97 protein-coding genes and 2 pseudogenes (1 of these 99 running past the window's edge) are annotated in these 115,343 nt (G+C 72.9%); 43 read left to right on the forward strand and 56 right to left on the reverse strand.

Features of this window, described 5'->3' with window-relative positions:
• The first annotated feature begins 340 nt into the window (after positions 1-340).
• A complete protein-coding gene (locus ABZ449_RS05865; RefSeq protein WP_360340804.1) occupies positions 341-1,777 on the forward strand; it encodes a GAF domain-containing protein in 1,437 nt (478 codons plus the stop codon).
• Between the two features lie 68 nt (positions 1,778-1,845).
• Here ABZ449_RS05865 and ABZ449_RS05870 read toward each other — a convergent pair whose 3' ends face one another.
• On the reverse strand, positions 1,846-2,346 hold the full coding sequence (locus ABZ449_RS05870; RefSeq protein ID WP_360340807.1) for an SsgA family sporulation/cell division regulator: 501 nt from the start codon (positions 2,344-2,346) through the stop codon (positions 1,846-1,848).
• Between the two features lie 328 nt (positions 2,347-2,674).
• Here ABZ449_RS05870 and ABZ449_RS05875 point away from each other — a divergent pair, with 328 nt between their 5' ends.
• The 4 genes from ABZ449_RS05875 to ABZ449_RS05890 all read left to right on the forward strand — a co-directional run bounded on the left by ABZ449_RS05875 (position 2,675) and on the right by ABZ449_RS05890 (position 7,263).
• Positions 2,675-4,063, forward strand: a complete 1,389-nt coding sequence (locus tag ABZ449_RS05875) for a hypothetical protein (protein WP_360340810.1) — start codon at positions 2,675-2,677, stop codon at positions 4,061-4,063.
• Positions 4,064-4,232: 169 nt separating this feature from the next.
• Positions 4,233-5,534, forward strand: a complete 1,302-nt coding sequence (locus ABZ449_RS05880) for a TerD family protein (protein WP_360341171.1) — start codon at positions 4,233-4,235, stop codon at positions 5,532-5,534.
• 170 nt (positions 5,535-5,704) lie between these two features.
• Positions 5,705-6,670 (forward strand): SGNH/GDSL hydrolase family protein, encoded by a 966-nt coding sequence (locus tag ABZ449_RS05885; RefSeq protein ID WP_360340812.1) that lies wholly within the window; start codon positions 5,705-5,707, stop codon positions 6,668-6,670.
• A 104-nt stretch (positions 6,671-6,774) separates the two neighbouring features.
• Entirely contained in the window at positions 6,775-7,263 is a 489-nt protein-coding gene (locus tag ABZ449_RS05890) for a GNAT family N-acetyltransferase (protein ID WP_360341174.1), read from the forward strand.
• Between the two features lie 23 nt (positions 7,264-7,286).
• Here the strand turns inward: ABZ449_RS05890 and ABZ449_RS05895 are convergent, their stop codons facing one another.
• Positions 7,287-7,979: an RraA family protein gene (locus ABZ449_RS05895; protein WP_360340815.1), complete on the reverse strand. Its 693-nt coding sequence runs from the start codon at positions 7,977-7,979 to the stop codon at positions 7,287-7,289.
• Positions 7,980-8,136: 157 nt separating this feature from the next.
• Here ABZ449_RS05895 and ABZ449_RS05900 point away from each other — a divergent pair, with 157 nt between their 5' ends.
• Entirely contained in the window at positions 8,137-8,721 is a 585-nt protein-coding gene (locus ABZ449_RS05900; RefSeq protein WP_360340818.1) for a Uma2 family endonuclease, read from the forward strand.
• A gap of 67 nt (positions 8,722-8,788) precedes the next feature.
• Here the strand turns inward: ABZ449_RS05900 and ABZ449_RS05905 are convergent, their stop codons facing one another.
• The 4 genes from ABZ449_RS05905 to ABZ449_RS05920 all read right to left on the reverse strand — a co-directional run bounded on the left by ABZ449_RS05905 (position 8,789) and on the right by ABZ449_RS05920 (position 13,426).
• Complete coding sequence (locus tag ABZ449_RS05905; protein WP_360340821.1) at positions 8,789-9,718, reverse strand: proline dehydrogenase family protein; 930 nt, start codon at positions 9,716-9,718, stop codon at positions 8,789-8,791.
• A 162-nt stretch (positions 9,719-9,880) separates the two neighbouring features.
• The gene (pruA, locus tag ABZ449_RS05910; RefSeq protein WP_360340824.1) at positions 9,881-11,509 is read right to left on the reverse strand and encodes an L-glutamate gamma-semialdehyde dehydrogenase; all 1,629 of its coding nucleotides are present in this window, start codon (positions 11,507-11,509) and stop codon (positions 9,881-9,883) included.
• Positions 11,510-11,744: 235 nt separating this feature from the next.
• Entirely contained in the window at positions 11,745-12,833 is a 1,089-nt protein-coding gene (locus ABZ449_RS05915) for an FAD-dependent monooxygenase (RefSeq protein WP_360340827.1), read from the reverse strand.
• On the reverse strand, positions 12,830-13,426 hold the full coding sequence (locus tag ABZ449_RS05920; protein WP_360340830.1) for a PadR family transcriptional regulator: 597 nt from the start codon (positions 13,424-13,426) through the stop codon (positions 12,830-12,832). Before ABZ449_RS05920 ends, ABZ449_RS05915 begins: the two co-directional genes overlap by 4 nt.
• A 146-nt stretch (positions 13,427-13,572) precedes the next feature.
• Between ABZ449_RS05920 and ABZ449_RS05925 the strand changes: the two genes are divergently transcribed.
• On the forward strand, positions 13,573-15,216 hold the full coding sequence (locus ABZ449_RS05925) for a helix-turn-helix domain-containing protein (protein ID WP_360340833.1): 1,644 nt from the start codon (positions 13,573-13,575) through the stop codon (positions 15,214-15,216).
• On the opposite strand, the gene ABZ449_RS05930 is transcribed toward ABZ449_RS05925, so the two are convergent.
• A complete protein-coding gene (locus tag ABZ449_RS05930) occupies positions 15,204-16,694 on the reverse strand; it encodes an alkaline phosphatase PhoX (RefSeq protein ID WP_360340836.1) in 1,491 nt (496 codons plus the stop codon). The two genes, ABZ449_RS05925 and ABZ449_RS05930, sit on opposite strands and share 13 nt — an antisense overlap.
• A 204-nt stretch (positions 16,695-16,898) precedes the next feature.
• On the reverse strand, positions 16,899-18,212 hold the full coding sequence (locus ABZ449_RS05935; RefSeq protein ID WP_360340839.1) for a hypothetical protein: 1,314 nt from the start codon (positions 18,210-18,212) through the stop codon (positions 16,899-16,901).
• A 136-nt stretch (positions 18,213-18,348) separates the two neighbouring features.
• Between ABZ449_RS05935 and ABZ449_RS05940 the strand changes: the two genes are divergently transcribed.
• Positions 18,349-18,807 carry a VOC family protein gene (locus ABZ449_RS05940; protein ID WP_360340842.1) on the forward strand — a complete coding sequence of 153 codons (459 nt, stop codon included), beginning with the start codon at positions 18,349-18,351 and terminating at the stop codon, positions 18,805-18,807.
• 52 nt (positions 18,808-18,859) lie between these two features.
• Here the strand turns inward: ABZ449_RS05940 and ABZ449_RS05945 are convergent, their stop codons facing one another.
• On the reverse strand, positions 18,860-20,494 hold the full coding sequence (locus tag ABZ449_RS05945) for a hypothetical protein (protein ID WP_360340845.1): 1,635 nt from the start codon (positions 20,492-20,494) through the stop codon (positions 18,860-18,862).
• A 359-nt stretch (positions 20,495-20,853) separates the two neighbouring features.
• Between ABZ449_RS05945 and ABZ449_RS05950 the strand changes: the two genes are divergently transcribed.
• On the forward strand, positions 20,854-22,188 hold the full coding sequence (locus ABZ449_RS05950; RefSeq protein WP_360340848.1) for an MFS transporter: 1,335 nt from the start codon (positions 20,854-20,856) through the stop codon (positions 22,186-22,188).
• 276 nt (positions 22,189-22,464) lie between these two features.
• Here the strand turns inward: ABZ449_RS05950 and ABZ449_RS05955 are convergent, their stop codons facing one another.
• From ABZ449_RS05955 to ABZ449_RS05965, 3 genes are read right to left on the reverse strand one after another with little or no spacing between them, the layout of a single operon-like run.
• A complete protein-coding gene (locus ABZ449_RS05955; RefSeq protein WP_360340851.1) occupies positions 22,465-23,319 on the reverse strand; it encodes a WbqC family protein in 855 nt (284 codons plus the stop codon).
• Positions 23,264-23,932, reverse strand: coding sequence for a YdcF family protein (locus tag ABZ449_RS05960; protein WP_360340854.1), 669 nt, complete (start codon positions 23,930-23,932; stop codon positions 23,264-23,266). The genes ABZ449_RS05955 and ABZ449_RS05960 overlap by 56 nt, the downstream gene beginning before the upstream one ends.
• A 13-nt stretch (positions 23,933-23,945) precedes the next feature.
• Positions 23,946-25,031 carry a hypothetical protein gene (locus ABZ449_RS05965; RefSeq protein WP_360340856.1) on the reverse strand — a complete coding sequence of 362 codons (1,086 nt, stop codon included), beginning with the start codon at positions 25,029-25,031 and terminating at the stop codon, positions 23,946-23,948.
• Positions 25,032-26,132: 1,101 nt separating this feature from the next.
• Between ABZ449_RS05965 and ABZ449_RS05970 the strand changes: the two genes are divergently transcribed.
• From ABZ449_RS05970 to ABZ449_RS05985, 4 genes are all read left to right on the forward strand, one after another.
• A complete protein-coding gene (locus tag ABZ449_RS05970) occupies positions 26,133-26,489 on the forward strand; it encodes a hypothetical protein (protein WP_360340859.1) in 357 nt (118 codons plus the stop codon).
• Positions 26,490-26,572: 83 nt separating this feature from the next.
• Positions 26,573-26,926: a hypothetical protein gene (locus tag ABZ449_RS05975; protein WP_360340862.1), complete on the forward strand. Its 354-nt coding sequence runs from the start codon at positions 26,573-26,575 to the stop codon at positions 26,924-26,926.
• A 156-nt stretch (positions 26,927-27,082) separates the two neighbouring features.
• Positions 27,083-27,937, forward strand: coding sequence for a hypothetical protein (locus ABZ449_RS05980; RefSeq protein ID WP_360340865.1), 855 nt, complete (start codon positions 27,083-27,085; stop codon positions 27,935-27,937).
• Positions 27,938-28,109: 172 nt separating this feature from the next.
• Entirely contained in the window at positions 28,110-28,571 is a 462-nt protein-coding gene (locus ABZ449_RS05985; protein WP_360340868.1) for an NUDIX domain-containing protein, read from the forward strand.
• Positions 28,572-28,759: 188 nt separating this feature from the next.
• Here the strand turns inward: ABZ449_RS05985 and ABZ449_RS05990 are convergent, their stop codons facing one another.
• The 8 genes from ABZ449_RS05990 to ABZ449_RS06025 are packed head-to-tail and all read right to left on the reverse strand — an operon-like array spanning position 28,760 to position 35,555.
• Positions 28,760-29,155 carry a metal-sulfur cluster assembly factor gene (locus tag ABZ449_RS05990; protein ID WP_360340871.1) on the reverse strand — a complete coding sequence of 132 codons (396 nt, stop codon included), beginning with the start codon at positions 29,153-29,155 and terminating at the stop codon, positions 28,760-28,762.
• Positions 29,156-29,177: 22 nt separating this feature from the next.
• Positions 29,178-29,630: a Fe-S cluster assembly sulfur transfer protein SufU gene (sufU, locus tag ABZ449_RS05995; RefSeq protein ID WP_360340874.1), complete on the reverse strand. Its 453-nt coding sequence runs from the start codon at positions 29,628-29,630 to the stop codon at positions 29,178-29,180.
• Between the two features lie 21 nt (positions 29,631-29,651).
• On the reverse strand, positions 29,652-30,911 hold the full coding sequence (locus ABZ449_RS06000; RefSeq protein ID WP_360340877.1) for a cysteine desulfurase: 1,260 nt from the start codon (positions 30,909-30,911) through the stop codon (positions 29,652-29,654).
• Positions 30,908-31,672, reverse strand: coding sequence for a Fe-S cluster assembly ATPase SufC (gene sufC / locus ABZ449_RS06005; RefSeq protein WP_360340880.1), 765 nt, complete (start codon positions 31,670-31,672; stop codon positions 30,908-30,910). The genes ABZ449_RS06000 and sufC overlap by 4 nt, the downstream gene beginning before the upstream one ends.
• Positions 31,673-31,678: 6 nt before the next feature.
• Complete coding sequence (locus ABZ449_RS06010; RefSeq protein WP_063349526.1) at positions 31,679-31,996, reverse strand: bifunctional 3-phenylpropionate/cinnamic acid dioxygenase ferredoxin subunit; 318 nt, start codon at positions 31,994-31,996, stop codon at positions 31,679-31,681.
• Positions 31,997-32,001: 5 nt separating this feature from the next.
• Positions 32,002-33,231: a Fe-S cluster assembly protein SufD gene (sufD, locus tag ABZ449_RS06015; RefSeq protein WP_360340883.1), complete on the reverse strand. Its 1,230-nt coding sequence runs from the start codon at positions 33,229-33,231 to the stop codon at positions 32,002-32,004.
• Between the two features lie 56 nt (positions 33,232-33,287).
• The gene (gene sufB / locus ABZ449_RS06020; RefSeq protein ID WP_360340886.1) at positions 33,288-34,703 is read right to left on the reverse strand and encodes a Fe-S cluster assembly protein SufB; all 1,416 of its coding nucleotides are present in this window, start codon (positions 34,701-34,703) and stop codon (positions 33,288-33,290) included.
• Between the two features lie 9 nt (positions 34,704-34,712).
• Positions 34,713-35,555 carry a MarR family transcriptional regulator gene (locus tag ABZ449_RS06025; protein ID WP_360341177.1) on the reverse strand — a complete coding sequence of 281 codons (843 nt, stop codon included), beginning with the start codon at positions 35,553-35,555 and terminating at the stop codon, positions 34,713-34,715.
• A 163-nt stretch (positions 35,556-35,718) separates the two neighbouring features.
• Between ABZ449_RS06025 and ABZ449_RS06030 the strand changes: the two genes are divergently transcribed.
• Both ABZ449_RS06030 and ABZ449_RS06035 read left to right on the forward strand, forming a co-directional pair.
• Positions 35,719-36,645, forward strand: coding sequence for an ABC transporter ATP-binding protein (locus ABZ449_RS06030; RefSeq protein WP_360340889.1), 927 nt, complete (start codon positions 35,719-35,721; stop codon positions 36,643-36,645).
• Positions 36,642-37,427, forward strand: a complete 786-nt coding sequence (locus tag ABZ449_RS06035; RefSeq protein WP_360340891.1) for an ABC transporter permease — start codon at positions 36,642-36,644, stop codon at positions 37,425-37,427. Before ABZ449_RS06030 ends, ABZ449_RS06035 begins: the two co-directional genes overlap by 4 nt.
• 75 nt (positions 37,428-37,502) lie before the next feature.
• On the opposite strand, the gene ABZ449_RS06040 is transcribed toward ABZ449_RS06035, so the two are convergent.
• The gene (locus ABZ449_RS06040) at positions 37,503-38,192 is read right to left on the reverse strand and encodes an LAETG motif-containing sortase-dependent surface protein (RefSeq protein WP_360340894.1); all 690 of its coding nucleotides are present in this window, start codon (positions 38,190-38,192) and stop codon (positions 37,503-37,505) included.
• Positions 38,193-38,594: 402 nt separating this feature from the next.
• Positions 38,595-39,920, reverse strand: coding sequence for a choice-of-anchor A family protein (locus ABZ449_RS06045; RefSeq protein WP_360340897.1), 1,326 nt, complete (start codon positions 39,918-39,920; stop codon positions 38,595-38,597).
• 293 nt (positions 39,921-40,213) lie between these two features.
• Between ABZ449_RS06045 and ABZ449_RS06050 the strand changes: the two genes are divergently transcribed.
• The gene (locus ABZ449_RS06050) at positions 40,214-41,134 is read left to right on the forward strand and encodes a COX15/CtaA family protein (RefSeq protein ID WP_360341180.1); all 921 of its coding nucleotides are present in this window, start codon (positions 40,214-40,216) and stop codon (positions 41,132-41,134) included.
• A 73-nt stretch (positions 41,135-41,207) separates the two neighbouring features.
• On the opposite strand, the gene ABZ449_RS06055 is transcribed toward ABZ449_RS06050, so the two are convergent.
• Positions 41,208-41,546, reverse strand: coding sequence for a hypothetical protein (locus ABZ449_RS06055; RefSeq protein ID WP_360340900.1), 339 nt, complete (start codon positions 41,544-41,546; stop codon positions 41,208-41,210).
• Between the two features lie 72 nt (positions 41,547-41,618).
• On the opposite strand from ABZ449_RS06055, the gene ABZ449_RS06060 reads away from it, so the two are divergent.
• Positions 41,619-42,260, forward strand: a complete 642-nt coding sequence (locus ABZ449_RS06060) for a DUF2461 domain-containing protein (RefSeq protein WP_360340903.1) — start codon at positions 41,619-41,621, stop codon at positions 42,258-42,260.
• A 62-nt stretch (positions 42,261-42,322) separates the two neighbouring features.
• On the opposite strand, the gene ABZ449_RS06065 is transcribed toward ABZ449_RS06060, so the two are convergent.
• On the reverse strand, positions 42,323-43,270 hold the full coding sequence (locus ABZ449_RS06065; RefSeq protein ID WP_360340906.1) for a heme o synthase: 948 nt from the start codon (positions 43,268-43,270) through the stop codon (positions 42,323-42,325).
• Between the two features lie 462 nt (positions 43,271-43,732).
• Here ABZ449_RS06065 and tkt point away from each other — a divergent pair, with 462 nt between their 5' ends.
• The 5 genes from tkt to pgl all read left to right on the forward strand — a co-directional run bounded on the left by tkt (position 43,733) and on the right by pgl (position 50,570).
• Complete coding sequence (gene tkt, locus ABZ449_RS06070; protein ID WP_360340909.1) at positions 43,733-45,832, forward strand: transketolase; 2,100 nt, start codon at positions 43,733-43,735, stop codon at positions 45,830-45,832.
• 90 nt (positions 45,833-45,922) lie between these two features.
• Positions 45,923-47,065, forward strand: coding sequence for a transaldolase (gene tal, locus ABZ449_RS06075; protein ID WP_360340912.1), 1,143 nt, complete (start codon positions 45,923-45,925; stop codon positions 47,063-47,065).
• 57 nt (positions 47,066-47,122) lie between these two features.
• Positions 47,123-48,679 carry a glucose-6-phosphate dehydrogenase gene (zwf, locus tag ABZ449_RS06080; protein WP_360341183.1) on the forward strand — a complete coding sequence of 519 codons (1,557 nt, stop codon included), beginning with the start codon at positions 47,123-47,125 and terminating at the stop codon, positions 48,677-48,679.
• A complete protein-coding gene (opcA, locus tag ABZ449_RS06085; protein ID WP_360340915.1) occupies positions 48,676-49,785 on the forward strand; it encodes a glucose-6-phosphate dehydrogenase assembly protein OpcA in 1,110 nt (369 codons plus the stop codon). Before zwf ends, opcA begins: the two co-directional genes overlap by 4 nt.
• Entirely contained in the window at positions 49,782-50,570 is a 789-nt protein-coding gene (pgl, locus tag ABZ449_RS06090; RefSeq protein WP_355265233.1) for a 6-phosphogluconolactonase, read from the forward strand. The genes opcA and pgl overlap by 4 nt, the downstream gene beginning before the upstream one ends.
• Positions 50,571-50,691: 121 nt before the next feature.
• Here pgl and ABZ449_RS06095 read toward each other — a convergent pair whose 3' ends face one another.
• From ABZ449_RS06095 to uvrA, 11 genes are all read right to left on the reverse strand, one after another.
• A complete protein-coding gene (locus ABZ449_RS06095) occupies positions 50,692-51,027 on the reverse strand; it encodes an RNA polymerase-binding protein RbpA (protein ID WP_188300552.1) in 336 nt (111 codons plus the stop codon).
• Between the two features lie 157 nt (positions 51,028-51,184).
• Positions 51,185-51,421 carry a preprotein translocase subunit SecG gene (secG, locus tag ABZ449_RS06100; RefSeq protein WP_359817184.1) on the reverse strand — a complete coding sequence of 79 codons (237 nt, stop codon included), beginning with the start codon at positions 51,419-51,421 and terminating at the stop codon, positions 51,185-51,187.
• 87 nt (positions 51,422-51,508) lie between these two features.
• Positions 51,509-52,294: a triose-phosphate isomerase gene (gene tpiA / locus ABZ449_RS06105; RefSeq protein ID WP_360340919.1), complete on the reverse strand. Its 786-nt coding sequence runs from the start codon at positions 52,292-52,294 to the stop codon at positions 51,509-51,511.
• Between the two features lie 6 nt (positions 52,295-52,300).
• Complete coding sequence (locus ABZ449_RS06110; RefSeq protein ID WP_360340922.1) at positions 52,301-53,512, reverse strand: phosphoglycerate kinase; 1,212 nt, start codon at positions 53,510-53,512, stop codon at positions 52,301-52,303.
• Positions 53,513-53,665: 153 nt separating this feature from the next.
• Entirely contained in the window at positions 53,666-54,673 is a 1,008-nt protein-coding gene (gene gap, locus ABZ449_RS06115; RefSeq protein ID WP_355255227.1) for a type I glyceraldehyde-3-phosphate dehydrogenase, read from the reverse strand.
• A 357-nt stretch (positions 54,674-55,030) separates the two neighbouring features.
• Positions 55,031-56,011 (reverse strand): DNA-binding protein WhiA, encoded by a 981-nt coding sequence (gene whiA, locus ABZ449_RS06120; protein WP_360340925.1) that lies wholly within the window; start codon positions 56,009-56,011, stop codon positions 55,031-55,033.
• A complete protein-coding gene (gene yvcK, locus ABZ449_RS06125) occupies positions 56,002-56,973 on the reverse strand; it encodes a uridine diphosphate-N-acetylglucosamine-binding protein YvcK (protein WP_360341186.1) in 972 nt (323 codons plus the stop codon). The genes whiA and yvcK overlap by 10 nt, the downstream gene beginning before the upstream one ends.
• Before the next feature lie 190 nt (positions 56,974-57,163).
• Positions 57,164-58,048 (reverse strand): RNase adapter RapZ, encoded by an 885-nt coding sequence (rapZ, locus tag ABZ449_RS06130; protein WP_360340928.1) that lies wholly within the window; start codon positions 58,046-58,048, stop codon positions 57,164-57,166.
• Positions 58,049-58,166: 118 nt separating this feature from the next.
• A complete protein-coding gene (gene uvrC, locus ABZ449_RS06135) occupies positions 58,167-60,239 on the reverse strand; it encodes an excinuclease ABC subunit UvrC (RefSeq protein WP_360340931.1) in 2,073 nt (690 codons plus the stop codon).
• 84 nt (positions 60,240-60,323) lie between these two features.
• Entirely contained in the window at positions 60,324-60,761 is a 438-nt protein-coding gene (locus ABZ449_RS06140; RefSeq protein ID WP_360340934.1) for a Rieske (2Fe-2S) protein, read from the reverse strand.
• 123 nt (positions 60,762-60,884) lie between these two features.
• A complete protein-coding gene (gene uvrA, locus ABZ449_RS06145) occupies positions 60,885-63,797 on the reverse strand; it encodes an excinuclease ABC subunit UvrA (RefSeq protein ID WP_360340937.1) in 2,913 nt (970 codons plus the stop codon).
• 268 nt (positions 63,798-64,065) lie between these two features.
• On the opposite strand from uvrA, the gene ABZ449_RS06150 reads away from it, so the two are divergent.
• Both ABZ449_RS06150 and ABZ449_RS06155 read left to right on the forward strand, forming a co-directional pair.
• Positions 64,066-64,794, forward strand: coding sequence for a maleylpyruvate isomerase family mycothiol-dependent enzyme (locus ABZ449_RS06150; RefSeq protein WP_360340940.1), 729 nt, complete (start codon positions 64,066-64,068; stop codon positions 64,792-64,794).
• A gap of 45 nt (positions 64,795-64,839) precedes the next feature.
• Positions 64,840-65,493, forward strand: coding sequence for an MBL fold metallo-hydrolase (locus ABZ449_RS06155; protein ID WP_360340943.1), 654 nt, complete (start codon positions 64,840-64,842; stop codon positions 65,491-65,493).
• Between the two features lie 104 nt (positions 65,494-65,597).
• Here the strand turns inward: ABZ449_RS06155 and ABZ449_RS06160 are convergent, their stop codons facing one another.
• The 5 genes from ABZ449_RS06160 to zapE all read right to left on the reverse strand — a co-directional run bounded on the left by ABZ449_RS06160 (position 65,598) and on the right by zapE (position 71,008).
• Entirely contained in the window at positions 65,598-66,578 is a 981-nt protein-coding gene (locus ABZ449_RS06160) for a TerC family protein (protein ID WP_360340946.1), read from the reverse strand.
• Between the two features lie 199 nt (positions 66,579-66,777).
• Positions 66,778-67,356 carry a TerD family protein gene (locus tag ABZ449_RS06165; protein ID WP_360340949.1) on the reverse strand — a complete coding sequence of 193 codons (579 nt, stop codon included), beginning with the start codon at positions 67,354-67,356 and terminating at the stop codon, positions 66,778-66,780.
• Positions 67,357-67,644: 288 nt separating this feature from the next.
• Positions 67,645-69,735 (reverse strand): excinuclease ABC subunit UvrB, encoded by a 2,091-nt coding sequence (uvrB, locus tag ABZ449_RS06170; protein ID WP_360340952.1) that lies wholly within the window; start codon positions 69,733-69,735, stop codon positions 67,645-67,647.
• A gap of 44 nt (positions 69,736-69,779) precedes the next feature.
• Complete coding sequence (locus tag ABZ449_RS06175; protein WP_360340955.1) at positions 69,780-69,905, reverse strand: hypothetical protein; 126 nt, start codon at positions 69,903-69,905, stop codon at positions 69,780-69,782.
• 56 nt (positions 69,906-69,961) lie between these two features.
• On the reverse strand, positions 69,962-71,008 hold the full coding sequence (gene zapE, locus ABZ449_RS06180; protein ID WP_360341189.1) for a cell division protein ZapE: 1,047 nt from the start codon (positions 71,006-71,008) through the stop codon (positions 69,962-69,964).
• 197 nt (positions 71,009-71,205) lie between these two features.
• Here zapE and ABZ449_RS06185 point away from each other — a divergent pair, with 197 nt between their 5' ends.
• The 4 genes from ABZ449_RS06185 to msrB all read left to right on the forward strand — a co-directional run bounded on the left by ABZ449_RS06185 (position 71,206) and on the right by msrB (position 74,488).
• Positions 71,206-71,997, forward strand: a complete 792-nt coding sequence (locus ABZ449_RS06185; protein WP_360340958.1) for a pyrimidine reductase family protein — start codon at positions 71,206-71,208, stop codon at positions 71,995-71,997.
• A 51-nt stretch (positions 71,998-72,048) separates the two neighbouring features.
• Positions 72,049-72,510 carry an indole-3-glycerol phosphate synthase gene (locus ABZ449_RS06190; RefSeq protein WP_360340961.1) on the forward strand — a complete coding sequence of 154 codons (462 nt, stop codon included), beginning with the start codon at positions 72,049-72,051 and terminating at the stop codon, positions 72,508-72,510.
• Between the two features lie 122 nt (positions 72,511-72,632).
• Complete coding sequence (gene murC / locus ABZ449_RS06195) at positions 72,633-74,042, forward strand: UDP-N-acetylmuramate--L-alanine ligase (protein ID WP_360340964.1); 1,410 nt, start codon at positions 72,633-72,635, stop codon at positions 74,040-74,042.
• 41 nt (positions 74,043-74,083) lie between these two features.
• Positions 74,084-74,488, forward strand: coding sequence for a peptide-methionine (R)-S-oxide reductase MsrB (gene msrB / locus ABZ449_RS06200; RefSeq protein WP_360340967.1), 405 nt, complete (start codon positions 74,084-74,086; stop codon positions 74,486-74,488).
• Positions 74,489-74,566: 78 nt separating this feature from the next.
• Here msrB and ABZ449_RS06205 read toward each other — a convergent pair whose 3' ends face one another.
• The 7 genes from ABZ449_RS06205 to ABZ449_RS06235 all read right to left on the reverse strand — a co-directional run bounded on the left by ABZ449_RS06205 (position 74,567) and on the right by ABZ449_RS06235 (position 81,410).
• On the reverse strand, positions 74,567-75,760 hold the full coding sequence (locus ABZ449_RS06205; RefSeq protein ID WP_360340970.1) for a cytochrome P450: 1,194 nt from the start codon (positions 75,758-75,760) through the stop codon (positions 74,567-74,569).
• Positions 75,757-76,377, reverse strand: a complete 621-nt coding sequence (locus tag ABZ449_RS06210; RefSeq protein ID WP_360341192.1) for an ATP/GTP-binding protein — start codon at positions 76,375-76,377, stop codon at positions 75,757-75,759. Before ABZ449_RS06210 ends, ABZ449_RS06205 begins: the two co-directional genes overlap by 4 nt.
• Positions 76,378-76,447: 70 nt before the next feature.
• On the reverse strand, positions 76,448-76,801 hold the full coding sequence (locus ABZ449_RS06215; protein WP_360340973.1) for a DUF742 domain-containing protein: 354 nt from the start codon (positions 76,799-76,801) through the stop codon (positions 76,448-76,450).
• Positions 76,798-77,229 carry a roadblock/LC7 domain-containing protein gene (locus ABZ449_RS06220; RefSeq protein WP_360340976.1) on the reverse strand — a complete coding sequence of 144 codons (432 nt, stop codon included), beginning with the start codon at positions 77,227-77,229 and terminating at the stop codon, positions 76,798-76,800. The genes ABZ449_RS06215 and ABZ449_RS06220 overlap by 4 nt, the downstream gene beginning before the upstream one ends.
• Complete coding sequence (locus tag ABZ449_RS06225; protein WP_360340979.1) at positions 77,229-79,151, reverse strand: ATP-binding protein; 1,923 nt, start codon at positions 79,149-79,151, stop codon at positions 77,229-77,231. The genes ABZ449_RS06220 and ABZ449_RS06225 overlap by 1 nt, the downstream gene beginning before the upstream one ends.
• Positions 79,152-79,264: 113 nt before the next feature.
• Positions 79,265-80,275 (reverse strand): MBL fold metallo-hydrolase, encoded by a 1,011-nt coding sequence (locus ABZ449_RS06230; RefSeq protein WP_360340982.1) that lies wholly within the window; start codon positions 80,273-80,275, stop codon positions 79,265-79,267.
• A 199-nt stretch (positions 80,276-80,474) separates the two neighbouring features.
• Positions 80,475-81,410, reverse strand: a complete 936-nt coding sequence (locus ABZ449_RS06235) for a GNAT family N-acetyltransferase (protein WP_360340985.1) — start codon at positions 81,408-81,410, stop codon at positions 80,475-80,477.
• 312 nt (positions 81,411-81,722) lie between these two features.
• On the opposite strand from ABZ449_RS06235, the pseudogene ABZ449_RS06240 reads away from it, so the two are divergent.
• From ABZ449_RS06240 to ABZ449_RS06260, 5 genes and pseudogenes are all read left to right on the forward strand, one after another.
• Positions 81,723-82,565, forward strand: a pseudogene (locus ABZ449_RS06240) (DUF692 domain-containing protein); the annotation flags it as partial.
• Positions 82,566-82,579: 14 nt separating this feature from the next.
• Positions 82,580-83,083, forward strand: a complete 504-nt coding sequence (locus tag ABZ449_RS06245; RefSeq protein ID WP_360340988.1) for a hypothetical protein — start codon at positions 82,580-82,582, stop codon at positions 83,081-83,083.
• 70 nt (positions 83,084-83,153) lie between these two features.
• The gene (locus ABZ449_RS06250; RefSeq protein ID WP_360340991.1) at positions 83,154-84,227 is read left to right on the forward strand and encodes a TIGR04222 domain-containing membrane protein; all 1,074 of its coding nucleotides are present in this window, start codon (positions 83,154-83,156) and stop codon (positions 84,225-84,227) included.
• A 127-nt stretch (positions 84,228-84,354) separates the two neighbouring features.
• On the forward strand, positions 84,355-85,137 hold the full coding sequence (locus ABZ449_RS06255) for a TIGR04222 domain-containing membrane protein (protein WP_360340994.1): 783 nt from the start codon (positions 84,355-84,357) through the stop codon (positions 85,135-85,137).
• 61 nt (positions 85,138-85,198) lie between these two features.
• The gene (locus ABZ449_RS06260; protein WP_360340997.1) at positions 85,199-85,375 is read left to right on the forward strand and encodes a hypothetical protein; all 177 of its coding nucleotides are present in this window, start codon (positions 85,199-85,201) and stop codon (positions 85,373-85,375) included.
• Between the two features lie 98 nt (positions 85,376-85,473).
• Here the strand turns inward: ABZ449_RS06260 and hemQ are convergent, their stop codons facing one another.
• Both hemQ and hemG read right to left on the reverse strand, forming a co-directional pair.
• Positions 85,474-86,199, reverse strand: a complete 726-nt coding sequence (gene hemQ / locus ABZ449_RS06265) for a hydrogen peroxide-dependent heme synthase (protein WP_360340999.1) — start codon at positions 86,197-86,199, stop codon at positions 85,474-85,476.
• A complete protein-coding gene (gene hemG, locus ABZ449_RS06270) occupies positions 86,196-87,626 on the reverse strand; it encodes a protoporphyrinogen oxidase (protein WP_360341002.1) in 1,431 nt (476 codons plus the stop codon). Before hemG ends, hemQ begins: the two co-directional genes overlap by 4 nt.
• 210 nt (positions 87,627-87,836) lie before the next feature.
• Here hemG and ABZ449_RS06275 point away from each other — a divergent pair, with 210 nt between their 5' ends.
• Positions 87,837-88,277: a DUF523 domain-containing protein gene (locus ABZ449_RS06275; RefSeq protein ID WP_360341005.1), complete on the forward strand. Its 441-nt coding sequence runs from the start codon at positions 87,837-87,839 to the stop codon at positions 88,275-88,277.
• A gap of 35 nt (positions 88,278-88,312) precedes the next feature.
• Here the strand turns inward: ABZ449_RS06275 and hemE are convergent, their stop codons facing one another.
• The gene (hemE, locus tag ABZ449_RS06280) at positions 88,313-89,326 is read right to left on the reverse strand and encodes a uroporphyrinogen decarboxylase (protein WP_360341195.1); all 1,014 of its coding nucleotides are present in this window, start codon (positions 89,324-89,326) and stop codon (positions 88,313-88,315) included.
• 236 nt (positions 89,327-89,562) lie between these two features.
• Here hemE and ABZ449_RS06285 point away from each other — a divergent pair, with 236 nt between their 5' ends.
• The 5 genes from ABZ449_RS06285 (at position 89,563) to ABZ449_RS06305 (ending at position 96,460) form a co-directional block, all read left to right on the forward strand.
• Positions 89,563-90,225 (forward strand): DUF3000 domain-containing protein, encoded by a 663-nt coding sequence (locus tag ABZ449_RS06285; RefSeq protein WP_360341008.1) that lies wholly within the window; start codon positions 89,563-89,565, stop codon positions 90,223-90,225.
• A gap of 320 nt (positions 90,226-90,545) precedes the next feature.
• Positions 90,546-91,262 (forward strand): response regulator transcription factor, encoded by a 717-nt coding sequence (locus tag ABZ449_RS06290; protein WP_360341011.1) that lies wholly within the window; start codon positions 90,546-90,548, stop codon positions 91,260-91,262.
• Positions 91,263-91,519: 257 nt separating this feature from the next.
• On the forward strand, positions 91,520-92,764 hold the full coding sequence (locus ABZ449_RS06295) for an HRDC domain-containing protein (protein WP_360341014.1): 1,245 nt from the start codon (positions 91,520-91,522) through the stop codon (positions 92,762-92,764).
• A 301-nt stretch (positions 92,765-93,065) separates the two neighbouring features.
• Entirely contained in the window at positions 93,066-94,310 is a 1,245-nt protein-coding gene (locus ABZ449_RS06300; RefSeq protein ID WP_360341017.1) for an acetyl-CoA C-acyltransferase, read from the forward strand.
• A 2-nt stretch (positions 94,311-94,312) separates the two neighbouring features.
• Entirely contained in the window at positions 94,313-96,460 is a 2,148-nt protein-coding gene (locus ABZ449_RS06305) for a 3-hydroxyacyl-CoA dehydrogenase NAD-binding domain-containing protein (RefSeq protein WP_360341020.1), read from the forward strand.
• A gap of 199 nt (positions 96,461-96,659) precedes the next feature.
• On the opposite strand, the gene ABZ449_RS06310 is transcribed toward ABZ449_RS06305, so the two are convergent.
• From ABZ449_RS06310 to ABZ449_RS06320, 3 genes are all read right to left on the reverse strand, one after another.
• A complete protein-coding gene (locus tag ABZ449_RS06310; RefSeq protein WP_360341023.1) occupies positions 96,660-98,219 on the reverse strand; it encodes a glycosyltransferase family 39 protein in 1,560 nt (519 codons plus the stop codon).
• A gap of 149 nt (positions 98,220-98,368) precedes the next feature.
• Positions 98,369-100,276 (reverse strand): 1-deoxy-D-xylulose-5-phosphate synthase, encoded by a 1,908-nt coding sequence (gene dxs / locus ABZ449_RS06315; protein WP_360341026.1) that lies wholly within the window; start codon positions 100,274-100,276, stop codon positions 98,369-98,371.
• A gap of 268 nt (positions 100,277-100,544) precedes the next feature.
• Positions 100,545-101,723: an ROK family transcriptional regulator gene (locus ABZ449_RS06320; RefSeq protein ID WP_360341029.1), complete on the reverse strand. Its 1,179-nt coding sequence runs from the start codon at positions 101,721-101,723 to the stop codon at positions 100,545-100,547.
• A gap of 479 nt (positions 101,724-102,202) precedes the next feature.
• Between ABZ449_RS06320 and ABZ449_RS06325 the strand changes: the two genes are divergently transcribed.
• Entirely contained in the window at positions 102,203-103,882 is a 1,680-nt protein-coding gene (locus ABZ449_RS06325; protein WP_360341032.1) for a PQQ-binding-like beta-propeller repeat protein, read from the forward strand.
• Between the two features lie 161 nt (positions 103,883-104,043).
• Positions 104,044-106,623, forward strand: coding sequence for an aminopeptidase N (pepN, locus tag ABZ449_RS06330; RefSeq protein ID WP_360341035.1), 2,580 nt, complete (start codon positions 104,044-104,046; stop codon positions 106,621-106,623).
• Positions 106,624-106,786: 163 nt separating this feature from the next.
• Here the strand turns inward: pepN and ABZ449_RS06335 are convergent, their stop codons facing one another.
• Both ABZ449_RS06335 and malQ read right to left on the reverse strand, forming a co-directional pair.
• Positions 106,787-107,014 (reverse strand): hypothetical protein, encoded by a 228-nt coding sequence (locus ABZ449_RS06335; protein ID WP_360341038.1) that lies wholly within the window; start codon positions 107,012-107,014, stop codon positions 106,787-106,789.
• A 20-nt stretch (positions 107,015-107,034) separates the two neighbouring features.
• The gene (gene malQ / locus ABZ449_RS06340; RefSeq protein ID WP_360341198.1) at positions 107,035-109,074 is read right to left on the reverse strand and encodes a 4-alpha-glucanotransferase; all 2,040 of its coding nucleotides are present in this window, start codon (positions 109,072-109,074) and stop codon (positions 107,035-107,037) included.
• Between the two features lie 570 nt (positions 109,075-109,644).
• On the opposite strand from malQ, the gene ABZ449_RS06345 reads away from it, so the two are divergent.
• Positions 109,645-113,526 carry a beta-N-acetylglucosaminidase domain-containing protein gene (locus ABZ449_RS06345; protein WP_360341201.1) on the forward strand — a complete coding sequence of 1,294 codons (3,882 nt, stop codon included), beginning with the start codon at positions 109,645-109,647 and terminating at the stop codon, positions 113,524-113,526.
• Between the two features lie 252 nt (positions 113,527-113,778).
• On the opposite strand, the pseudogene ABZ449_RS06350 reads toward ABZ449_RS06345, so the two are convergent.
• Positions 113,779-114,288 (reverse strand): annotated as a pseudogene (locus tag ABZ449_RS06350) (HNH endonuclease); the annotation flags it as partial.
• 494 nt (positions 114,289-114,782) lie between these two features.
• Between ABZ449_RS06350 and ABZ449_RS06355 the strand changes: the two are divergent.
• On the forward strand, positions 114,783-115,343 hold the 5' portion of the coding sequence (locus tag ABZ449_RS06355; RefSeq protein WP_360341041.1) for a mechanosensitive ion channel family protein. 612 nt of this gene lie beyond the right edge of the window; the window shows 561 of its 1,173 coding nt (coding positions 1-561); it begins with the start codon at positions 114,783-114,785; its stop codon lies beyond the right edge, outside the window.

Consider the following 115,343-nt stretch of genomic DNA (forward strand, 5'->3'; position numbering starts at 1 on the left):
TGCGGGCCGCCGCCGTGGCCCTGGCCGCCTGCCTGGCGCTGAGCACCGGCGCCACCCTGGAGGCGACCGCCGACCTGCACCACACCGTGGAGGCGGCCCAGCAGGGCACCGGCGCGCAGCGCTGACCCGTACCCCGCCCGGCACCGGTGCCGGCGCGCCCCCGCCGGGCGCGGCCCGGCCCCGGGACACGGCCCGGTGCCGAGCCGCCTTCCGTCCCACGTTCCGACCGCCCGGTATGCCGACTTGCCGGACCCCATCCCCTGCGGCCCACCGCAGCCGTACGCTTTCGTCAGCGCGTCGGCCCCGACGCGTCCTCGAACGGCGGCGAGGAGCGAAACGAGTGCGGCAGACCGGACGGCAGTCCCGACGACCAGAGCGCCGCACCCCGCCGACCGCGACGGAACTGGCCAAAGTCCACGACCGCGCCCTCGCCGACGCCGCCGCCCGGGAACTGGCCGTCCCCGCCCGCGCCGAGGAGGCCACGGGCCCCCGCCTGTTCGAACCCCGGCCCGAGATCGGCGACTCCTGGGCCCGGTTGCGCCGGCTCGGCCTCGACCCCGACACCGGCGCCGCCGCCGTCCTGCTGGGCCCCGGCGAGATCGAACAGCGACGCCGCACCAGCGGGCTCGACGCCGTCCTGCCGGTGCTGCGCGAGACCCTCATGGAGGCGGGCGGCACGGCCCCGCTGCTGCTGGCCGTCGCCGACGCCGAAGGCCACGTGCTCTGGCAGGAGGGCGAACGCGGCCTGCGCCGCAGCGCCGACCGGATCGGCTTCATCACCGGCGCCCGCTGGATCGAGGAGAGCGTCGGCACCAACGGCATCGCGGTCGCGCTGCGCGCCCGGCGCCCGATGCACGTCCACTCCGCCGAGCACTACCTGCGCAGCCACCACTCCTGGACCTGCGTGGCCGCGCCGGTGCGCGACCCCGGCACCGGACAGCTGGTCGGCGCCATCAACCTGAGCGGCCCGGCGCACACCATCCGCCCCTACCTGCTCCAGCTCACCGCGACCGCCGCCCGGCTCGCCGAGACCGAGCTGCGCGCCCACCGGCTGGAGGCGCTGCACCAGCTGCGCACCCTGGCCGCCCCGCTGCTCGCCCGGGTCGGCGGCCCGGCGCTGGTGGTGGACGCCGCCGGCTGGACCGCCGCCGCGGCCGGGCTGCCGCCGCCCAGCCGGCTGCGGGTGCCCAGCCAGGGCTGGACCCCGGCCGCCGTGCACTGGGTGCCGGGCCTCGGCGAGTGCGTGCTGGAGCCGCTCGCCGACGGCTGGCTGGTGCGACCGGTCCGGTCGCCCGAGGAGGACGGCGCCGGCACGGTGACCGCCGAGCAGGCCGAGGGCGCCCATCTCCGGCTGGACCTGCGCCGCCCGGACCGCCCCGAGCTGTCCGTCCGGGGCGCGGCCGACAGCTGGTCGCACCCGCTCAGCCCGCGCCACGCCGAACTGGTGCTCCTGCTCGCCACCGGACGCGAGGGCAGCACGGCCGCCCAGCTCGCCGAGGCGCTGTTCGGCGACGCCGGCCGGACGGTGACGGTGCGCGCCGAGCTCTCGCGGCTGCGCCGCTACCTGGGCGGGCTGCTGGCCCACCGCCCCTACCGGATCGCCGAGTCGGTACTGGTCACGGTGGACGGGCCGGACGACCCGTACGACCTGCTGCCCGCCTCCTCGGCCCCGGCCGTACGGCGGCTGCGGGCCGCGCTGGCCGCGGGGACGGCCCGGCTGCCCGGTGCGCCGCCCCTCCCGCCGCCGCGCTCCCCCGCGCCGACGGAGCGGCACTGAGCGCGCGGCACTGAGCGCGCGGCGCTGACGCCGCGTCCTCGGCCGGCCGGAGCGCCGACGCCCCGCCGTCAGCCGTTCGCGAGCAGCGCGGCCAGCTCGGCGTCGGTGGGGCCGCAGCGCCGCTCCTGGTGCTCGGAGACCAGCGCGTAGGTGCGGTCCAGCCAGGCCTGCACCCGGGGCTTGGAGGCCTCCAGCAGTGCGCTGCCGTGCGGGGACTCGAGCGCCAGGTGCAGCGTCGAGCCGTGGCACGGGCAGTACGCCGGCCACAGTTTGACGTCGCCCTGGCCGCTCAGCGTGCGCAGGCCGTCGCGCAGCAGTTCGCGCGAGAACACCCAGTCGGCCTCGTCCGGCCGCCCCAGGTGGAAGGTCAGCAGCACCTCGTACGGGCGCGCGGTGACGAACCGGAAGCGGGTGCGCACCTCGCCGACCACCTCCTCGCCCAGCGAGATCCGCAGCATCAGCACCTCCTCCACCGCCGCCGGAGCGGCGGTGGAGCCGTCCCCATCGCCGCCCGTGGGGGTGGCGGCGAGGGGTGCACTGGAGGCTGCGGACAGCGGGTCGGGCGGCATGACGGTCTCTCCGGGACGGCGTGGGATGCCCTCAGCCTGCGTCACGCCCGGCGCACCGGGCAAGGGTTGCAAGGGGGTTGCAATGCCTCCCGTCCGGGGCCGCCACCCTCCGCCGCGCTTGTCAGACGATCCGTCAACTTCCGTCTGCCGAAGGGCCATCGGTGAAATGGACGAGGACCGACCGGGATGCGGCCACCCACTGGTACGCTCTCCCCTCTCCCCGGGCGGGCCCGCGCGGGACCGGTCCCCGGCGGCCGGAGCCGGACCGGGCGGCGACGCGTGGGAGAATACGGCGGACGCGACGGCGGCTTCGGGGAGGAGGGGTCCGGTGGCTGTGCGCGAGGACACCCCGCGGGACGTGCGGCACGAGCCCGCACGGCAGGCCCGGCACGGGCGGCCGCGCCCGTTCGGCGGCCGGTTCCGGCTGCCCACCCTGCGCTTCTCCGGCGCCGCGATGGCGATGTCCACCGTGGTCGGCATCAGCATCGCCACCACCCTGCTGCTCAACGAGCAGCAGGGGATCGGCCGCCGGGCCGGCGTCGCCCGGGTCGGCTCCACCCCGCCGCCCACGCCGGGCGCCACCGACCGGGCCGAGGCGGTCTCGGCGCAGACCCCGGCCGACGGCCGGTCCTCCGCCCCCTCCGACGGCCACCCCGCCGCGGGCCGGCCCTCGACGGGCCCCTCCGCGCACCTCTCGGCGCGCCCCTCGGGACCGGCACCGGTCGCCGCCACCCCGCCGGCGCCCCGCACGGCGGGCCCGGGCACGCCCCAGACCGGCGGCCAGACCGGCGGCCAGGCCTCGGCCGGACAGGACGCGCCGGCCCCCGGCACCCAGCTCACCGGCACCGAGGCCGGCGCCCCGGCCCCGGCCGGGCCCTCGCCCTCCCCGTCCGCCTCCGTCCCGGGCTGGGACGCCAAGCAGCCCGGTTACGCCCCCTCCGTCCCCTCCGCCCCCGACCAGGGATCGAACGCCCCCGGGCCCCGGCCGATCGCGCCCAACCGCCCGGTGCCGCCGCCCGCCGCGCCCCTCCCGGACACCGGCGTCGCCACGGGCGTCCCGGGGAAGGACGCCCCGGCCGACCCCGCCGAGGGCACCGGTCCGGCCGGCCCGGGGAGCGTCCCGGACAGCGACCCCGCGAGCGTCCCGGACACCGACCACGCGCTGACCGGCGCCGGCCTGCTCTCCCCGCTCGGCCGTGACGGCCTGCGGCACCGGCTCACCCTCGCGGTGGCCGAGCCGGTCACCGCGTTCCAGGCCGAGTTCCGGCTCGCCCCGGGCGAGTCGGCGCCCGGCACCGGCGCCGCCTGGACCGACCTGCCGGGCGCCGTGGTGACCGCCCAGCAGGAGCGCGGCACCCTCGTCTACCGCTTCACCACCCCGCCCGGCACCGACGTCCGGCCCGGCCACTACACCTTCGCCGTCCGCGGCGCCCGCACGGCCGCCGAGTCGTCCGCCGCGGTGCGCAAGGCGCCCCCGGCGGAGAGCTGGAGCGCCTCCGCCTTCGCCCTCGACCACCCCCGCGCGGTCGCCGCGCTCGGGGGCTTCGGCCCGGCGCAGCCGCCGCCCGTCGCGCCGGGCACGCCGGGCACGCCGGACGCCCGGGCCGCCGCTCCGCTCCCCCGACCGACCGTCGGCCCGGACCCGGCACCGGCGCCCGCGCCGGACCTGGTACCGGCCCTCGAGCCGGCCACCGGCCCGGCCACCGCGGCGCGTTGACCTGCCGACGGCCGGGTGTAACGGTCGTTCGACGATCCGATGGTCGGCCGTTCCTGACGGGCACTTCCCCGGACCTCGTTCGTTACTGTGGGCAGCACCCGGCCCGGCGCCCCGACGGCCCCGGCCCGGCCGCCGTCCCGCACCCGAGGAGGAGTCCGTGTCCACCGTCCTGTCCCAAGGCGGCAACGCACCGCTGACCGCCGCGCGAGTGACCGTCGAGGTCACCGCGCCCAAGGCGCTGGACGTCTCCGGCCTGCTGCTGACCGATGCCGGAAAGGTCCGCTCGGACGACGACTTCGTCTTCTTCAACGCCCCGAACGGCCCCGGCGTCAGCCACCGTCCGGCCACCGCCGGGACCCCCGACGCGATCACCGTCGACACCCGGGCCGTCCCGGCCGGCATCACCAAGATCGTGGTCACCGCGAGCCCCGCCGACCAGGTCTCCACCTTCGCCGGGACGGAGCCCACCGCCACCGTCCGCGACGCCGACACCGGCGAGGTGCTGGTCACCTTCACCCCGCCCCGGCTGGGCCTGGAGACGGCGCTCATCGTGGTCGAGGTCTACCTGCGGGGCGGCGCCTGGAAGGTGCGCGCGGTCGGCCAGGGCTACGCCGACGGGCTCGCGGGCATCGCCACCGACTTCGGCGTCACCGTCGAGGAGTCCCCGGCTCCGGCCGCCCAGGCCCCGGCCGCACCCGCCACACCGGTCGCGCCGGCCGCGCCGGCCGCGCCGGTCGTGCCACCGGCCCCGGCCCCGGTCGACCGCACCGTCCAGCTCCCGACTCCGCCGGCCGCCCTGCCCGCGCCGGCCGGTCCCCCGGCCTCCGCCCCGGTCGACCCGCGGATCGCGCTCGCCACCGGTCAGACCGCCGTCCCGGCCCCGGCCGCCCCCGGCCGGATCACCCTGGACAAGGGCCGGGTCAACCTGGTCAAGGGCAGCTCGGTCTCCCTGGTCAAGAACGGCCGCCCGTTCCTCTCCTCCATCCGGATGGCCCTCGGCTGGGAACCCGCCGCCCGCGGCCGCAGCGTCGACCTCGACGCCTCCTGCCTCGCCTTCGACGCCCGGCACAAGCGGCTGGAGACGGCCTGGTTCATGAAGCTGAACATCTTCAACGGCGCGATCTCCCACTCCGGCGACAACCTCACCGGCGGCGGCGAGGGTGACGACGAGCAGATCACCGTCCATCTGGAGGGCCTGCCGGCCGAGGTCCACGGGCTGGTCTTCGTGGTCAACTCCTTCTCCGGCCAGAAGTTCACCGATGTGAAGAACGCCTACTGCCGCCTGCTGGACGCCCGGACGGAGGAGGAGCTGGTCCGCTTCGACCTCACCCACTCCGAGCCCCACACCGGTGTGATGATGTGCAAGCTGGTTCGCCGCCCGGGCGGCGAGTGGGAGATGACGGCGCTCGGCGAGTACGTCGACGGCAAGACCGCGCGGGCGATGATCGAGCCCGCCGCCGCGGCGCTCTGACGCCGGCCGACGCGGTGCCCTGACGCCCGCCGACGCGGTGCCCTGACGCCCGCCGTCACAGTCACGCCCGTGGATTCACCCTCCCGAGGCATCAAGTCGTCCACACGGCGACTCGATTGACTCTCAGGGGGGTGAATCGCACTCTCCCCCGCCCCTCGAGGAGGAGAGCCGTGCCACGCTTCCTGTCCCGCCTCGCCGTCGCCGGCACCGCCACCGTGCTGGCCGCCGGGCTGACCACCCCGACCACCGCCCAGGCCGCCGCCCGGCCCGGCGACCGCGCCGCCGCACTGCGGTGGACGGCGCTCGGCGACTCCTACACCGCCGGGGTCATCGTGGCCACCGGCACCGAGACCGAGCCACACGACGGCTGCGCCCGTACCGTCGAGTCCTATCCCGAGATCCTCCGCCGCGACCTCGGCTCCCTGGTGGTCCTGCACAACGTCAGCTGCAGCGGTGCCACCACCGACAGCGTCGACACCAGCGCGCAGTCCCCGCTCGGACGGCCGCTCCCGCCGCTCGGCACCGACCCGAACGGCCCCTACCCGGCCGTCCCGCCGCAGATCGACGCCGTCGACCCGGCCACCGACCTGGTCACCGTCGGGATCGGCGGCAACGACCTCGGCTTCGCCGAGATCCTCAAGAGCTGCATCGAACTCGGCGCCGTCCGGCTCGGCCAGGGCACGCCCTGCAAGGACGAGTTCGACGCGAGCCTGCCCGACCGCCTGAACCGGCTGCGCGGCGACTACAACCGGATGCTGACGGCGCTGCGCGCCAAGGCGCCGTCCGCCAAGGTCCTCACCGTCGGCTACCCGCACCTCGTCCCCGAGAACGCCGCCCTCTGCCAGTACGGCAACCCCCTGCAGTTCGGCACCTTCACCACCGGCGACCTCGCCTGGGCCCGCACCGCGCTCCTGGAGCCGCTCAACGCGCTCATCGCCCAGGACACCGCCGCCCGCGGCGACACCTTCGTGGACGTCTACCCCGCCAGCGCCGGCCACAGCGTCTGCGACGCCGACCACTGGCTGGACGGCGTGCTGACCAGCGTCATCCCCCTCAGGTACGCGGTGGTGCACCCCAACGCCACCGGCCAGGCCCACACCGCCGCCCTGGTCGAGGACGCCCTCCTCGGCGGCTGACCCCCGGGCGACGACAGCCCCACGGCGGGCGGCCCCCGCCGGGCGGGGGCCGCGGAAAACCGGTGGCCGGCCCGCCCGTCGGGGAGCATCCTGGTCCGATGCCCATCGACATCCGCGAGGCCACCCCCGAGGACTGGCCCGCCATCTGGCCGTTCTTCCACACCGTCATCGCCGCCGGGGAGACCTTCCCCTACCCCCTGGACATGGACTCCGAGCTGGGCCGGGAGTGGTGGATGCTCTCCGCCCCGAACCGCACGGTGGTCGCGGTGGACGAGGACGGGCGGGTCCTCGGCACCGCCAACATGAACCGCAACCGCCCCGGCAACGGCTCGCACGTGGCCAGTGCCAGCTACCTGGTCGACCCGGCCCACCACGGCAGGGGGATCGGGCGGGCCCTGGTCGAGTACACCCTCGACTGGGCCCGCCGGGCCGGCTTCCGCGCCATGCAGTACAACGCGGTGGTCGCCAACAACCACCACGCCGTGAAGCTCTACGAGTCGCTCGGCTTCGAGGTCGTCGGCACCGTCCCCGAGGCCTTCCGCCATCCGGTGGACGGCTACGTCGGCCTGCACGTCATGCACCGGCCGCTCTGACCGGCCGCCGTAGCCGTAACCGGCTACTCCTCGATCGCCCCGCCGACCCGCCGCAGGTGCTGCCGGAAGCTGTACGCCGGGTCCGCGGCGCGCCGCTCCAGGTAGTCGTCGAAGGCGGTCTGGCGGCGCAGCGTGTCCCCGGCGGCGATCCGCCCGGCCTGCGCGCGCTCGGTCCGGGCGATCGAGCCGGCCGTCTCCAGCACCTCGGCGACCCGGTCGGCGGGCACGAACAGCACCCCGTCCGCGTCGGCGAACACCACGTCCTCGGCGCTCACCGGGTGCGGGCCGAACTTCGCCGTCAGCAGCGCCTCCGGCTCCCGGTCGTCCAGCCGCACCGGGCCGAGCGGCAGCGCCCCGTAGCTGAACACCGGCAGCCCGATCTCCAGCAGCTCGGGCGTGTCCCGGTGCAGCCCCCACACCACGATCCCGGCCACCCCGGCGGCCCGCGCCTCCAGCACCGCGAGGTCCCCGATGCAGGCCTCGTCGGTCCGCCCGCCGTTGTCGACCACCAGCACGTCCCCGTCCCGGGCCGCCCCGTACGCCTCCAGGAACACGTCCACGCTCCCGTAGTGCCGCACCGGCAGCACCCGCCCCGCCACCCGGCTCGCCGCGACCACCGCGGCGACCCCCACCGGCGCCACCCGCACCCCCACCCCGAGCCGCACGCAGGCATCCGCCACCAACGGCGTCGACAGCTCCACGAAAGCCTTCAGCATCCCCAACTCCTCCGCTCGAAAAGCCAGTTCACCAGGCCAGGATCCTATGCCAGGCCTCAAACTCACACCATCGAGTGAAACCTCGCCGTACACGGCGTAGCCCGGGCGAGCAGCGATTAGCGTGACGGCTCTCTGAAGGAGGGGCATCACGAGTGCTGTGGCGCATGAGCATCCGATCACGGGCTCCCCGACGCAGGCCGACATCCTGCTGGAGAGCTTCCTGAGCCTGCACTCCCCCGAAGGCTTCCGAGCCGAGCTCATCGAGGGAGAGATCATCGTGGCACCACCGCCGGACGGCGATCACGAGGACCACATCAACCACCTGCTCAAGCAGGTGATCCGGCGTTCCAAGACCGACATGAGCGTTTCCGGTGGCAAGGGTCTCCGCCTCGTGAGTGGTGGTCTCTGTCCCAGGAACCACGTCATCCCCGACGCCACGTTCGCCCCCGAGGAACTCCGCCTGTTCCGCGGCGCACCGTCCTGGATGGAACCGGACGGTGTGGCCATGGTCGCGGAGGTCACGTCCGCCAAGCCCGATCAGGACCGCATCGCCAAACGCCACTGCTACGCCCGGGCCGGCATCCCGCTCCACCTCCTCATCGACCGCGAGAAGTCGCAGGTCAGCCTGTTCGCCGAGCCGCACCGGGAGGAGTACACCGAGGTCCACCTGGCTGCCTTCGGCGAGCCGCTCGGCCTCCCCGCACCGTTCGGCTTCGACCTCGACACCAAGCCGTTCCTCTGAGCTCGGAAACGCGCGACGGCCCGCACCCCCCGTCAGGGGTGCGGGCCGTGGTTCGTGGGCGCCGGGGTCAGCCGCGGGTGGCCATGGCGCGCAGGAAGAAGGTCAGGTTGGCCGGGCGCTCGGCGAGGCGGCGCATGAAGTAGCCGTACCACTCCTGGCCGTACGGGAGGTACACGCGCATGGTGTTGCCCTCGCCGGCGAGGCGCAGCTGCTCCTCGGGGCGGATGCCGTACAGCATCTGGTACTCGAAGGAGTCCCGCTTGCGGCCGTTCCACTGGGCCAGCTGGCCGGCGATCTTGATCATGTTGGGGTCGTGCGAGGCGATCATCGGGTAGCCCTCGCCCGCCATCAGGACCTTCAGGGCGCGGACGTACGCGAGGTCGACCTCGTGCTTGCCCTGGAAGGCGACCGACTCGGGCTCCTTGTAGGCGCCCTTGCACAGGCGCACGCGCGAGCCCTCGCCCGAGAAGTCGCGGCAGTCGGCCTCCGTGCGGCGCAGGTAGGCCTGGAGCACGACGCCCACCCAGGGGAAGTCCGCCCGCAGCTCGCGCGCGATGGCGAGGGTGGAGTCGGTGGTGGTGTGGTCCTCCATGTCGAGGGTCACCGTGGTGCCCGCGTCGGCGGCGAACTCGCAGATGCGGCGGGCGTTCTCCAGCGCGATCTTCTCGCCGTCCACCGGGAGGAACTGGCCGACGGCCGACAGCTTGACCGACACCTCGGCCCCGGCCGCGAGGCCGGTCTCCTTGAGGGCCTTGAGCAGGTGCTCGTAGGCCTCGGCGGTGCCGGCGGCCTGCGCGGCGTCCTTGGTGTCCTCGCCGAGGTGGTCGAGGGTGACCTTGCGGCCGGTGGCGATCAGGTCGTCCGTGGCGGTGACGGCGTCGTCGAGGACGTCGCCGGCGACGAAGCGCTCGACTATCGCGTGGGTCGGCGGGAACTTCTCGACCACGGTGCGGACCTGCGGGGACCGGGAGGCCGCGAGAAGGGCGGAACGGAGCATCGTGACTCCTGGAGCTGGTGTTTCCAAGGGTGGCAGAAGGGCCGGGGCGGCGGGTACGGGGGAGCCCCGCCGCCCCGGCGGGCGACGCCCGGCTGCGGGACCGGGCGTCGCGGGTGACCGGTGGCTACTGGACGAGCCGGACGATCAGTGGCACGGGGCTGGTCAGCCCATGTGCGGGTAGCGGTAGTCCGTCGGCGGGACGAAGGTCTCCTTGACCGAGCGGGTCGAGGTCCAGCGCGCCAGGTTCTGCTTGGCGCCCGCCTTGTCGTTGGTGCCCGAGGCCCGGCCGCCACCGAAGGGCTGCTGGCCGACGACGGCGCCGGTCGGCTTGTCGTTGATGTAGAAGTTGCCGGCGGCGAAGCGCAGCTTGTGCATCGCGTCCTGGGCCGCGGCGCGGTCCTGGGAGATGATCGAGCCGGTCAGGCCGTACGCGGACACCGACTCCATCTGGGCCAGCATCTCCTCGTACTTCTCGTCCTCGTAGACGTGCACGGCCAGGATCGGGCCGAAGTACTCGTCCTTGAAGTACTCGCTCGCCGGGTCCTGGCAGACCAGGACGGTCGGGCGGACGAAGTAGCCCACCGAGTCGTCGTAGGTGCCGCCGGCGAGGACCTCGACCTGCGGGTCGGCCTGGGCGCGGTCGATCGCGGCCTTGTTCTTGGCGAAGGAGCGGTCGTCGATGACGGCCGACATGAAGTTGGACAGGTCGCTGACGTCGCCCATGGTGAGGCCGTCGACCTCGGCGGCGAACTCGTCCTTGAGGCCGGCCCAGATCGACGCCGGGACGTAGGCCCGCGACAGCGCCGAGCACTTCTGGCCCTGGAACTCGAAGGCGCCGCGGGTCATCGCGGTCTTCAGGACCTTCGGGTCGGCGGACGGGTGGGCGACCAGGAAGTCCTTGCCGCCGGTCTCGCCGACGATCCGCGGGTAGGTGCGGTAGCCGGCGATGTTGTTGCCGACCTCGCGCCACAGGTGCTGGAAGGTGGCGGTGGAGCCGGTGAAGTGGATGCCGGCCAGCGCCGGGTGCTTGAGCGCGACCTCGGAGACGGCCAGGCCGTCGCCGGTCACCATGTTGATGACGCCCTTGGGCAGACCGGCCTCCTCCAGCAGCTGCATCAGCAGGTGCGCGGAGAACTGCTGGGTCGGGGACGGCTTCCACAGCACCACGTTGCCCATCAGCGCGGGCGCGGTCGGCAGGTTGCCGGCGATCGCGGTGAAGTTGAACGGGGTGATCGCGTAGACGAAGCCCTCCAGCGGGCGGTGGTCGCTGCGGTTCCACACGCCGTCCGAGGAGATCGGCTGCTCGGCCATGATCTGGCGGGCGAAGTGCACGTTGAAGCGCAGGAAGTCGACCAGCTCGCAGGGGGTGTCGATCTCGGCCTGCTGGGCGGTCTTGGACTGGCCGAGCATGGTGGCGGCGGCCAGGGTCTCGCGCCAGGGGCCGGCCAGCAGGTCGGCGGCCTTGAGGAAGATCGCGGCGCGGGAGTCGAAGGAGAGCGCCTGCCAGGCCGGAGCGGCGGCCAGGGCAGTGTCGATGGCGTCCTGGGCGTCGGCCTGGGTGGCGTTGCGCAGGGTGCCGAGCCGAGCCGCGTGGTTGTGCGGCTGGACGACGTGGATCTCGGTGCCGCCGCCCATCCGGCGCTCACCGTTGATCGTCATGGTCAGCTGGACCGGCTCCTGGCCGCCCAGCTCCTTCAGCTTGGCCTCCAGCCGGGCCCGTTCCGGGCTGCCGGGGGCGTAGCTGTGGACCGGCTCGTTCACCGGCGCGGGGACCTGGGTCACAGCGTCCATAGAGCGCACGCTCTCCTTCGTTCAGTGCGGGGGGAAGGCCGGCGCGGGTTGCACACCGACCACAGCACGAACGCTATTCCTGGCCACCGGGCCACATGATTGGCCGGGCGGCTAAATTCCCCCGTACGGCGTTGTCCGGCCCGACGAACAGGGTCACGCCGCGGTCACGAACCGTCCCCGTTCGCCCCACCGTTCACACCCCCTCGCACCCGGTCGCACCACCTCGCGCCCCGGCTCACGCTCCGGCGCTCGCCTTCCGATCGTTCACCACCGCCGCCCTGGCCGCGACCTCCTCCACCACCGGCCGCCGGGCCCGCTCGTACGCCGCCAGGGCGCTCGCCAGGTCGGGCCGCCCGGCCAGGCAGCGGGCCAGTTCGACGGCGCTCTCGACGGCCAGCGAGACACCCTGGCCGGAGCTGTTGGACGGGGCGTGCACCGAGTCGCCGACCAGCACCATCCGGTCGCGGTACCAGTGCGGCACGGAGGGCATGATCTCCAGCCGGGGAAAGACCTCGACGCTCGTCGCGTCCGCCGCCGCCAGGACCTCCCGGGCCGGCAGGTCCTCGGAGTGCAGCTCGCGGGCCAGTGCCAGCCAGTCCTCCCGCGGCACCGCCCGGGCCCGTTCCGGGGTCTGCTGCCCGGGGCGCGGGATGTTGCTGAACCAGGCCGTCCCGGTGCCGTCCCGCAGCGCCCAGTAGCCGAAGAACGCCCGGGGCCCCTGGGCGAAGCGGATGGTCTCCTCGCCCGCCCGCGGGCCGTCCAGCCGGTGTGCGCTGTAGCCGCCGACCCCGATCAGGCCCGTGCCGACCGGGCCGGGTGCGGCCGGGTCGATCAGCGTGCGGACGACGGAGCGGGTTCCGTCGGCGCCGACCAGCAGGTCCCCGTCCGCGGCGGTGCCGTCGGCGAACCGGGCCGTGATGCCGGTCGCGCGCTCCTCGACGCCGACCAGCCGCTTTCCGTAGCGGACCGGGACGCCCTCCTCGCGCAGCCGCCGCTGGAGCACGGCGTACAGCTCGGCGCGCCGCATCACCCGGCCGGACACCTCGGGGAACTCGGCGAGGACGCCGCCCCCGGCGTCCTCGATGACCATCCGGCCGACGGGCTGCCCGATCGCGGCGACCTCGGCCTCCAGGCCGACGGCCGCGAGCGCCGCCAGCCCGTTGGAGGCGACCATGAAGGTCCCGCCGACGCCCTCGGCGGAGCTTCCGTAGGCCTCGTGCACGGCCGCCTCGACGCCGGCCCGGTGCAGCGCCAGCGCCACCACCGGCCCGGCGATGCCGCCGCCGATGACCACGGCCTCGTTCACGGTGCGGTTCCCGCTCATTCCGTCCTCCCCAGGTACTCCCGCAGGGTCCGGCCGAATTCCGGATCCCTGAGCTGTGCGACGAGGTTCTCGGTGTAGCGCCGCTCGGCCCGCAGCAGCGCGAGGGCGTAGTCCTCCTCGATGACGAACATCGGGTGGACGTCCGTCCCCGCCACCTCGTGCAACTGCGCACGGGTGGCGTCGATCCGCTCGTCCAGGGCCTCCAGCCGCCGGCCGAGCAGGTCCGCCGACTCCTCGATCGGCAGGGCCGCCAGCAGGCACAGGGCGACCCCGAACGCCGGGTACTCGTGCTGCGGTTCGGCGACCAGCTCGCGCATCCAGTCGTCGAGCTCGGCCCTGCCCTCCTCGGTGAGGGCGTAGACGGTGCGCTCGGGGCGCTGGGTGTCGCGGACGGTCTCCCGTTCGGCGACGAACCCGGCCTTCCGCAGCTGCTCCACGACCATGTAGAGCGAGCTGCGGTTGTACTTGATGTTGCGGTCCTTGCCCTGCTCCTTGAGTCGGCGCCCCATCTCGTACGGGTGCATCGGCTCGATCGTGAGCTCGGCCAGGACCGCGAGGGCCAGCGGATTCGACACCGTGCGTCGCTTCGCCATGAGAGCGTTCCTCATCGATTGGTCAGGACCGACTATCCAGTATCGGATAGTCGGAATCAACTATTCAGGACTGACGAACCTGAACTCTGTCCGCCCGGCTAAAATCAACCACAAACCGTTGTCCGGGCGGATGAAGGAGGACCGGCGTGACCACCCCCGGCCTGCCGCTCCGTCAACTCCTGATGTCCCTGGGTGAACCGCTGGTCGAGCTCCAGGCCGCCCCCCAGGGCCTGGACGTCCCGGTGCGCGACGTCGCCATCCTCGACCCGGAGGACCCTCCCACCGCCGCCCCCGGCGAACTCGTGCTCGCGATCGGTGCCCGCGGCCGCGCCGCCCTGCCCGCCCTGCGCGCGGCCGGCCGGGCCGGAGCCGCCGCCGTCGCGGTCAAGCTGGACGCCCCCGGCCAGGCCGACGCGCTGCGCGAGGCCGCGACCGACGCGGGCGTCGCCCTGCTCTCGGTGCGCAGCGAGACCCGCTGGGAGCACCTCGACTCGCTCGTCCGGGCGATCATCGCCGGCCCCGACGCCCCGGACGCCCCCGGCTCCCCGGAACCCAACGCGGGCGACCTCTTCTCCCTCGCCCAGACCGTCGCCGTGCTCACCAACGGCATCGTCTCGATCGAGGACACCTCCAGCCGGGTGCTGGCCTACTCCCGCTCCTCCGACTCCGACGAGGTCGACGACCTGCGCCGGCTGTCCATCCTCGGCTGGCAGGGCCCGGAGCCGTACCTGTCCAAGCTCCGGGAGTGGGGCATCTTCCAGCACCTGCGCAGCTCGGACGCCCCGATCGCGGTCGAGCCGCACCCCGAACTGGGCCTGCGCCGCCGTCTGGCGGTCGGCATCCGGGCCGGGGCGCAGCCGCTCGGCACCATCTGGGTGCAGGAGGGCGCCCAGCCGCTGGCCCCGCTGGCCGAGCAGGCCCTGGTCGGCGCCGCCCGGGTCGCGGCCGCCCAGCTGGTGCGGCGCCGCCGGGAGCTGTCCGCCGACGTCCGGCTCACCCAGACCCTGCTCACCGGCCTGCTGGAGGGCTCCACCGGCCCCCAGTCGCTCGCCACCCACCTGGGCCTGGACCTGCGCCGTCCGGCCACCGTGCTCGGCTACAGCGCCCACACCACCGACGCGCTGCACCGCTCCGACGTCACCGGCCTGATCTCGGTGCACACCGCCGCCCGGCACCGCACCGCACTGCTCGCCCCGATCGAGTCCCGGGTGTACGTGCTGCTGCCCGAGCTGCCGCCCGGCCTGCCGATGACCACCGTGCGGGGCTGGGCCTCCGAAGTGGTGACGGCCGCCCGCGAGCACCTGGGCGTCCCGCTGCGCGCCGCGATCGGCTCGACCGTCGACGGCCTGGCCCAGGTGCCCGACTCCCGCGCACAGGCGGACCGGATCCTGGACGCGATGGGCCGCGGCGGGGTGGACCTCGACGTCGCGGCGCTGATCGACGTCCAGGCGGAGGTGCTGGTCAGCGAGATGGTCGCGCTGCTCCAGGAGCGCACCGGCCTGCGCGACCCGCGGCTGACCGCGCTCACCGAGTACGACCGCCGGCACGGCACCCGGCTCGCCGAGTCGGTGCTGGCCTGGCTGGACGCGCTCGGCGAGGTCCGGGTGGCCGCGGACGCCCTGCACATCCACCCCAACACCCTGCGCTACCGGGTCCGCCGGGCCGAGCAGCTGACCGGCATCGACCTCGCCCAGCCGCAGCAGCGCCTGCTGGCCATGCTGCAACTGCGACTGCCCGCGGACGAGTGGTCCGCGGGCAGTCCTTCACGCTCGGAGGGTCACTCGCCGTAGCCCTGGCCGCGCTTGTGCTCGTTCAGCCGGCGCCACGGGCCGGTGATGGCCAGCTGGATGCCCGGGGTCTGGATGTTGGCGAAGAGGGTCTTGCCGTCGTCCGAGAAGGTCACCCCCGTGAACTCGCTGAACTCGGGCTTCTCGGCGGTGCCGATGTTCAGCTCGTTGCGGGCGATCGGGTAGACCAGGCCGTCCTCGGTGGCGCCGAAGAGGTGCGAGACGCCGTCGCCGTCCTCGCAGATCACGATGCCGCCGTACGGCGAGACGGTGATGTTGTCCGGGCCGTCGAAGTTGTCGTGGTCGCCCCAGACGTCGTTGTTGACGCCCAGCAGCACCTTCAGGGTGATGGTGCGGCGGTTCGGGTTGTAGAACCAGACCTGGCCGTCGTGCTGGAGCGGGCTCTCCGAGCGGGCGAAGCTGGAGACGAAGTAGAAGCCGCCGTCACCCCACCACATGCCCTCCAGCTTGCGGGCGCGGGTGACCTCGCCGTCCTTGAACTGCTTGCGCACCGAGACGGTCTTGGCGTCGCGGTCCTGCACCTTGACCCAGTCCACGCCGTAGGTGGTGCCGACCGTGGTGGCGCGGGAGAGGTCGTCGACGAACTTGCCCTGGGCGTCGAAGACCTTGAAGGCCTCCAGCACGCCGGCGTCGGCGGCCAGCTGGCGCAGCTTGTAGCGGCCGTGCTTGAAGCCGGCCGGCGGGGTCCAGCGGTAGAGCAGGCCGTTGGGGTTGCCGGCGTCCTCGGTCAGGTAGACGTGGCCCTTCTTCGGGTCCACGACGACGGCCTCGTGCGCGTAGCGGCCGAAGGCCTTGACCGGCTGCGGGTCGCGGTTGTAGTCGTCGTCGAACGGGTCGACCTCGAAGATGTAGCCGTGGTCCTTGGTGAAGCCGTTCTTGCCGGCCTTGTCCTCGGTCTCCTCGCCGGACAGCCAGGTGCCCCACGGGGTCACGCCGCCGGCGCAGTTGGTGGCGGTGCCGGCGATGCCGACCCACTGCTCGACCGAGCCGTCCCGCTTGGCGTGCACGATGGTGCAGCCGCCGGCCGCGCCCGGGTCGTAGACGTGGCCCTCGGTCAGCGGCACCGGGTGCGGCCAGTTGGCGCGGGCGCCGGACAGCTCGTGGTTGACGACCATGTAGTTGCCGCCGCGCTCGTCCTCGAAGGCGGAGGTGCCGTCGTGGTTGCTCGGGGTGAACTCGCCGGTGCGCAGCTTCGTCACACCGGCCCGGTTGAGGACCTTGTACGAGAAGCCCTTCGGCAGCGACAGCAGACCGGCCGGGTCCTGGACCAGCGAGCCGTAGCCGACGGCGGTGCCGCCGGCCGAGTTGGTCCCGGCGGCCGCGGCGACCGGGGCCTCGCCGCCGACCGGAGCGGCGATCGCGCCCGGGGCGCTGGCCAGCGCCTCGGCGCCGCCGGCGATCAGCACGCCGGCCCCGACGAGGGTGGAACGGTTGACGAAGTCCCGGCGGGACAGCGACATGGCAGCAACTCCTGAGGATGAGCGGGAGCGTCGGTGCGGGATGCCGACGCCCAGCAGGCTCCGCCGGACGGGTGAACCCGGCATGACGTCCACCTCACGTCCAGGCGGCCATTTGCCGACCGATGACCCACACATGACCTTCGCTTTACGCGTGTCCCCGTCAGCCGGGCCGCCAAACCCGAGGCCGCCCGGCCCGGCACCCCGTCAGCGCCTGGCCGCCCGCCACTGCTCCCAGGCCGACAGCCACAGCTGCTCGGCCAGCCGCTGCTCCTCCCACACGCCGGCCCCGCCGCCGCCCGGCCGCTCCCGCCACAGCTGCGCCCAGGCCCGCTGCGCCGGCAGGCTCGCCACCTCGCTGGCGAACACCGTGTACCGGATCACCTCCTCGACGGCCGCCTCGCCGTCCGCCGTGCCGACCAGCCAGTGCGTCTGCTGGGACAGCCGGTTGAGGTGGTTGACCATAGAGGCGACCGCCGCCGCGGCCTCCTCCCGGCTCTCGGTCGCCAGCCGCATCTGCTGGCGCACCGCCGTCTCCCAGCGCACCGCGCCGACGTCCCCGCGCAGCCCGCGCGGCAGCCTCGGCGTGCGCCCGACCCGCACCTGCGCCTCGATCGCGGCGGACTCGGCGACGCTCTGCGCGATCAGCGCCCGGTGCGCCTCCATCCCGACGACGGGCGGCAGTTCGCGCTCCTCGACCGGCACGTGGCGGGCGCGCCGGGCGGCCAGGTCACGCAGCAGCTCGGTGCGACCGCGCAGGCAGCGCTCGAAGTCGCCGATCGAGCCGAGCTCCAGCGCGCCGGGGGCGACCCCGCGCCCGCACACCGTCACGGTCAGCCCGCCGACCCGCAGCCGCCCGGCCCACACCGGCTCCGGCCCGGCCACCGCCGGGGCACCGGGCTCCGGCACCGGCCGGTCCTCGTGCACCTCCATCGCACAGGGCTCGCCGTCCACCGTGATCCACACGCGCAACGCCCGTACCCGACCCGGCCCGTCGCCCTCGTCGACGCCCAACTGCTCGTAGACGCGGTCCCGTTCGTCCTCGACCAGGTCCTCCAGCTCGGGCAGCTGCTCGTACCGGTCGGCGCCCGGCCGGCAGGTGCGCACGGTCACGTACGGGCCGGCCGCCGAACGCCAGTCACCGCACTGGACCTCGACCCAGCGCAGCTCGCCGCCGGAGGTCTCGAAGGCGGCCAACGCCTGCCCGATCGCCGCGCCTCCCCCCGACCCGCTCGCGGGAGCCGGACAGGCGGCCACGCCGTACACCGGGAAGTCGGCCGCCGCCAGGGTCCGGCGGGAGAACTCCTCCTGATCGGCGAACGGGTCGGCGGCCTGCTCCGCGGCCTGGTCCGCGGCCTGGTCCGGGACCCGGTCGGCGAGCCGGTCGGCGGTCCGCTCCGCGGGCCGACCGGCGAAACGATCCTCCCGGACCGGCCGGTCCGGAGCCGGGGCGGACCCCGAAGGCCCGCCGTTCCGCTTCTGGTGCCTGCCGCCGCTCTCCCGCATCATCCTGTGCCGCACCCCCGATTCCTCGCACCCGCACCGCTGACGCCACCTTACGTGCCCGCAGCTGCCGGGTCATCAGCTCCGCCTCCGGACGGGGGTGGTGGCCGTGTCAGGGCGCCCGGTTGTCAGCGCCCCTCCCTAACCTGGCGGCATGACAACACAGAACAACACGGCGCCGGGCACCTTCCCCGCCCGGATCAGCATCGTCACCCTAGGGGTGACCGACCTCGACCGCAGCGCCCGCTTCTACGAGGCGCTCGGCTGGAAGCGCTCCGCCGCCTCCAGCCCGGAGATCGTCTGGTTCCGCACCGCCGACTCGGCGCTCGGCCTCTTCCCCACCGAGGAGCTGGCCGCCGACGCGGGCGTGCCCGCCACCGGCGAACCCTCCTTCCGCGGCGTCACCCTCGCGGTGAACCTGGAGTCCCCCGCGCTGGTGGACGCCGCGCTGCGGACGGCGGTCGAGGCCGGCGCCGTGGTGGTCAAGCCACCGGTCCCGACCGACTGGGGCGGCTACTCCGGCTACTTCGAGGACCCGGACGGCCACCTCTGGGAGCTGGCCCACAACCCCTTCTTCCCCTTCACCGAGGACGGCTCACTGGACCTCCCGTGACCCCGGCCCCGCGCGGAGCGCTCCGGTGCGGGGCTTCTTCGGATTCGGAGGCTCAGTTCCTGGAGCGCGCCTTGAAGGCCGCCTTGCGCGCCTCCTTGGCCAGCGCCCGGTCCGGATGCAGCTCCCCGATCGCCTCCAGGACGTCCGCCGTGTACGGGTGGTCGACCCGCCACAGCTCGCCGAACCACCCGGCCGGATCGCCGTTCACCGGCAGGTCGGTGATCAGTTCGCGCAGCAGCTCGGCGTCCCCGCCGTTGTCCAGCAGCTGGGCGGCGAAGGTGTCGACCACCGTCCACAGCGCCATCGCCCGGTCCGGCACCGGCACGTCCGTCGCGCCCTGCGAGGTCAGCCAGGCCCGCGCCGCGCCACCCAGCTCCGGGTCGTCGATGACCTCCCGGACGGCCGGCTCCGCCTGCGGCCCGAGCAGGTTGAGCGCCGAGACGCAGAGCATCCGGCGCAGCGGGCCGTAGCCGTCGGTGCCGCGCGCCGCCGCGAGCAGCTCGCGCGCCGCCGCCACCGGCTCCCGGTCCGCGGTCCACACCCGCAGCTCCTCCTCCGGCAGCACGTTGGCCGACTCGCACACCCCGCGCAGCAGCTCGGCCGCGTTCCCCCGGGCCAGGTCGCCGACGAGCGGCGCGTCGTAGCCGTCCTCCAGCAGCCACTGCCGGATGCCGTACTGGCCGAGCGGGGTGAGCCGGACCAGCCCGAAGCGGGCCGACTCCTCCTCGTCCAGCGGCTCCTCGCCGACGACGGCGGGCTCCTCGCCGTCCTCCTCGTCGAACAGCTCGGGGTCGATCGGACGGTATTCCAGCAGGCCGAGCTCGGCGAGGTCGCCCAGCATCGGGTCGAGCGCGACCATCACGTCGGTGATGTCGCCGAGCAGTTCCTCGCTGGGCTCCTCGCCCTCGGGGACCACCAGCAGCGCGGCCAGCACGCCCAGCGGCACGGTCTCGTTGCCCGGCTCGGCGAAGGCGGTGGTCTCGTAGAGCACCTGGAGGGCCTCGTCCAGCAGCTCGGCGGCCTCGTCGCGGGCCTCCTCGACCTCGGAGAGCCCGTCCTCGTCCTCCTCGGCCTCCTCGCCGGCCCCGGCCCGCTCCGCCTCGCCCTCGGGCCCCTCCGGGACGGAGTCCGCCTCGACGGCCAGCTCCCGGACGATCCCGGCGGCGGTCAGCCACAGCTCCAGGACCGTCTCCGGGTCCCCCTGCTCCGCGGGCTCCAGGTCCGGGCCCGGGACGGCGACGTGCTCGCCCTCGGCGGTCGTTCCGAGCTCCACCAGGTCCAGGTCGCAGGCCAGCGACCAGGCCCGCAGCGCCTCGACCTCGGCTTCCTCGGGCACCTCGCCCTCGCCCTCCGCCGGCGCCAGGCCCAGCAGCCGGGCCGCGGGCACCCGGTCAGCCTCGACCAGGTCTCCGAACTCGTCCACCGCCCGGTGCGGCGCGGCCCAGCGGGCCAGCGCCAGCGCGTACCCGAACATCGGCACGGCCTTCGCCTGCTCGGCCAGCTCCCGCTCGGCGGGCAGCTTCACCGGCGGGACCAGGACGGCAGCGTCGTCCAGATCCTCGTCGTCCAGCCCGTGCGCGGCGAACGCCCCGTAGAGGTCCTGGAGCTCCAGGTCCGCGGGCAGCACCGCCTCGGCCGTGCCCTCCCCCGTCGGAGCCCCGGTGTTCTTGCGACGTCGTCCCGCCATCGTTAGTGCGCTCTCCCTCAGCCAGCGGTCAGCCCAACAGCGCCGCGTACCGATCCACCACCTCAGCGTATAGGCCGGGCACTGCCGATGCCCGGCCGATCGGGGCGCGTCCAGGGGCGCGCGCCGTCGGCGTGCGCCCACCGTTTATCCTTCGGTCTGGTGCGCGCACACCCCGCGCGTGCCACCGGGGCAACGAAGCCCATCACCCTCCACCCGACCCCGGGCCGGAGGGGCCCTCTTCAGCTCACCTCGCCCCACCAGGGAGCCCGTACCCGCGGCCACCACCACAGCGCCTCCGGACGGGCGCGCCGGCACACCCCGCCGACCCCGGTGGTGCCCGGCCACAGGAGACCCCTGCCATGGCGGACCTCTCCCCCGCCGGCTCCGGCCTGCGCACCGCGCAGCTCGACGGACGCCGACTGTCGGAGGCCCTGCTTCCCCTGGAGCTCGCGCCGCGTGCCCAGCTCCAGCTCGCCGCGATCAGCCGCTGGAACGCGCTGCGCGGCGTCCGCGTCGGCCTGGTGGCCGCCGCCCTGCTGCTGATGCTGATCGGCGCCAACCTGGCCACGCCGATCTACTCGCTCCTCCAGCAGCAGCTGCACCTCACCGCGCTCGACACCACCGTCCTGTTCGCGATCTACGTGTTCGCGCTGGTCCCGGTGCTGGCCGTGGTCGGCCACTGGTCCGACCACCTCGGCCGCCGTGCCCTGATCCTGCCCGCCGTGGCGCTGTCCGCCATCGGCGACGTCGTGTTCGCCACCTCCGGCAGCTTCTGGCAGCTCGCCGCCGGCCGCGCCGTCCAGGGCATCGCCGTCGGCCTGTCCACCGGCGCCGCCGGAGCCGCCCTGGGCGACCTGCTGCCCGGCCAGCCGACGCTCGCCGCCAAGATCACCCTGGCCTGCTCGGCGGGCGGCGTCGCGCTCGGCCCGATCGTCGGCGCCCTGCTGGCCGGCGGCTCCGACCCGCTGATCACCCCGTTCCTGCTGCACGCCATCGCCCTGGTGGCGCTCTGCCTGCCCCTGGCCCTGCTCCACCCCCGGATGCCCGGCCGCAACCGACCGCCCGCGTCCCCGCCCCGGATCACCACCCCGGCCCACCTGCGCCCGCAGCGCCTGCGGCTGCCGCGCACCGGCCGCCGGGAGTTCCTGCTCGCCGCCACGGCCGGGTTCATCTCCTACGCGGTCTTCGGCGTCTACCTCAGCCTGGCCCCGGCCTTCGCCGCCAAGCTGCTGCACACCGACTCCAAGCTGGTCGGCGCGATCGTGGCCGCCCTCCTGCTCGGCTCCTCGGCCGCCACCCAGCTGATCGTCCCGCCGACCTCGGACCGCGTGGTGACCGCCCTCGGCATGACCGGCCTGGCCACCGGCCTCGGCCTGGTCGTGGCCGCCGGCTACACCGGCACCCCCGCACTGCTCTTCATCGGCAGCGTCCTCGGCGGCATCTCCCAGGGCGTGGCCTTCCGCTCCCTGTTCACCAGCGCCGTCGCCGCGATGAACCCGGAGCGCCGCGGCTCCGAGCTGAGCTCCCTCTGGGTCATCGTCTACCTCGGCAGCTCCGCCCCCATCATCGCCGTCGGCGCCCTCGTCCAGCGCTACGGCCTCCTCCCCTCCGTCAGCGGCTTCGCCACCGTCGCCGCCCTCGCCTGCACCGCCCTCGCCCTCGCCGTCGCCCGCAAGCCCAAGCCGACGGCCTGACCCTCCCCTGCACGGAAACTGCCCGGGACTTCCGAAGAAGTCCCGGGCAGCGTCGTTCGTCCAAGAGCGGCGCCCACCCATCCCCACTTCGCCCGCCGCCGGGTGAACACCCGCGCATCATCCCCTCGCTGCGCATGTTCACCACCGTTCCCCACCATCCACCCCCCACCCGCCTGTCGGCGGGTGCCCGCCCCCGCCCTCGGTGCGACAGGCGCCACCACGCAACTCCTTCGTCCGCAGGAGAGATTCGCTCGGCAGCAGGTTGATGGCCTCTCCTCAAGAAGCGCGAGCTCTGCCTCCACTGCCTCGACGGGAGGCCCGTAGAGGCAAACCGCCGTGCTCCTGGTGCAGCCCAGTACCGGGAAGAGATCGGCACATGAGTTCGGCCAGTTGCTGCGACCCGTAGGCGGTGAGCGCGGCGACCGCACTCGTTCGGGAGGCCCCGGCCCACAAGCCGCTGTTCGGGACTGCGAAAGGCCGAAGCTCGATGGCGGCGCGGTCGAACACCGCAGGCTCGACATAGCGCATTCCGCCCGTCCCGCAGAGATAGGTGCCGGCGCCGACCGCCGAGCAGAGGTCTGCCAGGCGTTGGGAGCGTCCGGCACTCGCTTCCAGGTCGCTGCTGACCACCACCCGGCCGGTCCAGCCGACCATCGACAGGAGCAGAAGTGTGGACTCCTGCGCCACGATCCCGGTCCGATCGGTACGTTCGAAGACGTCGAGGAGTCGATCCAGCCGTTCCTTGAACGCCGCCCAGTACGGAGCGGTCCAGTAGTACTCGCGCAGCAGGTCCGCGGTTCGACGGCGGCTGCGCACCGGTTCGGCCATCCGGACGTCCCGGATCAGCGTCGCCCGCCCTGCCGGAAGGCGAGTGGGGATACTCAGCCACCGGGTCGGGCCCGGCGCGCCTACGGCCGGCGCGAGGCGGGCGCGGTGCTGGTAGTCGCGGCGCGCGAACTGCACGTCGTCCAGCACGATCCACACGTCCACGGTGAACAGCTTGGCGAGAGTGGACAGGCGGGGGAACAGGTTCGGCTGATGGATGGCACACACCAGCCCGTCGGCTGATGCAACGTCAGGCGAGCAACTTGCTGTCGAATCCGTCGGCCAGAAGCCGCTGATACGCGTCACGGACGGTCTCCGGAACATCCTGGGCGACGGCGAACCCGAGCCGCGGGTACTCGATCACCCGCTGGAGGTCACCCACGAGGCCGTCGATCACGAGAGCGTCGTCGCCGATCGTCTTCACGTAGTCGTTCAGGTTCGTCGGGGTCGAGGCGCACACCGCCTCGACCTGCGGCCACACCTGGCGGCATGTGGCATACGCTCGGCGCTCCATGTACGGCATGCTCACCAGCAGCACCGAACGCACGTCGAGGCCGGCGACCTCCAAGACCTCCTGGGAGAACTGGATGTTCTGCCCGGTGTTGCGGGCCCGCGGCTCCTGCAGGATCGCGTGACCGGGCACGCCGAGCGCGAGGGCGTGCTCGGTGAAGTGCGCGGCCTCCCCGCGGGGGAAGTGATCCGGCCGGGAGGGGTTCGGCCCGCCGGTGAACACGATCCTGGACACCAGGCCGTCCAGGTACAGCGCGGCCGCCTCGGCGGCGACCCCGAGGTCGTGGCAGCCCAGGCCGATCGCCACATCGCACGGTTGCCGCCGGTGCCCCATCTGGTGGTACTCCCAGATCAGCGTGGCGTCCGCCCACTGCCGGTCGGTGATCTCGCGCTGCCGAGTGTCCGCCACGTCCTTCTCCCGCTCACTGGAGGCACGGCGCCCGCTGGAAGCCGGCCCGGATGCCTTGGATGCTCCTCTGCTGGTGGGTCATACCGTACTTGGCCGCCAATGCCTCGGCCCGGTCCAGCAGGACGAGCCCCTCTCCGGCCGTCGCACGGTCGCCCAGCAGGATGTGCCCATGAGCAGTGGTCAGACGAACGTCCTGTAGCGGAACCGAGCCGATCGCGTTCAGCCGCGCGATCTCGATCTGCCGTACCGCCTCCCCCACGTTCCCCGTACCCCGGTGCGCAAGCGCGAGTTTCTGGTGCGCTGTCGCCCAGTCCTCCACCTCCCCGAGGTTCTCGAACGCCTGGATCGCCGACTCCGTGATGCCGATGGCCTGCTTGTGTCGTCCCTGCTTGTCCAACGCGGTGCCGACCCAAAGGGCCGCCCTCGCCCGGTCCCGCGGGCTGAGACGGACATCGCCGGCCAATTCCGAGTACCGGGACGCCGCAGCATCGAGCTTTCCCGACATTTCCGTGACCACTGTCAGCGACAAGTCCAACTGCGCGATCCGCCTCGGAATATCGAGGTGGGTGAACAACGATCGAGCCTGGCTGTATGACGTCGAAGCCGACAACGGACCGAGCAGCACCCCTCGGTCGCGGCGCAGGTCACCCACGAGCGCGCTCGAACGGGCCAGCAGATAGAGACCTCGCTCGTCGAGCTCCCGCACGGCCCAGCGCGATCGCCAACGTTCCAGCAGGCTTCCGGCGAACACGAAGTCCTGCCTAGCCGCGGCAAGGACCGCCCGCTCGATATCCTCCGTCCACGATTCGTACTCCCATGCCCGAGTCCCTGCCTGTATCTCCACATGCACCGGGGCGCCGGTCTGCTGTGCCACGAGAGTCTCGAAGCGCATCCGGGCCCCGGGATCGCACTGCCGCAGCACGGTGTCGAAGATCGCCTGGGTGTCCGGCCGGGGCTGGGTTCCCGCCCCCAGCCGCTCCCAGTTCGTCACCGCCCGCACCGACATGCCGAGGAGTGCGGCGAAGTCCCGCACGGATTTGCGGCACGCCACCCGCAGAGCCTTCGCTTCGACTCCGGTCCACACGATCACTGCTGCCATCGCCACCTCCTGTTCCGGAAGTCATAGAAGCACCACAGACGGTGACGGTGCGCCAGAACTGCCACGGAACTGCCACGGCACGCGATTCCGTGAGGGCCCGGGTTCGGGCAGCCTCGAAGCAGACAATCTCAGCGACCGGAAGGAAGCGGATGCTGACCGAGCAACTCCCCGTCCCGCAGCCCGTGGTGGTCGGGCTCCTGCGTGAAGCCGTCGCTGCGGGACTGCCTCGCCGGCGGGCGCTGGCCGGGGTCCTCGGCGACTTCTGTGAGCGGCGGGAGCTTCGTCTCGCCGAGGTGATCACGGATGACGGCACCAAGCCCGATGCCCTCCTCTCCCGTATCGGGGCGCGGGCCGACGTGTACGCCGTGGTCCTGCCCACGATCGCGCACCTCGGCAGCTACTCCGACGCCGACCGTCGGCTCAGGTGCCTCGCCGACGCCGACATACGGCTCCTCGTCGCACGAGGCCCCAGGACCCTTTTCCGATCCCGAGCGAGTGAGGCGCCCCATGGAATCACGAACCGTCACGATGAGGTTCCCGGCCCATCGGGCGAGTATCGGCTCCGTCCGCATCTGGGCGCAGCGCGTGATGGAGGAACTCGGACTGAGCGATGATGAGTTGGAGGCCTTCGCGGGTGATGTGAAGGTTGTGATGTCACTCCGCTCGCTGTGGCCACTGTGACTGCCGCGCGGGCAGACAAGCGTCGGCGGGCGGTGTCGGCGCCACCGCACGGCCCAGTGACTCTGGAGCGAATACCGGCGACCGCCTGGCCGCAGGACCGCCGGCTGCAGCCGGACTCCACAGCACCCGCCCGACGAGGGCGGGCCGCGGGAGAGCGTCACGCCGCCGCTCCGACCGGCACCGCGCTCACCGCGATCCGGACCGGCGCACCCACCCGGACGCCGATCCGGCCGAACCCGATGGCCCGTTGGCGAATTGGCCCCCGGCGTGCGCGGCCCGACCTCTCCCTGAGGCCGGGCCCCTCACGACCAGCCAACCTCCGGACGAGGACGGGCACTTCCGTGACCACCGTGCCGATCGACCTCTCCCGCCCCGTGAACGGCCCTGCGCTGGCTCAGTCTCCGCCCTTGGAGGAGCAGCATGTTGCACTCCCCGGCCCGGTATCAGCGCCGCATCGCCCGTCGTCCGAGAACGGTCGTCGTCCAGGCTGACTCTTTCTGCAACCTGGACTGCACCTACTGCTGCCTGCCCGACCGCAAGCGGCGGGCACCGATGTCGGTCGCGATCGCCGAGGCGGTGGCCCGCTCCGTCGCCGAGTTCGCCGATACGACGTCACCGGAGCCGGTCGAGGTGGTCTGGCGCGCCGGTGAGCCACTGGTCGTCGGCCGCTCGCGACTCGCGGAGCTGTTGGCCCCGTTCGAGCCGTTGCCCAGTCCCAAGCGTCCACCGCCGCATTCTGGCTCGGCCACTGGCCACGCGGCGTCCTGGCCTCGCTGATCTGACACCGACGCGCGCGAACGTTCCGCTGCCCGTGACGGTGGCAGCGCCGCGTCCGATCCCCATTCACGTAGGAGACTTCCATGGCTGCTGCGCCGCCGCAAAGCCCCCGTCCGATCACGCCTCGGCTACCGACCGGCCCGACCTTCGACCAGGAGCTGTGCGGGCTCGTGCTCGACACCGCGCCCCGTCTGTTCGCCGTCGTCCAGGTATATGGCGAGGGCCTCCCGGACGTCGACGGGTGGATCGTGGCCTGGGGGGTCGCCGACCACAGCGGGCGAGCGCACGTGATCAGCATCGACGGGCAGGCGCGCATGACCCTCACGTCTCCCGATCGGGCCTTGCGCCATTTCACCAGGCGACCGGGGATCACCGCACGGCTGGTCTGGCTCGCACAGCCGAGTGCAGCAACAGTGGATCGGACCGAAGCCGCCTGACCTAGACCTGCTGGCCCGCGCCGGTCACGCGCTGAATGTCGCGAACGTCTCACATTGCGTCAAGTGCCGTGGTACGTTCCGTACTCCAACAGAAAATAGGCGACCCCGGCGGTGCTGGAACACCCCGGGGTCCGGCAACAGGAGCTGTAACTCCCGATGCGCGTCCATCGTAACGCCCACGTGCGCGACTTCACCGTGCTGCCCAACCGCGTGCTGCAGTACCGACGGCTGTCCTACACCGCCCGCGGCCTGCTCGCGGACCTCCTCTCCCGCCCGGACGGCTGGCGCGAAGACGGCCGGCACATGGCCGACACCAGCCCCCAGGGGCGAGGCGCCGTCCGCAAGGCCCTGAAGGAGCTGGCCGACGCCGGGTACTACCGGGTCGAGAAGATCCGGATGCCGGACGGCACGATCCGCACCGAAACCCACGTCTACGACACCCCTCAGCTCGCGCGGCCGAGTGCCACCCCTCCGGCGTCCGGTGGAGCGACTGCCGGTCGCGCAGTCGGCTCTGTAGTAAAGAACCGGCAGCAAGAACCCACCCTCCCGCCACCTCCGGATTCCGAAGAGGTCCGCGAGGCGGTCGCCACCCTGTTCCGGGTGATCCGGCCCGAGCCGCGTCTGCGCCTCGGCGAGGCCGAGGCCCGGGAGTTGGCGCCCCTCGTCGCACAGTGGCTGCAGCACGGCGCGACCCACGCCGACCTCGCCCACGCCCTGCTGCCGGGCCTGCCCACCCCGATGCACTCGGCGGCAGCGGTGCTCCGCTACCGCCTGGAACACAAGATGCCGCCCACCCAGCCCACCGCACGGCCACCGGCCCGGTACGCCGAGTGCGCCAAGTGCCACGACCCCGTGTCCCGACCGGGCATCTGCCGCCCGTGCGCCGGCCTGACAGCCCGAACCCCCACGGTCGGCCGGGGCGCGGACGTGGCAGCCGCAGGTGCCGCCCGAGTCCGAACCGCCCTGCGCTCGGCGATGACCGGCAGTCGGCCCGCGCAGCTCGCCGCCTGAGACACGCTGTCCCGCCGATCCGGGCGACACGCAGCTCCTCGGCCGCCACCCAGCTGATCGTCCCGCCCACCTCGGGCCGCGTGGCCACCGCCCTCGGCCCAGTCGACAGCGGCTGGCTCCTCCACTGACCCGCACCACACCACCGAGACCATCACGACAGAAAGCGACCACCATGCAGCACCGCGTCCGCGCCGTCCTCCTCACCCCGAACAACACCACGCTGCTGATCAAGCGCATCCGCCCCGGCATCGACCCGTACTGGGTGATCGTCGGCGGCAAGATCGAGTCGACCGATGCCAGCCCCGAGGAGGCCCTGCTGCGGGAGGTCCGCGAGGAGATCGCGGGCGAGGCTGAGATCGTCAGCCTCCTCCACACCATCGAGACGGACGACGAGCGTCAGGACTTCTACCTCGCCACCATCGAGAAGTGGAGCTTCGAGGACCGCACCGGCCCCGAGTTCAGCCAGGAAGGCCGAGGCGAGTACGTCCTCGAAGAGATCCCCCTCACCGCCGAATCCCTCGACGCGATCAACCTCCTCCCCCAAGAGATCGGTGCGGTCCTCCGCGAGGAGGTCGGACGCGGGGATCGGACCGGTGGCTTCATCAGTGCACCGACCTGCTGCCCGGAGCACTGAGCGGCGAAGACAGGCGGGCACCCGCCGGCAGGCGGGTGGGGGGTGGATGGTGGGGAACGGCGGCAAACCTGCCCACCGCAGCAGATGCCCCACGGGTGCCCCCCGCGACGGGCGAAAAGGATCCGGACACGCCACTGCCGCGCGAACCCGTGGGTTTCGCGCGGCAGCAGGTCGAGCCGAAGACGATCTCAGACGTTGAAGCCGAGGGCGCGGAGCTGCTCGCGGCCGTCGTCGGTGATCTTGTCGGGGCCCCACGGCGGCATCCAGACCCAGTTGATGCGCAGGTCCTGCACCAGGCCGTCGGTGGCGGTCTTGGCCTGGTCCTCGATGACGTCGGTCAGCGGGCAGGCCGCCGAGGTGAGCGTCATGTCGATGGTGGCCACGTCGGACTCGTCGATGTGGATGCCGTAGATCAGGCCCAGGTTGACGACGTCGATGCCCAGTTCGGGGTCGACGACGTCCATCAGGGCCTCGGTCAGGTCCTCGACCGAGACCGTGCCGGCGGTGGTGCCGACGATGATGCCGGGCTGCTGCTCCTCCGCAGCGGAGGCCTCGGCGGCGGTGGTGGTGCTCTCGTCACTCATGGTCTTGTCCTCCTCTGCGGGTTCAGTCGTTCACGGTGGGGTTCTGGGCGAGCGCCTGGGCGGTGGCGTCCTTCCAGGCCATCCAGCTGAGCAGGGCGCACTTGACCCGGGCCGGGTACTTGGAGACGCCGGCGAACGCGACCGCGTCCTCCAGCACCTCCTCGTCGCCCTCGCCCTGCCCCTTGCTCTGCATCAGCTCCAGGAAGGCCTCCTGGACCGCCTGCGCCTCGCCCACGGTCTTGCCGACGACCAGGTCGTTGAGCACTGAGGCGCTCGCCTGGCTGATCGAACAGCCCTGCGACTCGTACGAGACGTCCGCGACGGTGGCGCCGTCGAGCTTCACCCGCAGGGTGATCTCGTCGCCGCACGTCGGGTTGACGTGGTGCACCTCGGCGTCACCGTCCCGCAGCCCCTTGCCGTGCGGGTTGCGGTAGTGGTCCAGGATGATGTCCTGGTACATCGAGTCGAGCTTCATGGTTCGTCCTGCCCCGTCCCGTCAGCCGAAGAAGTTCCGGACGTGGTGCAGGCCGTCGATCAGTGCGTCGACCTCGCCCGGCGTCGAGTACAGATAGAACGACGCCCGCGTGGTCGCCGGAATTCCGTACCGCAGGCACACCGGCCGCGCGCAGTGGTGGCCGACGCGCACGGCGATGCCCTGCTCGTCCAGCACCTGGCCCACGTCGTGCGGGTGGATGTCGCCGAGGGTGAAGGAGATCGCGGCGCCGCGGTCCACGGCCGTGCGCGGGCCGATGATCCGCAGGTCCGGGACCTCCAGCAGTCGCTCGACGGCGTACTCGGTGATCGCGTGCTCGTGCGCCGCGATCTTCTCCATGCCGATGTCCTGGAGGTAGTCGATGGCCGCGCCGAGCCCGACCGCCTGGGCGATCGGCGGGGTGCCGGCCTCGAACTTGTGGGGCGCCGGGGCGTAGGTGGACGAGCCCATGGTGACGGTCTCGATCATCTCGCCGCCGCCGAGGAACGGCGGGAGGTCCTCCAGCAGCTCGTGCCGGCCCCAGAGCACGCCGATGCCGGTCGGGGCCAGCATCTTGTGGCCGGTGAAGGCGACGAAGTCGGCCTCCAGCGCCTGCACGTCCAGCACCATGTGCGGCGCGGCCTGCGAGGCGTCGATGACGACCAGCGCGCCGACCGACTGGGCCTTGCGGACGATCGTCTCGACCGGGTTGACCGTGCCCAGCAGGTTGGAGACCAGGGTGAAGGAGACCACCTTGGTCTTCTCGGTGATCAGCTCGTCGATGTTCGACAGGTCGAGCCGGCCCTCGTCGGTCAGCCCGAACCACTTGAGCTTCGCACCGGTGCGCTGCGACAGCAGCTGCCACGGGACGATGTTGGAGTGGTGCTCCATCTCCGTGATGACGATCTCGGAGTCGGCGTCCACCCGGTAGGGCTCGTCGGCCCAGCCGAGCATGTTGGCGACGAGGTTGAGCGACTCCGAGGCGTTCTTGGTGAAGATCACCTCGTTGCGGCTCGGCGCGTTGACGAACGCCGCGACCTTGTCCCGGGCGCCCTCGTACAGCGCCGTGGCCTCCTCGGCGAGCACGTGCACGCCGCGGTGGACGTTGGCGTTGTGCCGCTCGTAGTAGGCGGTCAGGGCTTCCAGCACCTGGCGCGGCTTCTGCGAGGTGGCCGCGTTGTCCAGGTAGACCAGCGGCTTGTCGTCGTGCAGCATCCGCTGGAGGACCGGGAAGTCCTTGCGGATCGCGTCGGTGTCGAGCAGTCCCGTGAACGGATGGGTCACTCGGACGCGCCCCCCTTCACGTACGCCTCGTAGCCCTCTTCCTCCAGCTTGTCGGCCAGCTCGGCGCCGCCGGACTCGACGATGCGGCCGCCCGCGAAGACGTGGACGTGGTCGGGCTTGATGTACCGCAGGATGCGGGTGTAGTGGGTCACCAGCAGGGTGCCGACCTCGCCGGTCGAGCGGACCCGGTTGATGCCCTCGGAGACGATCCGCAGCGCGTCGACGTCCAGGCCGGAGTCGGTCTCGTCGAGGATCGCGATCTTCGGCTTGAGCAGCTCCAGCTGGAGGATCTCGTGGCGCTTCTTCTCGCCGCCGGAGAAGCCCTCGTTGACGTTGCGCTCGGCGAAGGCCGGGTCCATCTGGAGGGCGGCCATCGCCTCCTTGACCTCCTTCACCCACAGCCGCAGCTTCGGGGCCTCGCCGCGGACGGCGGTGGCGGCGGTGCGCAGGAAGTTGCTGACCGAGACGCCGGGGACCTCGACCGGGTACTGCATGGCCAGGAAGACGCCGGCCTTGGCGCGCTCGTCGACGGACATCTCCAGGACGTCCTCGCCGTCCAGCAGCACCGAGCCGCCGGTGACGGTGTACTTGGGGTGGCCGGCCAGCGAGTAGGCCAGGGTGGACTTGCCGGAGCCGTTCGGACCCATGATGGCGTGGGTCTCGCCCTGCTTCACGGTCAGGTCGACACCCTTCAGGATCTCGCGCGGGCCGTTCTCGGCCTCCACGGAGACGTGCAGGTCGCGGATTTCAAGGGTTGCCATGTGTACTCAGGACTCCTGGTTGACGGAGACGAGCACATCGTCCCCTTCGATCTTTACGGGGTAGACAGCGACCGGCTTGGTGGCGGGCAGGCCGGAGGGCTTGCCGGTGCGCAGGTCGAAGCTGGAGCCGTGCAGCCAGCACTCGATCATGCAGTCCTCGACCTCGCCCTCGGAGAGCGAGACGTTCGCGTGCGAGCAGGTGTCGTTGATCGCGAACACCCCCTCGTCGGTGCGGACGACCGAGACCGGCACGCCGTTCAGGTCCACGCGCTTGGGAACGTCCTCCTGGAGGTCGCTCAGCGCGCAGGCACGCAGGAAGGTCATCGGGCTCAGACCGCCGATTCCAGCTCGGCGTCGATCTTCTCCATGAGCTGGTCCTGGATCTCGGCCACGCCGATCTGCTGGAGCAGCTCGGCGAAGAAGCCGCGTACGACCAGGCGGCGGGCCTCGTCGGCCGGGATGCCGCGGGCCTGCAGGTAGAACAGCTGCTCGTCGTCGAAGCGGCCGGTCGCCGAGGCGTGGCCGGCGCCGACGATCTCGCCGGTCTCGATCTCCAGGTTCGGGATCGAGTCGACCCGGGCGCCGTCGGTGAGCACCAGGTTCCGGTTGAGCTCGTAGGTGTCGGTGCCGAGCGCGGCGGCGCGGATCAGCACGTCGCCGACCCAGACCGCGTGGGCGTCCTGGCCCTGGAGCGCGCCCTTGTACGCCACGTTCGACCGGCAGTGCGGCGTGTCGTGGTCGACGACCAGGCGGTGCTCGAGGTGCTGGCCGGCGTCGGCGAAGTAGAGGCCGAACAGCTCGGCCTCGCCGCCGGGGCCGGCGTAGTTGACCCGCGGGTGCAGGCGGACCAGGTCGCCGCCGAAGGTGACGACCACGGACTTGTAGGAGGCGTCCCGGCCGACCAGCGCGTTGTGCTGGGCGACGTGGACGGCGTCGCGCTCCCAGTCCTGCACGGAGACGAAGGTGAGCTTGGCGCCCTCGCCGACCAGCAGCTCGACGTTGGCGGCCCGGGTGCCGGTGCCCGCGTGGTTCAGCACCACGACCGCCTCGGCGAACGGCTTGACGTCGATCACCACGTGGGCGAAGCGGACCCCGCCCTCGCCGCGCACGTCGATCCTGACCGGCTCGGTCAGCACCGCCTCCTTGGGGACGGTGACCACCAGGGCCTGCTCGAAGGCGCTGAACGCCTGCGCGGCGACCCGGTCGACCGGCGTGCCCGCCTTGCCCAGGCGGGCGTCGTCGCGGCCGACGGTCTCGGCGGTGACGCCGTCCGGCAGCGTGAACTCGACCTTGTCCTCGCCCCGCTCCGCGGCGGCGGCGGTGCCGTCGTGCAGCCCGCCGAGGCGGTGCAGCGGGGTGAACCGCCAGTCCTCCTCGCGGCCGGTGGGCACCGGGAAGTCGTTCACGTCGAAGGACGGCTTGACCGCGACGCGCGCGTCGATCGGCTGCTGGACGGTGGTCCGGCCGGTGCCGGGGCCGGCGAGCTGCGCGCCCGCGCCGGCGGTGCCGACCTCGATCGACCCGGCGGTGGTGGAGCCGGTGGTGTTCTGCTCAGCCATGGCTGTTCGTAGTGCTCTCTTCCTCGGAAATCAACGGACGGCGGTGGCGGCCGGGGTCAGCCGACCGCGCCCTCCATCTGCAGCTCGATCAGCCGGTTGAGCTCCAGCGCGTACTCCATCGGCAGCTCGCGCGCGATCGGCTCGACGAAGCCGCGGACGATCATCGCCATCGCCTCGAACTCGGTCAGGCCGCGGCTCATCAGGTAGAACAGCTGGTCCTCGCTGACCTTGGAGACGGTCGCCTCGTGGCCCATGGACACGTCGTCCTCACGGACGTCCACGTACGGGTAGGTGTCCGAGCGGGAGATGGTGTCGACCAGCAGCGCGTCGCACAGCACGTTGGACTTGGCGCCCTTGGAGCCCTCGCCGATCTCGATCAGACCGCGGTAGGAGGTCCGGCCGCCGCCGCGCGCCACCGACTTGGAGACGATGTTGGAGGAGGTGTTCGGCGCCATGTGCACCATCTTGGCGCCGGCGTCCTGGTGCTGGCCCTCGCCCGCGAAGGCGATCGACAGGGTCTCGCCCTTGGCGTGCTCGCCCATCAGGTAGACGGCCGGGTACTTCATGGTGACCTTGGAGCCGATGTTGCCGTCGACCCACTCCATGGTCGCGCCCTCGTACGCCACGGCGCGCTTGGTGACCAGGTTGTAGACGTTGTTCGACCAGTTCTGGATGGTCGTGTAGCGGCAGCGGCCGCCCTTCTTGACGATGATCTCGACGACCGCCGAGTGCAGCGAGTCGGAGGAGTAGATCGGCGCGGTGCAGCCCTCGACGTAGTGGACGTAGGCGTCCTCGTCGACGATGATCAGCGTCCGCTCGAACTGGCCCATGTTCTCGGTGTTGATCCGGAAGTAGGCCTGCAGCGGGATGTCGACGTGCACGCCCTTCGGCACGTAGATGAACGAGCCGCCGGACCACACCGCGGTGTTCAGCGCGGCGAACTTGTTGTCGCCGGCCGGGATGACGGTGCCGAAGTACTCCTTGAAGATCTCCGGGTGCTCGCGCAGCGCGGTGTCGGTGTCCAGGAAGATGACGCCCTGCTCCTCCAGGTCCTCGCGGATCTGGTGGTAGACGACCTCGGACTCGTACTGGGCGGCGACGCCGGCGACCAGGCGCTGCTTCTCCGCCTCCGGGATGCCGAGCTTGTCGTAGGTGGCCTTGATGTCCGCCGGCAGGTCCTCCCAGGACTCGGCCTGCTTCTCGGTGGAGCGGACGAAGTACTTGATGTTGTCGAAGTCGATGCCGGTGAGGTCGGAGCCCCAGGTCGGCATGGGCTTCTTGCCGAACAGCTTCAGGCCCTTGAGACGCAGGTTGAGCATCCACTCGGACTCGTTCTTCTTCGCGGAGATGTCGCGCACGACGTCTTCGCTGAGCCCGCGCTTGGCCGCGGCACCGGCGGTGTCCGGGTCGGCCCAGCCGTACTCGTAAGTGCCCAGGCCTTCGAGCTCCGGGTGCGAAACGGTGTCAGTCATGCGAGCTTCCTAACGCGCGGACGCTGAATCTTCGGTGGACGTACCGGCAGTCGGCACCGCATCGGAGCCGCGGCCCGAAGGCGGCCGGGCGGACGACGATGCGGCACCGGGTGCCGGCACATAGGTGGTGCAGACCCCGTCGCCGTGGGCGATCGTGGCCAGCCGTTGCACATGGGTGCCCAGGATCCGGGAGAAGACCTCGGTCTCCGCCTCGCAGAGCTGCGGGAACTGCTCGGCGATGTGCGCGACCGGGCAGTGGTGCTGGCAGAGCTGGGCGCCCGCCGGGGCCTTGGCCGCGGCCGACGGGACACGCCGCACCGTGGCAGCGTACCCGTCCGCGCTCAGGGCCTGGGCGAGCGCCTCGGTGCGCTCTCCTGCGGCGGCCTGGCGCAGGGCCTCCAGGTACTTCTCGGCCTGCTTGCCGAACCGGGCGCGGGCGAAGGCGGCGACCGCCTCCTCGCCCGCCTTGCCGCCGCCCACCGAGTCCGCGATCCAGCGCAGCGCGTCGGCGGCGAGCTGGTCGTACGCCTGGTAGAAGGCGTCCCGGCCGGCGTCGGTGAGGGCGAAGACCTTGGCCGGACGACCCCGGCCGCGGCTTCCGTAGACCCGCTGTTCGCGGGACTCGACCAGGCCGGTGGCGACCAGCCCGTCGAGGTGGCGGCGGACGGCGGCGGCGGTGAGGCCGAGCCGGTTCGCCAGGTCGGCGGCGGAGGAGGGGCCGTGGTCCAGGATCGACCGGGCGACCCGGTCCCGGGTGGCCCGGTGGCCCTCCAGCAGCACCTCGGCCGCCGTCACGGGCACGTCACAGGAGGAGGCCGTCTCGGCCTCCTGCTGGTGGGCGTGCTCGCGCATGTTTTTCACAACACCAGTGTTGCGTAATTACTTCCGCCGGGACAAGCCGTGATCCAGGCCTCACCGGTGGCATCTGTCACGCAGGTAAGCCTTACCTGGCCTGCGAAAACGATCATCGAGCCGCCGTCCGGGACGGATGTCGGGCCCTCTTAGACTCGCCGGTATGCACTCCGAACCCGCGGTCCAGATCGCCGGGCTGGTCAAACGCTACGACGACAAGCTCGCGGTGGACGGCCTCGACCTCACCATCCCGACCGGCGCGATCACCGCCGTCCTCGGCCCCAACGGCGCCGGCAAGACCACCACCATCGAGACCTGCGAGGGCTACCGCCGCCCCGATGCCGGCACCGTCCGGGTCCTGGGCCTCGACCCGGTCACCCAGAGCGCCGCGCTGCGGCCCCGGATCGGCGTCATGCTGCAGTCCGGCGGCGTGTACGCGGGCGCGCGCGCCGTCGAGATGCTGCGGCACACCGCCAAGCTGCACGCCCACCCGCTGGACGTGGACGCCCTGGTCGAGCGCCTCGGCCTCGGCTCCTGCGGCCGCACCACCTACCGGCGGCTGTCCGGCGGCCAGCAGCAGCGGCTCGCCCTGGCGATGGCCGTGGTCGGCCGCCCCGAGCTGGTCTTCCTGGACGAGCCCACCGCGGGCCTCGACCCGCAGGCCCGCCGGGCCACCTGGGAGCTGGTGCGCGACCTGCGCCGGGACGGCGTCACCGTGGTCGTCACCACCCACCACATGGACGAGGCCGAGCAGCTCGCCGACCGGGTCGCCATCGTCGACGGCGGCCGGGTGATCGCCGACGGCACCACCGAGGAGCTCTGCCGCGGCGGCGCGGAGAGCGCCCTGCACTTCGACGGCCCGCCCGGCCTCGACCTCGGCCCGCTGCTCAAGGAGCTGCCCGAGGGCGCCACGGCCACCGAGACCGCCCCCGGCAGCTACCGCGTCGAGGCGCCCGTCGACCCCCGGCTGGTGGCCACCGTCACCGGCTGGTGCGCGGCCTCGGGCATCCTGCCCGAGCGGTTGTCCGTCCAGCGCCGCAGCCTGGAGGACGTCTTCCTCGACCTGACCGGACGGGAGCTCCGATCGTGACCAGTACGGACTACTCCCCCAAGCCGGGCCCCGCGCCGGTCGGCCGGATGCTGCTGGCCCAGACCGCGTTCGAGACCCGGATGCTGCTGCGCAACGGTGAGCAGCTGCTGCTCACCGTGGTCATCCCGACCGTGCTGCTGGTGCTGTTCTCCGCCGTGGACATCGTCGCGGTCGAGGGCCCCGGCAAGCGGGTCGACTTCCTGGCCCCCGGCCTGCTGGCGCTGGCCGTGATGTCCACCGCCTTCACCGGCCAGGCCATCGCCACCGGCTTCGAGCGCCGCTACGGCGTGCTGAAGCGGCTCGGCGCCAGCCCGCTGCCGCGCTGGGCGCTGCTGACCGCCAAGACCGGCTGCGTCCTGGTGACGGAGGCGCTGCAGGTGGCACTGCTGTCGGTGATCGCGCTGGCCCTCGGCTGGTCCCCGCACGGGCTCGCCACACCGCAGGGGGCACTGACCGTCGCCGCCCTGCTGGTCCTCGGCACCGCCGCCTTCTCCGGGCTCGGCCTGCTGATGGCCGGCACCCTGAAGGCCGAGGCCACCCTGGCCGGCGCCAACCTGGTGTTCGTCCTGCTGCTGCTGGCCGGCGGGGTGATCGTGCCGCTGAGCCGGTTCCCCGACACCGTGCGGTCGGTGCTGGAGCTGCTGCCGATCTCGGCGCTCTCGGACGGCCTGCGGTCGGTGCTCCAGGACGGCGCCCCGGTGCCGTGGGCGGACCTCGGCCTCCTGGCCGGCTGGTCGGTGCTCGGCCTGGCCGCGGCCGCCCGCTTCTTCCGCTGGGAGTAGCCGGCGGCCGCCGACGCGCGACGCCCCCCGGCCGGAGTCGGCCGGGGGGCGTCGTGGTCATCGGGCCGCGGAGCGTCAGCTCTCGCTGCCGCTGCGGCGCTTGCGGGCGAGCAGGACGAGCGCGCCGCCGACCAGCAGCACGCCGCCGCCGGCCGCCGCGATCATCGGGGTCGCGTCGCTGCTACCGGTCTGGGCGAGCGCCGGCGCGCTGGTGGTGGGCGACGGGGTCGCGGTCGGGGTCGGGGTCCTGCTCGGGGTCGGCGTGGCCGAGGGGGTCTTGCTCGGGGTGGGCGTGGCCGACGGGGTGGGGGTCGCGGTCGGCGTCGGCGTCGGCGTCGGGGTCGGGGTGGGCGTCTTGGTGGGGGTGGGCGTGGGGGTCGGAGTCGGCGTGTGGCACGGCTCGATGGTCTTGGTCTCGTTGATGTTCCAGCCCTTCTCGTTCGGGTTCTCCGTGGTGGTGACCACCAGGTTCGCCTTGATCGGGGCGTTGTGATCCTTCACCGGGAAGGTGCCGTGGTACTCCTTCGGGAAGATCTTGGCGTCCAGGACCTTCTCGCCGTCGATGGTGAGGCTGACGGTGTTCTTCACGGTCTCGTTGCCGCTGTAATTGATCAGATCGATCACGATCTTGTCGCAGGTCACCGTCCAACTCGGCACGTGCGCCGAGGCGTTGGTGGCCAGTGCCAGGGGCAGGAGAAAACCGGCCGCAGCCGTGCCGGCGAGTGCCGCCGCGCCGATCGCGAAGTGCCGCTGCTGTCGCGCCATTACTTGTTCCCCTCCGAACGGTCTTGTGCAGCAGGCGTGTTGAGTGGTTCGCGGTGGCCCGCTACGACTGTCCGGGGGACTCTACCGGCACTCCCGCACCCCGCCACACCCCGCCGTACGACCGGATATCGACTGTCCGTCCGTCTTCCGATGTGCTTGACCAGCCCATCACAGCCGCCACCTCGCAGAACGCGGATTCGGCAAACCTGAATGGACTTCGCCATCTTCAAGACAGAACGGAGCCCCCGGCGATCGGGTTCAATCACCGAGGGCTCCGATTCAGTCAGCCGACGAACAGCGGGCCATTCCGGCCTTTCCGTCGATTCCACCCCTCCGGGCCGCGGCCCCGCGGGGCCGGGAGCGCCGGGGAGCGGGAGCGCCGCAGGGCCGGGTCCGACCGGCTCAGGCCTTCCTGGCCGCCTTGCGCCGGGCGGCCACCACGATCGCGCCGCCGGCCGCGAGCACGACCGCGCCGCCGATCGCCAGCGGCAGCACCGGGCCGGAGCCGGTGTGCGCCAGGTCGCCGCCCGCGTCCGGCCGGGCGGACGGGCTGCCCGAGGCCGCCGGAGCGGTCGTCGAGCCGCCGGCCGACGGACTGGCCGAGCCGCTCGCGCTGGGCGCGCCGCTCGTCGGGGCGGACGGGCTGCCCGAGGGGCTCGCCGAACCGCTCGGGGAGGTCGACGCGCTCGGCGTGGCCGACGGCGAGCCGCTCGGCACGGTCGGCGGGACCGTCGGCGGGACGGTCGGCGTGCCGGACGGCGTCGGGACGGTGGTGCCCGGCAGGCAGCCGGTGAAGGGGTAGTGGTGCGTCTCCGCACCGCCCTTGCCGGTCAGCGAGGCGGCGATCACCGAGCCGTTGACCGGACCGCCGCTGCCGAGGTCGAAGGCGGCGTTCGGCGCGAGCACGGTGCCGGCCCAGGCGGCCTGGCTGTTCTTGACCACCTTGGTGGCGGTCGGGAAGTTCCAGAGCAGCTTGGCCCGGATCGCCCCGCCCGCGGCGCTCTGCAGCTTGTCGTCCAGCACGAAGGCCTTCTTGCCCTCGTCCCACAGGTGGAAGCCGGTGGTCCCGGCCGCCGCCATGTCGTACGAGCCGCCGGTCACGTTGACCACCGTGACCGAGCCGGCCGGCACCTTGAGGTAGACGTCCTTGGCGCCCTGGAGCTTCGCCGCGTCGACGGTGAAGCTGTTGTACTTCGCGTCCCCGCCGGCGAACGTCAGCTTGGCGCCCTCGGCCTGGACGGTGGCGCCGGCGGTCTGCGGCACGGCGGCCAGCGAGGTGGCGGCGGCGCGCAGCTTGGCGAACTCGGCCTTGAAGTCGATCGGCGAGGGGCCCTGGCCGACGGTGCCCTGGTGGGCCTGGACGACAGCGCCGTCGGCCTTGGAGCCGAAGACGCCGTTGCCCTTCATCACCTGGGTGTTCTGGCCGGTGATCTTGCCGGCCACGACCAGGGCGTTCTTCCCTGGCAGGGCGTCGACCTCGGCCGGGGTGAGCTCCTGGCCGACCGAGAAGCCGCCGGTGAAGTCGGCGTCGCCGCCGACCGCGACCGCGCCCTCGGCGTCCGGGGTGTGGGTGTCGTTGCCCTCGATGAACTCGCCGTAGAGGTTGGCGACCCCGAGGCTGCGGCACTCCTGGTCGGCGCCGACGGCCTGGGCGGCCGGCGCGACGAGGCCGGCCAGTGCGAGTGAGCCACCGACGGCGAGCGCGGCGGCGGAAGTGGATATGCGCATGTGCAGGATCTCCGCTTACGTGCGGGAGGAGTGGGGAATGGCCCACAAGAGGTATGGACCAATCCGCACTCTTACGGCCAAACGGGTAATTGGTCAAGACCAATGCGTTCACTGTCCGAACCACCCCGTTTTGTCCGCGCGTCCCTCCCCCGCGTGTCGCCGCCCGCCGGCTCCGCGCCCGCCCGTCCCGCCGCCCGCGCCCCGCCCCAAGATCGCCTGTAAGGCCGCCTACGATGGACCCCGTGCCTAACCCCTTCTCCCTGCTCGCCGAGCGCTGGCAGCCATCCGCCGAGATGGTCCGGCGCGCCGCGTTCGCCGCGCTGGTGATGAGCGTGGTGATCGTCGTCACCGGCGGCGCCGTCCGGCTCACCGCCTCCGGCCTCGGCTGTACGACCTGGCCCCGCTGCACCGACGAAAGCCTGACGCCCACCGCCGAGATGGGCTTCCACGGCGTCGTCGAGTTCACCAACCGGATGCTCACCTACGTGCTGAGCGCCGCCGTCGGCTGGGCGATCCTGGCCGCCCGCTGCCACCGCCCCTGGCGCCGCAGCCTCACCAAGCTCGGCTGGGCCCAGTTCTGGCTGGTGATGAGCAACGCCGTGCTCGGCGGCATCACCGTGCTGACCGGCCTCAACCCGTACACCGTGGCACTGCACATGATCGCCGCGATGGCCCTGGTCTGGGTCGCGCTGCTGATGTGGGAGCGGTCCAAGGAGGGCGACGGCCCGGCCGCGCTCGCGGTGGCCCGGCCGATCCACCAGCTCTCGTACGTCCTGGTCACCGCGATCGGCCTGCTCGTCGCGGCCGGCACGCTGGTGACCGGCGCCGGCCACCACCCCGGCACGCCCAAGGACAACAAGATCGTCCCGCGCATCCCGATCGACTACGACCGCCTGGCCCAGTTCCACGCCGACTTCGCGTTCGTCTCGGTCGGCCTGGCCATCGCGGTGATCTTCGTCTTCGCCGCCGTCAAGGCCCCGCAGCCCGCCCGCGCCCGGGCCAAGGAGCTGCTCGCCGTCCTGCTGTTGCAGGGCGTGCTCGGCTTCGTCCAGTACTTCACCGACGCCCCCGAGCTCATGGTCGGGCTGCACATGCTCCTCGCCGCCCTCACCTGGATCGCCGCGCTGCGCGTCCCGCTCGCCCTGCGCACCCGCGCGGACGCGGCGGCGGCCGACCAGCTGCCCGCCCAGGCCCCGCAGACCGCCTCGGTCTGACCCCGGCGACACGCACGACGGCCCGGTTCCCCCACGCGGGGGAACCGGGCCGTCGCCGCGTCCGGGGCCGGGCTCAGCCGCCGATCTGGATGCCGGCCATCCGCTTCCACTCGTACGCGCCGGTCTTCACCTTGAGGCCCAGCTCGCCCTCGAAGTCGTCGTGGAGGGTCAGCCCGGCCAGCTCCGCGGCCCGGCGGCCGACGGCGTAGCTGGGGGCCACCTGGTCGCCCCAGGCGCCGTCCGCGCCCACCACGACGATCCGGGTGGCCACGGCGCCGACGTACTCGACGACCGCGTCGGCGCTGCCGCCGTGCTGCCGGGCGAAGCTGGTCAGGTTCTTGGCGATGCGCTTGGCGCGGCGCTCGGTACGGGCGTCCGGCGCCGCGGCGGTGGCGGTCTCTGCGCTGCTCATGCCCGCATGCTACCCACCGGTAGCGCCGCTGGCGACGGGACCGGCCTGTGCACCGGGCCACATACTGGAGGAGTGACCTTCAAAGGCTGGCCCGCCGAGGCGCTCGACTTCTACGAGCACCTGGAAGCCGACAACTCCAAGACCTTCTGGCAGGCCCACAAGGACCGGTACGAGGACGCCGTGCGCGCCCCGATGGAGCAGCTGCTCGCCGAACTGGAGCCCGAGTTCGGGCCCGGCAAGGTGTTCCGCCCCAACCGCGACATCCGGTTCAGCGCCGACAAGTCCCCGTACAAGACCCACATCGGCGCGCATCTGGAGAGCGGCGGTTACATCCAGCTCTCCGCCGACGGCCTGGCCTGCGGCAACGGCTTCTACCAGCTCGCCCCGGACCAGCTGGAGCGCTACCGGGCCGCCGTCGCCGAGGACGTCAGCGGCGCCGAGCTGGAGCGGGTGATCGCCCGGGTGGAGGAGCAGGGCCCGCGGGTGGTCGGCCGGGACTCCCTCAAGTCGGCCCCCCGCGGCTACCCCAAGGACCACCCCAGGATCGTCCTGCTGCGCCACAAGGGCCTGGTGGCCTGGCAGGAGTGGGAGCCGGCGAAGTGGCTGGGCACCCGCGCCGCCCACACCCGGATCACCGGCTTCCTGCACGCCTCCCAGCCGCTGCGGGACTGGCTGGACGACCACGTCGGCCCGTCCGAACTGCCCTCCCGCTGAACCCTCCCCGGCACGCGAAGGAGCCCCGGTCCGAACGGACCGGGGCTCCTTCGCGATGAGGCCTACTTGACGAACGGGTCGATCGCGCAGACCACCATCAGCAGCGACAGGTAGGTGATCGACCAGTGGAACAGCCGCATCTCCTTGAGCTTCGCGCCCACGACCCCGGCCTTGGCCCGCCCGTACAGCGCGTGCGCCTCGCGCAGCCACGCCCCGCCCAGCAGCACCGCGGCGACCGGGTACAGCCAGCTCATGTGCCCCAGCGGCCAGAGCGCCAGCGAGACCGCCACCATCACCCAGGAGTAGGCGACGACCTGCTTGCCGACCGCCACGTTGCCCTTGATCACCGGCAGCATCGGCACGCCGGCCCGCTCGTAGTCGTCGCGGACCTTCATCGACAGCACCCAGGTGTGCGGCGGCGTCCAGAAGAACACCACCAGGAACAGCACCACCGCGGCCCAGGACACCGTGTTGGTCACCGAGGACCAGCCGACCAGCACCGGCATGCAGCCGGCGATGCCGCCCCAGACGATGTTCTGCGAGGTGCGCCGCTTGAGCCCCAGCGTGTAGACGAACACGTAGAACAGCAGCGCGCCCAGCGCCAGCCCGGCGGACAGCCAGTTGACCCCGAAGCCCAGCAGCAGGGTCGACACGACGGCGAGCACGATGCCGAACACCAGCGCCTCGCGCGGCGACACCATCCCGGTGACGATCGGCCGCCGCTCGGTGCGCGACATGACCGCGTCGATGTCCCGGTCGATGTACATGTTGAGGGCGTTGGCGCCGCCGGCCGAGAGGTAGCCGCCGACGACGACCTTCAGCACCAGCAGCATGTTCGGCACGCCCTGCTGAGCCAGGAACATCACCGGCACGGTGCTCATCAGCAGCAGCTCGATGATCCGCGGCTTGGTCAGTGCGACGAACGCGCCGACACGGGCCCCGAACGGCCGGTGCGCAGGAGTCGCCCCGGTGACCCCGGCGGGACGGGTTTCGACGGCGGTCACTAACACCCCAACTGAAGATGAATCTTCGCAGGCGTCCACAGGAACGAAGGGTCCCGAATCGTCCGCTCTGCGCGTACCACGACACCATAGACGCTCCATATATCGCATCCGGCTCCGGGGTCCCCCGGCGAGGCGGAACGCACACCCCCGGGTGAACCGCCCCGGCGACGTCCTCGGGGGCCTGCCGCGGGGCCGCTCGCCCGTCCTGACCACCGGAGCGGCGCGGCCCTGCGAATCGGGAGAGTCTGGGACAAATCAATCCCGGCCGTCCCGGTGGGAATCTGCATGCGGAATTGCCGGTTGTCCCAGCACGGAGGGTGAGCCGCGACCCGGACGGTAGGCTCGCACGCAGAAGCGGGATCTACCCTCCGTGACCGGCACCACCCAGCGTCGGGCCCACAGCGCCGTGGCCGACCCGGTCCCCATTCACGGGGTCACTCTTCACAATGGAAGGAGCCCTGAGACAGGGTGAGCACTGCGCCGACGAACGCATTCGAGTGGACCGATCTGGACGAGCGCACGGTTGACACCGCGCGGGTCCTGGCCATGGACGCCGTCCAGAAGGTCGGCAACGGACATCCCGGGACGGCCATGTCGCTGGCACCGGCCGCGTACCTGATCTTCCAGCGGTTCCTGCGCCACGACCCGACGGACCCGTCGTGGGTCGGGCGCGACCGCTTCGTCCTCTCCCCCGGGCACACCAGCCTGACGCTCTACACCCAGCTCTACTTCTCCGGCTACGGCCTGGAGCTGGACGACCTCAAGGCCTTCCGCGTCGCCGGCAGCCGCACGCCCGGTCACCCGGAGCACGGCCACACCGCCGGCGTGGAGACCACCACCGGCCCGCTCGGCCAGGGCATCGCCAACGCGGTCGGCATGGCGATGGCCGCCCGCTACGAGCGCGGCCTGTTCGACCCGGACGCCCCGGCCGGCGAGTCCCCCTTCGACCACACGGTCTGGGCCATCGTCTCCGACGGCGACCTGGAGGAGGGCATCTCCGCCGAGGCCTCGTCGCTGGCCGGCCACCAGAAGCTGGGCAACCTGGTCGCGCTCTACGACGACAACCACATCTCGATCGAGGGCGACACCGAGACGGCCTTCTCCGAGGACGTCCTCAAGCGCTACGAGGCGTACGGCTGGCACGTCCAGCGGGTGACCCCGAAGGCCAACGGCGACATCGACGTGGCCGCCCTCGCCGAGGCGCTGGCCGCGGCCGAGGCCGAGACCTCCCGCCCGTCGATGATCGCGATGCGCACCATCATCGCCTGGCCGGCCCCGGACGCCCAGAACACCGCCAAGGCGCACGGCTCCGCGCTCGGCGCCGCCGAGATCGCCGCCACCAAGAAGGTCCTGGGCTTCGACCCGGAGAAGACCTTCGAGGTCAGCGACGAGGTCATCGAGCACGCCCGCCTGGTCATCAAGCGCGGCAAGGCCGCCCGCGACCAGTGGCAGCAGTCCTTCGACGCCTGGCGCGCCGCCGACCCGCAGCGCGCCGCCGAGTTCGACCGCATCGAGGCCGGCGAGCTGCCCGAGGGCTGGAAGAAGGCCGTCCCCTCCTTCCCGGCCGGCAAGGACGTCGCCACCCGCAAGGCCTCCGGCGACACCCTCAAGGCGATCGGCGCGGTGATCCCGGAGCTGTGGGGCGGCTCGGCCGACCTCGCCGAGTCCAACCTCACCACCATCGACGAGGACGGCTCCTTCCTCCCCGCGGGCAACCCGCTGAAGTCGGCCAGCCCGTACGGCCGGACGATCCACTTCGGCATCCGCGAGCACGCCATGGGCTCGACCATGAACGGCATCGCCCTGCACGGGAAGACCCGCGTCTACGGCGGCACCTTCCTGGTCTTCGCCGACTACATGCGCCCGGCCGTCCGCCTGGCCGCGCTGATGAAGCTGCCGGTCACCTACGTGTGGACGCACGACTCCATCGGCCTCGGCGAGGACGGCCCGACCCACCAGCCGGTCGAGCACCTGGCCTCGCTGCGCGCCATCCCGGGCCTGGCCATGGTCCGCCCGGCCGACGCCAACGAGACCGCCGTCGCCTGGCGCACCATCGTCGAGCGCCACACCACCCACCCCGGCCCGGTCGGCCTGGCCCTGACCCGCCAGGGCGTCCCGACCTTCGACCGCGAGGTCTTCGGCTCCGCCGAGGGCACCGCCAAGGGTGGCTACATCCTGGCCGAGGCCTCCACCGGCGCCCCGCAGGTGATCCTGCTCGGCACCGGCTCCGAGGTCCAGCTGGCCGTCAAGGCCCGCGAGGTGCTGGAGGCCGAGGGCATCGCCACCCGCGTGGTCTCGCTGCCGTCCTTCGAGTGGTTCCAGGAGCAGGACCAGGCCTACCGCGACAGCGTGCTGCCGCCGTCGGTCAAGGCCCGGGTGTCGGTCGAGGCCGGCATCGCCCAGGGCTGGCGCGAGCTGGTCGGCGACCACGGCCGGATCGTCTCGCTGGACCACTTCGGTGCCTCCGCCGACTACAAGGTGCTGTTCGAGGAGTTCGGCATCACCGCCGAGCGCGTGGTGGCCGAGGCCCACAACGCCCTGCGCTCCCTCGAGGCCGTCAACCGCTAGCGGCTCCGGGCCGCGTGCCCGCCCGCACGCGGGCACGCGGCCCCCTCCGACCACCCCACGAAGCACGAAGAACAAAGGGACTGAAGCACCATGACTGACGCACTGAAGCGCCTCAGCGACGAAGGCGTTGCGATCTGGCTGGACGACCTCAGCCGCAAGCGGCTGAACTCCGGCAACCTGGCCGAACTGGTGCAGAACAAGCACGTGGTGGGCGTGACCACCAACCCGACCATCTTCCAGAAGGCCATCGCCGGCTCCGGGGACGACTCCTACGACGGCCAGCTGCGCGACCTCGCCGTCCGCAAGGTCACCACCGACGAGGCGATCCGCATGATCACCACCTCGGACGTGCGCGACGCGGCCGACGTGCTGCGCCCGGTCTACGACGCCTCCAACGGCCGCGACGGCCGGGTCTCCATCGAGGTCGACCCGCGCCTGGCGCACGAGACCGCCACCACCGTGGCCGAGGCCAAGCAGCTGTGGTGGCTGGTCGACCGCCCGAACGTCTTCATCAAGATCCCCGCCACCAAGGCCGGTCTGCCCGCGATCGCCGAGGTCATCGGCAAGGGCATCAGCGTCAACGTCACGCTGATCTTCTCGCTGGAGCGCTACAAGGCCGTCATCGACGCCTACCTGACCGGTCTGGAGGCCGCCAAGGCCAAGGGCCTGGACCTCTCCCAGATCGAGTCGGTCGCCTCCTTCTTCGTCTCCCGCGTGGACACCGAGATCGACAAGCGCCTGGACAAGATCGGCGGCGAGGCCAAGGACCTGCGCTCCAAGGCCGCGCTGGCCAACGCCCGCCTCGCCTACCAGGCGTACGAGGAGGTCTTCGGCAGCGTCGACGGCAAGACCGCCGGCAGCGCCCGCTGGCTCGCCCTGGAGGCCGCCGGCGCCAAGCCGCAGCGCCCGCTGTGGGCCTCGACCGGCGTCAAGGACCCGGCCCTGCCGGACACCCTGTACGTCACCGAGCTGGTCGCCCCCGGCACCGTCAACACGATGCCCGAGGCCACCCTGGACGCCACCGCCGACCACGGCGTGGTCACCGGCAACACCATCGTCCCCAACTACGCGGACGCCAAGGCCGTGCTGGACGCGATCGCCGCGGCCGGCGTGGACTACGACGACGTCGTCCAGCTGCTGGAGGACGAGGGCGTCGAGAAGTTCGAGCAGTCCTGGAAGGAACTGCTCGACACCGTCACCGCCTCGCTCGCCTCCTTCGCCGACGAGAAGTGACCCCTGCTCACAGCCAGCGCACGGAAGGCCCATCAAGTGAGCACTGATTTCCCCGAGTTGACGCCGGAGCCGGACGCGGACGACCTCCCGTCCACCCCCGTCAACCCGCTTCGTGACCCCTCCGACCGACGGCTCCCGCGCATCGCGGGGCCGTCCGGTCTGGTCATCTTCGGGGTCACCGGCGACCTGTCCCGCAAGAAGCTGATGCCGGCCATCTACGACCTGGCCAACCGCGGTCTGCTTCCGCCGGGCTTCTCCCTCGTCGGCTTCGCCCGCCGCGAGTGGGACGACGAGGACTTCGCCAAGGAGGTCCACGACGCCGTCCGGGACCACGCCCGCACCCCGTTCCGGGAGGAGGTCTGGCAGCAGCTCGCCAAGGGCATGCGCTTCGTCCACGGGACCTTCGACGACGACGACGCCTTCGACAAGCTGCGCGAGACCATCGAGGAGCTGGACAAGGCCCAGGGCACCGGCGGCAACTTCGCCTTCTACCTGTCCGTCCCGCCGAAGTTCTTCCCCACCGTCGTCCAGCAGCTCAAGAAGCACGGCCTGGCCGACCCCCCGCAGGGCTCCTGGCGCCGCGCGGTCATCGAGAAGCCCTTCGGCCACGACCTGGAGAGCGCGCAGGAGCTCAACAAGGTCGTCCACGAGGTCTTCCCCCGGGACGAGGTCTTCCGGATCGACCACTACCTGGGCAAGGAGACGGTCCAGAACATCCTGGCGCTGCGCTTCGCCAACCAGATGTTCGAGCCGATCTGGAACCGGTCGTACGTCGACCACGTGCAGATCACCATGGCCGAGGACATCGGCATCGGCGGCCGGGCCGGCTACTACGACGGCATCGGCTCCGCCCGTGACGTGATCCAGAACCACCTGCTCCAGCTGATGGCGCTCACCGCCATCGAGGAGCCGGCGTCCTTCCACCCCAAGGCGCTGGTGGCCGAGAAGCTCAAGGTGCTCAGCGCCGTCAAGCTCCCGGCCGACCTCGGCCAGCACACCGTGCGCGGCCAGTACGCGTCCGGCTGGCAGGGCGGCGAGGAGGTCGTCGGCTACCTGGACGAGGACGGGATCGACCCGGAGTCCAAGACCGACACCTACGCGGCCATCAAGCTGGAGATCAACAACCGCCGATGGGCGGGCGTCCCGTTCTACCTGCGGACCGGCAAGCGCCTGGGCCGCCGGGTCACCGAGATCGCGGTCGTCTTCCAGCGCGCCCCGTACCTGCCCTTCGACTCCTACGCGACCGAGGAGCTGGGGCAGAACGCCCTGGTCATCCGGGTCCAGCCGGACGAGGGCGTGACGGTGCGGTTCGGCTCCAAGGTGCCGGGCACCTCCTTCGAGGTCCGGGACGTCACGATGGACTTCGCCTACGGCGAGTCCTTCACCGAGTCCAGCCCGGAGGCGTACGAGCGGCTCATCCTCGACGTGCTGCTCGGCGACGCCAACCTGTTCCCGCGCCACCAGGAGGTCGAGCTCTCCTGGCAGATCCTCGACCCGATCGAGAAGTACTGGGACGCCCACGGCAAGCCCGCCCAGTACGCGGCGGGGACCTGGGGTCCCGTCGAGGCGGACGAGATGCTCGCACGAGACGGCAGGAGCTGGCGCCGGCCATGAAGATCGACCTCACCAACACGACGTCCAGCAAGATCAACGCCGCGCTGATGGAGGCGCGCCGGGCCCGCGGTTCCGGCGCCGCCGGCATGGTGCTCACCCTGGTGATCGTGACCGACGAGGGCAGCGCCTACGACGCCCTCAAGGCCGCCAACGACGCCTCCCGCGAGCACCCGATGCGCACCCTCGCGGTGATCAAGCGCGCCGGGCGCTCGCCCCGGGCCCGCGCCGAGACCCGGCTGGACGCCGAGATCCTGGTCGGCTCGGACGCCGGCTCCGGCGAAACGGTCGTGCTGCGGATGCACGGCGAACTCGCCGCGCACGCCCAGTCGGTGGTCCTGCCGCTGCTGCTGCCGGACGCCCCGACCGTCGTCTGGTGGCCGGACAACGCGCCGCTGCACCCGGCACAGGACCCGCTGGGCTCGATCGCCCAGCGCCGGATCACCGATGCCGTCACCGCCGAGTCCCCGGTCGGCCAGCTCGCCCAGCGCGCGCAGAGCTACACCCCCGGCGACACCGACCTGGCCTGGACCCGGATCACCGGCTGGCGCTCGATGCTGGCCGCCGCGCTGGACCAGCGGCCGTCCACGATCGTCTCCGCGGTGGTCGAGGGCGAGTCCTACAACCCCAGCGTCGAGCTGCTCGGCCTCTGGCTGAACAACCGGCTGCGCGTGCCGGTCGAGCGGGTCGTCACCAACGGCCCGGGCATCACCGCGGTGCACCTGCGCACCAAGGACGGGGACATCACCCTGGACCGCCCGGACGGCCTGCTGGGCACGCTCTCCATGCCCGGCTCGCCGGACCGCCAGGTGGCGCTCAAGCGGCGCGAGACCTCGGAGCTGATCGCCGAGGAGCTGCGCCGCCTGGACCCGGACGACATCTACGCGACGGCCGTGCGCACGCCCGTCGACCGCCTGGACGAGCCGGCCAACGCCGAGACCGAGGCGGCGGAGAAGGTCGCCCGGGAGGTCACCGAGGAGGCCGAGGACGCCGTCCAGCAGGCCGCCGAGGCCGCCGTGGCCAACCCGGACCGGGTGACCGTCGAGGCGGCGGACAAGAAGCCGGCCCGGAAGGCCTCCGGCAAGCGCACCACCAGGGAAGGCGCATGACCAACGCGACCCCGCAGCTGGTCGTCCACCGGGACAAGGAGCTGATGGCCCAGGCGGCCGCGGCCCGGTTGATCACCCGGATCGTGGACGCCCAGGCCGCCCGCGGCAGCGCCTCGGTGGTGCTCACCGGCGGTCGCAACGGCAACGCCCTGCTGGCCGCGATCGCCGCCTCCCCGGCGCGCGACGCGGTCGACTGGGGCCGGCTGGACCTCTGGTGGGGCGACGAGCGCTTCCTGCCCGCCGCCGACCCGGACCGCAACGCCGTCCAGGCCCGCGCCGAGCTGCTGGACGCCGTCCCGCTCGACCCGGCGCGGGTGCACGAGATGCCCGCCTCGGACGGGGTGGACGGCTCGGACGTGGAGGCCGCCGCCGCCCGCTACGCCGAGGAGCTGGCGAAGGCGGCCGGCCCGGGCGACCGGCTCGGCGTCCCGGCCTTCGACGTGCTGCTGCTCGGCGTCGGCCCGGACACCCACGTCGCCTCGCTCTTCCCCGAGCACCCCGGCGTGCGGGAGACCGAGCTGACCGTGGTCGGCGTGCGCGGGGCCCCCAAGCCCCCGCCGACCCGGATCTCGCTCACCCTCCCGGCGATCCGCACCGCCCGCGAGGTCTGGCTGCTGGCCGCCGGGGAGGACAAGGCGGGCGCGGTCGCGCTGGCCCTGTCCGGCCCCGGCGAGCTCCAGGCGCCCGCCTCCGGCGCGTACGGCCGCAGCCGCACCCTGTGGCTGCTGGACCGCGCCGCCGCGGAGCGGATCCCGCCGCAGCTCTATCCGCCGGCCTCCGCCTGACGGACCCGGCAACGCCGAAGGGCGCCACCGTCACTCGACGGTGGCGCCCTTCGTGCTGTTCTGTCGCTGTTCCGCTCCGGCCGTTCGGCTCGGACCGTTTCGTCGGGCCGTTCGGCCTGGCTCAGATCTCGCCGCGGAGCTTCGCCAGCGCCTCGGCCAGGATCGCCTCGCCGTCGGCGTCGGTGCGCCGCTCGCGGACGTAGGCCAGGTGGGTCTTGTACGGCTCGTTGCGCGAGGGGGCCGGCGGGTTGTGCTGGTCCTGCCCCGCCGGGAAGCCGCAGCGCGGGCAGTCCCAGGTCTCCGGGATCGCCGCTTCGGCGGCGAAGCTGGGACGGGTCTCGTGCTTGTTCGCGCACCAGAAGGAGATCCGGTTGCGCGGGGCGGACTCGCCGCGCTCCGCCTCGCCCATCGGGCCGGCCCCGACCCTGCTGCCACGGATGGCATTGCCACTTGCCACGGTCTGACTCCCTGCGTACTGGTGCGCCGACCCGCCGCGGTGCGCGTCGGTGGCGAAAGTCGTCCTAGTGTAAGCAGGAGTTAAGCATCCGCCACCATCGCCTCCGCACCCGACCGTCCCAGGATAGGCGCTCGGGCGACGGGGCGTCAGGGATACGTCAGACCGAGGTCTTCATCAGCAGGCCGAGGACGATGATGGAGGCGAACCATCCCACGCCGACCACGATGGTGATGCGGTCCAGGTTGCGCTCGGCCACCGCCGAACCGCCGCCGGTGGACATCGCGCCGCCGCCGAACATGTCGGACAGACCGCCGCCCTTCCCCTTGTGCAGCAGCACCAGCAGGATCATCAGCAGACTGAAGATGATCAGGGCAATCGAGAACCCGAGAACCACGACGGGACCAACTCTCTCGTATCTTCGGCGAAGGGGCCGGGCCGCGTACGGCGGTCCGGCCCCAAAGCCTACGTTGCTGCGGCGGCGTTAGCCTACTGCCTGCTCACGGTAGCGCACGATCTTGACGAACTCGTCGGCGTCCAGCGAGGCACCGCCGACCAGGCCGCCGTCGATGTCGGGCTTGGCCATCAGGCCGGCCGCGCTCGACGACTTCACCGAACCGCCGTACAGCACCCGGACCTTGCCGGCCAGCTCGGCGTCGTACAGCTCGGCGATCCGCCCGCGGATGGCGGCGCAGACCTCCTGGGCGTCCTCCGGGGTGGCCACCTCGCCGGTGCCGATCGCCCAGACCGGCTCGTAGGCGACCACGATCGACTCGGCCTGGTGGGCCGGGACGTCGGCCAGGCCGCCGTCCAGCTGGGCCAGGGTGTGCTCGACGTGGGTGCCGGCCTTGCGGATCTCCAGCGGCTCGCCGACGCACAGGATCGGGGTGATCCCGGCGCGGTAGGCGGCCTTCACCTTGGCGTTGACGATCTCCTCGTCCTCGCCGTGGTACTGGCGGCGCTCGGAGTGGCCGATCACCGCGTAGGTGCACTTGAGCTTGGCCAGCATCGGGCCGGAGACCTCGCCGGTGTAGGCCCCGCCGTCGTGCTGCGAGATGTCCTGCGAGCCGTACTTGATCTTCAGCTTGTCGCCGTCGACCAGGGTCTGCACCGAGCGCAGGTCGGTGAACGGCACCAGGACGGCGACCTCGACGGCCGCGTAGTCCTTGTCGGCCAGCGCGAAGGCCAGCTTCTGGGTGTGCTGGATGGCCTCGAGGTGGTTGAGGTTCATCTTCCAGTTGCCCGCCATCAGCGGGAGACGGTCGGTCATGTGTTTTCAGTCCTCCAGAGCGGCGAGGCCGGGGAGGGTCTTGCCCTCCAGGTATTCGAGGCTGGCACCGCCGCCGGTCGAGATGTGTCCGAAGGCGTTCTCGTCGAAGCCCAGGATGCGGACGGCCGCGGCGGAGTCGCCGCCGCCGACCACGGTGAACGCGTCGCTGTCGAGCAGGCCCTGCGCGACGGCCTTGGTGCCGTTCGCGTAGTCGGGGTGCTCGAAGACACCCATCGGGCCGTTCCAGAACACGGTGCCCGCGTCGGCCAGCTTGGCCGCGTACAGCTCGCGGGTCTTCGGGCCGATGTCCAGGCCCTCCTGGTCGGCCGGGATGGCGTCCGAGGCGACGAGCTCCGGGTTCGCCGGGGCCTTGGTCTTGAGGTCCGGGAAGTCGGCGGAGACCAGGACGTCCACCGGCAGGACGAACTCGACGCCGCGCTTCTCGGCCTCGGCCAGGTACGCCAGGCAGACCGGGATCTGGTCCTCCTGCAGCAGCGAGATGCCGACCTCGTGGCCCTTGGCCTTGAGGAAGGTGTACGCCATGCCGCCGCCGATGAGGATCTTGTCGGCCTTCTTCAGCAGGTTGTCGATCACGCCGAGCTTGTCGGAGACCTTGGCACCGCCGAGCACCACCACGTACGGGCGGGCGACGTCCTCGGTGAGCTTCTTCAGCACGCCGACCTCGGTGGCGATCAGGTCGCCGGCGGCGTGCGGCAGCAGGGCCGGCAGGTCGAAGACCGAGGCGTGCTTGCGGTGCACGGCGCCGAAGCCGTCGCCCACGTACAGGTCGGCCAGCGCGGCCAGCTGCTCGGCGAAGGCCTTGCGCTCGGCGTCGTCCTTGCTGGTCTCGCCGGCGTTGAAGCGCAGGTTCTCCAGCAGCGCGACCTCGCCGTTCGCCAGCCCGGCCACCACGGCCGCGGCGCTCTCGCCGACGGTGTCGGTGGCGAAGGCGACGCTCTTGCCGAGGATCTCGCCGAGGCGCTCGGCCGCCGGGGCGAGCGAGAACTTCGGGTCCGGCGCGCCCTTGGGGCGGCCGAGGTGCGAGGCGACGACGACCTTCGCGCCGGCCGCGGCCAGCTTGGCGATGGTCGGCGCGACGGCGCGGATGCGGCCGTCGTCGGTGATCGTGGTGCCGTCCAGCGGCACGTTCAGGTCGGCGCGCACGAAGACGCGCTTGCCTTCGACACCGGCTTCGATGAGCTCTTCGATGGTCTTCACGGGGATTCGGTTTCTCCTGGGGAGATGGTTGATGCGCAGTGAGGCGGCACGGCGCAGGGGCCGCCTGAGAAGTCCTTGAGCGCGGAACGAGGGCCCGGTCGGCACCGTAGCCGTCCGGGCCCTCGCCCCTACATCACGTCAGCTCCCGCAAGGTCAGAGCTGTCCGCCGACGAGGGTGACCAGGTCGACGACGCGGTTCGAGTAGCCCCACTCGTTGTCGTACCAGCCGAGCACCTTGACCTGGTTGCCCTGGACCATGGTGAGCTGGCTGTCGAAGATGCAGGAGGCCGGGTCGTTCACGATGTCCGAGGACACGATCGGGTCCTCGGTGTAGGACAGGATGCCCTTGAGCGGGCCCTCCTGGGCGGCCTTCTGGAAGGCCGCGTTGACCTCGTCCTTGGTGACCTCGCGCTCCAGGGTGACGACCAGGTCCGTGATGGAGCCGGTCGGGACCGGGACGCGCAGCGAGGTGCCGTCCAGCTTGCCCTTCAGCTCCGGCAGGACCAGGGCGGTCGCCTTGGCGGCACCGGTCGAGGTCGGGATGATGTTCTGGCTCGCCGCACGAGCACGGCGCAGGTCCTTGTGCGGGAAGTCCAGGGTGACCTGGTCGTTGGTGAACGCGTGGACGGTGGTCATCAGACCCTTGACGATGCCGAACGCCTCGTTCAGCACCTTGGCCATCGGCGCCACGCAGTTGGTGGTGCAGGAGGCGTTGGAGATGACGTGGTGGTTGGCCGCGTCGTACTTCTCGTCGTTGACGCCCAGGACGATGGTGACGTCCTCGTCGGTCGCGGGCGCCGAGATGATGACCTTCTTCGCGCCGGCGGCGAGGTGCTTCTTCGCGGCCTCGGCCTTGGTGAAGATGCCGGTGGACTCGACGACGATGTCGGCGCCCAGGGCGGCCCACGGGAGGTTGGCCGGGTCACGCTCGGCGGTCACCTTGAAGGTGTGGCCGTCGACGGTGATGCTGTCCTCGGTGTGCGAGACCTCGGCCTGGAGGGTACCCAGCGTGGTGTCGTACTTGAGCAGGTGAGCCAGGGTCTTCGTGTCGGTGAGGTCGTTGACACCGACGATCTCGATGTCCGCGCCCTGAGCCTTGACCGCGCGGAAGAAGTTGCGGCCGATGCGGCCGAAGCCGTTGATGCCTACCCGGATCGTCACGAACCGATCTCCTCGTTAGGTACGCCGGGCGCGAGGCCCGGCGGGGGTGAGATTTGGGAAGTCCCCGACCGCCTATGACCCTACCCCTCCGGGGCCTGGGACGGCACATCGCGTCGCCTGGTGAGACTGGGCGTGGCGCGGTCGAAACCCGATATCAGGCCGTCCGGCCCTGTTCCGGCGGGCAGTTGGTCCCGGGCCAGTGGTCTCTACCAATTCGGGGGTTCCGACGGGTCCGGGAGGGCCGCTCGGAAGCTGTTCGGAGGGCGGTCCTGAAGGGGGCCGAGAACTCCCGGAAACGCCGACGGCCGGCGCCCCGGATCGGGTCGCCGGCCGTGTCGCCGTCACGGAGCGTGAAGATCAGTTCAGCGCCATCTCGTCGGTGAGGCTGGCCTCGGTGCTCGGCAGGCCGAGCTCGGAGGCGCGCTTGTCGGCCATCGCCAGCAGGCGGCGGATCCGGCCGGCCACCGCGTCCTTGGTCAGCGGCGGGTCGGCGAGCGCGCCCAGCTCCTCCAGCGAGGCCTGCTTGTGCTGCATCCGCAGCTGGCCGGCCGCGGCCAGGTGCTCGGGCACCTCGTCGCCGAGGATCTCCAGCGCGCGGGCCACCCGGGCACCGGCCGCCACCGCGGCCCGGGCCGAGCGACGCAGGTTGGCGTCGTCGAAGTTGGCCAGCCGGTTGGCGGTGGCCCGCACCTCGCGCCGCATCCGGCGCTCCTCCCAGGCCAGCACCGACTCGTGCGCGCCGAGCCGGGTCAGCAGGGCGCCGATCGCGTCGCCGTCGCGGATCACCACCCGGTCCACGCCGCGCACCTCGCGGGCCTTGGCCGGGATGCCGAGCCGGCGGGCGGCGCCGACCAGGGCCAGGGCGGCCTCGGAGCCGGGGCAGGTGATCTCCAGCGAGGAGGAGCGGCCCGGCTCGGTGAGCGAGCCGTGCGCCAGGAAGGCCCCGCGCCAGGCCGCCTCGGCGTCGCAGGTCGCCCCGGAGACGACCGCCGGGGGCAGGCCACGGATCGGGCGGCCGCGGCCGTCCACGAGCCCGGTCTGGCGCGCGAGCAGCTCGCCGTCCTTGACCACCCGGACCACGAAGCGGCTGCCGCGGCGCAGTCCGCCGGGGGCCATCACCACGAGGTCCGAGGAGTGCCCGAAGATCTCCAGCAGGTCCTTGCGCAGCCGCCGTGCCGCCGCTCCGGTGTCCAGCTCCGCCTCGATCACGATGCGGCCGCTCACGATGTGCAGCCCGCCCGCGAACCGCAGGATCGCCGACACCTCCGCCTTGCGACAGCAGGCCCGGGTGACCGGGAGCCGGCTGATCTCGTCCTTCACCGCTGGAGTCATCGCCATGGCCCGATCCTTCCATGTGTCCGGAAAATCCGGTCGTACGCTGCCGCCAACAGCTCGGGGTCGTGTCGCGGCGTCCCGTCGGTGCGGGCCACCGAGCCGAGCACCAGAGCCGCGCCCATCCGTTCGGCGGCCTTCTCCAGTCCGTCCAGGTCGGCCTGGCCGAAGGCCCCGCCGGTGACGGCGCGCTCGTCCACCAGGATCGCATCCACGGCGAGGCCCGGAGCGTGGTCGGCGATGACCTCCAGGTGGCGCTGCGGGGTGAAGCCCTCGGTCTCCCCGGGCTGGGGGGCCAGGTTCAGGGTGAGCAGGCGGCGGGCGCGGGTCTCGGTGAGCGCCGCGGCCAGCTCGGGCACCAGCAGGTGCGGCAGCACGCTGGTGAACCAGGAACCGGGGCCGAGCACCACCCAGTCCGCCTCCCGGACGGCGGTGACCGCCTCCGGGACGGCGGGCGGCTCGTCCGGCAGCAGCCGGATCGACTGCACGGTGCCGGGGGTCACCGCGACGTCGGCCTGGCCGCGGACGGCCGTGACCTCGCCGGGCCGCAGCGGGTCGTGGCCGCGGACGGTCGCCTCGATGTCCAGCGGCACCGCCGACATCGGCAGCACCCGGCCCTGCACGTTGAGCAGCCGGCCGACCCAGTCCAGTGCCGCCACCGGGTCGCCCAGCTTCTCCCAGAGCGCGACGATCAGCAGGTTGCCCACCGCGTGGCCGCCGAGCTCGCCGTTGCCGGTGAAGCGCTGCTGGATCACCTCGGACCAGGTGCGGCCCCAGTCGTCGTCCCCGCACAGCGCGGCCAGCGCCTTGCGCAGGTCGCCCGGGGGCAGCACGCCCAGCTCCTCGCGCAGCCGGCCGCTGGAGCCGCCGTCGTCGGCGACGGTGACCACCGCGGTGAGGTCGGTGGTGAGCCGGCGCAGCGCGGACAGCGAGGCGGACAGGCCCTGCCCGCCGCCGAGCGCGGCGATCCTGGGGGCCGGGTTGGCGCGGGAGGGACTGCTGCGCGGACGGCCCGGCGCCGGGGGCCGGGCCGGGCTTCCCGCCCGGTCACCGGTCCTGCTCTGCGGCTGTCGCCCGGGCACGTATCCCGCCACACATCACCTCGTGTTCCTCGGCCCGCCGACCGCTCCGCCGGCGGGCCCGGCAGGGAGGCGGCGGTTACTCCCGTCCCATGTCACGGTGGACGAGCACCGTCTCGACTCCGTCGGCGATGAGACGCTTGGTCAGACGCTCGGACATGGCGACGCTGCGGTGCTTGCCACCGGTGCAGCCTACGGCAAGCGTCATGTAGCGCTTCCCCTCGCGCCGGTATCCCTCGGTGACGATGCGCAGCAGCTGGGCGTAACCGTCCAGGAACTCGTTGGCTCCGGGCTGCTGGAAGACGTAGTCGGCGACGTCCGCGTCGGTGCCGGTGCGGGCCCGCAGTTCGGGCACCCAGTGCGGGTTGGGCAGGAAGCGGCAGTCCACCACGAGGTCGGCGTCGACCGGCAGGCCGTACTTGAAGCCGAAGGACATCACGGTGGCGCGCAGCTCGGGCTCGTCGTGGTCGGCGAACTGGGCGTCCAGCTTGGCGCGCAGCTGGTGCACGTTGAGGTTGGAGGTGTCGATCACCAGGTCGGCCTCGCCGCGCAGGTCGCGCAGCAGGTCGCGCTCCTGGGCGATGCCGTCCACGATCCGGCCGTCGGCCTGCAGCGGGTGCGGGCGGCGGACGCTCTCGAAGCGGCGCACCAGCGCCTCGTCGGAGGAGTCCAGGAAGACGACCCGGAGCCGGACTCCGCGCTTCTCCAGCTCGTCCAGCGAGGTGAGCAGGTCGTCGAAGAACTGCCGGCCGCGGACGTCCACGACCACGCCGATCCGGGCGACGTTGCCCTGGGAGCGCGCGCCCAGGTCGACCATGGTCGGGATCAGGGCGGGCGGCAGGTTGTCCACCACGAACCAGCCGAGGTCCTCCAGGCACTTGGCCGCGGTGGAGCGGCCGGCTCCGGACATCCCGGAGATGATCACCAGCTCCGGCGCGTTCTCGGCCACGTCTGACACGGTCACTTCGGTTCCCCGCTCTCGGTCTTTCTGCTGGGGAGAACGCGTACGGCTCGCCCGCTCTTCCCCGGCCCGGGCAGGCGGGCGGGGCCGGGGCGCACCGGCTGACGGGCGGCGTCGGCCGTCATGGCGTCTCCTGGGATGGTGCGGTCTGGGGTGCTGCGGTCACCGGCTCGGCGGCCTGCTCGGCCCCGTCCTCGATGATCTCGCCGGTCGCGGTGTTGACCGCGGGTGCGGCGGGTGTACGGGACGACAACGCCTCCGCAACAGTCTGCGCGGTGCGGCGTCCGATGCCGGGTACCTCGCAGAGCTCGTCCACGGTGGCGGCCCGGAGCTTCTTCAGCGAGCCGAAGTGCTTGAGCAGCGCCCGGCGGCGAGTCTCGCCGAGGCCCGGGACGGAGTCCAGTTCCCCGGCGGTGAGTCGCTTGGAACGCTTGTTGCGCTGATAGCTGATCGCGAAGCGGTGCGCCTCGTCGCGGACCCGCTGGAGCAGGTAGAGGCCCTCGCTGGAGCGGGGCAGCACCACCGGGTCGTCCTCGCCGGGCAGCCAGACCTCCTCCAGTCGCTTGGCCAGGCCGCACAGCGCGACGTCGTCGATGCCGAGCTCGTCCAGGGCGCGCTTGGCGGCGGCGACCTGTGGCTGCCCGCCGTCGACGACCAGCAGCTGGGGCGGGTAGGCGAAGCGCCTGGGGCGGCCCTCCTCGGTGCGCGGTCCGTCCTCGGTGCGCGGGCCCTCCTCGGTGCGCGGGCCCTCCTCGGGCTGGTCGTCCTCGGACTCCGGGACGGCCCACTCGCCGGTCTGCTCGCGCTCCTGGAGGTAGCGGCGGAAGCGCCGGCCGATCACCTCGTGCATCGAGCGGACGTCGTCCTGGCCCTCGAAGCCCTTGATCTGGAAGCGCCGGTACTCGCTCTTGCGGGCCAGGCCGTCCTCGAAGACGACCATGGAGGCGACCACGTCCTCGCCCTGGAGGTGGGAGATGTCGTAGCACTCGATGCGCAGCGGGACGGAGTCCAGTTCCAGCGCGTCGGCGATCTCCTGGAGGGCGCGGCTGCGGGTGGTGAGGTCGGAGGCGCGCTTGGTCTTGTGCAGCGCGAGCGCCTGCTGGGCGTTGCGCTGCACGGTGGCCATCAGGTCCTTCTTGTCGCCGCGCTGGGGGATGCGCAGGTCGACCTGGCTGCCGCGCAGGCCGCCCAGCCACTCGCGGACCGGCTCCACCGGGTCGGGCAGGGCGGGGACGAGCACCTCGCGCGGGACGGACTCGCCGCCGCCGTAGAGCTGCTGGAGGGCGTGCTCGACCAGGCCGGCGGTGTCGACGTCCTCGACCTTGTCGGTGACCCAGCCGCGCTGCCCGCGCACCCGGCCGCCGCGGACGTGGAAGATCTGCACGGCGGCTTCGAGCTCGTCCTCGGCGACGGCCAGCAGGTCGGCGTCGGTGGCGTCGGCGAGCACGACGGCGTTCTTCTCCATCGCGCGCTTGAGGGCACCGATGTCGTCCCGCAGCCGGGCCGCCTTCTCGTACTCCAGCTCGGCGGCGGCCTCCTGCATCTGGTCTTCCAGCCGGCGCAGGTAGTTGCCGGTGCGCCCGGCCATGAAGTCGCAGAAGTCCTCGGCCAGCGCGCGGTGTTCGTCCGCGGTGACCCTGCCGACGCAGGGCGCGGCGCACTTGCCGATGTAGCCGAGCAGGCAGGGCCGGCCGACCTGGCGGGCGCGCTTGAAGACGCCGTTGGAGCAGGTGCGGACGGGGAAGACGCGCAGCAGCAGGTCGACCGTCTCGCGGATCGCCCAGGCGTGCCCGTACGGGCCGAAGTAGCGCACGCCCTTCTTGTGCGCCCCGCGCATCACCTGGACCCGCGGGTACTCCTCGTCGAGGGTGACGGCGAGTTCCGGATAGCTCTTGTCGTCGCGGTACTTGACGTTGAACCGCGGGTCGAACTCCTTGATCCAGGAGTACTCCAGCTGGAGCGCCTCGACCTCGGTGCCGACCACCGTCCACTCCACCGAGGCGGCGGTGGTGACCATGGTCGCGGTGCGCGGGTGGAGGCCGGCCAGGTCCTGGAAGTACGAGGACAGGCGCGGCCGCAGGCTCTTGGCCTTGCCGACGTAGATGACCCGGCCGTGGGCGTCGCGGAACCGGTAGACCCCGGGGGAGGTCGGGATCGCACCGGGCGCGGGGCGGTAGGTGCTCGGGTCAGCCATGGGTCCACCGTACCGAGTGGGGCCGGGGCCGCGGGGCGGAGATCGTCAGGGAGGACCGTGGCGGTCGGGAGGCGCTCAACTGGGTCAGCTCGGGGTCACCTTGAGGTTGCCGCCCTCGACCGTGACGGTGTAGGCGGGCAGCGGGGAGGGGGCCGGTCCGTCCTGCACGGCGCCGTCGGTGATGGCGAAGCGGCTGCCGTGGCAGGGGCACTGGATCTGGTTGTTCTTCACCTGGTCCACGAGGCAGCCGGCGTGGGTGCACCGGGCGTTGAACGCCTTGTACTGGCCGGCGGTGGGCTGGGTCACCACGATCTTCTGCTCGCGGTAGACCTTGCCGCCGCCCTCCGGCACGGCCGAGGCCGGGCCGAGGTCGACCGGGCCCTTGGGGGCGCCGTGGTCGGAGGAGGAGGAGCTGCTGCATCCGGTGACCGCCACGGTGCCGCCCGCCGCCAGGACGGCCGCGGCCCCGCAGAGCAGGGTTCGGCGGGAGGCGGCGGGGGTGGTCTCGGAGGCCTCGGACATCGGTGTGCTCCTACGGTTGCTGCTGCGGCGAGGGACCACGGAAGTCTATGCCGCGCCACCCCGCCGCTCCCGGGCCGCCCGGACGGTGCGGGCGGCGGGGAGCGGCGGGGTGGGCGGACGGGGCTACTTCTTCGCGGCGGCCGCGCGCTTGCGCGGCGCCTTCTTCGCCGGGGCGGCCGCCGGGGCGTCCGCGAAGCCGGCCGGCAGGATGTCCCGCAGGAACTTGCCGGTGTGGCTCTCCGGGACGGCGGCGATCTGCTCCGGGGTGCCCTCGGCGACCACCGTGCCGCCGCCGGAGCCGCCTTCGGGGCCCATGTCGACGATCCAGTCGGCGGTCTTGATCACGTCGAGGTTGTGCTCGATGACGATCACCGTGTTGCCCTTGTCCACCAGCCCGCTGAGCACCTTGATCAGCTTGCTGATGTCCTCGAAGTGCAGGCCGGTGGTGGGCTCGTCCAGCACGTAGACCGTCCGCCCGGTGGAGCGCTTCTGGAGCTCCGAGGCGAGCTTGACGCGCTGCGCCTCACCGCCGGACAGGGTGGGCGCGGACTGGCCGAGCCGGACGTAGCCGAGGCCGACGTCGTTGAGCGTGCGCAGGTGCCGGGCGATCGCCGGGACGGCCTCGAAGAAGGCCAGGGCCTCCTCGATCGGCATGTCCAGCACCTCGGCGATGGACTTGCCCTTGTAGTGGACCTCCAGCGTCTCCCGGTTGTACCGGGCGCCGTGGCAGACCTCGCACGGCACGTAGACGTCCGGCAGGAAGTTCATCTCGATCTTGATGGTGCCGTCGCCCGAGCAGTTCTCGCAGCGGCCGCCCTTGACGTTGAAGGAGAACCGGCCCGGCAGGTAGCCGCGGACCTTGGCCTCCTGCGTCTCCGCGAAGAGCCGGCGGACGTGGTCGAACACCCCGGTGTAGGTGGCCGGGTTGGAGCGCGGGGTGCGGCCGATCGGCGACTGGTCGACGTGCACCACCTTGTCCACCTGGTCGGTGCCGGTGATCCGGGTGTGCCGGCCGGGCACGCTGCGGGCGCCGTTCAGCTCCCGCGCGAGGTGGGTGTAGAGGATGTCGTTGACCAGCGTGGACTTGCCGGAGCCGGAGACGCCGGTGATCGCGGTGAAGGTGCCCAGCGGGAAGCCGACCGTGACGTCCTTGAGGTTGTGCTCGCGGGCGCCGTGGACGGTCAGCTGGCGCTTGCGGTCCCGCTCGCGGCGGGTGTCCGGGATCGGGATGGACCGCTTGCCGGAGAGGTACTGGCCGGTCAGCGACTCCTTGTTGGTGAGCAGCTGCTTCAGCGAGCCGGAGTGCACCACCTTGCCGCCGTGCTCGCCGGCGCCCGGGCCGATGTCGACCACCCAGTCCGCGGTCTTGATGGTGTCCTCGTCGTGCTCGACGACGATCAGGGTGTTGCCGATGTCGCGCAGCCGCACCAGCGTCTCGATCAGCCGGTGGTTGTCCCGCTGGTGCAGGCCGATGGACGGCTCGTCCAGCACGTACAGCACGCCGACCAGGCCGGAGCCGATCTGGGTGGCCAGCCGGATGCGCTGGGCCTCGCCGCCGGACAGGGTGCCGGCCGCGCGGTCGAGCGAGAGGTAGTCCAGGCCGACGTCGACCAGGAAGCGCAGCCGCTCGTTGACCTCCTTGAGGACCCGCTCGGCGATCTGCTTGTCCCGGGCGTTGAGCTTCATCGCGCCCAGGAACTCGGAGCAGTCGCTGATCGACATCGAGGAGACGTCGGCGATCGACCTGCCCTCGACGGTGACCGCCAGCACCACCGGCTTGAGCCGGGTGCCCTGGCACGTCGGGCAGGGCACCTCGCGCATGTAGCCCTCGAAGCGCTCGCGGCTGCTGTCGCTCTCCGCCTCGGTGTGCCGGCGCTGGATGAACGGGATCGCGCCCTCGAAGCCGGTGCTGTACGAGCGCTCCCGGCCGAAGCGGTTGCGGTAGCGGACCTGCACCTGGTGCTTGTGCCCGTACAGCAGCGCCTTCTTGGCCCGCGCGGGCAGCCCGGCCCAGGGGATGTCGGTGCGGAAGCCGAGCTCCTCGGCCAGCGCGTCGATCAGGCGCTGGAAGTACTCCTTGGCGTGCCCGGCCGACCACGGGTGGATCGCGCCCTCGTCCAGCGAGCGCTCGACGTCCGGCACGACCAGCTCCGGGTCGACCTCCATCCGGTTGCCCAGGCCCGAGCAGTCCGGGCAGGCGCCGAACGGCGAGTTGAAGGAGAACGAGCGCGGCTCCAGCTCCTCGAACGACACGTCGTCGTACGGGCAGTAGAGGTGCTCGGAGTACATCCGCTCGCGCTCCGGGTCGTCCTCGGGGAGGTCGACGAAGTCGAGCACGACCATGCCGCCGGACAGCCGCAGGGCCGTCTCCACCGAGTCGGTGAGCCGCCGCTTGGCGCTGTCCTTGACGGTCAGGCGGTCGATCACCACCTCGATGGTGTGCTTCTCCTGCTTCTTGAGCTTCGGCGGCTCGGCGAGCTGGATCGTCTCGCCGTCGACCCGGGCGCGGGAGTAGCCCTTGGACTGGAGGTCGGCGAAGAGGTCGACGAACTCGCCCTTGCGCTCGCGCACCACCGGGCTCAGCACCTGGAAACGGGTGCCCTCGGCGAGCTCCAGCACCTTGTCCACGATCGCCTGCGGCGACTGCTTGGCGATCGGGCGGCCGCAGTGCGGACAGTGCGGCTTGCCGATCCGGGCGAACAGCAGGCGCAGGTAGTCGTAGACCTCGGTGATGGTGCCGACGGTCGAACGGGGGTTGCGGTTGGTGGACTTCTGGTCGATCGAGACGGCCGGGGAGAGGCCCTCGATGAAGTCCACGTCGGGCTTGTCCATCTGCCCGAGGAACTGACGGGCGTAGGAGGACAGCGACTCGACGTAGCGGCGCTGGCCCTCGGCGAAGATCGTGTCGAAGGCGAGCGAGGACTTGCCGGAGCCGGAGAGGCCCGTGAAGACGATGAGGGAGTCGCGGGGCAGGTCGAGCGAGACGTTCTTGAGGTTGTGCTCGCGAGCACCGCGGACGATGAGGCGGTCGGCCACTGCTTCTGGCGCCTTTCTCCGGGGCGAGAGGACTTGCGGTGTGTATCGGTACTTCTTCCAGGATGCGGCAGCCAGCCTATAGCTCAGACGTTCGAATATCGACTCTGTCCAGCGGGGATCACCCGAACGAGTGGGGCCCCCTCCCGGGCCGTCCGCACCCGGACCGAAAAACCCCCTGATCAGCGCCCGGATTCGGCGGTAGCGTCGGCTGGTCAACGAGCGGAGCCCGCCCCGGGCAACGCCCCGTTCCGTACGGAAGGCAGATTCGATGACCGACCCGCAGTCCGCCGCCGCCTCCTGGCTGAGCCAGGTCGAGGAGAGCACCCGGCGCGTGCTGAGCACCGTCGCCGAGCTGAAGCCCGACGCCGTCGGCGAACCGTCCGCCCTCCCCGGCTGGACCCGCGGCCACGTGCTGGCCCACCTCGCCCGCAACGCCGACTCCCTGGTCAACCTGCTGACCGGCGCCCGCACCGGCACCGACATCCCGCAGTACGCCGGCGACGACGCCCGCGACCGGGACATCGAGCGCGACGCGCCGCGCCCGCTGGACGTCCAGCTCGCCGACCTGCGCGACTCCCACGCCCGCTTCGCCGAGGCCGCCGCACTGATGGACCCCGAGGCCTGGGCGGCGTCCGTCAAGCACCGCTCCGGCTACGTCTTCCCCGCCTCGGACATCCCGCACAAGCGCCTGCTGGAGCTGGAGTACCACCACGTCGACCTGGCCGCCGGCTACGCCCCCGGGGACTGGCCCGAGTCCCTCGCCGTCGCCCAGTTCCGCAAGCTCGCCTCGAACCTGGCCGGGGCGGCCGACCTGCCCGCCGTGGAGCTGGTCGCCGAGGACACCGGGGACCGCGCCGCGATCGGCAGCGGCACCCCGGCCCTGACCGTCGAGGGCCCGGTCCGCGCGCTGACCGCCTGGCTCGCCGGCCGCTCCGCCGGCGACGGCCTGCGCCACGCCCCCGGCACGGACCTCCCCCGGCTTCCCCCCATGGGCTGACGGCGCGAGGATGATCCCAGGAGCCACTGGAGAGGGAGCGAACGGATGACGTACCACGGAGCGGTCAAGGTCGGCGGAGCGCCGGACGTGCGGGAGCTGGCCCACCTGATCATCACCAAGGTGGCCGTCGGCCCGTACGACAACAACGCCTACCTGCTGCGCTGCCGGGCCACCGACGAGCAGCTCCTGATCGACGCGGCCGCCGACGGACCGGTGCTGCTGGAGACCGTCGGGGACGACCTCGAGACGGTGGTCACCACCCACCGGCACCACGACCACTGGGGCGCGCTGGCCGAGGTGGTCGCCACCACCGGCGCCCGGACGGCCGCCGGCGAGCACGACGCCGAGGGCATCGACGTCCCCACCGAGCTGCTGCTCGCGGACGGCGCCAAGCTGCGGGTCGGCGAGGTCGAGCTCACCGTCCGGCACCTGGTCGGCCACACCCCCGGCGCGATCGTGCTGATCTACGACGACCCCCAGGGCCACCCGCACGTGTTCACCGGCGACTGCCTCTTCCCCGGCGGCGTCGGGAACACCTGGGGCGACCCGGAGGCCTTCAGGACGCTCTACCGCGACGTCACCGAGAAGATCTTCGACGTCCTCCCCGACGAGGCCTGGGTCTACCCGGGCCACGGCAACGACACCACCCTCGGGGCCGAGCGCCCGCACCTCGACGAGTGGCGTGAGCGGGGCTGGTAGGCCCCCGTCCCAACGGCCGAGGCCCCCGCGACCGGAAGCGGTCACGGGGGCCTCGGCGGTGCCGCGGCGGTGCCCCGAGCGGGCTCCGCCGGACCGGCGTCCGATCAGGCGTCGAGCTTCTCGGGCTCGGCGTGCTCGGCCTTCTTCGAGGCCCGCAGGCTGGTGAAGGTGGTGATCGCCAGGACCACCACGATGAAGCCCAGCGAGAACGGGATGCCGATCTCCGGGGCCCACGTCGCGCCCGCCTCGTGCGCGGCGTGCAGCACCAGCTTCACGCCGATGAAGCCGAGGATCACCGACAGGCCGTACGACAGGTGGACCAGCTTCTTCAGCAGGCCGCCGATCAGGAAGTACAGCTGGCGCAGCCCCATCAGGGCGAAGGCGTTGGCGGTGAAGACGATGTACGGGTCCTGGGTCAGGCCGAAGATGGCCGGGATCGAGTCCAGGGCGAACAGCACGTCGGTGGTGCCGATCGCCAGCATGACGATCAGCATCGGGGTGATCAGCCGGCGGCCGTTCTCCCGGACGAACAGCCTGGTGCCGCGGTAGTCCTCGGTGGCCGGGAAACGGCGGGTGATCGACTTGAGGACGCGGTTCTCCTCGAACTCCTCCTCGCCCTCCTCCTCGGCGCGGGCCTCCTTGATCAGCTTCCAGGCCGTCCAGATCAGGAAGCCGCCGAAGATGAAGAACACCCAGGAGAACTCGGCGACCAGCGCGGCGCCGCCGGCGATGAACACCGCCCGGAGCACCAGCGCGATGATCACACCGAACATCAGCACGCGCTGCTGGTAGATCCTGGGCACCGCGAACTTGCCCATGATCAGGATGAACACGAAGAGGTTGTCGACACTGAGCGACTTCTCGGTGATGTAGCCGGCGAAGAACTCGCCCGCCGGCTCCCCTCCGGAGTGCCACCAGAGGAAGCCACCGAAGAGCACCGCCAGGGCGACCCAGACGGCCGTCCAGATCCCGGCCTCCTTGATCGAGACCTCGTGCGGCTTGCGCCCTCCGATGAAGAAGTCCGCCACGATCAGTGCGATCAGCACACCGATCGTGGTGATCCACATGGTTACGGAAACGTCCACTACTGCTCCTCCGGCAGGTAGGCGAGACAGTCATCGTCACTGCCGGAGGTCTCTTCCGCCCATCGGGCCAGCGCCCCGGGATGCCGCGACGGGCATCCGTGATGACGGGGTCGGCTGTCGAGGAATACTCCCCTCCGCTGCCAACGAGGGTAACAGGGGAGACAAGGAAAGGTAAAGAAGGTAAAGGGCAGTCAGGGATTCAGAGGTACGGGTCGATCGCCGGCAGCAGGTCCTGGAAGGTGCGCCCCTTGGCCGGCGCGCCGATCGCCTGCATCTCCCAGCCGCCGTTGCCGTCCCGGACCACCTTGGCCATGATCTGCCCGGTGTGCGGACCGCCGCCCGCCAGCTCGTAGCGGGCCAACTCCAGCCCGGTCGTCTCGTCCACCAGCCGGCAGTGCGCCCGCTGCACCTCGGCGAAGGTCTGCCCGGTGTACGAGCTCACCGTGAACACCACCTGGGTGATGTTCACGGGCACGTGCACCAGGTCGACCAGGATCGCCTCGTCGTCCTCGGCCCCGGAGCCGCCCTCCAGGTTGTCGCCGGTGTGCCGCACGGAGCCGTCGTTGCTCTCCAGGTGCGAGAAGAACACCACGTCGGACGGGGTCCGCTCGGCGTACAGCAGCGCCGAGGCGTCCAGGTCGATCTTCCGGGAACGGCTGCCGAACAGCCCGCGCTTGGGGGCGGCCCGCCAGCCGAGGCCCATCCGGACCACGGTCAGGGCGGCGCCCTGCTCCTTCTGGAGGCTGACCCGCTGCCCCTTGGCCAGGTTCACCGACACGACGTTGTCCTCTCTGCCGGCCGCGCTCGCATGCGCGCGGCTCCACGGTGGAACACCCCGTCGCCGTCCCCCGGCTGAGGCCCCCTCTGCGTACGGCCCGCAACCCCGTCCGAGGGCACGATGCCGCAGGCCAGCCTAGGGCCTGCGGCACCCCGGCCTCCCTCGGGTTTCCCCGTTTGTGGCAAGGCTGAGACACCGGTGGGCTTGACCGGTGCCATTCCGGCCAAGCCCGGCCACCGCGCGGGCGCCCCCTCCGGCACGCCCCTCCGCCGTGCCCCTCCGGTGCGCCTACGCCACGCCGGCCTCGCGCATCTGCCGCAGTTCCTTCTTCAGCTCCTTGACCTCGTCCCGCAGCCGGGCCGCGACCTCGAACTGGAGGTCGGCGGCGGCCTTGTGCATCCGGTCGGTCATCTCCTGGATCAGGTCCGCCAGTTCGGCGGCCGGCAGGGACTTGCCCGGCTTGCGCTCCGCGCCCAGCGACGGCACCGGGGCCTTGCCCTTGCCCTGGTTGCGGTAGCCGGTGGAGAGCAGCTCGTCGGTGTCCACGTCCTCGCGGGCGAGGGTGTCCAGGATGTCGCCGATCTTCTTGCGCAGCGGCTGCGGGTCGATCCCGTGCTCCTTGTTGTAGGCCTGCTGCACGGCCCGGCGCCGGTTGGTCTCGTCGATGGCCCTGTCCATCGCGGGAGTGATCCTGTCCGCGTACATGTGGACCTGGCCGGAGACGTTACGGGCGGCGCGGCCGATCGTCTGGATCAGCGAGGTGCCGGAGCGCAGGAAGCCCTCCTTGTCCGCGTCCAGGATCGCCACCAGCGACACCTCGGGCAGGTCCAGGCCCTCGCGCAGCAGGTTGATGCCGACCAGCACGTCGAACCGGCCCGCCCGCAGCTCGCGCAGCAGCTCCACCCGGCGCAGCGTGTCCACGTCGCTGTGCAGGTACCGGACCCGGATGTCCAGGCCGAGCATGTAGTCGGTGAGGTCCTCGGCCATCTTCTTGGTCAGCGTGGTGACCAGGACCCGCTCGTCCCGCTCGACCCGCTTGCGGACCTCGTGCACCAGGTCGTCGATCTGGCCCTCGGTCGGCTTGACGATCACCTCGGGGTCGATCAGGCCGGTCGGGCGGATGATCTGCTCGACCTGGCCGTCGCCGCGCGACAGCTCGTACGGGCCGGGCGTCGCCGACAGGTAGACGGTCTGCCCGATGCGCTCCAGGAACTCCTCCCACTTCAGCGGGCGGTTGTCCATCGCGGAGGGCAGCCGGAAGCCGTGCTCGACCAGGGTGCGCTTGCGCGAGGCGTCGCCCTCGTACATCGCGCCGATCTGCGGCACGGTGACGTGCGACTCGTCGATGACCAGGAGGAAGTCCTCCGGGAAGTAGTCGAGCAGGGTGTTCGGCGGGGAGCCGGGCTCGCGGCCGTCGAAGTGCATCGAGTAGTTCTCGACGCCCGAGCAGGTGCCGATCTGGCGCAGCATCTCGATGTCGTAGGTGGTGCGCATCCGCAGCCGCTGGGCCTCCAGCAGCTTGCCCTGCTTCTCCAGCCGGGCGAGCGTCCCCTCCAGCTCCTTCTCGATGCCGGTGATCGCGCGCTCCATGCGCTCGGGGCCGGCCACGTAGTGCGAGGCGGGGAAGACGTGGACGGAGTCGTCCTGGCTGATGATCTCGCCGGTGAGCGGGTGCAGGGTGTACAGCGCCTCGATCTCGTCGCCGAACATCTCGATCCGGACGGCGAGCTCCTCGTACACCGGGAAGATCTCGATGGTGTCGCCGCGGACCCGGAAGGTGCCGCGGGTGAAGGCCACGTCGTTGCGGGCGTACTGGATGTCGACGAAGCGGCGCAGCAGGTCGTCCCGGTCGATCTCCTGACCGATCTTGAGCCGCACCATCCGGTCCACGTACTCCTGCGGGGTGCCGAGGCCGTAGATGCAGGAGACCGAGGCGACCACGACCACGTCCCGGCGGGTGAGCAGCGAGTTGGTCGCCGAGTGGCGCAGCCGCTCGACCTCCTCGTTGATCGAGGAGTCCTTCTCGATGTAGGTGTCCGTCTGCGGGACGTAGGCCTCCGGCTGGTAGTAGTCGTAGTACGAGACGAAGTACTCGACCGCGTTGTTCGGCAGCAGCTCGCGGAACTCGTTGGCCAGCTGCGCGGCCAGCGTCTTGTTCGGAGCCATCACCAGGGTGGGCCGCTGCAGCTTCTCGATCATCCAGGCCGTGGTGGCCGACTTGCCGGTACCGGTGGCACCGAGCAGCACGACGTCCTTCTCCCCTCCCCTGATCCGCCGCTCCAGCTCGGCGATCGCCGCCGGCTGGTCACCGTTCGGCTGGAAGGGACTGACGACCTCGAAGGGCGCCACGGACCGCTCAATACTCGTGATGGGACGCACCACTCAACGGTACGACCCACCACTGACAAGCGGGTCCGGTTCGATCAGGCGGCGTGGGCCTCGAAGCTCATGGCCCGCTCCCGGGCGGGATCGATCCGCACGACGGAGCCGAAGGCCGCGGTGAGGCGGTCGGCGGCGCGCCCGGCCGCCCGGCACTCGTCACCGGTCACGATTCCCTCCCCGGTCGGCCGTGGGAACAACTGCCGACCGGGGGGAAGGTCACGGGTCAGGCCTTGGCGCTGTCCCGGGCGAGGGCGACCAGGCGGGAGATGGCGCGCAGGTACTTCTTGCGGTAGCCGCCGCGGAGCATCTCCTCGGGGAAGACCCGGTCGAAGGGGAGACCGGAGGCGGTGATCGGGAGCTCGCGGTCGTACATGCGGTCGGCGAGGACGACCAGGCGCAGCGCGGTGGACTGGTCGTCGACCTGCTCGACGCCGCGCAGGCACACCGCGGTGACGTCGTCCAGCAGCGCGCCGTAGCGGCTGGGGTGGACGGCGGAGAGGTGGGTGAGCAGGGCGTCGAAGTCGTCCAGCGAGGCGCCGGGCGTGCGGGCCGCGACGGCGCCGACGGCCTCGTCGGAGTACGGCGGCGGGGCGTCCGGCAGGCCGCGGTGGCGGTAGTCCTGGCCGTCGATCCGCATCGGGCGGAAGTGCGCGGACAGGCCCTGGATCTCGCGCAGGAAGTCGGCGGCGGCGAAGCGGCCCTCGCCGAGCTTCTCCGGCAGGGTGTTCGAGGTGGCGCAGAGCTTCACGCCGTTGTCGACCAGCCGGCCGAGCAGGGTGGAGACCAGCACGGTGTCGCCCGGGTCGTCCAGCTCGAACTCGTCGATGCAGAGCAGCGTGTGCCCGGAGAGGGTCCGCACGGCCTGCTGGAAGCCGAGCGCGCCGACCAGGTTGGTCAGCTCGACGAAGGTGCCGAAGGCCTTGGGGCCGGGGGCGGCGTGCCAGAGCGAGGCGAGCAGGTGGGTCTTGCCGACGCCGTAGCCGCCGTCGAGGTAGACCCCGGCCGGGCCGGTGGGCGCGGGGGCGGAGCGGCGGAACCAGCTGCGCTTGGGTGCCGAACCGTTTCCTCCGGCGAGGGTGGCCGCGAACTGCTCCAGGACCTGGACGGCCTCGTACTGGCTCGGCTGGGTCGGGTCCGGGATGTACGTCCCGAAGCTCACGTCGGCGAACCGGGGCGGCGGGACCATCTCGGCGACCAGCCGCTCGGCGGGCACGACGGGACGGCGGTCGGTGAGCGCGATCGGGGAGCCGGACACGGGTGCGGCGGCTATCGGCTCGGTCGCGGTGGCGGAGTGGGAGGCTGCGGGCACATCAGTAGAGGGTACGCCTGCCCCGTACGCCGTCCGAACGACCCACGGCCCCGGACGGGACACGACCCACGACCCCGAACGGGACGGCCCGCCGCCGCTCCGGAGGGCACGGCCCGCCGCCCCGGACGCCCCACGGCCCGCGGTGGAAGACTGAGGGCATGCAACAGTTGATCAGCCCGCTGAGCGGGCGGCTCGCCGATCCGGCCGCGCTGGAATCGCTCGCCGCCGTCTACGCGTACCCCGAACAGGTGAATCAGGGCCGCCCCTGGCTGCGCGCCAACATGGTGTCCGGCCTGGACGGCGGGGCCAGGCTGGACGGGCTCTCCGAGGGCCTCTCCGGCGACGCGGACAAGCGGATCTTCGGGGTGCTGCGGGCCCTGTCGGACGTGGTAGTGGTGGGCGCGGAGACGGTCCGCGCCGAGGGCTACCGGCCGGCCCGGGCGCGCGCGGAGTTCGCGGCGGCCCGGGCGGCGGCGGGCCAGGCGTCCGCCCCGGCGATCGCCGTGGTGAGTCGCTCGCTGCAGCTGGACCTGACCGCGCCGCTGTTCACCGAACCGCTGGTCAGGACGGTGGTGATCACCACCGAGGACGCCTCCGCGGAGCGCCGCCGGGCGGTCGCCGAGGTGGCCGACCTGGTCCTCGCCGGCACCGGTTCGGTGGACCTGCGGACGGGCCTGGCGGCCCTGGCCGAGCGGGGCTGGACCCGGCAGCTGACCGAGGGCGGCCCGCGCCTGCTGGGGCAGCTCGCGGAGGCCGGCCTGCTGGACGAGCTGTGCCTGTCGCTGGCCCCGCTGCTCACCGGGGGCGACGCGCCGCGCATCCTGCACGATGCCCGAATGCCGGACGTCCAGCGGATGCAGCTGGTCTCATTGATCGAGCAGAAAGGATTCCTCTTCACTCGTTACCTGCGTCACCTGGGTTCGGATGACCCCGTGACCCCCCGATCGTGATCCCGTTATGCGATGCCGGGGCCCGGGGGCCGGCCACTGGAAGGGACTCACGTGTTCAAGACGGTACTGATGATCGAAAAGGCTCTCTCCGACGCGGACGTGGAACTCGTCACCACGCTCCACGGCGAGGAGAAGGTGTCCTTCGTCGTCCTGATGCAGCCGCGCGGCAAGCAGGACGAACTGCTGCGGGCGCTCGACGACGTCGCCCTCGGCCACCTCGACAAGGTGGTCCACGAGCACGACGAGTCCGAGACCGAACCGACCGTGGCCACCGAGTCGCTGGAGCACAGCCTGCGCCACCTGCGCTCGGCCGGGGCCGAGGCGGTGGGCGAGCTGGTCGAGGAGAAGCCGCTGGAGCGGCTGCGCACGGTCGTCGAGGAGCAGCGGGCCGACGAGGTGGTGGTGCTCACCTCCCCGCACTTCGTGGAGGAGTTCTTCCACCGCGACTGGGCCTCCCGGGCCCGGCACCAGGTCGGGGTCCCGGTACTCAGGCTGTTCGCCAGCGACTCCTGAGCGACTCCTGGCCCGGCGCGCCGGTGGTGCAGAATCGTCCTTGCGGTCCGCCCGCGAGGACGGTTCCGTCCTCCCGTTCCGCCCGCCCGCCCTGTCTGCCCCCGCCCGTACGGAGCCACGCCTTGAACGACGCCGCGCACGACCTGCACGCCCCGCACTTCATCGGCATCGGCGGCGCCGGGATGTCCGGCCTGGCGAAGATCCTCGCCGTGCGCGGGGCCAGCGTCTCCGGCAGCGACTCCAGGGAGTCCGAGACCGTTCTCGCACTGCGCGCCCTCGGCGCCACCGTGCACGTCGGCCACGCCGCCGAGCACGTGCCGGACGGCACCAGCAGCGTGGTCGTCTCCAGCGCGATCCGCGCCGACAACCCGGAGCTGGTCGCGGCCCACGAGCGCGGCATCCCGGTGGTGCACCGCTCCGACGCGCTGGCCGCGCTGATGGGCGGCCGCCGGGCGCTGGCGGTGGCCGGCACCCACGGCAAGACCACCACCACCAGCATGCTCGCCGTCGCCCTCGGCGAACTGGGCCTGGACCCGTCCTACGCGATCGGCGGCGACCTCGACGCGCCCGGCTCCAACGCCCACCACGGCACCGGCGAGATCTTCGTCGCCGAGGCGGACGAGAGCGACCGCAGCTTCCACAAGTACGCGCCGGAGGTGGCGATCGTGCTCAACGTGGAGCTGGACCACCACGCCAACTACGCCTCGATCGAGGAGATCTACGAGTCCTTCGAGACCTTCGTCGGCCGGATCGTCCCCGGCGGCACCCTGGTGGTCTCGGCCGACCACGACGGCGCCCGCGAGCTCACCTCCCGGGTGGCCGGCCGCGAGGGCCTGAACGTGGTGACGGTCGGCTCCGCCGAGGACGCCGACCTGCGGGTGCTGTCGGTGGTCGCCCACGGCATGACCAGCGAGGTCACCGTGCTGCTGGACGGCGCCGAGCTGTCCTTCACCGTCTCGGTGCCCGGCCGGCACTACGCCCACAACGCGGTGGCCGCGCTGGCCGCCGGCGTCGCGCTGGGCGTCCCGGCCGCCGACCTGGCCAAGGCGCTCGGCGCCTACACCGGCGTGCGCCGCCGCCTCCAGCTCAAGGGCGAGGCCGCCGGAGTCCAGGTGATCGACTCCTACGCCCACCACCCCACCGAGATGACCGCCGACCTGGAGGCGATCCGCGAGGGCCTGACCGGCGGGGGCCGGGTGCTGGTGGTCTTCCAGCCGCACCTGTTCAGCCGCACCCAGCAGCTCTCCGAGGAGATGGGCCGCGCCCTGGCGCTGGCCGACGCCTCGGTGGTGCTGGACATCTACCCGGCCCGCGAGGACCCGATCCCCGGCGTGACCAGCGAGCTGATCGTCGACGCCGCCCGCCGGGCCGGCGCCGAGGTCACCGCCGAGCACTCCTTCGCCGCCGCCCCCGCCCTGCTGGCCGGCCTCGCCCGCCCGGGCGACCTGCTGCTCACCATGGGGGCCGGAGACGTCACCAACCTCGGTCCGGAAATCCTCACGCACCTCGCGAACGTTGCATCCAACGTCTGACCCACGTCCGTCCGACGTACGCCGCGACCGGGAGCCGTGAGATGAGCTACGAGATCGATAAGACCGAGGCCGAGTGGCGCGCCCAGCTCAGCCCCGAGGAGTACCACGTGCTCCGCGAGGCGGGCACCGAGCGCCCGTTCACCGGTGAGTACACCGACACCAAGACGGTCGGCGTCTACGGCTGCCGGGCCTGCGGGGCCGAACTGTTCAGCTCCGAGACCAAGTTCGACAGCCACTGCGGCTGGCCGTCCTACTACGCGCCGCTGGCCGGGGACCGGGTCCAGTACATCGAGGACACCTCGCTGGGGATGCGCCGGGTCGAGGTGCGCTGCGCCCGCTGCGGCGGGCACCTGGGGCACGTCTTCGAGGGCGAGGGCTACGGCACGCCGACGGACCAGCGGTACTGCATCAACAGCGTCTCGCTGACGCTGAAGCCGGCCGAGTAGGACGAACGGCGACGGGCCCGGGCACCCCGCAGTGTCCGGGCCCGTGTGCTGTCCGGGCGCCGCCGTCGAGGGCCGGGGCTACCCCGCGACCGGTGCGAAGCGGACCGGGAGGTGCACCAGGGCGCGGTGGAACGGGCCGGGGCGCCAGAGCAGGTCCTCGGCCGGGGTGGACAGTTCGAGGTCGCTGAGGCGGCTGCCCAGCTGCTCGATGGCGGTGATCGCGATCAGCAGGGCCGGGTCCCGGGCCGGGCAGGCGTGCGGGCCGGCCGCCCAGGCCAGGTGGGCGCTCTCGCCGCTGCGCAGCACCCCGTCGTCGGTGGGTGGCGCGGCCTGGGAGTTGGCGGCCGCGTACGAGACCAGGACCAGCGTGCCCGCCTTGATCTCGCGGCCGTGGAAGGTGATGTCGTACCGCGGGTAGTGGGCCGAGAGGTTGGCCATCGGCGGCTCGTGCCAGAGCACCTCGTCGATCGCCTGGTGGGCGGTCATCGCGCCGCCGAACAGCGAGCCGGCGTAGCGGGCGTCGGTGAGCAGGCGCAGCAGGGCGTTGCCGATCAGGTTGGTGGTCGGCTCGTGCCCGGCGATCAGGGTCAGGGTGATCTGCCGGATCACCTCGTCGTCGTCCAGCCCGACCGGGTGGGTGACGTACATGGAGGTGAGGTCGTGCCGGGGGCGTTCGCGGCGCTCGGCGACCATCGCGGTGACCACCGCGACGAGCTTGCCGTACGCGGCGCCGGCGCTCGCGCCGGACTCGAACAGCCCGGTGATCGAGTCCACCATCTCGGCGCGCCGCTCCTCCGGCACGCCGAACCAGGTGGTGAGCGCGAACGCGGGCAGCCGGCGGGCGTACTCGGCGATCAGGTCGGCGTGGCCGACGGCGGCGAAGCGGTCGATCAGCCGGTGGGCGGTCTCGGCGACCTGACGCTGGAGCCGGTGCGGTTCGAACAGCGCGAGGGCGTCGGTGATCACCGTCCGGTAGCGGGCGTGGGTCTCGCCGTCGCTGAACAGGGCGGTCGGGCGGTAGCCGAGCACGGGCAGCAGCGGGGAGTCCGGTGGGACGGTGGCCTGCCAGGCCCGGGAGTCCTTGGAGAAGGTGTCGGTGTCGCGCAGCAGGTCCAGCGCGGCCTGGTAGTCGGTGACCAGCAGGGCCTCGACGCCGGGCGCGACCTCGACCGGGGCGAGCGCGCCGTGCCGCCGCAGCCGCTCGTAGACCGACTGGGGGTCGGCGGCGAAGGCCGGGCCGTGGATCGGGGTCGGGCGGGACTCGACGGTCACGGCTGCTCCGGGGCGGCGGGGGCGACGGGGTCGGCGGGCGCGGCGGGCGCGGCGGGGACCTCGGAGGTCGCGGGGACCTCGGAGGCTGCGGGCAGTGCGTCCAGAACGTGCTCGGCCAGCGCGATCAGCGCGTCCAGGCTGCTGTCGCGCTCGCGGGCGTCGCAGAGCAGCAGCGGGGTGGCGGCGTGCAGGTCCAGGTGGGTGCGCAGCACCTCGACCGGGTGTTCCGGCGCGTCCGGGAACCGGTTGACGGCGACGGCGTACGGCAGGCCCTGCTCCTCGACCATGTCCATGATCTCGAAGGAGTCGGCCAGCCGGCGGGTGTCGGCGAGCACCAGGGCACCCACGGCGCCGCGGGCGATGTCCCGCCAGAGCGGGAAGAAGCGGCGCTGGCCGGGGGTGCCGAACATGTAGAGCACGACGTTGCCGGGCAGGGTGAGCCGGCCGAAGTCGACGGCGACGGTGGTGGTGACCTTCCCGGGCAGGCCGGCCAGGTCGTCCACCGGGCGGCCGGTCTCGGTCATCGCCTCCTCGGTGTGCAGGGTGGCGATCTCCGAGAGGGTGCGGATGAGGGTGGTCTTGCCGACCCCGAACGGGCCGGCCACCACCAGTTTCATCAGCGTCTGGTCCTGGTCGGGCAGGTAGCCCACCCGGCTCTGGTCTTCCGGGTCCGGCCGGCCGGCCGGGTCATCGGAGCGCACGGAGTCCAACGAGGAGCCTCTCGACGATGGAGCGGTCGGTCTGCTGGGCGCGCGGGATCGGTGCGCGGGCGCGCAGGCAGCCCGATTCGACCAGGTCGGCCGCGAGGAAGACGGTGGCGCTGACCGGCAGGCGCAGGTGCGCGGCGGCCTCCACCACGGTCAGCGCGCCGGGGCGCAGCAGTTCCCAGAGCCGGCGGTGTTCGGGTTCGAGCGCGTCCGGCGGATCGGCGCGGTCGGCGAACAGCACGGTCAGCCGCTCGAAGCCCTTGGTGCCGGGGCGGCTGCGGCCGCCGGTGGCCAGGTAGGCGGGCACCATCCGCCTGCGGGGGGCCGCGGTCATGACCGGCCGTCGTCGTCCTGCCGCCGGGTCGGGCTCGCGAGCGCGCGACCGAGGGCGGCGACCTGCAGCTGCATCTGGTAGGCGACGTTGCCGAGTTGGGCGTCCGGCGAGGTGAACACGGCGAGCGAGGTGTTCTCCCCGGCGGGCACCACGATGGCGTAGCCGAGGTCGGACTCCACCACGGTCTGGGCCAGCCGGGGCCGCTCGACGTCGGTGAACGCCGTGGTGAAGGCCCGGGCGGCGGCGTGGACGGTGGCGGTCATCGCGGCGACCCGCTCGGCCGAGGCGCGCTCCAGGCCGTCCGAGGCACCCTCGACCAGGCCGTCACCCGTGGCGATGACCGCGTGCAGCACACCCGGCAGCTCCAGCAACGGGGTCAGCACCCACGAGATCTCGTCGGTGGTGGTCGGGCTGGGCGTGCTGCTCACTACTGGGCTCCCTCTGGGGTCGGACCGGTGCTCTGGTCACCGGGGTCGCGGCCGGCGGCGGTGTCGCCGGGGGTGTTCGTCGTGCCGGGGGTCCTCGTCGTGCCGGGTGTGTCCGTCCCGCCGGTCGGGTCCGTCCCGCCGGGTGTGCTCTCGCCGCTCGCGGGGGCGGCCCCGCCGCCGGGGGCGACGACGGTGGTCTCCTCGCGGGCGGCCCGGGCCACGGCGGCCCGGCCGGAGTCGGTGCCCCGCTGCAGCGCCTGCCAGTGGGCGGCGGCCCGCTCGGGGGTGCGGTCGGGTGCGGTGGCGGAGGCCGGGACGGGGCCGGGCTCGGCGCCGGACGGCTGTCCGGCGGCCGGCGGACGGCGGCGGCGCCGGGTGGGCAGGCCGGTGCCGTCGTCGGCCACGGGTGCGTCCGTCGCGGGCGTGTCCCGCACGGGAGCGCCGTCCGTCGCGGGCGCGTCGTCCCCTGCCGGGCGGTCCGCCACCGGATCGGGCACCACCCGGATGGCCGGGGTCGGATGCGGGCCCGGCCGGTTGTGGCGGTCGGCGAGCCGCGGCCCGTCCTGCTCGTCCCCGTCGCGCATCGGCCGGACGGCCGCGACGGTGGGCGCCGGGGCCGGGCCGGCGCCGGCCCGCAGCGGCAGCGGGGTGAGCACCGACAGCGGTTGCTCGTCGTCCACGACGGTCACCAGCGCGGCCGGGATGCGCAGGATGGTCCGCATGCCGCCGTACGGCGAGGGCTCGATGTGACAGGAGAAGCCGTACTGACGGGCCAGCTTGCCGATCACCGCGAAGCCGGTCTTGGGCGGGTTGCCGAGCTCGGTGAGCAGCATGTCGGGCGGGCCGGCCAGCAGCCGGCGGGCGCGGCGCAGCTGGTCCTCGTCCATGCCGATGCCGCTGTCGTCGATGATCACCAGCGCGCCGCGGCCGCCCTGCTGGACGGTGACCGGCACGTCGGTCTCCGGGTGGGAGTAGGCGGTGGCGTTGGCGAGCAGCTCGGCGATGGTGACGGCGATCGGCTCGGCGGCCCGGGCGACCACGGCGAGGCGCTGCTCGCGCAGGTGGTTGGCGACCTTGATCCGGGCGTAGCCGGGCACCCGGGAGAGCGCGCCGACGACCACCTCGGCGAGCGGCGAGTCGGTACGGGCGAGGCCCGGCCAGGCCTCGCAGAGCACCGCGATGGTCTGGATCCGGCGCAGCGCGACCTCGTTGCGGAAGTCGACCTCCAGCAGCCGGGGGTCGTCGTTCTCGTGCTGGAGCTGCTGGACCAGGCTCTGGATCTGGTACAGCAGGGTCTGGATCCGGGAGGTGGCGCCGCGCATGGCGGCGCGGGCGGCGGCGTCCACCCGTTCGCGCTCGTCGGCGAGGGCGGCGTGGGCGGCGTCCAGGACGGCCTGCAGCGCCCGGACGGCCTCGGGGCCGACGGCCTCCGGGTCCAGGGGGCCGACCGGCGGGGCGTTGGTGTGGGTGAGCCGTACGGCGGTGGCGGCGACCCGCTCCTGGGCGAGGTGGCCGATCTCGGCGAGCAGCGCGGTTGCCCGGGTCTCGGCGGCGGCGAGCGCGCTCTCGGCCCGCTCGGCGCGGGCGGTCGCGGCGGCGCCCTGTTGCAGGGCGTCCCGCACGGCGTCCTGCGCGTGCCGGGCCGCCTCCTGGGCCTCGCGGACGCTGTCCTCGGCGGCCCGGGTGCGCTCCTGGGCCCGCCGGGTCTCCTCGGCGGAGCTCCGGGCGGCGTCCTGGGCCTCGCGCTGCTGCTGCTCGGCGCGGGCGAGCCTGCCCTCGGCCGCCCGGGTGCGCTCCTCGCTGCGGCCGAGTGCGGTCTCGGCGGCCGAGGCCCGGGTGACGGCCCCGGCCCGGCCGCGGGCGAGCACGGCCGCGGCCACGGCGGCGACCAGCGCCAGGACGATCAGCGCGATCTGCGTCATCGAAGTCCTCGTGGGTGCTTGCGGGTGTGGCTCGGTGGTGCGGCCGGGCCTGCCGGGAGGAGAGTGCGCCCGGGAGCCCGGTGGGCTCGGTTCCGGTCGGCGCGCGGGCGGGGTCAGCTACGGGCGGCGCGCGGGCGCGGGCAGCGGACGGCGTCCTCGGCCAGCTCCCGGGCCACCAGGGCGACCTGGCCCATGGCCTCCAGGACGCCCGGGGCCTCGGAGCCGTCCAGGTGCCGGTACTCGGCCGCGACGGTGAGCACCAGGCGCTCGGGCAGGCCGAGTTCGGGGTGGCGCTGCTCGGCGATCACCCGCCGGGCGGCGTCCAGCGCGGGTATGCCGGCGGCGTGCAGGGCGTGGGCGCGTTCGCGGACGTAGGCGAGGTAGCCGATGTGCTCGCGGACGCCGTCGCGGTCGAGCACCGGGCCGTGGCCGGGCACGAAGATCTCCGCGCCGGTGGCCAGGGCCTGCTCGCAGGCGCCGATGACGTTCTCCAGCGGTCCGGCCCAGTGCGAGGGGTGGTCGCCGGGCTGCTCAGGCGTCGAGGAGAAGATCACGTCGCCGGTGAAGACCGCGCGCTGGTGCGGGAGGTGGACCAGGAGGTCGCCACCCGTGTGGGCGGCGGGCAGGCTGGTGATCCGCACCGGGTGGCGGCCGACGGTCAGCTCCAGCTCGCCGGTGAAGACGGTGTCGGGGCGCACCGGCTCGGTGCCGGACCAGTCGAACCGCCCGAAGTGCTCCTTGAGGTAGCCGCCGAGCGGCGACTGCGGGTCGCTGTTGGCGACCAGCGCGTGCTGCTGCTGCGGGGTGGGCTCCCAGTGGATGTGCTCCAGCGCCTCGCGGGTGGCGATCACCTCGGCGTCCGGCAGCACGCCGGCGCCCCACAGGTGGTCCCCGTTGGCGTGGGTGACGACCACCCGGTCGATCCCGACCCCGTCCGGCAGCAGTCGCCGGCTCACGGCGAGGAACTCCCCGGCCATCGAGGGGTCGTACGGCGTGTCGATCCAGAGCGCGGTGGTCTCCGAGGCCAGCAGCCCGCAGTTGGCCAGGCCCCACCCCCGCTTCGGCGGGAGCCACACGTAGAGGTCCTCGGCAATCGCGCTCACGTTCGCACGCCTGATCGTCATGTGCGCGATTATGCCCATGCCGTGACAGGAGTGGAGCAAAACCATTACAGTTCAAGCCACTTCGCGCCCGGAGCAACCCGAGCTGTCCCGATTCGTCCCACGTGGTCTGGACCACATCTGGCCGAAGTGGCCCGTCCCGCGCCCCGGTTGGGCACCGGTGGGCGGCCGGGGCATCCCGTCGGGAGGCGTCTGCGGAACGTCAGATCTGCTGGTCGGCGGCGCCGTTCAGCTGCTTGATCCCCTTGCGCTCCCCCGCGCAGCGTTCGTAACCGAGCCACGCGTTGATCGCCAGCATCGGCGCATTGGTCGTGTCGTTGCTGGTGTACGCGTGCCGGTGACCCGCGGCCGCGGCGAGCCGCAGCGACTCCAGCTTGGCCAGCTTGGTCAGCCCCCTGCCGCGGAACTCCCGGCGGCAGGCGGTGAACGCGGACCAGTAGCGGTCCTCCCCGTCGGTCTGCGCCATGCTGAACGCGGCCGGCCGGCCGTCCACCACGGCCACGACGCTCAGCGCGGCGTCCCGGTCCGGCCGGTTCCAGTCGTTGCGCAGCCAGTCCTCGTACTCGTAGGCGTCCATCGGCACCTCGCTGCCGGGCTCGTCCAGGATGGCGTCCGCCTCGACCAGGAACACCGGGTGCGGGTCGGCCGCCCAGTCGGCGGCCGGGCGCAGCTCGACGCCGGCCGGCGGTACGGGCGCGGGCGGCAGCGGCAGCACGAGGTCCCGTCCGGCGAACTGCATGGTGCGCCCGAGCCGGTAGCCCCGGGCGGTGGCGAAGGCCAGCGAGGCGGGTTCGTCGTCCAGCCAGGTGTGCAGCTCCGTCACCCCGTACGCGGTCAGGTGCCGTTCGGCCGCGGCCAGCAGGGCGGTGGCCGCGCCGCGCCGCCGGAACTCCGGCAGCACGCTGCCGTTGGCGTAGCCGACGCCCGTGGTCGTCGTCCCGAGCACCACCCCGCAGCGCACCGCGCCGACCACCCGGCCGTCCAGTTCGGCGACGAAGGTGCGGAAGTGCTCGTCGGGGCTGGGCCGGGCGTTCAGCCAGACCAGGGCCTCGGCGGAGAGCACCAGGTGCTCGCGCCCGGCCCGGTGGGCCGCGGCCACGGCCCGGGCGTCCTCGGGGCGGAAGTCACGGATCGTCAAGGAGGAAGAACCAGAAGAAGTCATGGATTCCCACGCTAGCCGCGCCGACCCGTCCGGCGCCTCCGGTTTTTCCCGCCGGAAGGGCGCCCACCTGCGGGAACGGCCCGGGCTCGGGACCAAAGTCCCTCACCGCCGGGACGACATGCTCAAATAATGCTCTGAGAAGACCGGGCGAGGCTTGGCAGCCACCCCGCCCGGGGACATTCTCAGCAGCACGGCCACGCGGTTCCGGCGACGACGCCCGCACCGCTCGACGGCCCTCCCACCCGGCCCTCAGAAGGGGGCGAACCGATGACTTCCCCTGCCCTGGAACTGCCCGCCTCCGCCGCCGCGAGCCGCGAGGCCACATCCCCGGGACCCGCACCCCGCCTGGGCGTCGGCCTCGGCTGGCGCAGTGAGATCGACACCGTGGTCGAGCGCCAACCGGGCCTGGACTGGGTCGAGGTGGTCGCCGAGAACATCTGCGCCGACCACCTGCCCGACTCCCTGACCGTGCTGCGCGAACGCGGCGTCACCGTCGTCCCGCACGGCGTCGGCCTCGGCCTCGGCGGCGCCGACCTGCCCGACCCCGGCCGCCTCGCCCGGCTCGCCGAGGCCGCGCTGGCCCTCGGCTCCCCGCTGGTCACCGAGCACCTGGCGTTCGTCCGGGCCGGCGGCCTGGAGGCCGGCCACCTGCTGCCCGTCCCCCGCACCCGGGACTCGCTGCGGGTGATCGCCGAGAACGTCCGGATCGCCCAGGACCGGCTGCCGGTGCCGCTCGCCCTGGAGAACGTCGCCGCCCAGCTCGCCTGGCCGGACGACGAGTTCACCGAGGGCCAGTTCCTCGCCGAGCTCGTCGAGCGCACCGGCGTCCGGCTGCTGATCGACGTCGCCAACCTGCACACCAACCGGGTCAACCTCGGCATCGACCCGGCCGCCGAGCTCGACCGCCTGCCGCTGGAGTCGCTCGCCTACGTCCACGTCGCGGGCGGCACCCTGGTCGACGGCGTCTGGCACGACACCCACGCCCACCCCGTCACCGAACCGGTGCTGGAGGTGCTGGCCGAACTCTGCGCGCGGACCGCCCCGCCCGGGGTGCTGCTGGAGCGGGACGGCAACTTCCCGCCGCCCAGCGAGCTGGCCGGTGAACTGGACGCCATCCGCCGGGTGCTGGAGGGGAGCACCCGACGATGAGCGACCTGACGGGAACGGCTCGGGGGAACGCCACCCCGGGCCCCACCACCGACCAGGGCGTCACCCGGCAGGACCTCGCCGGGCAGGGCCTCGCCGACCCGGACCCCGCCGCCGCCCGGCGGCGCCTGGCCCGGCGCCAGGAGGAGCTGCTGGCCGCCCTGGTGGCCGGCGGGCCCGTCCCGCCCGGCTTCGACGAGCGCCAGGTCCGCGCCCAGTCCACCGGCCTGGCCGCCAAGCGGCGGGACACCACCGCCAAGGTGGCCCCGGACCTGCCCCGGACGCTCGGGGCGCGGTACGGCCCGCTCTTCCTCGACTACGCCCGCTCCCACCCGCAGACCGGCGGCTACCGCGCCGACGCCCGGGCCTTCGCCCAGTGGGTGCTCACCGACGGCGGCCCGCTCGCCGCCGAGCACCGCCGGGCCCTGGAGCAGTGGCTCCACCCGGCGCCCGTACGGCCGCCGGGCCCGCTCGCACGCCTGCGCCGGGCCCTGCGCCGCTGACGGCCGGGCCGCCGCCGAACCCGGCGGCACCGAACTCTGACGCACCATCACCACCTCGGGGGAACAGCCCATGTGGCACAACAGCTACTTCATCGTCCCGGCCGTCCTGCTGGTGACCGCCGCCCTGTACGCCGCCCGGACCCGGCAGCGCATCGGCCGGGTCCGCCACGCCAAGGGCCTGCCCGGCCGCGGTCTGCCGCTGCTCGACACCGCGTTCCTGTCCGGCGGGCCGGCGCGGGTGTTCGACACCGCCATGGTCCGGATGCACCTGAACGAGCAGGCCGTGGTCAGCCGCTCCGGTCTCGTCACGCTCACCGGCGCCAAGCCGTACGACGCCGTCGACAAGGCGGTCCAGGACGCCGTCGGCCCGACCGGGAGCCGCGAAATCGGCCCGCTGCGCCACACCGTGATGCGCTCCGCCGCCGTCCAGGAGATCGGCGACCGACTCGCCGACCGCGGCCTGCTGCGCCGCCCCGAGCTGCTGCGCCGGGCCCGCACCGCCCGCCGACTGCTCTGGCTCGCGCTGGTCGTCGTGGTGGCCTCCGCGGTGGCCGCCCTCCTGCTCGACGACGGCGCCGTGGGCCACGACCGCCCGAACCTCTGGACCCCGGGCCTCCTGCTGCTCGGAGGATTCGCCACGCTGCTCGCCACCGCGCCTCTCAAGGGTCGGATCACCCCGGCCGGGCAGCGCCAGCTCTCCCTGATGCAGGGCACGCCGTGGAAGCCCAACGCCGGGGTGCCGCCCCAGCTCGCCGGCGGCGTGCTGCTGGGCGCGCTCGCGCTCGGCGGCCTGGCCGCCGCCGGGCTGGACAACCCGGAGCTGGAGGCCGCGATGCTGGCGGCGTCGGTCGAGGAGGAGGCCGTACGGCAGGCGGTCACCGCGAACTCCCTCTCGTCGTCCTCGTCGTCGTCCTCCTCGTCCGGTTCCTCCGGCTGCGGCGGGGGCTCCGCCTCCTGGTGCGGCTCCTCCGACTCCGGCTCCTCCGGCTCCGGCTGCGGCTCGTCCAGCTGCGGGTCCTCGTCCTCCTCGTCGAGCTGTGGTTCCTCGTCCTCCTCCAGCTGCGGGTCCTCCTCGTCGAGCTGTGGTTCCTCGTCCTCCTCCAGCTGCGGGTCGAGCTGCGGCGGCGGTGGCTGCGGCTCCTGAGCCCCCGCCGGGCGCACCGGCGCCGCGCCGCGGACGCGCCTTCGAACTCGCCTTCGGACGTCACAGTTCGGTATCGCGGACCGGGAAGACGTTCCGCCCGCCGTCGACACAGGCATACAACAAGCCCATGTGGTTGCTGTTCCTCATACCGGCCTGTGTCGCGGCGGTCCTGTCCTGCCTCCGACTGGTCCGGATGACCGCCACCGCCGACGCCCTGGCCGACCGGACCGGCCTGCGGCCCCCCGAAGCCGTCGGCATCGGCCTCTACGAGACCGCCTACCTGGCCGGCGGCCCGGACCGGGTGGTCGAACTCGCCCTCGTGCTGATGGCCGGCCGCGGCCGGCTGCACCTGGCGCACACCGGCTGGACCACCGTGGTCGACCCCCGGGGCCGCAGCCGCCTGGAGCGGGCGGTCATCGCCACCGTCGGCCCCGAGATCCAGTGCCCGACCGACGACCTGCGCCGGGCGATGGCCGAGCACCCCACCGTGCTGGAGATCGGCGCCCGGCTCACGCTGGCGGGCCTGGCCACCCCGGCCCTGGTGCAGCGCAACACCGTGGTGGTGGTCCGGCAGGTCCGGCACGCGCTGCTGCTGACGCTGGTCCTGCTGGCCGCCTCGCTGGCCGTCGGCGGCTTCACCGGCGGTGACGCCCTCGCCCCGCTCGCCTGGTTCTCCCTGCCGGTGGTGCTCACCTCGGGCACCCTGCTGATGGCCCGGGTCGACGTCTACCCGTACACCCGCTGGGCCTCCCCGATCGGCCAGGAGGTCCTGCGCGAGGTCCGCCCGGCCCGCCAGCGCGGCCTGGCCGACGACGAGGAGCGCGAACTGCTCACCGCCGTCGCCATGAACGGCCCGGCCGTCCTGCCCGATGCCCGGCTGCGCGCCGCCCTGCGCCCGCACCGGACCTGAGCCCCACACCGACGCGAAAAGCGGCTGCGCCCACCGCTCCGACCAGGGCAGACTCCGACCCGTGGACGAATCCCCCGGCAAGCCCGGCATCGGCCGGCCCGACATCGGCCGACAGGGCCTCGGCAGGAAGGGCCTCGCGACGCTGGAGCGCGCCCGCCACGAGGGCCGCCCGGTCCGGCTGCGCCGCTCCATCCCCGGCACCTCCGTGCTGCGCGAATTCGCCGGGCCCCGCCCGTAGACCGACCGCACCCGTGGACCGACCGCACACGCACACGCCGGAGGCCGGCTCCCCGGACGGGGAGCCGGCCTCCGAGAACCGCGGGAGCGCGGGAGCGCTCAGACCAGGCCGTTCAGCAGCTCGCTGACCGGCTTGCGCCGACCGGTGAAGAACGGCACCTCCTCGCGGACGTGCAGCCGGGCCCGGGAGGGGCGCAGGTCGCGCATCAGGTCGACGATCCGGTGCAGCTCGTCCGCCTCGAAGGCGAGCAGCCACTCGTAGTCGCCGAGCGCGAATGAGGCCACCGTGTTGGCCCGCACGTCCGGGTAGCCGCGCGCCATCATGCCGTGCTCGGCGAGCATCGCGCGCCGCTCCTCGTCCGGCAGCAGGTACCACTCGTAGGAGCGGACGAACGGGTACACGCAGACGTAGTCGCGCGCGCGCTCGTCGGCCAGGAAGGCCGGGATGTGCGACTTGTTGAACTCGGCCGGGCGGTGCAGCGCCATGTTCGACCAGACCGGCTCCAGCAGCCGGCCGAGGCCGGTGCGGCGGAAGCGGTTGTACGCCTCCTGGAGGTCGTCCGAGTCGGCGGCGTGCCACCAGACCAGGATGTCGGCGTCCGCGCGCAGACCGGAGACGTCGTACGTGCCGCGCACGGTCACGTCCTTGGCGGCCAGCTGGGCGAACAGCTCGTCCACCTCGGCGGCCAGCGCGGTGCGGTCCTCGGGCAGGGCGCCCTTGAGCTTGAACACCGACCACATGGTGTAGCGGATGACCTGGTTCAGGTCGCGCGCCTTCTTCTTCTCGGGCCGCTGCTCCGGCTCCCGCTCAACGCTCTCAGTCATGCGCCCATTGTCCTCTCCGTGGAGCCTTCCCCGGTCGCCGGGGTCAGCAGTCTGTCGACGGCCGCGGCGGCGGCGGCCGCCGAACCGATGCACGCCGGAATGCCCACCCCGTCGTACGCGGCGCCGCACAGCGCCAGCGCGCCCACCCGCCCGGCCGCCTCCCGCACCCGGGCCACCCGGTCCAGGTGCCCGACCGGGTACTGCGGCAGACCGGCCGAGAAGCGGGAGACGAAGGTGTCGTACGGCCGGGCGGTCAGCCCGATCGCCTCCTCCAGGTCCGCCAGCGAGCGCGCCACCAGCTCCTCGTCCCCCAGCCCGAGCGCCTCCTCCTCGCGGTACCGGCCCAGCGAGGTGCGCAGCAGGAACGCGTCCGGCGCGGAGCGCTCCAGCCAGCCCCACTTGTTGGAGGAGAAGGTCGAGGCCTTGATCCACCGGCCGTCCACCGGCGGAACCAGGAAGCCGCTGCCGCTGGGCGGCTCGGGCAGGTCGGCGCGGCGGAAGGCCAGGGTCACCAGGGCCATGCCCGCGTACTCGACGGCGTCCAGCTCGGTGGCGGCCGCCGGGGCGTCCTCGCGCAGCAGCCGGGCCGCGGCGGGGGCCGGGACGGCCAGCACCACGGCGTCCGCGTGCAGCACCTCGCCGCCGGTCACCACCCGCCAGCCGTCGGGGGTGCGGCGCAGCTCGTCCACCGGGGCGTCGGTGCGCAGGTCCACGCCCGCCTTGACGCAGGCCGCGGCGACCGCGCCGGGCAGGGTGCCGAGGCCGCCGCGCAGGCCCTGGAACACCGGAGTGCCGACCGCCGTCGGCCGGGAGGCCAGCTCGTGCACCCCCTCGACCAGCGGGCCGCCGCCGCGGGCGATCGCCAGCAGCTGCGGGACGGCGGCGCGCAGCGAGATCTCCTCCGCGTGGCCGGCGTAGACGCCGCCGAGGAGCGGCTCGACCAGCCGGTCGACGACCTCCCGGCCCAGCCGGTCGGCGACGTAGCGGCCGATCGCGACGTCCTCTCCGACCTCGGTGGGCCGCTCGTTCCGGGCCCGCTCCAGCCCCTCGTCGCTCAGCACGCCGGAGGCGGCCAGCGCCTCCAGGTCGCCGGGGACGCCCATCACCTGTCCGCCGGGCAGCGGCCGCAGCGCGCCGCGGGTCCAGATCGCGGCCTTCGCGGTGGTCGGCGGCTCCAGCTCCTCGCCGAGTCCGACCGCCCGCGCCAGCTCCACCGCCTCCGGCCGCCGGGCCAGCACCGACTCGGCCCCGAGGTCCACCCGGACCCCGCCGACCTCCCCGCCCCACAGCTTCCCGCCGACCCGCCCGGACGCCTCCAGCAGCGTCACCCGCGCCCGCGCGGCCCCTCCGGCCGCACCGCTCAGGAAAGCGGCCGCAGCCAGCCCCGCGATCCCACCACCGACGACGACGACCTGTGCATCCGACATGCTCCGCAGTCTCGCAGGTCTTTACACCGGACCCTCAATCCGCTGCACGCCCGCTGCTCGGTACCAGCCCGTCCAGATCGATCGCGATCGGGAACGGCACCGGGCGTTCGAGTTCGCCGCGGAAGATCCCGGCCGCGCGTACATCCGATCGGGAAGTTCACTCATCATGCTGCACGAACGAGCCCACCTCCCCGTGGTTACGCTCCTGCCATGGAACCGATCGTGGTGAGTGCGTGTCTGGCCGGGATTCCCTGTCGGTACGACGGGAGGGCGAAGACCTCCGACGGCGCCGTGCGGCTGGTCGAGGAGGGGCGGGCCGTGGTGGTGTGCCCGGAGGGGGCGGGCGGGCTGCCGACGCCGCGGCCGCCGGCGGAGATCGTGGGCGGGGACGGCGCGGACGTGCTGGACGGGCGGGCCCGGGTGGTGGACGCGACCGGGGCGGACTGCACCGCGGAGTTCCTGGCCGGCGCCCGGGCGGCGCTGTCCGCCGCCGAGGAGGCCGGGGCCCGGCGGGCGGTGCTGATGGCCCGCAGCCCGTCCTGCGGCTGCGGGCAGGTGTACGACGGGTCGTTCACCGGGGAGCTGCGCCCGGGCGACGGGGTGACGGCGGCACTGCTGCGCCGGGCCGGGATCGAGGTCACGGCCGGGTAGCGGGCCCCCTCGGCCGGAGGCCCGCCACCGGGAGGTCAGCGGGCGCTGGCCTCGTGGACGAAGGCGACGAGGCGGCTGAGCGCGTCCGGGTCCATGGACGGCAGCACGCCGTGGCCGAGGTTGAAGATGTGGCCGCTGGTGCCGAGCGCCTGGGCGGCGTGCAGCACCTCGCGGGCCTTGGTCTCCACGACCTTGGTGGGCGCGAACAGCACCGCCGGGTCGAGGTTGCCCTGCAGGCCCTTGCCCGGGCCGACCCGCTCGGCGGCGACGTTCAGCGGCACCCGCCAGTCGACGCCGACGATGTCCGCGCCGGCCTGGCCCATCAGGCCGAGCAGCTCGCCGGTGCCGACGCCGAAGTGGATCCGCGGCACGCCGTACTCGGCGACGGCGTCGAAGACCTTGGTGCTGGACGGCATCACCGAGCGGCGGTAGTCGTCCGGCGCGAGCGCGCCGACCCAGGAGTCGAACAGCTGGACCGCCGAGGCGCCGGCCTCGATCTGGACCTTGAGGAAGGCCGAGGTGATGTCCGCGAGCCGGTCCACCAGGGCGGCCCACAGCTCGGGCTGCCCGTACATCATGGCCTTGGTGTTCTCGTGGTTCTTGGACGGCCCGCCCTCGATCAGGTAGCTGGCCAGGGTGTAGGGCGCCCCGGCGAAGCCGATCAGCGGGGTCTCGCCGAGCTCGTCCACCAGCAGGCCGACAGCCTCGGTGATGTAGGGGACGTCGTCCGGCTCCAGCGGGCGCAGCCGCTTCAGGTCCTCGAAGGTGCGGATCGGGTCGGCGATGACGGGGCCGATGCCGGGCTTGATGTCGACGTCGATGCCGACGGCCTTGAGCGGCACCACGATGTCGCTGAAGAAGATCGCCGCGTCCACCTTGTGCCGGCGCACCGGCTGGAGGGTGATCTCCTTGACCAGCTCGGGCCGCATGCAGGACTCCAGCATGGGGATGCCCTCGCGGACCTTCAGGTACTCGGGCAGCGAGCGGCCGGCCTGGCGCATGAACCACACCGGGGTGTGCGGCACGGGCTCGTGCCGGCAGGCGCGCAGGAACGCCGAGTCGTGGGCGGCGCCGCGACGCCGGGGGGTGGTCGGGCCGTCGTGGGAGGCCGCCGTGGTGTCTGCCGTTGTCTCGCTCACGCGTCAAATCTTCGCACGCGTGCCGGGCCCGGTTTCCCGGCCGGTCTCGTCGGTTCCTCCAAGATCTGTCCGGGTTTGCCGTTCCGGCACGCCGCTGGGAGAGAAGTTGCGGCGATAACCCCGTCCTTCGACCTAGTCTTCGGGGCATGGCAGCGGTCGGAGGGCACCCCGCACAGGGTGGCGGAGCAGGTGGCGGAGCGGGGCGCGAGGGGGCGCCGAGCGAGTTCCGGGCGGCCGTGGCGGCCCTGGACGGGGCCCGGCTGCGGCCCGAGGTGCAGCTCTCCCCGGCGCCGGCGCCGCGCCGGCTCGCCCCGTACTCGTTCGCGGTGACCGCCTCGGTGGAGGTCGACGGCGAGGAGCTGGCGGACGGCCGGCTGGTGCTGCTGTACGACCCGGCCGGGCAGGAGGCCTGGAACGGGGAGTTCCGGGTGGTCACCATGACCAGGGCCGAGCTGGAGCCGGAGATGGCGGGCGACCCGATGGTCTCCGAGGTGGGCTGGTCCTGGCTGCTGGACACCCTGCAGGCGCACGGCGCCGGGTACGCGGAGCCCTCCGGCACGGTGACCCTGGCCTCCTCCCAGTACTTCGGCGGCCTGGCGGACCGCCCGTCCTCGACCGAGATCGAGATCCGGGCCTCCTGGACCCCGTCCGACGGCCGCTTCGAGCGGCACCTGGCCGCGTGGGCGGACCTGCTGTGCGTCAGCGCCGGCCTGCCTCCGGCCGCCCCGGCCCCGCAGGGGCCCACCGAGGTTCCTTCACTCGGTGGAGTGGTCCCGATGCCGGCCCGGCGACGCCCCCGGTCGCACTGACGGGTGGTGTGCGGGCCCGGCGGCGCCCGGGGGCCGGACGCCACCCCCAGGGCTGACGGAGTGTGACTTCGGATCCGCTCTGCGTCAATTCAATGGTCGATACCGACCGATCGGCACCGAATCTGATCGATTTTGTGCGAATAGCGGGCATGTCGCATCAATCATTTGCGCGATTTGTCCGTATTGTTACTCACTAGATCGTGATCATTCGCTAAAGCCGGGCACGGTTGCTGCCGAAGCAGACTGTGACCCTTTCCGAACGCGGAACACTCCGACCGCCCCCATCGGGGTTCCGTCCGCCACTCCCCGCAGGAGGCCTGGTGTCGGTCCTTCTTGAGCACCCCACGAACGTGGTCGCCTACCGGCCGACCAAGCCCACCGCCATGGTGGTCATCGCCGATCCCCGCGTCCGAAACACCGTCACCCGCCACCTGTGGGCACTCGGCGTCCGCGACGTGATCGAGGTGTCCTCCATCGCCGAGGCCCGCCCCAGGGTCTCCACTCCGCGCGACATCTGCGTCGCCGACGTGCACCTCCCGGACGGCTCCGGGCTGACCATCCTCGCCGAGACCCGCGCCGCGGGCTGGCCCAACGGCCTGGCACTGTCCGCCGCCGACGACATCGGCGCGGTCCGCAGCGCACTGGCCGGCGGAGTCAAGGGATACGTGGTGACCGGCACCCGGACGAACGTCGCGATGCCGGGCCGCCCGGGCCTGCCGCTCGGCGCCGCCGGGCTGGCCGGCCGGATGCGCCGCCCCGGGATGCCGGGCATGCCGGGCGCGGCGGGTGCGCCGGGCGCCCCCGGAGCCCCCGGAGCGCCGGGCGCGCAGCAGGCCGCCTACCGCGAGCTTTCCGGCCGCGAGGTCGAGGTGCTGCGGCTGGTCGCCGAAGGGCAGTCCAACAAGGCGATCGGCGTGGCGATGGGACTGTCGGCACTGACCGTCAAGAGCCACCTCGCCCGGATCGCCCGCAAGCTGGGCACCGGGGACCGCGCCGGGATGGTCGCGGTCGCGCTGCGCACCGGCATCATCCACTGAGCCGGGCGCTCCGGACCGCTGCGGCGGCCGAGGAGGAACGTTTCCTCCTCGGCCGCCGTCACGCTGTCCCGGGGCCCGCAGCGCGCGGTCCGCGCGCTGCCCTCCGGACGGCCCCCCACCCGGTCCTGTGCCGCCCCGCGCCGCGCCGTGCGGCCCCTGCGCGGTCCCCGTTCGGCCCCGGCGCGACCCCCTGTCGATCAACAGTCTGACCAGTCCGACAACACTCCCGGTCGTGAGGACCGTCGTACCCTTGGTGGGTGACCGACGCCGTAGCAGCCATCCCAGAAGAAGCAGCCCCGGTCCCGCTCCTCGAACCGAAGGACGGGATCCCGCCCGTGGTGGCGGACGACCGGGCGCTGGCCGCCATCGTCGCCGCCTTCGCAGCGGGCACCGGACCGGTGGCCGTCGACGCCGAACGGGCCTCCGGCTACCGCTACGGGCAGCGCGCGTACCTCATCCAGCTGCGCCGCGCGGGTTCCGGCTCCGCCCTGATCGACCCGATCGCCTGCCCGGACCTCAGCGCGCTCGGCAGGGCCGTCGAGGACGCCGAATGGGTGGTCCACGCGGCCAGCCAGGACCTGCCCTGCCTGTCCGAGGTCGGCATGAGACCCCGGCGCCTGTTCGACACCGAGCTGGCCGGGCGGATCGCCGGCTTCGCCCGGGTCGGCCTCGGGCCGATGACCGAGAACGTGCTCGGGCTGAGCCTGGCCAAGGAGCACTCCGCGGTCGACTGGTCCACCCGCCCGCTGCCCGAGCCGTGGCTGCGCTACGCCGCTCTGGACGTCGAGGTGCTGGTCGAGCTGCGAGACGCACTCGAACGGGAGCTGGACGCCCAGGGCAAGCTCGGCTGGGCGATGGAGGAGTTCGCCGCCATCGCCGCCGCGCCCCGCCCGGCCCCGCGCACCGACCCGTGGCGCCGCACCTCGCAGCTGCACAAGATCCGCCGCCGCCGCCAGCTGGCCGTGGTGCGCGAGCTGTGGCTCGCCCGCGACCGGATGGCGCAGGAGCGCGACGTCTCCCCCGGCCGGGTGCTCGCGGACGCCGCGATCGTCAACGCCGCGCTGGCCATGCCGCTGAGCATCGCCTCCCTGCAGGCCGTGCAGGGCTTCGGCCCCCGGGTGCACCGGCGCCAGCTGGAGCAGTGGCTGGCGGCCGTGCAGCGCGGCCGGGAGATCCCGGAGAACCTGCTGCCGCCGGCCACCGCGCCGCACGACGGACCGCCGCCGCCGCGGGCCTGGGCCGAGAAGGACCCGGTGGCCGCCGCCCGGCTCTCCGGCGCGCGCAGCGCGATCGGCGAGCTGGCCGAGCGCTACCACCTGCCCGCCGAGAACCTGATCACCCCGGACCTGGTCCGGCGGGTCTCCTGGCAGCCGCCGGCCGACCCGGGCCCCGAGGACGTGGCGGCCGCGCTGCGCGGGTTCGGCGCCCGGCAGTGGCAGGTGGACCTGGTGGCACCGGCGATCGCCGCCGCGTTCGTCGCGGCGGCCACCGCCCAGGACTGATCGCGACCGAGGGTCGACCGAGGGCCGATCGCGGCGCCCGCTCGCGGAGCCGGGCCGGTCCGGCAACACGACGAAGGGGACGTCGTCCGTACGGGCGACGTCCCCTTCGTCGTGCCCGGGAACGGAGCTCCTGGTCGGACGGGCCGGGGAACGTGTCGGGAGACACATGGTCAGATCCCTCCGAGGGGCCTGGGCAGGTTGGTTACCGGCGGGTAGCATGGCCGTGATGCGGCGCCGCTCGGGTCTTCGACGGCGGCAGCCTGCCCACCTCGAAATGTTGGTCCCTGGGAGGAGAGCCCCCGTGCCTCGTACCGCGAGGGACGTCGTCTTCGTCGATGGCGTCCGCACCCCGTTCGGCAAGGCCGGCCCGAAGGGCATCTACCACGAGACGCGCGCCGACGACCTGGTCGTCAAGTGCATCCGGGAGCTCGTGCGCCGTAACCCGAACCTGCCCGTCGAGCGCATCGACGAGGTCGCCGTCGCGGCCACCACGCAGATCGGCGACCAGGGTCTGACCATCGGGCGCACCGCCGCCCTGCTGGCCGGCCTGCCGAAGTCCGTCCCCGGCTACGCGATCGACCGCATGTGCGCCGGCGCGCTGACCGCGGTGACCACCACCGCCGGCGGCATCGCCTTCGGCGCGTACGACGTGGTCGTGGCCGGTGGCGTCGAGCACATGGGCCGCCACCCGATGGGCGAGGGCGTCGACCCGAACCCGCGCTTCGTCTCCGAGAAGCTGGTCGACGAGTCCGCCCTGTTCATGGGCATGACCGCGGAGAACCTGCACGACCGGTTCCCGCACCTGACCAAGGAGCGCTGCGACGCCTACGCCGTGCGCTCGCAGGAGAAGGCCGCCAAGGCGTACGCCAACGGCGACATCCAGCCCGACCTGGTGCCGATCACGATCCGCAACACCAACCCCGAGGTCGGCGAGACCGGCTGGGGCCTGGCCACCGTGGACGAGCCGATGCGCCCGGGCACCACGATGGAGAACCTGGCGGGCCTCAAGACCCCGTTCCGCCCGCACGGCAACATCACCGCGGGCAACTCGGCCGGTCTGAACGACGGTGCCACCGCCTCGCTGCTGGCCGCCGAGGACGTCGCCGAGGAGCTCGGCCTCCCGGTCAGGATGCGCCTGGTCTCCTTCGCCTTCGCGGGCGTCGAGCCCGAGGTCATGGGTGTCGGCCCGGTGCCGGCCACCGAGAAGGCGCTGGCCAAGGCCGGTCTGACCATCGACGACATCCAGGCCTTCGAGGTCAACGAGGCCTTCGCCGTCCAGGTCCTGGCCTTCCTGGACCACTTCGGCATCGCGGACGACGACGAGCGGGTCAACCCGTACGGCGGTGCGATCGCCTTCGGCCACCCGCTGGCCTCCTCCGGCGTGCGCCTGATGAACCAGCTGGCCCGCCGCTTCGAGCAGCGCCCGGACGTCCGCTACGGCCTCACCACGATGTGCATCGGCTTCGGCATGGGCGGCACCATCATCTGGGAGAACCCCCACTGGAGCGGGGCGACCCGGAACACCGAGCTCGAGGGTGGTAAGTGACCATGGCCGACACCACTGAGCTGCTGACCCGCGGCGCCGAGCTCTTCCCGGGCGAGGTCGTCACGACGGCGCACGTCCGCCACCTCGACCTGCCGCTGCAGGCCGGCCGGCTGGCCCTGATCACCCTGGACAACGGCTTCGACCACACCAAGCCGACCACCTTCGGCCCGGGCTCGCTGCTCAAGCTGAACGAGGCGCTGGACCAGGTCGAGGCCGAGGCCGCCGAGGGCGGGATCATCGGCGCCGCGATCACCGGCAAGCCGTTCATCTTCGCGGTCGGCGCCGACCTCAAGGGCGTCGAGGTGCTCAAGGAGCACTCGGACGCGCTGGCCATCGGCAAGGGCGGCCACGACGTCTTCAAGCGGATCGCCGCGCTGCCCGTCCCCACCTTCGCCTTCTACAACGGCGCGGCGATGGGCGGCGGCGTCGAGGTCGGCCTGCACTGCGACTACCGCACGGTGTCGGCGGGCGTCCCGGCCTTCTCGCTGCCCGAGGTCTTCCTCGGCCTCGTCCCCGGCTGGGGCGGCTGCACCATCCTGCCGAACCTGGTGGGTGCCGGTAAGGCCGTCAAGGTCATCGTCGAGAACTCGATGAACCAGAACAAGCAGCTCAAGGGCAAGGACGTGTTCGAGCTGGGGATCGCCGACGCGATCTTCGAGCCGGCCGACTTCCTGGAGCAGTCGCTGCTCTGGACCGCCAAGGTCCTCAAGGGCGACGTCGTCGTCGAGCGCGAGGCGATCGACCGCGGCAAGGCCTGGGACGACGCCGTCGCCTGGGGCCGCCTGGTCGCCGACGCCAAGGTGCACGGCGCCGCTCCGGCCGCCTACAAGGCGCTGGACATCATCGCCGCCGCCAAGGACTTCGACCTCGCCGACAGGGCCGGCCTGCAGGCCGGCTTCGACGCCGAGGACGTGGCCCTGGCCGACCTCATCATGAGCGGCGAGCTGCGCAGCGGCATCTACTCCTTCAACCTGGTGCAGCGCCGGGCCAAGCGCCCGGTCGGCGCGCCGGACAGGTCGCTGGCCCGCCCGGTCACCAAGGTCGGCGTCGTCGGCGCCGGTCTGATGGCCTCGCAGCTGGCGCTGCTGTTCGCCCGCCGTCTGGAGGTGCCGGTGGTCCTCACCGACATCGACCAGGCGCGCGTCGACAAGGGCGTCGGCTACGTCCACGCCGAGATCGACAAGCTGCTCGGCAAGGGCCGGATCGGCCAGGACAAGGCCAACCGCCTCAAGGGCCTGGTCTCCGGCTCGCTGGACAAGGCCGCCGCCTTCGGCGACGCGGACTTCGTCATCGAGGCCGTGTTCGAGGAGATGGGCGTCAAGCAGGCCGTCTTCGCGGACCTGGAGAACGTGGTTTCGCCGACCTGCGTGCTGGCGACCAACACCTCCTCGCTGTCGGTCACCGAGATGGCCTCGAAGCTGAAGCACCCCGAGCGGGTCGTCGGCTTCCACTTCTTCAACCCGGTCGCGATCCTGCCGCTGCTGGAGATCGTCCGCGGCGACGCGACCGACGACGCCGCGCTGGCCACCGCCTTCGCCGTGTCGAAGAAGCTGAAGAAGACGTCGGTCCTGTGCAAGGACCGCCCGGCGTTCGTGGTGAACCGGATCCTGACCCGCTTCATGGGCGAGATCCAGAACATCATCGACGAGGGCACCCCGATCGCCGACGTCGAGAAGGCCGTCGAGCCGCTCGGCCTGCCGATGTCCCCGATCGTGCTGCTGGAGCTGGTCGGCCCGGCCATCGCCCTGCACGTCTCGGAGACCCTGCACGGCGCCTTCCCGGAGCGGTTCACCGTCTCCGAGAACCTCGCCAAGGTCGTCAAGGCCGGCAAGCGCGGTTTCTACACCTGGGTGGACGGCCAGCAGGTCCTCGACCCCGAGGTGCTGGAGCTGCTGTCCTTCGGCGACTCGGTGCTCACCGAGGAGCAGGTCCGCGCCCGCGCCCTGGAGGCCGTCGCGCAGGAGATCGGCCTGATGCTGGAGGAGGGTGTCGTCGCCGAGGCGCAGGACATCGACCTCTGCATGATCACCGGTGCCGGCTGGCCCTTCCACCTGGGCGGGATCACCCCGTACCTGGACCGTGAGGGCATCTCGGAGCGGGTGAACGGCAAGCCCTTCCTCGCCCCCGGCGTGGCCTCGGTGCCCGCGTAAGGCGTAGGCGCAGCCGCTCACGGAGGAGCCCCGGTGACCTGGTGGTCACCGGGGCTCCTCCGTGTGTACGGGCTGTGTACCGGGCTGTGCGGGCTGTACGGGCTGTGTACGGGCCCTTCGGCGCGGCACGGCGTGTACGGACGTCTCCTGGGCAGAGCCGGGTGCGGGCGTCTCGGAGCGTGCGCCGGAGACGGACGTCTCAGTGCTTGAGGCGGTAGACCACGGTGTCGGCGAAGACGCCGACCATCTCGTAGTGGGTGTCCAGCAGGTTCTCGATCCGGGGGACCATGACCGGCTGGTACGGGGCGATGCCGGAGTCGTCGACCACGACCTCGGGCAGGCCGTTGGCCAGCTCCTTGTCGAAGGTCTGCCAGGCGTTGGCGACGCTGAACTGCTCGCCGACGTTCTGGTTGCCGTCCTTGCCGCCGCTGTAGTTGGTGAGGAAGCCGGCGGTCAGGTACCGGGTGGCGGGCTTGCGGTCGGCCAGCCAGTACAGCTCGGGGTGCATGCCCCAGACCAGCACGGTGTCCTTGGGGGTGGTCTGGGCGGCCACGGCGGTGGCGACCTCGGTGGTGCGGTTGAGCCGCTCCCCCGGCCAGGCCAGCGCCAGGCCCCAGAACACCGTGGCGGCGGCCGTGGTGTACACCAGGACGGGCTTCCAGCGGATCGCCGAGGTGGCGACCGCCCCGGTGCCCAGCAGCACCAGCGGCGGCATCAGCTGGAGGTAGTAGTGGCCGAAGAAGTGGAAGCCCACGCTGACCGCCACGACCGAGGAGAGCAGCCAGACCCACAGGTCGGTGGTCGAGCCGTGCTCCTCGCCGGCCACCGGCAGCGGGCGGTGGCGGTACTTGAGCCAGAGCCGGCGCCCGACCGGGAGCAGGAAGCCCAGGCCGGCCGCGGCCAGGATGGCCGAGTTGCCGAGGGCCCGGCCGAGCATCTGGAGCCAGGCGCCGCCGAAGGAGGCGTAGTCGCCGCTGCCGGTGACCACCCAGAAGAGGAAGCCCTTGGGCTTGGTGAGGATCACCGCGACCAGCGCTATCGGCAGGGTGAAGCCGAACCCGATCTTGAACAGTGCGGGCGGCCAGCGCACCCCGCGCCGGCGGGTGTCCTGGAAGAGCATCCAGAGCACCGGCAGCAGCACCGCGCCGCCGGTCTGCTTGGTCAGTGAGCACAGGGCGACCGCGATGCCCGCGGCCAGCCAGCGGCGCCGTTCGGCGTACCGGAAGGCGGCCACCATGGCGGGCAGCATGAAGACCTCGAAGGTCGCCGCCTGGGTGTCCTCCGGGGAGAGCCCGATGGAGACCAGCAGGTAGAGCAGTCCGGCCCCGGCCCCGGCCCGGTTGCCCCAGCGGCCGCGGGCGATCGAGGCCAGCAGGATCGCCGTGACCAGGTGGGCCACCACCGCCAGGGTGCGCAGCGGCCAGAGCGAGGCGGAGCCGAAGACCGCGAAGCAGGCCTGGTAGAGCCAGGGCAGCAGCGGCGGCTTGCGGTCCACCACGGTGTCGTACAGCACGCCGCCGTCCGCCAGCATCCGGGCCTGGGTGGCCAGGAAGCCCTCGTCCGGGCTCCAGACGGGCCGGGCGAAGGAGGGGATGTGGGTGAGCAGCGCGACCAGCGCGAGCACCGGCACCAGCCTGGTCCAGTACCGCCCTCCTTGCCCGCCCTCGGGCAGGAGGGGCCCAGTCAGCATCACGGTACGGACGCGCTCGGGCAGGCGCTCGGCCAGTCCGGTGAGGCGGAGGCGGGTGGGGGTCGGCACGGGTGACAACCTACCGGGCGGGATCGGCGCCGTCGGCGCCGGTCCCGCCTTTCAGTGCGATTGTCAGCTTGTTCCGTGACGAACTGTTACGGAGTTACGACAAACGGTCGTCGGCGGAACGGGGGACCGCCCCGCCGGACGGCCTCCGGTCAGGCCTGGACCGGCGCCGCGTCCAGCTTGGCGACCAGCGCCGTCACCTTTCGGGCGATGTCCGGGGCGTTCAGGCCGATCTCGGCCAGGATCTCGGCCCGGCTGGCGTGGTCCAGGAACTCCTGCGGAATTCCGAAGTCGCGCACCGGCAGGTCCACGTCCGCGTCCCGCAGCGCCTGCGCCACGGCCGCGCCGACGCCGCCCACCCGGCCGTTGTCCTCGATCGTGACGACCACCCGGTGCTCGGCCGCCAGGCCCGGCAGGGCCGGGTCCACCGGCTTGACCCAGCGCGGGTCCACCACGGTGGCGGTGATGCCCTGGGCGGCCAGCAGGTCGGCGACCTCCAGGCTGGTGGGGGCCATCGCACCGACCGAGACGATCAGCACGTCGGCGCGGTGGGCGCCGGAGGGCTCCTCGGCGGCGCGCAGCACGTCCATCCCGCCGATCCGGCCGACCGCGGGGACGGCCGGGCCGACCGTGCCCTTGGAGTAGCGGACCACGGTCGGGGCGTCCTCGACCTCCACGGCCTCGCGCAGCTGGGCGCGGACCTGGTCGGCGTCGCGCGGGGCGGCCAGCCGCAGGGTGGGGATGATCTGCAGCATCGACATGTCCCACATGCCGTTGTGCGAGGCCCCGTCGTCGCCGGTGACGCCGGCCCGGTCCAGGACGAAGGTGACGCCCAGCTTGTGCAGCGCCACGTCCATCAGGACCTGGTCGAAGGCCCGGTTCAGGAAGGTCGCGTAGACCGCGAACACCGGGTGCAGGCCGTTGGTGGCCAGGCCCGCGGCGCTGGTGACGGCGTGCTGCTCGGCGATGCCGACGTCGAAGATCCGGTCCGGGAAGACCTCGGCGAACGGGGCCAGGCCCACCGGGTGGAGCATGGCGGCGGTGATGCCGACGATGTCCTCGCGCTCGCGGCCGAGCGCGACCATCTCCTCGGCGAAGACCGAGGTCCAGCTCTGCCCGCCGCCGCTCGCGATCGGCAGGCCGGTCTCCGGGTGGATCTTGCCGACCGCGTGGAAGCGGTCCTCGTCGTTGTTCTCGGCGGCGTGGTAGCCGCGGCCCTTCTCGGTGAGGCAGTGCACGATCACCGGGCCGCCGAAGCCGCGCGCCTTGGTCAGCGCGGACTCGAGGGCGGTCAGGTCGTGGCCGTCGATCGGGCCGATGTACTTGAGGCCGAGGTCCTCGAACATGCCCTGCGGGGCGATGAAGTCCTTGAGGCCCTTCTTGGCGCCGTGCAGCGTCTCGAACAGCTGCTGGCCGACCACCGGGGTGCGCTGGAGCGCGTCCTTGCCCCAGGACAGGAACCGCTCGTAGCCCCGGGTGGTGCGCAGGGTGGCGAGGTGGTTGGCCAGGCCGCCGATGGTCGGCGAGTAGGAGCGCTCGTTGTCGTTGACGACGATGACGAGCGGGCGGTCCTCGGCGTCGGCGATGTTGTTGAGCGCCTCCCAGGCCATGCCGCCGGTGAGCGCGCCGTCGCCGATCACCGCGACGACCGGGTCGTTCTTGCCCAGCAGCTGGTTGGCCTTGGCCAGGCCGTCGGCGTACGAGAGGACGGTGGAGGCGTGCGAGTTCTCGATCACGTCGTGCTCGGACTCGGTGCGGGACGGGTAACCGGACAGGCCGCCCTTCATCCGCAGCCGGGAGAAGTCCTGGCGGCCGGTGAGCAGCTTGTGGACGTAGCTCTGGTGGCCGGTGTCGAAGAGGATGCGGTCGCGCGGCGAGTCGAAGACCCGGTGCAGCGCGATGGTCAGCTCCACCACGCCGAGGTTGGGCCCGAGGTGGCCACCCGTCTTGGAGACCTCGGTCACCAGGAAGGTCCGGATCTCCTGGGCCAGTGCGGCCAGCTGTCCGGGCGTGAGCCGGTCGAGATCGCGCGGTCCCCGAATGCGGGTCAGCAGGGCCACCCGTTCCTCCTCGTTCAGTGTTCGCGGACCACGGACGGTCCGACGGGCGTCGCTGCCCGGTCCGGTGGCACGCCGACGGTCCCGGCCGGTGCCGACCGGTCGAGTCTAATGTCCGCCTCCCGGACACCGAGCGGCGCGCCCGGTGCGACGGTTCGGTTGCCGCCATTCCGGGAGGTCGGGCCGGGGAGTCGGGTCAAGACGAGTTGACGCACGGGCGTTCGACCTTGCTTATGTGCCCGTCGCCGACCCGGGCGGCAGCGGGCCGGCCTCAGGCCCGGCCGAGCGCGCCGGACTCCCCCATCTCGCTCATCACCAGGGCCAGCGCGCCGAGCACCTCGGCCCGGCCGCCGAGGGTGCCGGGGACGACCGAGAGCTGACGGGCCGCGCTCGGGATCGCGTAACGGGCCACCGAGTCCCGGATCGGGGCGAGCACCAGCTCACCGGCCTCGGCGAGGTCCCCGCCGAGGATCACCCGGCGCGGGTTGAGCAGGTTGCACAGGGTGGCGACGCCGGTGCCGATCTGCCGGCCCGCGTCGGCGATCACCCGGCGGCAGCCGAGGTCGCCCTGCTGGGCCAGCTCGACCACCCGGGGCAGGCTGAGGTCCGGACCGAGGGTGGTGGCGAGCAGCGAGAGCAGGTAGCGGGAACCGACGAAGGTCTCCAGGCAGCCGCGGTTGCCGCAGCGGCAGACCGGCCCGGCCTCGTCCAGGGTGATGTGCCCGATCTCACCCGCGGTGCCGCCCGGCCCGCGGTAGATCTGCCCGTTCACCACCAGCCCGGCGCCGACGCCGCTGGCGACCTTGATGTAGGCGAGGTCGCTCAGCCCCCGGCCGGCGCCCCAGACCAGCTCGCCGAGCGCGCCCAGGTTGGCGTCGTTGTCCACGTGCACCGGCATGCCGAGCCGCTCGGCCAGCTCCCGGCCCGGGGCGATGCCCGTCCAGCCGGGCAGGATCGCGGTGGATCCGAGCGCGCCGGTCTCCACGTCGATCGGGCCGGGCACGCCGAGGCCGACGCCGATCACCTTGTCCGGGCGGAACCCGGCCTGCGTCAGCAGTCGCTCGACCATCGCCTCGGCGCGGTCGAAGCCCTGCTGGGCGGAGACGTCGACGTCGATCGGGGCGCTCTCCTCGGCCAGCACCCGGTGGGCCAGGTTGCCGACCGCGACCCGCAGGTGGGTGTGGCCGAAGTCGATGCCGACCACGATGCCGGCGTCCCCGCTGAGCGAGACGCTGCGCGCGCGGCGGCCGCCGGAGGAGGTGTCGGCGACCACGACGGTGCCGCTCTCCTTCAACTCCCGCACGATGTTGGACACGGTGGCCGCGGACAGTCCGGTGCCGCGGGCGATCTCGGCCTGGGTCAGCGAGCCGGCCATCCGCACCGCGCGGAGCACCCGTTCCAGGTTCGCCCGGTGCAGCGAGGACTGCGAGCCCGGTGTGTCCGTCGACATGATCCACCCTCCCAGCTCGGGGACCCCTCCGCCGGGCGTCCCCTTCAACTCCTGAAGGGTACGGCCCGGGGGCCCGGGCGCGGATCCCGGCCGGGGCGGGCGGGAGCACGGAGGAGCGCGGACGGCGGCCGACCGGCGCGGACCGGACGGCCGGGCGCTGGCGTGGGGGCACGGTGATCGGGGGGTGAAGGTGTTGCACGGCCTGGCCCGCGGAGACGGGGATCGGCCGTCCTGGCGACGGCCGAAATCGGCGCACCACTAGCATGGTGCCCAATTCTCACCCGTCCCATCGGAGCCGTGGACGGCACCGGCAGGGGGACGGGGCGACGCATCCAGACATGACGGGGAATCAGATGGCAGGGGATCACCCTACGCCGGGGGCAGGCGAAACGCCCGGCAGCGGTCCGCAGGACAACCGGGGCGTCTCGTTCGGGCGCCCGCCGGGCGGCGGTGTGGATCCGGCCGCCGTCGCGGACCAGATGACGCAGCTCGACGGCGCGGCCGTCCCGGGCCCGGCCGCGCCCGCGGGCCCGCCGCCCGCACAGCCGCCGGCACCGCCCGCGCAGCCGCCCGTCGGCAGCCCGGAGTACGCGGCGTACGCGCCGACCGCGACCGGGTTCCCCACCCAGGCCCCGCCGCCGCCCGGCGCCGCCCCGGTCGGCCCGTACGACCCGGTCCCCGGTGCCCCGTACGGCACCCCGAACGCCGGGCAGGGCTACAACACGGGCGGCTACAACTACCCGCAGCAGCCGGGGTACAGCTACCCCGCCGCGCCCGCCGCGCCCGTCGCACCCAAGCAGCGCAACCCCGTGCTGCTGTGGGGCGGGATCATCGGCGGCGTGCTGGCCGTCTCGATCGCGGTGGCCCTGGTCGTCCTGCTCAAGGACCCCGACCCGACCCCCGACCCGACCCCGGGCCCGATCGCCGCCAACGGCGGCACCGACAACGGCGGGACGAGCAACGGCGGCACCAGCAACGGCCCCACCCCCGGCCCGGGCCCCAAGGGCGGCACCTTCAACGTCGCCTGGAGCGCCCCCAAGCCGGCCGGCGCCGACAGCTCGACCCAGATGCTCGGCGTCTGGGGCACCGACAAGCTCGCCGTGCGCGTGGACGGCTCCGGCATCAGGGCCTACAACCTGACCGACGGCAAGGAGGCCTGGACCATTCCCGTCCCGGCCGGCAGCAAGGAGCTGTGCACCGCCTCGTACGGCGCCAACTCCAAGGGCGTCGCCGCCGTCTCCTTCAACACCGGTGACAGCGACTGCTCCACCGTCGGTGCCGTCGACCTCGCCCAGGGCAAGCTGCTCTGGAGCGTCAAGGTCTCGGCCGACCGGATGTCCTCGCCGACCCTCAGCGTCACCGAGAACGTGGTCGCCGTCGGCGGCAACGCGGTCGGCGCCCTGAACATCGCCACCGGCCAGCCGGCCTGGCAGTACCAGCCCCGCGACAAGGACTGCATCCTGCGCGGCAAGGCGGCCGGCGTCCAGATCGCGGTCAGCGACCGCTGCTACGGCACCAGCGGCCCCAAGTCGCAGCTCGTCCTCGTCAACGCCGAGACCGGCAAGCCGGCCAGCACCCCGATCACCCTCACCGGCAACATCGAGGAGGTCGACTCGGTCATCCAGGACAAGCCGCTGGTGCTGCTGATGTCCAACGGCCCGCAGGGCGACTACCTCCTGCCGTTCGACAAGGACAACAAGCCGGGCAACCAGATGTCCGTCAAGGAGCCCGGTTCGGACAGCCTGCGCCTCTCCGGCCAGGACGAGGCCGTCACCCGCAACGTGGTCAGCGGCACCACGCTGTACGTCCAGGTCAGCGGCAGCAAGGCGGGCATCAACGCCTACGACCTGAACACCGGCAAGCGGCTGTGGGCGGCCACCTCCGGCTCGGCCAGCAACGACATGCGCCTGGTGGCCGGGACCGACAAGGACGGCAAGGTCCGCGCGGTCGTCGACCAGGGCTACAACAAGCCGGCCCGGCTGGTGACGCTCTCGCCGACCGACGGCTCGCTGTCCGACATCGGCACCATGGCCATGCCGAGCAGCATGAGCATCGGCAGCAGCAGCTCCGAGTACCTGATCTCGGACGACGGCGCCGCGGTCTACGCGTTCCGCCGCTACAGCGCCAGCGAAGGTCCGCTGACCAAGTGGAAGAAGTGACGCCGGGGTGACGACCGGGGCATGACCCCTCGTCGCGGGACACGCGGGCGGGGCGGGAACGGGCCGGGGGCCCGGGCCCGCCCCGCCCGCGGTTTTTCGGCCGACCCGCCCGCCGGACGTGCGAGGATTCGGACCATCAGTCTGACAAAGGAGTGCAGCGAGTGCCCGGCACAAACCTGACCCGTGAGGAGGCCCGCACCCGGGCCGACCTCCTCCACGTGGACGCGTACGACATCGTGCTCGACCTCGGTTCGGCCCGCGAGGGCGGCACCTTCCGGTCCACCACGGTGGTCCGGTTCACCGCCACCACGCCCGGCGCGGAGACCTTCATCGACCTCGTCGCCCCGAGCGTCGAGGAGGTCGTCCTCAACGGCGTGCGGCTCGACCCGGCGAGCTTCGCCGACAGCCGCATCCCGCTGCCGGGCCTGGCGGCCGAGAACGAGCTGCGGGTCGTCGCGAACTGCGAGTACACCAACACCGGTGAGGGCCTGCACCGGTTCGTCGACCCGGTCGACGGCGAGACCTACCTGTACACCCAGTTCGAGGTGCCGGACGCCCGCCGGGTCTTCGCCAACTTCGAGCAGCCCGACCTGAAGGCCGCGTTCGCGTTCACCGTGACCGCGCCCCGGGGCTGGGTCGTGGTCTCCAACTCGCCGACCCCGGAGCCGGTCGGCGACGAGGACACCCAGGTCTGGACGTTCGAGCCCACCGGCCGGATCTCCACCTACATCACCGCGCTCGTCGCCGGCCCGTACGTCGGGGTCTTCGACACCTACGAGAACGGCGATCAGAAGGTGCCGCTGGGCGTCTACTGCCGGCCCTCGCTGCGCGAGTTCCTGGACCCGGAGGCCGTCTTCGAGGTCACCAAGCAGGGCTTCGACTACTTCCAGGAGAAGTTCGACTTCCCGTACCCGTTCGCCAAGTACGACCAGCTCTTCGTCCCGGAGTTCAACGCCGGTGCGATGGAGAACGCGGGCGCCGTCACCCTGCGCGACCAGTACGTGTTCCGCTCCAAGGTCACCGACGCCGCGTACGAGGCCCGCGCCGCGACGATCCTGCACGAGCTCGCCCACATGTGGTTCGGCGACCTCGTCACCATGGAGTGGTGGAACGACCTCTGGCTGAACGAGTCCTTCGCGACCTACGCCGAGGCGGTCTGCCAGGCCGAGGCCCCCGGCTCCAGGTGGCCGCACTCCTGGACCACCTTCGCCAACCAGATGAAGACCTGGGCGTACCGGCAGGACCAGCTGCCGTCCACCCACCCGATCATGGCGGAGATCAACGACCTGGAGGACGTCCAGGTCAACTTCGACGGCATCACCTACGCCAAGGGCGCCTCGGTGCTCAAGCAGCTGGTGGCGTACGTCGGCCAGGACGCCTTCTTCCAGGGCGTGCAGGCGTACTTCAAGCGCCACGCCTGGGGCAACACCCGGCTCAGCGACCTGCTCGGCGCCCTGGAGGAGGCCAGCGGACGCGACCTCAAGGCCTGGTCCAAGGCCTGGCTGGAGACCGCCGGCATCAACGTGCTGCGCCCGTCGGTCGTGCTGAACACCGACGGCGAGATCGAGTCCTTCGCGGTGCTCCAGGAGGCCCCCGCGCTGCCCGCCGGCGCCAAGGGCGAGGCCGTGCTGCGGCCGCACCGCATCGCGATCGGCCTGTACGAGCTGAACGGCGACGCGCTGGTGCGCACCGACCGGATCGAGCTGGACGTCGACGGCCCGCGCACCGAGGTACCCGAGCTGGTCGGCCGCCACCGCCCGGCCGTCGTACTGCTGAACGACGACGACCTCTCGTACGCCAAGATCCGGCTCGACGAGGACTCGCTGGCCGTCGTCACCGAGCACCTCGGCGGCTTCACCGACTCGCTGCCGCGCGCGCTGTGCTGGGCCTCCGCCTGGGACATGACCCGCGACGGCGAGCTGGCCGCCCGCGACTACCTGTCGCTGGCGCTGTCCGGCATCGGGCGCGAGAGCGACATCGGCGTGGTGCAGTCCGTGCACCGCCAGGTCAAGCTCGCCCTGGACGCCTACGCCGACCCGGCGTGGCGCGAGGAGGGCCTCGACCGCTGGGCCGCCGCCGCGGAGGGGCACCTGCGCGCCGCCGAGCCCGGCAGTGACCACCAGCTGGCCTGGGCCCGCGCCCTCGCCTCGGTCGCCCGTACGGACGGTCAGCTGGACCTGCTCGCCGGGCTGCTGGACGGCTCCGTCGAGATCAAGGGCCTCGCGATCGACACCGAGCTGCGCTGGACCCTGCTGGTGCGCCTCGCGGCCACCGGGCGGGCCGACGAGGCCGCCATCGCCGCCGAGCTGGAGCGGGACAACACCGCGGCCGGCCAGGAGCACGCGGCCACCTGCCGCGCCGCCCGGCCGACCGCCGAGGCCAAGGCGCAGGCCTGGGCGTCGGTGGTGGAGTCCGACAAGCTGACGAACTATGTGCAGGAGGCCGTCATCGCCGGCTTCCAGCAGTCCGACCAGCGCGAGCTGCTCGCCCCGTACGCGGCCAAGTACTTCGCGGCGGTCAAGGGCATCTGGGAGACCCGCAGCCACGAGATCTCGCAGCAGATCATCGTCGGGCTGTACCCGGCCGTGCAGGTCGGCCAGGAGACCCTGGACGCGACCGACGCGTGGCTGGCCTCGGCCGAGCCGGCGCCGGCGCTGCGCCGCCAGGTCGTCGAGGCGCGGGCGGGCATCGAGCGCGCGCTCAAGGCCCAGGCCGCCGACCGTGCGGCGGGGGCCCGCTGACGGTGCGCGGACAGCCCGAAGGGGCGCCGGACGGGATCGTCCGGCGCCCCTTCGGGGTCGTGCGGGTCCTGGTGGACGTGGAACGTCCGGATGGACGTCGTGCGGGTCCGGGCGGACGCGGGACGTCCTGGTGGACGTCGTGCCGGTCCGGGCGGACCGGCGGCTACTTCTTGTTGCCCTTGCCGTACGGCAGGCCGGCCAGCCCGGCGATCACCGCGAAGGCCACGAGCGGAAGAAACACGAACAGGCCGAGGGTCTCACCGACGCTCAGGCCGGAACCGGGGTCGTCACCGTCGTCCCGGGCGTAGGCCATGGCGGGCGACGACATCAGCATCATCAGCGTGACCGTTGCGGAGACCGCGCCGGCTCGCAAAGCGTTCCTCTTGTCCACGTTTCCAACTTACTCGCTGCTTATGGCCGGGCGCGCGTCGGGGTCCGCCTGACGGAGTCGGGCAGGGCGAGGAGCTGCGCGAGCAGGTCGGCGGCGGGGGTGGTGGCGAGGCGCTCCAGGGTGACCGGCTCGCCGGCGCCGTCGGCGACCGGGAGGCGCCAGTTCGGGTACTGGTCCCAGGTGCCGGGCAGGTTCTGCGGGCGCGGGTCGCCGACCAGGTCCGGCAGCCAGACCCCGACCAGCTCCGCCGGGGTGGCCCGCAGGAAGCGGTACAGCACGGGCATCGTCAGCGGCTCGTCCGGGCCGAGCAGCCCCAGCGCGGCCAGCTCGGCCCGCCAGTCCGCCAGCTCCGCCGCCGCCTGCTCCTGCTCCTCCCCCAGCGGCCGGGCCAGCAGGCCCAGCCGGTGCCGCAGCTCGACGTGCTCGCCGGACAGCCGGGCCGCGGTGCTGGGCAGGTCGTGGGTGGTGAGGGTGGCCAGGCAGCCCGGCCGCCAGCGGTCCGGGCCGAGGACCGCGCCACCGGCCTGCCAGTCCCGCTCGAACCAGAGCACCGAGGTGCCGAGCACCCCGCGCGCCGCCAACTGCTCCCGCACGCCCGGCTCCACCGTGCCGAGGTCCTCGCCGATCACCGCCGTACCGGCCCGGTGCGCCTCCAGCGCCAGCACGCCCAGCATCGCCTCGGCGTCGTAGCGCACGTACGCGCCCTCGGTCGGGGCGTGCCCCCGCGGGATCCACCAGAGCCGGAACAGGCCCATCACGTGGTCGATGCGCAGGGCCCCCGCGTGCCGGGCGGTGGCCCGCAGCAGCTCCGCGAACGGGGCGTAGCCGGCCTCGGCGAGCGCGTCCGGGCGCCAGGGCGGCAGGCCCCAGTCCTGGCCGTGGGCGTTGAAGGCGTCCGGCGGGGCGCCGACCGAGATGCCGCCGGCCAGGACGTCCTGCAGCGCCCAGGCGTCCGCGCCGTCCGGGTGGACGCCGACGGCCAGGTCGTGGATCAGGCCGACCGGCATGCCCGCCCCGCGGGCCGCCCGCTGGGCGTGGGCGAGCTGCTGGTCGACCTGCCAGGCGAGCCAGCGGTGGAACTCGACCCGCTCCGCGAGCTCCTTCTCCGCCTGCTCGACCTGGGGGCCGTCCGGGTGACGCAGACCCTTCGGCCAGTGGTGCCGGTCGGTGCCGTGCTCCTCGGCCAGGGCGTTCCACAGCGCGTGCCGGCGCAGCCACTCGCCCTCGCGCCGCCGGTACGCCTGGTACTCGGCCTTCCGCCCGGGGCCGCGCGGCACCTCGTACAGCAGCTCCAGGGCCTCGCGCTTGAGCCGCCACACGGCGTCCCGGTCGATCAGGGCGTCGTGGACGAGCACCTCCTCGCGCAGCCGGACCGCCCGGCGGACCAGTTCCTCGGCCCGGTCGCGCTGCCCGCCGTCCAGGTACGCGTACTCGGGGACGTCCTCGACCCGCAGGTGCACCGGGTCGGCGAAGCGGCGCGAGGACGGGCGGTACGGGGAGGGGTCGGAGGGGGCGCCGGGCAGGGCCTGGTGCAGCGGGTTGATCTGCACGAAGCCCGCGCCGAGGCCGGCCCCCGCCCACCGGGCCAGGTCGACGAGGTCGCCGAGGTCGCCCATGCCCCAGGAGCGCTCGGACAGCACGGAGTACAGCTGGGCGAGGAACCCCCAGCTGCGGCCGGGCAGTTGCGGCAGCCGCTCGGGGGCGACGATCAGCGCGGCCCTCGCGGTCTTCACGGCGGTCTCCGCCGTGAGCACGTGGCGCCCCAGCGGCAGGTCCCCCGGCACCCAGTGCGAGTGCCCCCGCGGCAGCTCCCAACTCCCGCCGTCCTCCAGCTCCACCCGCAGCCGGGCGTCCACCGGCACGTCCAGCGCCGTCCGCCTCCCCTGCCGCACCACCACGCAGGGCGGCAGCAACCGGGCGCGCTGCTCGGCCCGGTGACGCTCCAGCGCCTCCCCCGCCTCCTGCGGCGTCCCGGCCGCCACCCCCATCGCCCCCAGCACCGCGACCAGCGTCCGCGCCCCCACCGTCTGCCCGCCCGGCCCCGGATACCCGGTGTCCACCCCGTACGCCTGCGCCAGCGCCACCAGTTCGGCGGGCGGCGGCGGAGCATCCTGCGCCGGCACCTGCTCGGCTCCGTCACTGTCGTGGTAAGCGGCCACTCGCGGCTCCTGCGCTGTCTCGGCGACGCCCGGTCGGAACAGCCACAGTCCTACCCGCGTGACACCACGATCACCCAGCGCGACACGACGGCGCCGGGCGGAACGGCCGGGCCGAGGGTTCGGGGTTGGGTGGTCGAGGAGCTGACGGGGCGGGTGCGGCGGGTGGCGGTGGCGGCCCGGCCGGGGGTGCGGCGGACCCGGCGCCGACCAGCGCCGACAGCGGTGCGGGCGCCGCCGTCCGGTACCCTCCGGACGGCGGCGCCCACCGTTTCCCGGATCGGACCGACCTGCTGTCGGATCCGGCAAAACGGTCATAGCCGCCAGCGGCGTTGACACCGGATTGGCCAGCTGGTGGGGTTGCCGAGGATGTGGTTCCGGCCTGGCGAGGAGGCTCCTGTGCAAGCCCGAGTGTCCGTTGCGGCCGGGCGGCGGCTGCGATCGCAGTTGGAGCAGAGTCCGGCGTTGCGGGAGGTGCTGCAGCACCCCGCGGCGGTGGTCGCGCGGCGGGCGACGGCGCGGACGTGCCGTCAGTTGGCTCCGCGGACGGCGGACCGGCTGATCGCCGACCTCAAGGGGACGGAGCCGCTGCTGGCGTCGGTGCGCGAGGAACGGCAGGAGCGCGCGGCGGGGCGGCCGGGGCGGCGGACGATGCAGATCGCGGCCGGGGTCGCGGCCGCGGCGGTGGTCGGCGGCCTGCTGGCCGGCCCGTTGCCGTCGGCGGCGTACGCGGCGGCCTCGGTGAGCTCGGCGGCGGACGTGGTGAGCGCCGCTCCGCAGACGCCGCTGGGCAGCGTGACGGACCCGAAGGTGTTCCCGAAGCCGCAGCAGCAGACCGTGGCGGGCAAGCCCGTCACGGTGCCGTCGGCCGTGACGCTGGTGACCGCGCCCAAGGTGGACCAGGGCGCGGTGCGGGCCGTCCGGGAGGTGCTGGAGGTCGCCGGGGCGGGTGAGGTGACGCCGCAGCCGGACGGCGGGACGCCGGCCGCCGGTTCGCTGGTGGTGTACGTCGGCGGGCCCGCCGAGAACGCCGGCGGCGAGGTGGACCGGGTGCTGCGGCAGCTGTCCGCGGCGGCCGGCGGCAAGGACGGCACCGGGCCGACGACCGCCGGGATGCCGGCCGGCGGTTACGTGCTGTCGGCCGGTCAGCTGCCCGCCCAGGGCGGCGGGACGTACGGCGCGGTGGTGCTGGCCGGGGTGGACGCCACCGGTACCTTCTACGCCGCGCAGAGCCTGCGTCAGCTGCTCGCCGCCGTGCCGGCCGGGCAGGGGCAGGCACCCGGTGCGGCCGGGCTCGGCCTGCCCGGGATCACCCTGCGGGACTGGCCGTCCGGCACACCGGTGCGCGGTACCGCGGAGGGCTTCTACGGCACCCCGTGGACCGCCCAGCAGCGCCTGGAGCAGGTCGACTTCCTGGGCCGCTCCAAGCAGAACTTCTACCTCTACGCCCCCGGCGACGACCCGTACCGGCTCTCCCGCTGGCGCAGCGCCTACCCCGCGGCCCAGGCCGAGGAGCTGCGCGAACTGGGCTTCCGCGCGCGGCAGAACCACGTCGTGCTCGGCTACGCGATCGACCCGGGGCAGTCCTTCTGCTTCAGCTCCGGCAAGGACGTGGACGCGCTGGTGGACAAGCTGGACGGGCTGCGGAAGCTCGGCTTCACCGCCTTCCAGCTGCAGTTCCTGGACGTCAGCTACGACGAGTGGCACTGCGGCGACGACCGCGACGAGTACGGCACCGGGCCCGCCGCGGCGGCCAAGGCGCAGGCCGCGCTGGTGCGCAAGGTGCAGGACCGGCTGATCGCGCGGAACCCGGGTCTGGCGCCGCTGTCCGTCGTCCCCACCGAGTACCACCAGCAGGGCTCCACCCCGTACCGCAAGGCGCTGGCGGCGGCGCTGCCGGAGGGCGTGCAGGTGGCCTGGAGCGGGGTCGGGGTGATCCCGGAGAAGATCACCGGCGCCCAGGCCTCGGACACCGCCGGGCTGTACGGGCACCCGCTGCTCACCATGGACAACTACCCGGTCAACGACGCCACCCCGGACCGGCTCTTCCTCGGCGCCTACACCGGGCGCGACCCGGAGGTGGCCACCCGCTCGGCGGCGCTGCTGACCGGCGCGATGCAGCAGCCGGTGGCCTCCCGGATCGCCGTCTCGACGGCCGGCGACTTCGCCTGGAACCCGGCCGGGTACAAGCCGGAGGAGTCCTGGCAGGCCGCCGTGCGCTCGCTGGCCGGGCCGACCGGCGCCGCCCCGACGCCCGCCGGATCGGTACTGCCCGCGGTCCTCGCGCTGGCCGGGAACAGCACCTCCTCGCCGCTGTCCAAGCAGGAGTCCGGCTACCTGACGCCGCTGCTGGACCGCTTCTGGGCGGCCGCCGAGCCCACCTCCGGCACCACCCCCGACCTCGCCCGGCTGATCGAGGCCGCCGCCCCGCTGCGGGACGCCTTCGCCACCATGGCCACCGCCCAGCAGACCCTGGCCGGCACCCCGGCCACCGCCCAGCTGGCCGGCGAGGCCGCGCCCTGGCTGGGCCCGCTGCACGACTACGGGCTGGCCGGGCAGGCCGCCCTCGACATGCTGCTGGCCCAGCACGGCGGCGACGGCACGGCGGCCTGGAAGGCCCGGGTCGAGCTCAACCGGCTGCGCGAGCAGCTCGACCGGGCGCCGGCCACCGTCGGCGCCGGGGTGCTCGGCCCGTTCCTGGACCGTGCCGTGCGCGCCGCCGACAACTGGGCGGGCGTGGGCGGCGGCGCGCTCACCCCGACCACCACGCTGGGCACCGCGCAGGACCACCTGCCCGCGCTGATGACCGACGGCGTGGCCGACACCTTCTACTGGAGCTCCGCTCCCCCGCAGCCCGGCGACGCGGTCGGCCTGGACCTCGGCGCGGGCCGCCCGGTCAGCGGCGTGACCGTGCTGATGGGCGGCTGGGGCAACGGCCCGGACGCCCGGACCGCCGTGGACGACTACATCCGCGACGGCGTGCTGGAGTACTCCACCGGCGAGGGCGGCTGGAAGCAGCTCGCCGTGGTGAGGAACCAGAAGACGGTCAGCGCCCAGCTCCCGCCGGGCACCGTGGTCCGGGCGGTGCGGCTGCGGGCCACCGCCGCGCAGAAGACCGCCGTCGCGGTGCGCGAGTTCACCGTCACCGCCCCGGACGACTCCCCGGCCAGCGTCAGCGGCGGTCCCGACGCGGTGCCCGGCTCCTCCGCCGCCGCCGTGCTGGACGGCAACCCGGACACCGCGTACCGGGCCGCCAAGGCGCCGACCGCGCTGGACGAGCCGCTCACCGTCGAGCTCGGCGCGGCCCGCCCGCTGGACCGGCTCACCGTGCTGACCGACCCGGCCGTCCGCGCCACCGCCACCGTCGCGGTGCGCCGGGCCGACGGCACCTGGGCCGACATCGGCACCGTGCAGCCCGGCTACAACGAGCTGCCGGCCGGCGGGCAGGCCGCCGACGCGTTCCGGCTGACCTGGAAGCCCGGCGGCGAGCCGCCGGTGGTCAACCAGGTCATCCCCTGGTACGCGGACGCCCCGGCGGCCCGGCTCAGCCTCTCCGACCCGGCCCTGGACGTGGTCACCGGCGCCTCCGCGCCGGTCACCACCCGGGCCACCGTGGAGGCCGGCCGCCCCGAGGGCACCACCGGCGAGCTGCGCACCGAGGTGCCGGCCGCCGCGAAGGGCCTGACCGTGACCCCGGCCGGCCCGGTGACCGTGCCGCGCGGCGGCCGGGTGGGCGTGCCGCTGCTGGTGAGCGCCACCGCGGAGACCCCGTCCGGGACGTACCGGGTGCCGGTGCAGTTCGTGGCCGTCGGCACCACCGTCCGGCAGGTGCTCCAGGTGCACGTGGTGCCGCCCACCGGCGGTCCGGACCTGGCGGCCGGCGCGAAGGCCACCTCCTCGGGCGACGAGACGGCGGACTTCCCGGCCTCGGCCGTCACCGACGGCGATCCGAAGACCCGCTGGTCCTCGCCGGCCAAGGACGACGCCTGGGTGCGGCTGGAGCTGCCGCAGGCGACCCGGCTGGGCGCGGCGGTGCTGCACTGGCAGGCCGCGTACGCCGCCTCGTACCGGATCCAGGTCTCGGCGGACGGGAACACCTGGACCGACGCCGCGACGGTGGACAACGGCAAGGGCGGCGACGAGACGGTGCGCTTCGACGCTCCCGGGGTCCGGTACGTCCGGGTCCAGGGCGTGGCGCGGGCGACCAAGTACGGCTACTCGCTGTGGGGTGTCGAGCTGTACGCCGTGACCCCGCCGGCCGCACCGCAGCCCCCGGCCGGGCAGCCCGCCCAGCCCGGCGGCACTCCCGTCCAGCCCGGCACGCCCGCGGCTCCCCCGGCGGCGGCCAAGCCGTAGCGGGCGGCCCCCGTCCGGGAACGCGGCGGGCCGCCGGCGCCCCGGTGCGGGGTGCTCGGCGGCCCATGAGGCGCGTACCGACAATATGACGGGCGGGCCCTTGTGGAGCGGTGGTCAGGCGGAGAGCGGTTCGGGCTGCTCGCCGCGGCGGACGGGGGCGGGGTGGGCGGGGTGCGCCCGGCCGAGCGGGACGGGGTGGACCGGCTGCTCGGTATGGTCGTGGTGCTCGTACTCGCCCCACTGCGGGGCGCGCAGCTGGTCCGCGCCGCCGTAGGGCTCCAGGTAGGGCCGCCACCGCGGGTCCTTGATCCCGGTGCCGATGATGCGCCAGGCCAGGCCGCTGGGCGGCGCGGGTGGTCGCTTCATCCGCCAGCCGAGCTCGGTGAGGTGACGGTCGGCCTTGGTGTGGTTGCAGCGGCGGCAGGCCGCCACCACGTTGTCCCACCGGTGCTGGCCACCGCGGCTGCGCGGGATGACGTGGTCGACGCTGGTGGCGGCGGCCCCGCAGTAGACGCAGCGGCCGTGGTCGCGGGCGAACAGCGCCCGGCGGGTGAGCGGGACGGGCCCGCAGAACGGGACCCGCACGAAGCGGGTCAGTCGGACGACGGACGGCGCCGGAAGGGCGCTGGTGGCGCTGTGCAGAGTGACTCCCGAGTCCTCCAGGCTGACCGCCTTGTGGTTGAGGACCAGGATGAGTGCGCGGCGCATCGATACGACGCCGAGTGGCTCGTAGGACGCGTTGAGGACCAGGACATGCGGCACGGATGCCTCCTTGGACGCCTGCGGCGCGTGGCTCGCGCCGGGACGAGCGGTTGGACCGCGCCACGCGTGCGCGATCTCCCCCAGTGTCGCCTTACGCCTTTGTACGGCGCCACCACTCCTGTGTAACGGAGCTGACGTGAACTCCGGGTGTGGTCTCTGTCATAGCCGGTATGCCCGGGGGAAGCTCGGGTTGCACCCGGGTGGCGGTGCGTGGCGCCCCGGTGACCCTGCCGGGTGGCCCCGCGGGGGCACGGTTCGGCCGTCCGGAGCAGTGTCCCGACTGCCCCGACGGGCCCGGGGACCCGGGTACGGGGGGAGCGTACGGGGGCGTTGACGGGGCGTTCGGGACGCTTCGTGCGCCCTCGGGCACGTTCGCGGGAGGTTGCCGGCCGGTCCGGGCGGGCATGCGGCTGCGGATAGGCTGACGCTCACGGTCCGCGGGCCGCTCATCGGCGGTGCGGGCCCGCCACGCACCCAGCAAGGAAGGCCCGCACGTGTTCAGCTCCGGTGCCACCGGTCCGTCCGACGCCTCCTCGGCGCTCACCACCCCGACGCCGGCCCCCAGCCCCACCGCGCAGCTGCCCGAGCTCGACCTGCGGATCCCGACCAGCGCGCAGGAGGTCTCGGAGACCACCCGGCAGGCCGCCAGCTGGTTCGACACCCACTGGCAGGGCTGGCTGGCCTCCGGGCTGCGGATCGTCTTCATCATCATGCTGGCCCTGGTGCTGCGGGCCGTGGTGCGCAAGCTCATCACCCAGCTGATAGGGCGGATGGCGCGCACCTCCGAGCACCAGGAGGAGAGCCGGCTGGGCGGGCTGCTCGCCAACACCGGGGTGGTGAACACGGAGCGGCGCCAGCAGCGCTCGGAGGCGATCGGCTCGGTGCTGCGCAGCGTGGCCTCCTTCAGCATCCTGGGCACGGCGGCGCTGATGGTGCTCTCCGCGCTGGGGGTCAACCTGGCGCCGCTGCTGGCGAGCGCCGGTGTGGCCGGTGTGGCGATCGGTTTCGGCGCCCGCAACCTGGTCACCGACTTCCTGTCCGGGGTCTTCATGATC

Source organism: Kitasatospora sp. NPDC005856 (assembly GCF_040629945.1).
In the GTDB taxonomy this organism is placed as follows: domain Bacteria; phylum Actinomycetota; class Actinomycetes; order Streptomycetales; family Streptomycetaceae; genus Kitasatospora.

Excerpts from the sequence above, each read along its gene's own strand:
- hemQ (WP_360340999.1), bottom strand. The coding sequence starts at position 86,199 with ATGACTGAGAGCGTTGAGCGGGAGCCGGAGCAGCGGCCCGAGAAGAAG.
- ABZ449_RS06050 (WP_360341180.1), top strand. The coding sequence starts at position 40,214 with ATGGTCCGGCGCGCCGCGTTCGCCGCGCTGGTGATGAGCGTGGTGATC.
- ABZ449_RS05940 (WP_360340842.1), top strand. The coding sequence starts at position 18,349 with ATGACAACACAGAACAACACGGCGCCGGGCACCTTCCCCGCCCGGATC.
- msrB (WP_360340967.1), top strand. The coding sequence starts at position 74,084 with ATGAGCTACGAGATCGATAAGACCGAGGCCGAGTGGCGCGCCCAGCTC.
- sufU (WP_360340874.1), bottom strand. The coding sequence starts at position 29,630 with ATGAAGCTCGACTCGATGTACCAGGACATCATCCTGGACCACTACCGC.
- ABZ449_RS05945 (WP_360340845.1), bottom strand. The coding sequence starts at position 20,494 with ATGGCGGGACGACGTCGCAAGAACACCGGGGCTCCGACGGGGGAGGGC.
- ABZ449_RS06055 (WP_360340900.1), bottom strand. The coding sequence starts at position 41,546 with ATGAGCAGCGCAGAGACCGCCACCGCCGCGGCGCCGGACGCCCGTACC.
- tal (WP_360340912.1), top strand. The coding sequence starts at position 45,923 with ATGACTGACGCACTGAAGCGCCTCAGCGACGAAGGCGTTGCGATCTGG.
- ABZ449_RS05965 (WP_360340856.1), bottom strand. The coding sequence starts at position 25,031 with ATGGCAGCAGTGATCGTGTGGACCGGAGTCGAAGCGAAGGCTCTGCGG.
- ABZ449_RS05980 (WP_360340865.1), top strand. The coding sequence starts at position 27,083 with ATGCGCGTCCATCGTAACGCCCACGTGCGCGACTTCACCGTGCTGCCC.
- ABZ449_RS06185 (WP_360340958.1), top strand. The coding sequence starts at position 71,206 with ATGCAACAGTTGATCAGCCCGCTGAGCGGGCGGCTCGCCGATCCGGCC.
- ABZ449_RS05985 (WP_360340868.1), top strand. The coding sequence starts at position 28,110 with ATGCAGCACCGCGTCCGCGCCGTCCTCCTCACCCCGAACAACACCACG.
- opcA (WP_360340915.1), top strand. The coding sequence starts at position 48,676 with ATGAAGATCGACCTCACCAACACGACGTCCAGCAAGATCAACGCCGCG.
- ABZ449_RS06285 (WP_360341008.1), top strand. The coding sequence starts at position 89,563 with ATGGCAGCGGTCGGAGGGCACCCCGCACAGGGTGGCGGAGCAGGTGGC.
- ABZ449_RS06010 (WP_063349526.1), bottom strand. The coding sequence starts at position 31,996 with ATGACCTTCCTGCGTGCCTGCGCGCTGAGCGACCTCCAGGAGGACGTT.
- ABZ449_RS06305 (WP_360341020.1), top strand. The coding sequence starts at position 94,313 with ATGGCCGACACCACTGAGCTGCTGACCCGCGGCGCCGAGCTCTTCCCG.
- ABZ449_RS05975 (WP_360340862.1), top strand. The coding sequence starts at position 26,573 with ATGGCTGCTGCGCCGCCGCAAAGCCCCCGTCCGATCACGCCTCGGCTA.
- ABZ449_RS05920 (WP_360340830.1), bottom strand. The coding sequence starts at position 13,426 with ATGGCGAAGCGACGCACGGTGTCGAATCCGCTGGCCCTCGCGGTCCTG.
- hemG (WP_360341002.1), bottom strand. The coding sequence starts at position 87,626 with ATGTCGGATGCACAGGTCGTCGTCGTCGGTGGTGGGATCGCGGGGCTG.
- ABZ449_RS06210 (WP_360341192.1), bottom strand. The coding sequence starts at position 76,377 with ATGAAACTGGTGGTGGCCGGCCCGTTCGGGGTCGGCAAGACCACCCTC.
- pruA (WP_360340824.1), bottom strand. The coding sequence starts at position 11,509 with ATGGACGCTGTGACCCAGGTCCCCGCGCCGGTGAACGAGCCGGTCCAC.
- ABZ449_RS05915 (WP_360340827.1), bottom strand. The coding sequence starts at position 12,833 with ATGAGCGGGAACCGCACCGTGAACGAGGCCGTGGTCATCGGCGGCGGC.
- ABZ449_RS05905 (WP_360340821.1), bottom strand. The coding sequence starts at position 9,718 with ATGCTCCGTTCCGCCCTTCTCGCGGCCTCCCGGTCCCCGCAGGTCCGC.
- sufB (WP_360340886.1), bottom strand. The coding sequence starts at position 34,703 with ATGACTGACACCGTTTCGCACCCGGAGCTCGAAGGCCTGGGCACTTAC.
- pgl (WP_355265233.1), top strand. The coding sequence starts at position 49,782 with ATGACCAACGCGACCCCGCAGCTGGTCGTCCACCGGGACAAGGAGCTG.
- uvrC (WP_360340931.1), bottom strand. The coding sequence starts at position 60,239 with ATGGCTGACCCGAGCACCTACCGCCCCGCGCCCGGTGCGATCCCGACC.
- ABZ449_RS06030 (WP_360340889.1), top strand. The coding sequence starts at position 35,719 with ATGCACTCCGAACCCGCGGTCCAGATCGCCGGGCTGGTCAAACGCTAC.
- ABZ449_RS06040 (WP_360340894.1), bottom strand. The coding sequence starts at position 38,192 with ATGGCGCGACAGCAGCGGCACTTCGCGATCGGCGCGGCGGCACTCGCC.
- ABZ449_RS06325 (WP_360341032.1), top strand. The coding sequence starts at position 102,203 with ATGACGCAGCTCGACGGCGCGGCCGTCCCGGGCCCGGCCGCGCCCGCG.
- ABZ449_RS06045 (WP_360340897.1), bottom strand. The coding sequence starts at position 39,920 with ATGCGCATATCCACTTCCGCCGCCGCGCTCGCCGTCGGTGGCTCACTC.
- ABZ449_RS06215 (WP_360340973.1), bottom strand. The coding sequence starts at position 76,801 with ATGACCGCGGCCCCCCGCAGGCGGATGGTGCCCGCCTACCTGGCCACC.
- ABZ449_RS06225 (WP_360340979.1), bottom strand. The coding sequence starts at position 79,151 with ATGACGCAGATCGCGCTGATCGTCCTGGCGCTGGTCGCCGCCGTGGCC.
- ABZ449_RS06255 (WP_360340994.1), top strand. The coding sequence starts at position 84,355 with ATGTGGTTGCTGTTCCTCATACCGGCCTGTGTCGCGGCGGTCCTGTCC.
- ABZ449_RS05930 (WP_360340836.1), bottom strand. The coding sequence starts at position 16,694 with ATGTCGCTGTCCCGCCGGGACTTCGTCAACCGTTCCACCCTCGTCGGG.
- ABZ449_RS06275 (WP_360341005.1), top strand. The coding sequence starts at position 87,837 with ATGGAACCGATCGTGGTGAGTGCGTGTCTGGCCGGGATTCCCTGTCGG.
- ABZ449_RS06025 (WP_360341177.1), bottom strand. The coding sequence starts at position 35,555 with ATGCGCGAGCACGCCCACCAGCAGGAGGCCGAGACGGCCTCCTCCTGT.
- ABZ449_RS05950 (WP_360340848.1), top strand. The coding sequence starts at position 20,854 with ATGGCGGACCTCTCCCCCGCCGGCTCCGGCCTGCGCACCGCGCAGCTC.
- ABZ449_RS06245 (WP_360340988.1), top strand. The coding sequence starts at position 82,580 with ATGAGCGACCTGACGGGAACGGCTCGGGGGAACGCCACCCCGGGCCCC.
- sufD (WP_360340883.1), bottom strand. The coding sequence starts at position 33,231 with ATGGCTGAGCAGAACACCACCGGCTCCACCACCGCCGGGTCGATCGAG.
- ABZ449_RS06320 (WP_360341029.1), bottom strand. The coding sequence starts at position 101,723 with ATGTCGACGGACACACCGGGCTCGCAGTCCTCGCTGCACCGGGCGAAC.
- whiA (WP_360340925.1), bottom strand. The coding sequence starts at position 56,011 with ATGGCGATGACTCCAGCGGTGAAGGACGAGATCAGCCGGCTCCCGGTC.
- sufC (WP_360340880.1), bottom strand. The coding sequence starts at position 31,672 with ATGGCAACCCTTGAAATCCGCGACCTGCACGTCTCCGTGGAGGCCGAG.
- ABZ449_RS06230 (WP_360340982.1), bottom strand. The coding sequence starts at position 80,275 with ATGACGATCAGGCGTGCGAACGTGAGCGCGATTGCCGAGGACCTCTAC.
- ABZ449_RS05870 (WP_360340807.1), bottom strand. The coding sequence starts at position 2,346 with ATGCCGCCCGACCCGCTGTCCGCAGCCTCCAGTGCACCCCTCGCCGCC.
- ABZ449_RS05895 (WP_360340815.1), bottom strand. The coding sequence starts at position 7,979 with ATGCTGAAGGCTTTCGTGGAGCTGTCGACGCCGTTGGTGGCGGATGCC.
- ABZ449_RS05970 (WP_360340859.1), top strand. The coding sequence starts at position 26,133 with ATGTTGCACTCCCCGGCCCGGTATCAGCGCCGCATCGCCCGTCGTCCG.
- tpiA (WP_360340919.1), bottom strand. The coding sequence starts at position 52,294 with ATGACCGACCGTCTCCCGCTGATGGCGGGCAACTGGAAGATGAACCTC.
- ABZ449_RS06155 (WP_360340943.1), top strand. The coding sequence starts at position 64,840 with ATGACGTACCACGGAGCGGTCAAGGTCGGCGGAGCGCCGGACGTGCGG.
- ABZ449_RS05990 (WP_360340871.1), bottom strand. The coding sequence starts at position 29,155 with ATGAGTGACGAGAGCACCACCACCGCCGCCGAGGCCTCCGCTGCGGAG.
- ABZ449_RS06140 (WP_360340934.1), bottom strand. The coding sequence starts at position 60,761 with ATGTCCGAGGCCTCCGAGACCACCCCCGCCGCCTCCCGCCGAACCCTG.
- ABZ449_RS06150 (WP_360340940.1), top strand. The coding sequence starts at position 64,066 with ATGACCGACCCGCAGTCCGCCGCCGCCTCCTGGCTGAGCCAGGTCGAG.
- ABZ449_RS06250 (WP_360340991.1), top strand. The coding sequence starts at position 83,154 with ATGTGGCACAACAGCTACTTCATCGTCCCGGCCGTCCTGCTGGTGACC.